The organism is Allonocardiopsis opalescens, assembly GCF_003002095.1.
Taxonomy (GTDB): Bacteria; Actinomycetota; Actinomycetes; order Streptosporangiales; family Streptosporangiaceae; genus Allonocardiopsis; species Allonocardiopsis opalescens.
The window spans coordinates 112454-226133 of the sequence record NZ_PVZC01000010.1 but is presented as its reverse complement, the minus strand read 5'-3'; the positions used below and the strand labels follow the sequence as shown (position 1 = coordinate 226133).

Here is a 113680-nt window from a genome sequence, read left to right as displayed (position 1 = left end):
GGCAAGCCCGAGGCCGACCCGCTGGTGCCGCTGATCGGCGAACTCGCCCAGCGGCGGCTGCTGCTGGTGCTGGACAACTGCGAGCACCTCATCGACGCCGCCGCGCGGCTCGCCGAGCGGCTGCTCGCCGCCTGCCCCGGCCTGCGGGTGCTCGCCACCAGCAGGGAGGGGCTGGGCGTCCCCGGCGAGATCCGCTACGCGGTGCCCGCCATGGAACTGCCGCCCGACGGCGCCGACGCAGCGGCGGCGGCCGGCTACGCCTCGGTGCGGCTCTTCGCCGACCGGGCCGCCTCGGCGCGCCCCGGATTCGCCGTCGACGACGGCAACGTCGCCTCGGTGGTGCGCATCTGCCGCGAGCTGGACGGCCAGCCCCTGGCCATCGAGCTGGCCGCCGCCCGGGTCGCCATCCTCACCCCCGACCAGATCGCCGACCGGCTGCACGACCGCTTCGCGCTGCTCACCGGCGGCAGCCGCACCGCCCTGCCCCGCCACCAGACCCTGCGCGGGGTGGTCGACTGGAGCTGGGAGCTGCTGGACAAGCCCGAGCGCGCCCTGCTGCGGCGGCTGTCGGCCTTCCCCGCCGGCGCCGCGATCGACGGCGTCGAACGGGTCTGCGCCGCCGACGAGCTGCCGGCCGCCGACGTGCTCGACACCGTCGCCGCACTGGTGGACAAGTCGCTGGTCACCGTCGTGGAGACCTCCGACGGATCCGGCCGCGCGCTCAGCCGCTACCGGCTGCTGGAGACGGTGCGCGCCTACGGCGCCGAGCAGCTGGACGCCGCCGGCGAGACCGAGCGCGTGCGGGCCGCGCTCGCCGAGTACCAGCTGGAGCTGTGGGCGGAGGGCGACGCCGGGCTGCGCGGGCCCGAGCAGCGGCACTGGACCGTCCGGCTGGCCGGGGAGCACGACAACCTGCGGGCCGCGCTGCGCTGGGCCGTCGACACCGGCCGCCTCTCGACGGCGCTGCGCATGGCCGCGCGCGCCGTTATGTACTGGCAGATGGCCGGCAACCGCAAGGAGTCGGCGCACTGGGGCGCGGAGCTGATGCGCCGGCTGCCCGAACCGCCGCCCGACGCGGTCGCCGAGTACATCGAGTGCATGAGCCTGCTCGACATCGGCGGCGAGGACCCGCTGGGGGCGCTGATCGAGCGCACCGACCGCGCCGTGGCGCTGATGGCCCGGCACGGCGTCGACGAGCTGAACCGCCCGCTGCTGGTCTCGCTGCCGGCCATGGCCGCCATGCTGCACGGCCGCCTCGACGAGGCGGCGGAGCTGATGGGGCGGAAGGCGGCGGCCGGCGACCCCTGGGTGAGCGCCTGCGGGTACGGCGGGCTGGGCATGCTGAACTCCGCCAGAGGCGACTGGGAGGGCGCGCGAGCCGCCTTCGAGGCGGCGCTGCGCGGCTTCGCCCGGGTGGGCGACCAGGCGATGGAGGTGCAGACCCTGATCGGCCTGTCCGAACTGGTCGGCCTGGACGACGGCGAGGAGGCGCTGCGGCTGCTGCGCGCCGCCGAGCGGACGGTGGTGCGGCTGATGCCGCAGTCGGCGTACACCTCGCTGGTGCAGGTGCGCATCGCCGCCGAGCTGCTGCGCCACGACCGGCCCGCCGAGGCGCTCGCCACGCTGGAGGACTCCGCCGCGCGCTTCGAGATGATCTCCGGCGCCGACGACCACAAGTTCCTGACCACCGCCGCCTGGTCCCTGTACCACCGCGTCACCGGCCGCCCCGACCTCGCCCGGGCCCGGATCGACGCCGCCCTGACCCGCCCGGTCCCCAAGGGCGTCGCCGGGCACGGCGCGCTGCTCCTGCTGCTCGAACTGGTCTGGGTCGACCTGGCCGAGGGCGATGTCGACGGCGCGCGCCGCCGCCTCGGCGAGGCGGCCCGGGTGCGGGCGCTGTTCGTACCGCTGACCACCTCGGCGCTGCTCATCGGCCACGCCGGGCTGGCCATGGCCGAGGGCCGCCCCGGGCGCGCCGCCGAACTGATCGGCGCCTCCGAGGCGCTGCGCGGCCGGCCCGACAACCGCGATGTCGACACCCGCCGGCTGCTGCGGGAGGCCGGCGAGCTGCTGGGCGCGGCGGAGGTCGAGCGGATCCGGGCCGCCGGCCGGCGCGGCGCCGCCGCCATCGCCCGCGAGACGGTGGACGCCGACCACTGCGAGGGCTGAACCGCCCGGCCGGGGCGGGACGGGTCCCGCCCCGGCATCAGCTGCGCCCGCACGCCCTGCGGGCCGCGTCCGCCCGGGGGACGCCCCCGGCCCCTCGGGCGGCGCTCAGGTGCGCCGCACGTACGCCCGCACCGCCAGCGGGAAGAACACCACCGCGATGGCGGCCGACCACAGGAGCGTCATGGCGAAGGGGCCGGCGACGGGGCCGCCCAGCATCAGGCCGCGGACGGTGTCGGTGACCGAGGTGACCGGGTTGACCGAGGCGAACCAGGCCATCCAGTCGGGCATCTGCTCGGGGCTGACGAAGGTGGACCCGCCGAAGGTGAGCGGGAACATCAGGGTCATGGCGTACATCTGGAGGGTCATCGCGGTCTTGGCGATCAGGCCCAGGTAGACCCAGATCCAGCACAGCGCCAGCGCGAAGATGAGCACCACGCCCGCCCCGGCGAGGGTGCCGACCACGCCCCCCGGCGGGCGGAAGCCGATCAGGAAGCCGACCACCAGGATCACCACCAGCGACAGCACATAGCGGACGAGGTCGCCCAGCACCGCGCCGATCAGCGGCGCCGACCGGGCGATCGGCAGCGACCTGAAGCGGTCGAAGATGCCCTTGTCGATGTCGGTGAACAGGGTCATCCCGGTGCCGATGGTGGCGAACGCGACCATCTGCACGATGATCCCCGGCAGCACGAAGTCGCGGTAGTCCTGCCAGGAGCCCATCAGGGCCTGGCCGAACACGAACACGAACAGCGCCACGAACATCAGCGGCTGGAAGGTGAGCCCGATGATCTCCGCTGGGTTCGAGCGCAGCCGCAGCAGGCTGCGGGAGGTCGCGATCAGTCCGTGCTGGATCGTGTTGATCGGGCTGATGCGCTCAGGCGTCACCGCCTGGGAAACGGTGGTCACGACGGGGTCCTCACGTGCTGCTGCGGCTGCTCTGACGGGGTGGACGGGGCGGGGGCGTCCGGCTCTCCGCCGGGTTCGGCGGTGTGGCCGGTGAGCGCCAGGAACACCTCGTCCAGGGTGGCCTTGCGCAGCGCGAGTTCGGCCACGCCGATACCGGCCGCGTCGAGCCGGCGCACCACGGCGGGCAGCACGGCCGGGTCGTCGACCGGCGCGCTCACCGAGGTGTCGCCCTGGTTCGGCTCCACCCCGGTGACCTCGCGCACCACACCGGCGAGCCGGTCCAGCTCCTCCAGCATCACCGGCTGGACGTTCAGGATCTGCCCGCCGACGCGGTCCTTGAGCTGGTCGGGGGTGCCGGTGGCGATGACCTTGCCGTGGTCGATGACCACGATGTCGTGCGCCAGGTGATCGGCCTCCTCCAGGTACTGGGTGGTGAGCAGCACCGTGACGCCGTCGGCGACCAGCTTGCGCACCATCTCCCACAGCTGGCCCCGGCTGCGGGGGTCCAGGCCGGTGGTCGGCTCGTCCAGGTACAGCACGCTGGGCCGCCCGACCAGGCTCGCGCCGAGGTCCAGGCGGCGGCGCATACCGCCGGAGTAGGTCTTGACCCGGCGGTCCCCGGCGTCGGTCAGGTCGAACTCGGCCAGCAGTTCGGCGGCGCGCGCCCTGGCCTGGGGGCCGGGCAGGCCGAGCAGCCGGCCGATCAGCACCAGGTTCTGCGCGCCGCTCAGCTCCTCGTCGACGGCGGCGTACTGGCCGGTCAGCCCGATCCGCCTGCGGACCTGGTGGGCGTCGCGGACGACGTCGAAGCCGTTGACGGTGGCATGCCCGGCGTCCGGGGCGATCAGGGTGGCCAGCACCCGGACGGCGGTGGTCTTGCCGGCGCCGTTGGGGCCGAGCACGCCGAGCACCCGCCCGGCGCTCGCCCGCAGGCTCACCCCGTCCAGCGCCCGGGTGGTGCCGAAGTTCTTGACCAGGCCCTCGGCCTGGATCGCGTACGTCATCCGTACCTTCCTCACAAATACGACGCGTCATACTCTGCACCGTGCCGCTGACATGGCGCCGACATCCGGCTGACAGGCGTCCGGCATCCGGCCTACGCGCCGTACACCAGTACACTCGACCGCTGTGACCACCACGCCATTTCGGCTACGCGAACCCGCGCAACGCGTTTCGCGCAGGGCGATCGGAAAATGGGCGGTGGAAGGCGCCATCGGCGCCGTCTTCGTCATCGGCCTCAGCAGCGGGCTCGCCTTCTGGATCAGCACGCAGCGCTGGGGATGGCTACCGGTCGCCGTCATCGACAACATCTGGTGGCTGCCGGCCGCCGCGGGGCTGTGGGCGGCCGTCGACATCCTGGTCGTGCCGTGGGTGCGCTACCGGGTGCACCGCTGGGAGGTCAGCGCCGACATCGTCTACACCCGCACCGGCGGCCTGACGCGCCACTGGCAGCTCGTCCCGATCAACCGCATGCAGACCGTCGACCGCACCCAGGGCTGGCTGGACCGCCTCTTCCGGCTCGCGACCGTGGAGATGAAGACCGCCTCCCACGCGGGCTCCTCCACCATCTCCGGCCTCGACGAGCCCGAGGCCACCCGCCTGGCCGAGGACCTCGCCACCCGGGCCGGCCGGGCCGGCGACGACGCCACCTGAGACGGCCGCCGCGCGCTCAGGCCCCGGTGACGGCCGAGGCGGCGCGGCCGAAGTCGATGAGGCCGGTCAGCGGATCGGCCAGTCCCTCGACGGAGACCCCGATCACGATGCGCCGTCCGGCCAGCCGGGCCAGGTACAGCCGCCGGGGCGCGGGGTCGGAGGCGATGACGAGGTCCTCGCCCGCGTTGCCGGGGTCCTCGATGCGCCCCGTCAGCGTGTAGTCGCGGTCGCCGACGCGGATCTCCTCGGCCTGGCCGTCCAGCGCGGCCACCACCGCGGCCGACTCGGCGCGGGTGCGCGGCAGCAGCCGCTCGGCCTCCGGGCCCCAGACCGCGCGCACCCACACGGGTCCGCCGCCGGTCCCCGCGCCGGCCGGGGCCGGCGCCGCCTCGATGACGCCCGAGGCGTCGGCCAGCCCGACCGCCTGGAGGCTGCCGCCGCCGGGCTCCAGCGCGTCCGCCAGGCGGTCCCGCCAGTACCGGACGGTGTCGTAGCCGCCCGCCCGCGCGTCCCCCGTCATCGCCCGCCCCACTCGCTCGGTCCGCGGCACCGCCTCCGCGGCGCCGCGGCACCATCCTCTCCCGGGCGTCACGCTCCGGCCGTGCCGAATCACCGAGCGCGGTCGAACCGGCCGCGCCCGCCGGTGGCGATCACGGCGGACCGCCGGGCCCGCGCTAGGGTCGAGACCGGCGGGCACGGCTGCACTCTGGGGCGAGGCGGGGGCGATGGGCGGCGACACGCGGGACGGCGGGCGGGCCGGGGCCGCCGACGGCCGGGAACGGCCCGGTTCCGGCGAAACCGACGCCCCCGACGGGGCCCGGGGGAGCGCGGCGGACGGTACGGGCTCCGAGCCGCCCGCCTACGGCGGACCCGACGAGCCCGGCGGCGCGGAGCCGGAGCTTCCGGACGCGCCGGCGGACCCCGCCGGTGCCCCGGCCGAGGAGGTGCCGGGCCGGCGGCTCAGCGTGCGCACGGTCTTCACCAGCCCGCTCAGACGGCTCGGGTCGCTGGCGGTGCCGCTGGTGGTGCTGCTGTTCTTCGGCGGCGGCGAGTGGTGGAGCATCGCCGCGGCGGCGGCCGGCATCGGCGGCACCATCGCCTTCGGGTGGGTGCGCTGGTTCACCTTCCGGTACCAGGTCTTCCCCGACCGCCTGGAGATCCACCAGGGCCTGATCGGGCGGTCCACGCGCCGGATCCCGCTGGACCGGATCCGCGGCGTCGACGTGACCTCGAACCTGATCCACCGCGCGTTCGGACTGGCCGTGGTCAAGGTCGAGGCGGCGGCCGGCGGCTCGACCAGCGAGGAGGGCTCGCTCGACGCCGTCTCCGTCGCGGACGCCGAGCGGCTGCGGGTCGAACTGCTGCGCCGCCGCGCCCAGCTCGTGGGCGCCCCGGCCGGGGCGGGCGCCGGACCGGCGGAGGCGGCGCCCGCCGAGGACGCCCCCGGGCAGGCACTGGACGCACCCGAGCCGGAGCCGCCCGAGACCGTCTACCAGCGGATCGAGCCGCGCTGGTACTTCTACGCCCCGCTCAGCCTCGGCTACCTGCTGGCGCCGTTCGCGGTGATCGGCAGCCTCCTCGGCATCGTCGGCCAGAACTTCGACAGCCTGGGCCTCGACCCCGACCAGATCGTCGAGGCGACCCGCTCCTACGAGCGGCAGCTGCCGCTGGTCCTGGCCGGCGCCGCGGCCGCGCTGGCCGTCCTCATGCCGGTGTCCGCCGTGGTCACCTACGCCGCCGCGCACTGGAACTTCAGCCTGCGCCGCCGGGGCGACGCGCTCGTCACCAGCGAGGGGCTGTTCACCCGCCGCAGCGTGACCCTGGAGCAGCGCCGCATCCGCGGCTTCGAGTACCGCGACAACCCGATGGAGCGGCTGTTCAAGGTGGCGCGGCTGCGCGCCGTCGTCACCGGGCTGGGCGGCAGCGCGACCCGGGCGCAGCTGCTGCCGATCGCGCCGCGCGCCAGGGTCGAGGAGATCGCCGGGCTGGCCGTCGCCCCCTACCGGGGCGGGCTCACCGCGCACCCGCCGGCCGCGCGCGTGCGGCGGCTGTTCCGCGCGGTGGTGCCCGTGCTGGCGGTCGCGGCGGCCGCCGCACTCCTCCACGTTTACCTGGCGGCGGCGGTGGCGGCGCTGGTCCTGCTGGCGGTCCCGCTCGGACTCGACCGCTACCGGGCGCTCGGCCACGGCTTCGACGGCGAGCGGCTCAGCGTCCGCTCGGGCTCGCTGGACCGCCGCCAGGTGGTGCTGGAGCGCGATGCCGTGATCGGCTGCCGCATCAGCCAGACCCTGTTCCAGCGCCGCGTCGGCCTGGCCACGCTCACCGTCGCGGTGGGCGCGGGCGGCGGCGCCCACGACGCCACCGACATGGCCGCCGACGACGCCGCGGTCTTCGGCTCGCGGATCGCCCCCGAGCTGTTCGCGCCCTTCGCGGTCCCTTCCGGCGAGGCGGCGGGCGGGCCGAAGGCCTGACGGCGGGCCCGGACGAACCCGGCCCATTGCGCGAAACGGGCACGAGCGAGCCGCCCGCGCGGAATACTCCCCATGTGCCCGTCCGCCGACGACGAGGAGGTGCCTCCGTGCCCGGCTACGAGTTCGCCACCCTCGAGTGGATCTGGACGGAGTCGTCGATCCAGGTGAACCTGCCCGGCGGCGACGAGCGGATCCTGCCGGGCGGCCACGACCAGGTCGTCGCGCTGCTCTCCCACCTGGGCGCCCAGGGCTGGGACGTCGCCACCTGCGCGGGAGTCTCCAACTGGCTGCTGTGGACCCTGCGCCGGCAGCGCTGAACCCGGCGCACGCCGCCGGGCGGCCGAGCGGGACGGCCGGGCGCGCCGGACGTGTGCGCGGGGCTCAGGTCTCCTTCTTGGCCCCGAACATGATCTCGTCCCAGGACGGGACCGAGGCGCGGCGGTTGCGGGCGGACTTGCGGCCGCGCCGGGCGGCGGCCGGGGCCGGGGTGTCGCCCGACGCGGCGGGCCGGGCCTCCTCGGCCGCGGGCTCGTCGGCGGGCTGCTGCTCGCGGGCCGGCGCCTTGGCCGGGGTCTTCCTGGCCGGGCGGTCCGGCGCGCGCTGGGCGGCCGCGCGGGCCGGCTTCTGCTCCGCGGCGGGCCGGCCCGCCGCCTCGGCGGCCGGTTCCTCGGTGCGCGCTTCCGGCGCGGCGGAGTCGGCCGCGCCGTCCGCCGCCTCCTCGGTCGCGGACGCCGCCTCGGTCGCGGCCGGAGCGGCCGCCGATCTGGCCGGAGCATCCGCGTCGTCGGCACCGGCGGACACGGCCGCCGCCTCAGGCGCGGCGGCGGAGGGCGTCACCGCCTCCTCCGCACCGCCGGGCGGGGCCGCCGGTTCGCCGAAGGGCGTGGCGGCCCCGCCCGGCGCCGCGGCCGCCTCGGACCGGTCCGCCGGGTCACCGAGCGGGCCCGCCTGCTCGGCGGCCCGCCGGGCCTCCGAGCCGCCCGGCGCAGGACGGCCGCTCGCGGTCGTATCGGGTGCCGGCGTTCCGGCGAAGGGGTCGGCCGCCGGCGCCGGAGCGCCGGCGTAGGGGCCCGTCGGCGCGTAGGGCCCAGGCGGCCGCTCGGCCGGGCGGGTGTCCTCGGGCCGCTGCGTCCAGGGGCCCGCCCGGTCGGGGCCGGGCTGCTGGGTCCAGGGCGCGGGCGGCCGCTGCGGCTCGGCCCAGGCGGCGGGGCGCTCGCCCGGCTGGACGGGGTGGACGGACGGGGGCTGCTCGTCCCAGGGGCCCGGCTGCGGCGGCCGGCGGTCGGCGCGCGGCTGCTCGCCCCAGGGCGGCGCCTGCGCGGCCGGGCGGTCGGGCAGCGGGTCGGGCCGGCGCGCGGGCTCGCCCTGCGGGGGCGCGGCCTCGGGCCGGCCCGGCTGGCCGAGCGGCGCGGGCCGGGCGAAGCCGCGGGGCGGCTCGGCGGCCGGCCGGGGGCCGGGGTCGGCGGAGCGCGCCTGCTGCAGGCGGGGCACGAACGGGGTGACATTGGCCGGGCTGGGCTCGGGCTCGCGGTAGTCGTCGGTGGACAGCCGCAGCGCCTCGTCGTCCATCGGGGTGACGTGGCGGCGCCGAGGGTCGAAGACCCAGGTGCCGCTGGACTCGGCGCCGTCGGACAGGTAGGTGATCCGCACCGACCAGGTGCCGTCCTCGAGCTTCCAGGAGTCCCACTGGGCCTCCTCGGGATCGATCCGGCGCCGGCCCAGCCGCTCGGTGACCATGTCGCCCAGGCTCGGCCCCGGGCCGTCGTCGCCCGCGCGGCGCACGGCGGCGCGCTGCGCCTGCTGGGCGATGTACTGGCGCTCCTGCAGCACCGGGCCCTCGAACCAGCGGACGCGCTCGATCGGCAGGCCGGAGATCTCGGCGATCTGCTCGGCGGTCTCGCCCGCGCGAATCCTGGCCTGGATCTCCTTCGGTCGCAACGGACTCTCCACTTCGATCTCGTACTGGCCGAGGCGGGAGAACTGGCCCCGCACCGCGGCGCGCAGGCGCTCGTCGATCGGAAGGGTGAAGCGGGTGCCACGTCCGGCGCTCGCCAGCACCACATAGGTGCCGTCTTCGCTCACCGCGACGAGGCGCAGCTCCTGCATCCCTGATCCTTCCGCGTCCCGTCGGGGCCGGATAGCCATGAGACTGTCCCAGGGTCCGAGTGTGCAGCCCGCCCCCCACGGCGGCCAGCACCCCGCCCGGCATGTCCCAACTTTGCCCGTTCCTTGCCGGCTCCTGCCAGAGTCCACGGATTCTCGCGCGTCCGGTCGGGCGGCGGAGGTCTGCTCGGTGGCGGCACGGCCCGCCCCGCGCCGGCCGCCGAGCGGCACGGGGATCAGTCGGGCGGTCGGCCGATCAGGGACATCCTGCCATCTCGGCGCGGTCCGCGCTGCCGGTAGCGGTCGTCCGGGCCGTGTCCGGCCGCGATCGGGCCGCCCCGGCCGGAACCGGCCCCGCCCCGGCGGCGGCCGACACGCCGGTGTTACCCGATGGTGACGTGTCTAACGCCTTCCCGTTACCGGAACATCGCGAGCCGTCCGCGGAGTTGGTCGATGCGGGATGTATCGGACACGGCGCGCACCGGCGCGCGGGCGGCGGAAGGAGCGGGCACCGGATGAGCGGGCGGCGCATCGAGCTGAGCGCAGCGCAGATCGTCGGGGGAGGGCTGGCCACACTGACGGCGGCCGTCGCGGCCTCCTACCTCGGCGTCTACGGCACCATCGCGGGCGCGGCCGTGATGAGCGTGCTGAGCACCGCGGGCGGCGCCGTCTACGAGCACTACCTCAAGCAGGGCGGCCGCCGCGCCAGGGAGCTGGCGGCCCAGGCCCGCCGGGCCTCCCGCCAGGGCACCCCGGCCGCCACGGCCGCGTTCACCGCCGTCTCCGCCGAGCCCGCCCCGCCCGGCCCCGAGGACCCGGAGCGCCCGGGCGAGGGCGCCGAACTGGCCGCCGACGAGGACCCCGCCGCCCCTTCCGCATCGTTCTGGCGGCGGCACGCCCGCAGCCTGCTGGCCGGGGCCGCCGTCGTCTTCATCGGCGCCATGGCCGTGATCGTCCTGGTGGAGTCGGCGACCGGCCGCCCGCTGGCCGGAACGGTCCGCGGCGAGCCCGGCCACGGCACCTCGCTGTGGGGCGGTGAGCTCGGCACCACCGCTCCCACCGAGGACCCCGGCCCCGCCGAGCCGACCGCCGACACCACGGACCCCCCGGGGCCCGCCGACACCGCGCCGCCCGAGCCCACCGGGGAGCCGGGCACCGGCACGGCGCCTCCCGAGCCCGAGCCCTCGCAGCCCGCGCCGCCCGCCGACACCACCGCCCCGCCGGTGGAGCCCACCGCCCCGCCCGCCGAACCGGAGCCGCCCGAGGACCCGCCCGCGGACGACGGCGCCGCCGGGGAGGACGCCGCCCCGGCCGGCTGACCGCCCCGCTCTAGGACCCCAGCACCCGCTCCAGGTAGGCGTTGCCGAAGCGGCGCCCGGGGTCCAGCCGGTCGCGCAGCCCGACGAAGTCGTCGAAGCGCGGGTACACGGTGCGCAGCCGGCCGGCGTCGAGGGTGTGCAGCTTCCCCCAGTGCGGCCGCCCGCCCAGCCCGGTGAACACCTCCTCCAGGGCGCCGAAGTACCCCCGGTAGGGGGCGCCGCGGTACACGTGCGCCGCGACATAGGCGGTGTCGCGGCCGTGGGAGGTGGCCAGCCAGGCGTCGTCGGCCGGGGTGAAGCGGACCTCCAGCGGCATGGTGGTGCGGTACGGCCCGCGCTCCACCAGCGCCCGCACCGCGCGCAGCGCCCCGGCCGCCTGCGCGCGCGGGATCGCGTACTCCATCTCCACGAACCTGAACCGCCGCGGCGTGGTGAACACCCGGGCGGAGGCGTCGGTGTAGTCGCGCGCGCCCAGCGCGCCGGCCGCGCAGCGGTTGAGCAGGGGAGTGGCGGCCGGAACGCGCCTGCCCAGCCGGTTCATCAGGTCGTAGACGGAGTTGCCGAGGAATTCGTCGTCGAACCAGGCCCGCAGCGGCCGCAGCGGCGCCGCCGGCCCCTCGACCCGGTTGTTGCGCTTGGTCAGCGCGGCGCCGGTGTGCGGGAACCAGAAGAACTCGAAGTGGTCGTTGCCGCCGTGCAGCTCGTCCAGCCGGTCGAGCACCTCGTCCAGCGGCATCGCCCGCTCGACCGCGCGCAGCAGGAAGGCGGGCACCACCCGGAAGGTGACCGCCGTGACCACCCCCAGCGCCCCCAGGCCCACCCGCGCGGCGTGGAACAGGTCGGGCTCGCGCTCGGCCGAGCACACGGCCGCAGAGCCGTCGGCCAGCACCAGTTCGAGCGCGTGCACCTGCGAGGCCAGGCCGCCCACGGTGCGGCCGGTGCCGTGGGTGGCGGTCTGGATCGCCCCGGCCGCCGTCTGCGCGGTGATGTCGCCCAGATTGGCCAGCGCCAGGCCATGCCCGGCCAGGTAGGCGTTGAGGGTGTCCAGCCGGCAGCCCGCCTCCACCGTGACCAGCCCCCGCGCGGCGTCCAGCGAGCGCACCCGCGACAGCCCCTCGGAGCGCAGCAGCACGCCGTCGGTGACGGCCGCGCCGGTGAAGGAGTGCCCGCTCCCGGCCACCCGCACCCGCAGGCCGTCGCCGGCCGCCGCCACCACCGCGCGCGCCACCTCCTCGGCGCTGCGCGGGACCAGGATCCGCCGCGGCCGCGCCCGCTGGTTGCCGGCCCAGTTGCGCCAGGTCTCCGCCATGCGCGGAGCCTAGCCGTCCCGGTGCGCGCCCGGTACCGGCTCCTGGTTGGATGGGGTCATGCAGTCCGACCAGTCCTTCGACGCCTTCCTGCTCGTCTCGTTCGGCGGTCCCGAGAGGACCGAGGACGTGGTGCCCTTCCTGGAGAACGTCACCGCGGGCCGCGGGATCCCCCGCGAGCGGCTGGTGGAGGTGGGCAGGCACTACTACCTGTTCGACGGCGTCAGCCCGATCAACCGGCAGTGCCGCGAACTGCTCGCCGCGCTGCGCGCCGAGTTCGACACCGCCGGCCTGGACCTGCCGCTGTACTGGGGCAACCGCAACTGGGACCCCTACCTCACCGACACCGTCCGGCAGATGGCCGCCGACGGCGTGCGCCGCGCCGTCGCCTTCCTGACCTCCGCGTACAGCTCCTACTCCAGCTGCCGCCAGTACCACGACGACGTCGCCAGGGCACGCGCCGAGGCCGGCCCCGGCGCGCCGGAGATCGAGGTCATCCCGCCCTACGCGACCCATCCCGGCTTCGTCGAGGCCGCCGCCGCCACCACCCGCGCCGCCCTCGAACGGCTCGGCCCCGACGCCGCCGGCGCCCGGCTGGTGTTCACCGCGCACAGCATCCCGCTCACCATGGCGGGCGTCTCCGGGCCCTCCGAGCACCGCCGCGGCCCCGGCGGCGGCTACGCCGCGCAGCTCGAAGAGGTGGGCCGGCTGGTGGCCGAGCGCCTGGGCCACCGCGAGTTCGACCTCGTCTACCAGAGCCGCAGCGGCCCGCCCAGCCAGCCCTGGCTGGAGCCCGACATCTGCGACCACCTCGAATCCCTGCGCGAACAGGGCGTGCGGGCCGTGGTGGTGTCGCCGATCGGCTTCGTCTCCGACCACATGGAGATCAAGTACGACCTCGACGTCGAGGCCGCCCAGGCCGCCGAGAAGCTCGGCCTGCGCTACGCCCGCGCCGCCGCCCCCGGCCACCACCCCGGGTTCGCCGCCATGGTCCGCGAGCTCGTCACCGACCGCGCCAGGGGCGCCGTCCCCGCCCACCTGGGCACCCTGCCCGCGCTGCCCGCCCCCTGCCGCGACGGCTGCTGCCCGCTGCGCGCACCGGCCCCCGCCGGGTAGCCGGGCGCACGGCTCCGCGCGCACGCCGGCCGACGCGCGCCGCCGGAGCCCACGAGACCCGCCCGGAACCGCCGCCGCCGAGGCGTCCGGGCACCCGTTGAGAAGGAGCCCACGTGGGTAGACCCCTGCACGAGCTGGACCGCTTCGTCGAGCTGCCGCGCATCGGCGGGCTCGCCGTCTCACCCGACGGCACCCGGCTGGTGGCCACCGTCACCACCATCGCCCCCGAGCGCACCTCCCACCGCACCTCGCTGTGGGAGATCGACCCCGAGGGCCGCCACCCGGCCCGGCGGCTCACCTACTCGGCCAAGGGCGAGAGCGGCCCCGCCTTCCGCCCCGACGGCTCCGTGCTGTTCGCCTCCGGGCGCGCCGACAGCGAGCGCCGCCCCGACGAGGCGGGCGAGGGCGCGGCGGGCAGCGCGCTGTGGGAGCTGCCGGCCCGCGGCGGCGAGGCCAGGCGGCTGGCCGAGCCCCCCGGCGGAGTGTCGGGCATCGTGGTGGCCCGCGAGGCCGGCTCCGTGCTGTTCGCCTCCGCGGCGCACCCCCGCTCCGGCGACACCGACGCCGAGCGCGCCTGGCGCAAGTCGCGCGCCGAGGCGGGCGTCACCGCGATCCTGCACGAGAGCCACCCCGTGCGCTACTGGGACCACGACCTCGGCGACTCCATGCCCCGCCTGTTCCTGGCCGAGACCGGCCCCGGCGGCGAGACCTCCGCGCCCCGCGACCTCACCCCCGACGCCGGCCGCGCCCTGCGCCACGAGTCCGGCTACGACATCAGCCCCGACGGCCGCACCGTGGTCGCCGGCTGGCAGGCCGAGGACGGACGCGGCGGCGTCTACGTCGAACTCGTCGCCATCGACACCGCAACCGGCGAGCGGCGCACCCTGTTCTCGCGGCCCCGCCACCACATCCACGCGCCCGCCTTCTCGCCCGACGGCCGCCACATCGCCGGCGTCCTGGACTTCGACGGCGAGCAGGACCGCATCTGCACGCTGACCCTCCAGCTGTTCGACACCGCCACCGGCGAGAGCCGCGACCTGCTCGCCGGGCACGAGCTGTGGCCGCGCGAGCACGCCTGGTCCCACGACGGCGCCGCCGTGTACTTCGCCGCCGACGACAACGGCCGCCGGCCCGTCTTCGCCGTCGACCTCGCCACCGGCGAGCTGCGCCGCCTCACCGGCGACCACGGCGCCTACTCCTCGCTCACCGTCGCCCCCGACGGCGCCCTGTACGCGCTGCGCGACGCCGTCGACGCCCCGCCCGCCCCGGTCCGCATCGACACCGGCGCCACCGACGGCCGCCCCGCGCCGCTGCCCGGCCCCACCCCCGAGCTCGACCTGCCCGGCACCCTCACCGAGATCGAGACCACCGCCGACGACGGCACCCGGGTGCGCGCCTGGCTGGTGCTGCCCGAGGGCGCCGAGCAGACCCCCGCGCCGCTGCTGGTGTGGGTGCACGGCGGCCCGTTCATGAGCTGGAACGGCTGGTCCTGGCGGTGGAACCCGTGGCTGATGGCGGCCAGGGGCTACGCCGTGCTGCTGCCCGACCCCGCGCTGTCCACCGGCTACGGCCACCGCATGGTGGAGCGCGGCTGGAAGGGCTGGGGGCCGCGCACCCACGCCGACATCATGGCGGCCACCGACGCCGCCGTGGCCCGCGACGACATCGACGCCGGGCGCACCGCGCTGATGGGCGGCTCCTTCGGCGGCTACATGGCCAACTGGGTGGCCGGCCACACCGACCGCTTCCGCGCCATCGTCACCCACGCCTCGCTGTGGGCGCTGGACCAGTTCGGGCCCACCACCGACCACCCCGGCTTCTGGGTGAGCCAGTTCGGCGACCCCGCCACCGAACCCGAGCGCTACCTCGCCGACTCCCCGCACCTGCACGCCGGCAAGATCAGCACCCCGATGCTGGTCATCCACGGCGACCGCGACTACCGGGTGCCCATCGGCGAGGCCCTGCGGCTGTGGTGGGACCTGGTCAGCAACGCCGTCGACGCGAAGTTCCTGTACTACCCCGACGAAGGCCACTGGGTGCTGCGGCCCGGCAACGTCAAGGTGTGGTACCAGACCGTGTTCGCCTTCCTGGACCACCACGTCAACGGCGCCGACTGGCACCGCCCCGACCTGGTGTGAGCGGGTAACCGGCGGCCGACGACGAAACGGGGGAGACCATGAGTACCGACACCGGAGCGGCCGGGCCGAAGCGGCCCGGCGCCCAGGAGCTGCTCGACCTGGCGGCCGCGGTGGCCGCCGAGGCCGGCGCGATGCTGGCCGGGGAGCGCGCGGCCGGCGGCGTCAGCGTGCTGGAGACCAAGTCCAGCCCGACCGACGTGGTCACCGCGATGGACAAGGCCAGCGAGGCGCTGATCACCGAGCGGATCCGCGCGGTGCGGCCCCGCGACGGCTTCTTCGGCGAGGAGGGCAGCGCCGAGCCCGGCAGCTCCGGGGTGCGCTGGATCATCGACCCGATCGACGGCACCGTCAACTACCTCTACGACCAGCCCGAGTGGGCGGTCAGCGTCGCGGCGGAGGTCGACGGCGCGGTGGTGGCCGGCGCGGTGAACGTGGTGCGCCGCGCCGAGCTGTTCACCGCGGTGCGCGGCGGCGGCGCCCGGCTCAACGGCGAGCCGATCTCGGTGAACCCGGCGCCGGAGCTGCCCCAGGCGCTGGTGGCCACCGGCTTCGCCTACGCGCCCGAGCTGCGGGCGCACCAGGCTCGGCTGCTCACCGGCGTGCTGTCGCGGGTGCGCGACATCCGGCGCGGCGGCTCGTGCGCCGCCGACCTGTGCTCACTGGCCGTCGGACGGGTGGACGCCTACTACGAGCGCGGCCCGCACTACTGGGACTGGGCGGCCGCCGGGCTGATCGCCGCGGAGGCCGGCGCCCGCTTCGGGCGGGTCGGCGGCGGGGAGCCGGGGGAGGACCTGACGCTGCTGGCGGCGCCGCCCGGCCTCTTCGAGGCGCTGTCGGAGCTGCTGGCGCCGCTGGAGCCCGACGCGCCGGTACAGCGCGCCTGAGGCCCCCTCCCGCGGCCCGCGGGAGGGGGCCCGGGTGGACCCGTGCGGCCGGAGCACGGCCCTTGACGCTCCGGCCGCGCCGCGGCCTCACCTCACGGAGTGCACGGCACCTCGATGTCGTGCCGCGAGGCGATGCGGCGCAGGTCCTCGATGTCCAAGGTGCGCGCCTCGGCCAGATACAGGTCTCCATTTGCCCTGGCCGCCTCGAGGGAGGCGTACGCCTCGCTGAGCCGAAGTCGCACCTCGGCGGCGAACTCGCCCATGCACACTCCTTCCACCACCGATAGGGAACCTCACCGGTCTACCCCCCGACCGCGCTGGGCCAAACCACCGAACCGCGGCTTTCACGGTGAGTTCACCCGCACGAAGAGCGGCCCGGAACCCCCCGCACCGCCGAACCGCGCGGCATCCCGGTCCGAAAGTGGGCAACACCACACGCGGGGGTATTCGCCGACATGACGCAGCCGGGCAGGGCAATGCCGATTGGTGGGTATGCTCACCCGGGCGCGAACCCGGCCGAATGGTTTGTCGGCCGTACGCGCGTGCGTGGCGGTCCGGTCACCGCCGTGGTGTATCCCCAGGCCCCACGGCGTTCCCGGGCGGCGGCGGAGCGGGAACCACACGTGACACGAGCGGAACCGGCCGGATGGCGGAGCGGCGGCCCGTCCCGTGACAGAATTTCCCGCCTGGATCGGGCACATAAACGGCTTCCTGAGCGTTAGACCCGCGCGAGGAGGCATGGACCGAGGGGGATGGAGCTAGCAGAATGGCCACCGATTACGACAGCCCGCGCAAGACCGACGACGATCTCGCCGAAGACAGCCTGCAGGAACTGCAGGCGCGCCGCACCGACAAGACGGCGAGCGCGATCGACGTCGATCCCGACGAGGCGGCCGAGTCGCTGGTGTTGCCGGGGGACGATCTCTCCAATGAGGAGCTGTCCCTCCGGGTGGTGCCGCGGCAGGCCGACGAGTTCACCTGCGCGCGCTGTTTCCTGGTGCACCACCGCAGCCAGCTCGCCGAAGAGCGCGGCGGGCAGCTGATCTGCCGGGAGTGCGCCGCCTGAGGGCGCCGATACCACCCGGGCAGAATGGGACCAACGGGGAAATAGCGGGAAGCGCAGGGAATTGCCGATCACTAATCAGTAGGAAAACGGGAGGGGTGTCGCGGCGCGCGCGGCGACGGCCGCCCTCCGGGACGCCGATCGCGGCCCGGACGGCGGCACCGAGTGCGGGGAGCGGCCTGACGTGAGGAGAGGTTCATGACAGCGCGGCCGGAACCCGCAGACCAGCCCGCACGCGGCGGCCCCGACACCCCTGACCCCGAACCCGCCGGCCCGGCGGGCCCCGACGGCGCCGCCGAGCGTCCCGGCGGTGACGAGGCCGCAAGCGGCGAGGTCGTGCCCGCCGAGGAGGTCGGCGAACTCGTCCAGCGGCTCACCGAGACCGAAGGCGACAGCACCGCCACCCGCGGCCGGCTGATCGCCCGCCTCGCCAAGGCGCTGGCCACCAGCGCCCGCGGCGCCGGAGCCAGGAGCCTGGCCGGCGGCCGCTGGCTCACCGAGGTCTTCGCCAACGAGGTCGCGCCCCGCCTGCAGATCCGCGACCTGGAGACGCTGCGCCGCCACCACAAGGGACTCTCCGGCGAGGAACTGGCCGACGCGCTGGTCCGCAACGCCGCCAACGGCACCACCGCCGTCGGCGCGGCCGGCGGCGCGCTGGCCGCCGTGCAGTTCACCGCCCCGCCGCTGCTGCTCACCGCCCCCGCCCAGATCGTCGCCGAGACCCTGGTCGTCGCCGCCATCGAGGTCAAGCTCGTGGGCGAGCTGAACGAGGTCTACGGCGTGCGCCCCCAGGGCGGGCCGCTGGAGCGTACCGGCCGCCACCTGATGTCCTGGGCGCACCGCCGGGGCATCGACCCCAGCCAGCCCGGCTCGCTCAGCGTCGCGCTGGGCGCCGCCGCCAAGACCGCGCTGCGCAACCGCCTGCTGCGGGTGCTCGGCCGCCATCTCACCACGCTCGGCCCCTACCTGACCGGGGCCATCGCGGGCGGCAGCCTCAACCGCGCCGCCACCACCGGCCTCGGCAAGGCGGTCCGCACCGACCTGCGCCGCATCGCCATCGCCCCGCCCGCACCGGTGCCCGCACCTCGCGAGCTGCCCCGGGGCCCGGCCGCCATCGAGGACGGCGGCGCCCGGTAACCGGCCCGGACACGACCAGGCCGCCGCGGGGCCGCAAAAGGCCCGTGGCGGCGGCCGGGTGGTGCGGTGGGCGGGGGCCCTACAGTTCGTCGGCGTCGGGCAGCACCTCGGTGCCGCGCCCGAGCGCCCTGGCGGTGGCCCGGATGGCCAGCACCCGCCCCACCTCGGTGGCCACACCGGTGAACACGGCCCAGCCGATGGCCTCGCCCAGCCCGATCTCCAGTGAGTCGGGGTTGGACGGGGGCTCCTTGCCCACGGCCTTCCGCCAGACCACGGTGACCAGTTTGCGGGTCGCGTAGCCCGCGGCGATCGCGGCCAGCCCGCCGGCTATCTGAAGGGTCAGATCGGCGTTCTTCTGTCGCATTGGTTCCTCCTTGCCGCCCGATCCTGCCACGCCTGCCCCCTCCGCCGCCGCCGACCCGCGTCCAGGCGCCGGAAAACCGCACCGGGCGCGCCTCCGCGCGCAATACCATTAGGGGCATGACCAACCGTTCTCGCCCGTTCAGCGTGCCCGCCAAGCCCTCCCTCGACGGCCTCGAGGAGAAATGGGCGGCGGTATGGGACGAGCAGGACACCTACGCCTTCGACCGCACCGCCGAGCGGGCCGAGGTCTTCTCCATCGACACCCCGCCGCCCACCGTCTCGGGCTCCCTGCACGTCGGCCACGTCTTCTCCTACACCCACACCGACACCGTCGCGCGCTTCCAGCGCATGCGCGGCAAGGCGGTGTTCTACCCGATGGGCTGGGACGACAACGGCCTGCCCACCGAGCGCCGGGTGCAGAACTACTACGGCGTGCGCTGCGACCCCTCGCTGCCCTATGATCCGGACTTCGAGCCGCCCGCACAGACTGCGCCCCACAAGCGTGGGGGTGATCCGCGCCAGGTCCCGGTCAGCCGCGGCAACTTCATCGAGCTGTGCGAGCGGCTCACCGCCGAGGACGAGAAGGCCTTCGAGGCCACCTGGCGGCGCCTGGGCCTGTCCGTCGACTGGAAGCACACCTACGCCACCATCGACGCCGCCTCCCGCGCCGCCTCCCAGCGCGCCTTCCTGCGCAACCTCGCCCGAGGCGAGGCCTACCTCACCGAGGCGCCCACCCTGTGGGACGTCACCTACCGCACCGCCGTCGCCCAGGCCGAGCTGGAGGACCGCGAGCGGCCCGGCGCCTACCACCGCATCGCCTTCCACCGGCCCGACGGCGAGCCCGTCCACATCGAGACCACCCGCCCCGAGCTGATCCCCGCCTGCGTCGCCCTGGTCGCCCACCCCGACGACGAGCGCTACCAGGCGCTGTTCGGGCAGACCGTCCGCACCCCGATCTTCGGGGTCGAGGTCCCGGTCAAGGCCCACCCGCTGGCCGAGCCCGACAAGGGCTCCGGCATCGCGATGATCTGCACCTTCGGCGACCTCACCGACGTCACCTGGTGGCGCGAGCTGCGGCTGGAGACCCGCACGGTCATCGGCCGCGACGGCCGCGTGCTGGCCGACCCCCCGCGCGGCCTGGACTCCGAGTCCGGCCGCGCCGCCTACGCCGAGCTGGCCGGCGCCACCGTCCACACCGCCAGGGAGCGCATCGTCGCGATGCTGCGCGACTCCGGCGAGCTGGTCGGCGAGCTCCGGCCGATCACCCACCCGGTGAAGTTCTACGAGCGGGGCGACAAGCCGCTGGAGATCGTCTCCACCCGGCAGTGGTACGTCCGCAACGGCGGCCGCGACGACGAGCTGCGGGCCCGCCTGGTCGAGCGCGGCGCCGAGCTGACCTGGCACCCGCCCTACATGCGGGCCCGCTACGACAACTGGGTCGGCGGCCTCAACGGCGACTGGCTGGTCAGCAGGCAGCGCTTCTTCGGGGTGCCCTTCCCCGTCTGGTACCCGCTCGACGAAGCCGGCGAGCCCCGCTACGACCGGCCCATCACCCCCGACGAGTCCGCGCTGCCCGTCGACCCCAGCTCCGACGTCCCCGAGGGCTACCGCGCCGAGCAGCGCGACGTCCCCGGCGGCTTCACCGGCGACCCCGACGTGATGGACACCTGGATGACCTCCTCGCTGTCCCCGCAGATCGCCGGCGGCTGGGAGCGCGACCCCGACCTCTTCGCCCGGGTCTTCCCGATGGACCTGCGCCCGCAGGGCCACGACATCATCCGCACCTGGCTGTTCTCCACCATCGTGCGCGCCCACTTCGAGCACGGCACCCTGCCCTGGCGCAACGCCGCCCTGTCGGGCTGGATCCTGGACCCCGACCGCAAGAAGATGTCGAAGTCCAAGGGCAATGTCGTCACCCCCATCGGGCTGCTGGAGGAGCACGGCTCCGACGCGGTGCGCTACTGGGCGGCCAGCGGCCGCCCCGGCACCGACACCGCCTTCGACACCGGGCAGATGAAGGTCGGCCGGCGGCTGGCCATCAAGATCCTCAACGCCAGCAAGTTCGCGCTCTCCGTCGTCCCCGAGGAGCAGGCGGTGCGCGGCGCCGCCCCCGACCCGGAGGCCGTCACCGAGCCGATCGACCGGGCGATGCTGGCGGAGCTGGCCGGCGTCGTCGACGACGCCACCGCCGCGCTGGAGGGCTACGACTACACCCGGGCCCTGGAGCGCACCGAGCGCTTCTTCTGGGAGCTGTGCGACGACTACCTGGAGCTGGTCAAGGCCCGCGCCTACGACTCCGACCCCGCGGCCGGCTCCGCCCGGGCCGCGCTGCGGATCGCGCTGTCGGTGCTGCACCGCCTGTTCGCGCCGGTGCTGCCCTTCGTCACCGACGAGGTCTGGTCGTGGTGGCAGGAGGGCTCGGTGCACGCCCAGCCCTGGCCCCGCACCGAGGAGTTCGCCTCGGCCGCCCAGGCGGGCGACCCCGCGGTGCTCAGCGCCGCCTCCACCGTGCTGCGCGCCGTCCGCAAGGCCAAGTCCGAGGCGAAGCAGTCGATGCGCGCCGACGTCGAGCGGGTCGTCGTCACCGGCAAGTCGGTCGAGGCGGTCCGCAGGGCGGCCGGCGACGTCGCCGCGGCGGGCCGGATCCGCACCCTCGACCTGGTCGGCTCCGACGACGCCGAACTGGCCGTCGAGGTCCGGCTGGCGGACTGACGGCCGGGCTGGGCCCTCCCGCCCGGCCGCCGAGCACGGTCCGGGCCCCGCCCGGACCGTGCCGGGAGCGAGATCCGGCCGTGATGCTTCCGGCGGAACGCGCCACGCGCGGACCGCGTCGGAACAGACGGCAGCACAAGCGGGACAAATAGGAGCAGCGCGTGGCATACCCACCCCCCGGACCCTACGGCGGCACCGGCCCGCAGTACGGACCCAGCGGCCCCTACGGCATGGCCCCGCCACCGCCGCCGCCCCCCAAGAAGAGCTCGGCCGGCCTGATCATCACCCTGGTGCTCGGCGTGGTGCTGCTGCTCGTCGGCGTCTCCGTGGCCGGCTTCCTGTGGTGGAGCTACACCGCCAACCAGGCCGCCGCCGAGGCGCTGGACGACCTGGAGGAGAGCGTCACCTACGGCGTGCCCGACCCCACCGCCGAGGCGCCGACCGAGCCTTCCACCGACACCACCACCTCCGAGCCGGCCGGCGGCACCGAGACCGACTCCGGCTCTGACGGCGGCGGCTCGGGGCAGGGCTTCCCCTCGTCCTACGACGGCGTCTGGTTCGACGACGCGCCCTTCACGGTGCAGGGCCAGCCCGGCACCGACATGGAGGCGCACACCGAACCCGGCGGCACCGGGGGCGACATCACCATGGAGTTGTCCGGCCAGTCCTGCGAGTGGACACTGGTGTGGGCCGAGGCGCAGGGCGAGGTCCACCGCGCCGACGCGACTCCCGTCTCCGGCAACCCCAGCGGCTGCCCGGATGTCGGAAGTGTGACCTTCGAGGACTACGGTGGCCGCGGGATCGACATCTACGTCGGGCCGAGCGCGGGCAACGAGACCGACTACATCGAATCCTGGTAGCCGCCCCCGCGGCGCCCGCACCCCGGCGGGCCGGCCGCGGTGAACGAAGGAGCATGACATGTCGTACCCACCACAGCCCCCCTACGGCGGCGACCCGTACGGCGGGCAGGGAGGCGACCCCTACGGCGGGCAGGGGAGCAACCCCTATCCGCCCAACGACCCCTACGCCGCAGGGCAGCAGCCGAGCGGTGGGTACGGCGGCTTCGGCGGACCGCAGGGCGGCTTCGGCGGCGACCCGTACGGCGGCGGCGGGGGCTACGGAGCCCCGCCGCCCCCGCCGCCCTACGGCCCGCCGCCGCAGCGCGGCGGGGCGAGCGGCCTGGTCATCGGCCTGGTGATCGGCGCCATCGTGCTCGCCGTCGTCGGCGTGATCGGCGTCATCGTCTTCGTGGTGAACTCCGGCGACGACAACGGCGGCTCCGGCTTCCAGGGCGGCGGCAGCGCCAGCGCCTTCCCCGAGTCCTACGACGGCGTCTGGTACGACGACGCGCCGTTCACCGTCGGCGGCATGTCCGGCACCGACATGACCGCGCACACCGACCCGGGCGGCACCACCGGAGACCTCTCGATCACCCTCTCCAACGGCACCGTGTGCGAGTGGAACCTCCAGCTCGCCGAGGTGAACGGCGACATCTACCGGGCCGACACCACCCCCACCTCGGCCGGCGCGGGCTGCCCGCAGATCGGCAGCATCACCTTCCAGGACTACTCCGGCCGCGGCATCCACATCTACGTGGGGCCGAGCGCCGGCCAGGAGACCGACTACATCGATTCGTGGTAGCCGTCGCTCCGCGTGCGCCCGCCCCGCGCGACGCGGGGCGGGCGCGCTGAGCAGAGAGGAGCGGCATGTCCTACCCACCGCAGCCTCCCCAGGGCGGGCAGCCGGGTGATCCCTACGGGCGGCAGGGCGCGGGCCACCCGCCGAGCGGCCCCTACCCGGGCGTCCAGCAGCAGGGCGGCTTCGGCGGACCGCCCCCGCCCGGAGCCTTCGGCGGTCCCCCGCAGGGCGGCTTCGGCGGGCCGCCGCCCCAGGGCCCGCCGCGGAAGAAGAGCCGCGCGGGCCTGGTCATCGGCCTGGTGATCGGCGCCGTCGTGCTCGTGGCCGCCGTCATCGGCGGCGTCGCCGTGTGGTTCATGACCAGCAACGCCGACGCCAACGGCGGTGCGGGCTTCCAGGGCGGGCGGCCGGCCTCGGCCTTCCCCCGGTCCTACGACAGCATGTGGTTCGACGACGCGCCCTTCACCGTCGCCGGTATGGAGGGCAGCGGCATGGGCGCGCGCACCGAACCCGGCGGCTCCTCCGGCTCCCTGTCGATGGACTTCGACGGGGGGTCCGTCGTATGCTCCTGGACCCTCCAGGTCGCCGAGGCCGACGGAAACCTCTACCGGGCCGACGCCACCCCCGACGGCGAGAACGAGGGCTGCCCGCAGATCGGCAGCATCACCTTCCAGGACTACTCCGGCAGCGGCATCCACATCTATGTCGGACCGGCGCCCGGCCAGGAGACCGACTACATCGACTCCTACTAGCGCGCGGCTGTCGGCCCGAGGGCCGGCCGCCGCTCAGGCGGTGCGCACGACGGCGTCGGCACGCTCGCGGACGCCGTCGCGCGCCAGGTAGTCGGCCTCCTGGCGGGCCCAGCCGTCCCAGTGCGGCGCGAAGACCGCGCCGTCGCGCCCCAGGGCGCGAGCCCGCCGCACCTCCTCGGGCGCCTCCAGCCACAGCAGCGCCGACAGGTGGCGGGCGCCCGCCCGGGCGCCCGAGCCGACGCCCTCCACGATGAGCACGTCCACCGGCGGCAGTTCGAGCACCCCGGTGTGGCGCCCCGCCGCCCAGTCCCAGCGGCGCGGCCGGGCCGTCCTGCCGGCCGCAAGGGGCGCCAGCACCTCCTCGGCCAGCGCCGCCGAGCCCGCGGCCAGCCCCGACCAGCCCGGGTAGAGGTCGTCCATGTGCAGCACGCCCACCCGCTCGCCGTCCGCGGCCAGCGCGGCGGCGACGGTGGCGGCCAGGGTCGTCTTGCCCGCGCCGGCCCGGCCGTCGACGGCGAGCACCCACACCACCGGGCCTACCCGGCCGGCTGGAAGGAGTCGGTCATCCGGTCCAGCAGCTCGCGCCGCTCCGGCCAGGCGTCCTCCGGTCCGGTGATGAACAGCGCGTAGCCGCGCTCCTCGGTGTGGAAGGCGCGGTTGACGGCGCGGTAGCGGCCGCCGCTCCCGTCGAAGGTGAACTCCCAGTCGGCGGCGCTGATGTAGCGCTCCAGCGAGGGCCGCTCTACCTCCTCGATCGACACCCGCTCGTAGCCGCCGAAGTTGCCCGAGATGGCCGGCTCCTGCGCCTCCCAGTCCTCGCGGGCGTTGTCGGCCGGGGTGGTGGTCTGGTCGACCTGGAGGTAGCCCCCCTCGGGGTCGCGGAAGAAGACGCTGCTGCCGCTGCGGTCGACCGACCAGCCCTCGGGCACGTCCAGCGAGAAGCCGGTGGGGTCCTCGTGGCGGACCATGCCCGGCGCCGGGCCGTCGGAGGGCCCGGGCTCCGCGGGGCTCTCGGCGGCGGTCGGCGACTCCTGCCCGCTGGGCTCGGCGGGCGCGGTGCCGGTGCCGTCCGAGGCCGACGGCGGGCCGGCCGAGGTCTCGGCCCCCGCGCCCTCCAGTCCGCCCGTCTCCGGCCGGCCGGCCAGCCACAGCGCCCCTGCGAGCAGCACGGCCGCCAGCACGGCGGCGACCGCGCCGACCACCAGCACCGGCCGCCGCGAGGCCGGGCCGGCCGCCGGCCCGGGGCCGGGCGGCGGCACCGCCGGGGCGGCGGGGGTGGTCGGGCCGGTCAGCGCGGGCGCGGGCGCGGACTCCAGCGGCCGGGTGGGCTCCGGCGGGGGAGCGGGGCGCGGGGTGTCGTGCGCGGGCGGCTCGGCGGCCGGGCCGACCAGGCGCATGGCCTGCGCGACCGTCAGCCGCTCCTCGGGCGCCTTGCGCAGCAGGCCGTCCAGCAGCGGCCGCAGCGGCCCCGCCGACGGGCTGGGCGGGACGTCCTGGGTGGCGATGGCGGTGAGGGTGGCGACCGGGTTGGGACGCTGGAAGGGGGAGTGGCCCTCCAGGGAGGCGAACAGGGTGGCGCCCAGCGACCACAGGTCGGAGGCGGAGCTGGCTCCGCGCCCGGCCGCCTGCTCGGGCGCGAGGTAGGCGGGGGAGCCGATCAGCACGCCGGTGCGGGTGAGGGTGGGGTCGCCGTCGAGCAGCGCGATGCCGAAGTCGGTCAGCACCAGGCGGTCGTCGCCGGTGACCAGGACGTTGCCCGGCTTGATGTCGCGGTGGATCACGCCCTGGGCGTGCGCCACCGACAGCGCCGCCAGCAGCTGGCGGGCGTGCGCGGCCACCCGGGCGGGCGGCAGCGGCCCCTCGGAGCGGATCACCTCCGCCAGCGAGCGGGCCCGCACCAGCTCCATGATGATCCACGGCCGGTTGTCGGCCTCCACCACGTCGTAGACGGTGACGATCGACGGATGGCTGAGCCGGGCGGCGCTGCGCGCCTCGCGCAGCATCCGCGCCCGCAGCTCGGTGCGCTCGGCGTCGCCGAGATCGGGCGGCAGGGTCAGCTCCTTGACGGCGACCTCGCGGTCCAGCAGCTCGTCCATGCCCCGCCAGACCCTCCCCATCCCGCCGCTGCCGAGCAGGGACTCCAGGCGGTACCGGCCGGCCAGCGCTTCGGCGGGCGGGGTCGGCTCCGTGGTCATCGGCGGGCTCCGAGGGGCTCGGGGCGGTGCCGGCCGGTGTCGGGCACGGAGCACCGCCGGTGCGGACGTGCGGGCGTCGACCGCGACGGAAGAAGGATCAAACGAGACGTACCGGATTGTAACGGGAGCGGTGTGCCGAGCGGTGGGCATCGCGCGCACCGCGCGTCGCTCCCGGCGGCGGCGGGCTCCGGTAGGCTGACGGTTCGTGACGCCCGTGAACCCCGTCGACGTCCTGATCCAGCGGCTCGACCCCGAGCTGCCGCTCCCGGCGTACGCCCACCCGGGAGACGCCGGCGCGGACCTCGTCACCGCAGCCGACGTCGAGCTGGCGCCCGGCGAGCGCGCCACGGTCCCCACCGGGGTGGCCATCGCGCTGCCCGAGGGCTACGCCGCCTTCGTCCACCCGCGCTCCGGGCTGGCCGCCCGCTCCGGCGTCACGATCGTGAACGCGCCCGGCACCGTCGACGCCGGGTACCGCGGCGAGATCCGGGTGACCCTGCTCAACACCGACGCGTCCGCCCCGGTGCGGTTCCGGCGCGGCGACCGCATCGCCCAGCTCGTCGTGCAGCCGGTCTCCCGCGCGGTCTTCCACGAGGTCGCCGTCCTCCCGGGTTCGGCCAGGGGCGCCGGGGGCTTCGGCTCCACCGGCGGCCACGCGGCCTCCACCGAGCCGGCGGCCCCGGCCGCCAACCAGCGGGCCGGCGCGGCCGGCCGACCAGAAGGAGCGTGAGGCGTGTTCGGACGCCGACGTAAGGAAGCACCGGCGGAGGCCGACGCGCTCAGGGCCGAGCCGCCCCGCCCCGTCTCCCCGGACCGCCCCGAAGGCCCGTGGGACGAGTCGGAGGGCTTCCCCGAGCGCGAGCGGGTCGACCTCGGCGCGCTGCGGATCCCCACCGGTGCCGACATCAAGCTGCAGTTCAAGATGCAGACCGGCCAGAGCCGCGTCCTGGAGGTGGTGATGCTGCACGGCCGCACCACCCTGCAGGCCAACGCCTTCGCCGCCCCCAAGTCCAGCGGGCTGTGGGACGAGGTGCGCCAGGAGATGGCGGCCGAGCTCAAGCAGTTGGGCGCCGAGGCCGAGGAGGCCGAGGGGCCCTTCGGCACCGAGCTGCGCGCCCAGGTGCCGGTGCAGGGTCCCGAGGGGCGCACCGGCAAGCAGCCCGCCCGCTTCTTCGGGGTCGACGGCCCGCGCTGGTTCCTGCGCGGGGTGATCCGCGGCGAGGGCGCCCAGGACGCCGAGGCGGGCGCGCGGCTGGAGGAGGTGTTCCGCGGCATCGTGGTGGTGCGCGGCGACGACCCCAGGCCGCCGCGCGAGCCGCTGGAGCTGCGGATGCCCCCGCAGCTGCGCGAAGCCGCCCAGCAGGCGGCGCAGCAGGCGCAGGCGGCCCAGAAGCAGGCCGGCAACGGCCGCCCGCCGGCGCAGCCGCCCAGGCGGGCCTGAGCACAGGCGATCTTCGCGCCGGCGGGAGCCGCCGGCGTCCGGGCGCGCGGGAGTCCTCCCGCGCGCCTTCCGTCTTTCGTCCGCCGTGCACGGCACGCGGGAATTCGGTGGCACGACGTGGCCAACAGGTTTGCATTGCAGACCGGTAGCCAATGACGTATGGTCTGTGTTGACCGATCAGTTGGCCATACCGACAGGAGGGCTCCGATGCCCGCGAACACCCCCGTGAGCGAACTCGACCGTACCCGGATACTGACCACCCACTTCCGTGACTTCCAAGGGCTCGTCCTGGTCCCCTGGGGCGCCCTCTTCGCCATCCACGCCCTCTTCCGCGGCGGCGACCTCGCGCCGCTGATCGTCGGCGCGCCGATCGCCGTGGCGCTCAGCCTGCTGGCGCGCCGCTACTACCGCGGCCGCTTCGGGCAGGTGCGGCAGCCCTCCCGCCCCGGCGTGCAGCTGCTGTGGACGCTCGGAACGCTGGTCGGCGCGGTGGCCGCGTGGTCCGCGCTCGGCATCGCCCACCACCTCCTCGGCGGCGTCCTCAGCCCGTTCGGCTTCGAGGGCCTGGTCATCGCCGCCCTGTTCCTGGTCGTGTCGTGGCCGCGCTGGCGGATGGCGCCGTACTATCCCGCCATGGCCGCGGTCATCGCCCTGGCCGCGCTGCTCCCGCTGGGCTGGTGGCTGGGCGGACCCCATCCCTTCGCGATCTCCCTTACCGAGGGCGCGAACTACCTCAGCGCCACCGCGGGCGCCGGCCTGGTCGTCGGCGGCCTGCTCGACCACCTGGTGCTGGCCCGCAGCCTGCGCCCGGCACACGACGACAGAACGGACCCCCGGTGAGCACCCCGTTCGACGAACTCGCCGCACTCGACCGGCTCATCCACGAGCCCGCGCGGCTGGCCGTCACCACCGCCCTGTCGGCCTGCGAGAGCGCCGACTTCCTGTACCTGCAGCGCATCACCGGCCTGTCCAAGGGCAACCTCTCCAGCCACCTCGGCAAGCTGGAGACGGCCGGACTGGTGGAGATCACCAAGCGGTTCAAGGGCAAGACCCCGCAGACCTGGGTGCGCCTCACCGAGGCCGGCCGCACCGCCGTGGACGAGCACTGGCAGCGGCTGGACGGCCTGCGCCGCCGGGTCGACGACTGGCGCCCGGACACCGGAGAGGAGCAGTGATGGGATCCGCCGCACCGCCCCGCGGGGCTCAGCCGTCGCCGGGATCGGCCACCTGGGCCAGGAACAGCACCGCGCCCCGGTTGCGCACCACCACCGCGAAGGGGCGGTCGAAGCGCACCACCACCGGCTCCGGCGGCACGACCACGGCGGTCAGCACCATGGTCGCCGCGGTGGCCGCCGCCCCCTCGGCCCCGGTCTCGTCCACCCGCAGCACCGCCTCGTGGATCACGTCGTCCACCTTCAGCGCGGCGCTGGGGGTGATCCCCGACAGCTCGGCGCGGTCGCTGAAGACCTCGCGCACCCCCAGGCCCGCCAGCGGCTCCAGCAGCGAACCCCGCCAGCCCACCGCGAAGCGCGGCAGGAACAGCTCCACCTCCGTGCCCGAGGCCGCCCGGTGCAGCCCGGCCAGCACCCGCGGATCGAACACCGCCGCCGCGTCCTCCTCCGGCGGCAGCAGCAGGTCCACCGCCAATCCGCCCAGCCCCGGCAGGGTGACCAGCTCCCAGCCGGCGTGCCGGGCGTGGCGCAGCCGCTCCCGCCGCCACATGGTCGCCACCTCGCGGCTGCCGCCCGCGGTCCGGAACGGGGCCGGGCGCGTGTCGGCGGGGTCGAAGGGCGACCGCCAGGCCACCCGGGTGTACAGCGCGTTCACCAGCACCGCCTGGGTGTCGGCGCTCACCTCGCCGGGCCGCACCAGCTGGGGGATGAGCCCGGAGGTCACCGCGTCCACCAGGGCGTTGACGGCGCGGCGCGCCCCCTCGGGATCGCGCTGGAAGTCGGCGGGCCGCACCGAGGCGCCCGGCCACTCCCGCAGCGCGGCCGCGAAGCCCTCGGCCACCGCGAAGTCCGGGCGCAGCCACAGCGTGTTCGCCGCGTCCAGCCGCGAGGCCCCGCCGTCCCCGTCCGCCGGCTCCGCCGCCGGGCCCAGCAGCCCCGCCAGCTCCGCCAGGTCCAGACCGGGAGCGACCAGCTCGGCGATCTCGCGGCGGGTGGCCCCGGCCGCGCCGATCCCGACCAGACCCAGCGCGCAGGCCACCGAGTACGGGGACCACACCAGCCCGGCCCTCCCCGGGGCCAGTGCGGTGTGCAGCCGGCCGGCGAACGCCGCCTGGGCCGGGTGAACATCGTGCGCCATAGCCGTCACTCCTCAGGTCGCGTCCCCCCAGTGTGCCCGCCCGCCGCCGCGCCCCCGCCCGGCGCCGGCCACGCCGTGCCGCCGCGCGGCCTTGCCGAAAGCCCGGGCCGAGATAGGCTCGTCATCCGGGGGCGACCCCACCACCACAGTCCGTGCAGTGCGGGAGCGCAATGACCAAGCAGCAGCGGCCCACCGGCCCGCCCACCGGCACCGCGGCCGACGGGCCCGAACCCGCGGCCCAGCAGGCCCCGGACGGCGCGGCGCCCCCCGAACCCGGGACCGGGGCCGAGACCCGCGCCCGGCCCGTGGTCGGCGAGGACACGGTCGAGGCGGTGATCCGCGGCCAGCTCTCCAAGGCGCTCGGCGGCAAGCGCGGCATGCTCGAAGGCGCCGTTCCCACCATCATGTTCACCGCCAGCTACCTGCTCACCCAGCAGGTTCCGCTCGCCGTGGGCCTGGGCGTGGGCGCCGCGGTGGTGCTGGCCGTCGTCCGCCTGGTCCAGCGCTCCTCGCTGCAGTTCGTCTTCAACAGCCTGCTCGGCATCGCCATCGCGGCCGTCTTCGCGCTGCGCAGCGGCGAGGCCGAGGACGCCTTCCTGCCCGGCATCATCTACAACGCCGTCTACGCCGGCGTGATGATCCTGACGATCATGGCGCGCTGGCCGGTGGTCGGGCTGCTCATCGGCTCCGTCACCGGCGACCTCACCAGCTGGCGCGACGACCCCGCCATCCTGCGGCTGTGCTCGCGCCTCACCTGGCTGCTGGTGGCGCCGTGCGTCATCCGGGTCGTGGTGCAGTACCCGCTGTGGCTGGGCGGCATGGTCGGCTGGCTCGGCACCGCCAAGATCGCGATGGGCTGGCCGCTGCAGGTCGCCGCCTTCGCCGCCATGGTCTGGCTGCTCGCCCGCAACCGCACCCCCATGCGGGCCGCAGCGCCGAGCGCACCGGCGCCCTAACGGGCGCCGGCCGGCCGCGCCCGCAGACTCAGCCCTCGCCGGTCAGCAGCTCGCTCAGCTCCTCCTCGACCGCCTCGGTGGTGACGAACAGCAGTTCGTCGCCCGCGGCGAGGCTGGTCTTGTCCGAAGGCACCACCACCGAGCCGCGCCGCACGATCGCCACCAGCGCGGTGTCGGCCGGCAGCGGCACCGCGGCCGAGGGCACTCCCACCCAGGGGGCACCGTCGTCCAGCATGATGCTGACCAGGTTCGCGTTGCTGGAGGGGAAGGCCAGCAGCGGCACCAGCTCGCTGGGGGTGACCGCCTCCTCGATCAGCGCCGACATCAGCCGCGGTGTGGACACCGCGATGTCCACCCCCCACGCCTCGGTGAACAGCCACTCGTTCTTGGGCAGGTTGATCCTGGCCACCACCCGCGGCACACCGAACTCCGTCTTGGCCAGCAGCGACACCACCAGGTTCACTTTGTCGTCGCCGCTGGCCGCCACCACCACGTGGAAGCGCTCCAGCCCGGCGTCCTCCAGCGAGGCGATCTCGCAGGCGTCGGCCAGCAGCCACTCCGCCCCCGGCAGCTCGTCGAGCTTGATCTCGCGGGGGCTCTTGTCGATCAGCAGCACCTCGTGCCCGTTGGACAGCAGCTCCTCGGCGATCGACCGCCCGACGGCCCCGGCGCCCGCGATGGCCACCCGCATCACCGACCACCCTCCGCGCCGTCGTCGGCCAGTGCCTGCTCGATGCGCACCACGGTCTCCTCAGGGGCCAGCACGTGCACGATGTCGCCGGCCCGCAGCCGGTCGCCGGGCGGCGGCACCACGGCCTCGCCCAGCCGGTTGACGAAGGCGATGCGGTGCCCCGCGGCGGCCTCCAGCGCCTCCACCGGCCGGTCCGTCCAGCGGGCGGCCACCCTCACCTGCGCCAGCACCAGCGCGCCCGACGGATCCCGCCACAGCGGCTCCATGCCGTCGGGCAGCAGCCGGCGCAGCATCTGGTCGGCCGTCCAGCGCACCGTGGCGACGGTGGGGATGCCCAGCCGCTGGTACACCTCGGCGCGGCGCGGATCGTAGATGCGCGCCACGACGTGCGGCACCCCGAAGGTCTCCCTGGCCACCCGCGCGGAGATGATGTTGGAGTTGTCGCCGCTGCTCACCGCCGCGAACGCCTCGGCCTGCTCGATCCCGGCGTCCATGAGCACGTCGCGGTCGAAGCCCGTGCCGGTGACCCTGCGGCCCTTGAACGACGAGCGCAGCCGCCGGAAGGCGTCGGGATCGCGGTCGATGACCGCCACCGAGTGGCCGAGTTCCTCCAGGGTCAGGGCCAGGGTCGACCCCACCCGGCCGCAGCCCATGATCACCACATGCACGGGTCGTTCACCACTCCTTCGTGCCGGGTCCATCGTGCCGGGGCGCGCTCGCGCCCCGCCGCGCGTTCGACGGTACCCGGCGGCGGTCGGCCGCGGATCACCGTACGTGAACCACCCCAGTATCCCGCCTCGCAGGGTGGCGCGGGGACCCCACCGGGTTCACTACGGTGGGTATGTGAACGCAACGACGCAGAACCTGCTCGAACTGGACGTCGGCGCCGTGGCCAACGGCGGCATGTGCGTCGCCCGGCACGACGGCCGGGTGGTCTTCGTCCGCCACGCCCTGCCGGGGGAGCGGGTGCGCGCCCGGATCACCGACCGCGGCAGCCGGTTCCTGCGCGCCGACGCCGTCGAGATCCTCAGCTCCTCACCCGACCGCGTCACCCCGCCGTGCCCCTTCGCCGGACCCGGCCGCTGCGGCGGCTGCGACTGGCAGCACGCCTCCCTCGACGCCCAGCGCCGCCTCAAGGCCGAGGTCGTCGCCGAGCAGCTGCGCCGGGTGGCCGGCATCGAGCGCGAGGTCACCGTTGAGGAGCTGCCCGGCGCCGCCGACGGCCTCGGCTGGCGCACCCGCGTGCAGTTCGCGGTGGACCCCGAGGGGCGCGCCGGCCTCCGGCGCCACCGCTCCCACGACATCGAGCCGATCGACCGCTGCCTCATCGCCCACCAGGGCATCGACGATCTCGACGTCCCCGGCCGCTCCTGGCCAGGGGTCGCCGCCGTCGAGGCCGTCACCGGCGCCGCCACCGGCGACCGCGCCGTGATCGTCACCCCCACCGGGGCCAAACTGCCCGCCCTGCCCCAGCTGGGCGCCTCCACCGCACTGCTGCGCTCCTTCGCCGGCCGCGGCCGCCGCGGCGGCGCCGTGGAGCCGGTGCGCGGCCGCCGCGGCGTGCGCGAACGCGCGGCCGGCCGCGACTGGCGGGTCACCGGCAGCGGCTTCTGGCAGGTCCACCCCGGCGCGGCCGACACCCTCACCGACGCCGTCCTCAAGGCCCTCGACCCCCAGCCCGGCGAGACCCACATCGACCTCTACTGCGGCGCCGGCCTGTTCGCCGGGGCGCTCGCGGAGCGGGTCGGCGCAGACGGCCGGGTGCTGGGCGTGGAGTCCGCCGCCGGCGCTGTCAAGGACGCCGAGCACAACCTGCGCGATCTCCCGCAGGTGCGGGTGGAGCGCGGCGACGCCGCCGCGGTGCTCGGCGGCTACGCCGACCTCCGCGTCCACGGCCTGGTCCTGGACCCCCCGCGCGCCGGGGCGGGCCGCCAGACCGTCGACCGGATCGCGCAGCTCCGGCCGAACCGTGTCGCATATGTGTCCTGCGACCCCGCGACGCTGGCACGCGATCTCGGCTATTTTGCCGACCACGGCTACCGGCTGACGGACCTGCGCGCCTTCGACGCGTTCCCGATGACCCAGCACGTCGAGTGCCTGGCCGTCCTGGCCAGGTAGCCGAGCGCCGGGCCCGCGGCCCGCGAGGAGGAGCGATGGTGTCAATCGGCGGTTCCCTGCTCGTGCTGGCAGCGCTGGCGGTCGGGGCGGTCGCCGTGGTGGGCGCCGTCGTGCTGGCGGTGTTCCTGGCGACGCGGTCCAGGCGGCCGCCGGACCGCAACTGAGCCGGCGGCCGGTCCGCCCGTTGGTGCCCGCGCGCTCCGTGCATTACGTTCGGTGGTGTCCGCGGCGCGGACGGAAGCGGCAGCCGGCCGGCCGTACCGGGCACGAAGCGTAGGAACCGGCAGAACCGGAAGAACAGGGTGGGCGGATGAGAGGCGTGGTCCTCATCGTGGTGGCGCTCGTGGTGATCGCCGTCATCGTCGGAGTCGTCGTCTTCCTCATGCGGGCGAACGGCAGGAAGTCGCGCGGCACGGGCACCCCCTCGCCCTTCCCCGGGCAGCAGGGATACGGCCCGTCGGGCCTGCCGGGGCAGCAGCCCACCGGCCAGCAGGGCGGGTACGGCGGCTACGGCTACGACCCCGCGCAGCAGCAGCCCTACGGGCCGCCGACGGGCGCGCACCCGCACCAGGGCGGCCACGGCCAGACCTCCCAGCACGCCCCCACCGGCGGCGGGCCCGCGCCCTACGGCCGGCCGGGCGGCTACCCCGCCGGCGGCGAGTACCCCCCGGGCCCCTACGGCCAGACCGGGCAGTCGGCCGCGCCCTACGGCGCGCCGGACCCGCAGCAGGCCGCCCAGCCGCCCTACCCGCAGCAGACCCCGTCCGGGCCGCAGGACCCCTACGCGCCCTACGGCGGCGCTCCGCAGCCCGGGTACGGGCAGCAGGGGCAGCAGCCGGGCGGCCAGCCGCCGCAGACTCCCTACGGCGAGCCCGGCCGCCCCGCCCACCAGCCCCAGCACGGCGGCGCCCCCGGCTACGGCGAGCAGCCGCCCCAGGGCTACGAGCAGCAGACCCACCAGGCGCAGGCCGGCGGGTACGGCGGCTACCCGCCCGCCGCCCAGCCCCCCGGCTACGGTCCGCAGGCCGGCCCCCGCCAGCAGCCCGTGTGGGGCGCCGCCCCCGCGCCCGGGCAGGGCGGCCCGCAGGGCGGCGAGGCCCCGCCGCCCCACCCCGGCGAGCCCCAGGCGGGCCCGCAGGGCACCCAGGTGATGGGCTCCGACCCCTACAGCGGCGTCCGGCCCGACGACGACGCCACCGCCACCCAGTCCGTGGGCGGCGGCCTCACCCCGCCGCCGGGCCCCAGCGTCGGCTCCACCCAGGTCTACCAGCCCGGCGGCGGCCTGGGCGGCGGCGAGCCGGCGCCCGCGTCCCCCGCCGGCTCCACCCAGGTCTACCAGCCGGGCACCGACACCCCGGCCGCGGTCGGCGGCTCCACCGAGGTGCTGCCGCCCGGCGGCGGCCAGGGCGGCGGCGAGCCCGGCGCGGGCGCCACCCAGGTGCTCGGCGGCTCCGGCGGCGGCTCCGACGCCACCTCCACCGAGGTGTACCGCCCCACCCCGCCCGGCGGCTCGGGCGCGCCCGACGACGCCGGCGCCACCCAGATCGTGCCCCCGGCCGATGAGGACGCCACGTCCACCCACGTCTACCGCCCGGCCCCCGAGCCCGAGCAGCCCGAGGGCCCGCAGGCGACACGGCGCCTGGACCCCGGCTACGGCGGGGACCGGTGATCATCCGCTGACACAATGGGCCTATGAAACTCCGGATCTTCACCGAGCCGCAGCAGGGCGCCGACTACGACACCCTGCTGCGGATCGCCCGCGCCGCCGAGGAACTCGGCTTCGACGCCTTCTTCCGCTCCGACCACTACCTGAAGATGGGGGACGTCAGCGGCCTGCCCGGGCCCACCGACGCCTGGATCACCCTCGCCGGGCTGGCGAGGGAGACCACCCGGATCAGGCTCGGCACCCTGATGACGGCCGCCACCTTCCGCGCGCCCGGCCCGCTGGCCGTCAGCGTCGCGCAGGTCGACGACATGAGCGGCGGGCGGATCGAGTTCGGGCTGGGCACCGGATGGTTCGAGGACGAGCACACCGCCTACGGCATCCCCTTCCCCTCGGTCAAGGAGCGCTTCGACCGCTTCGAGGAGCAGCTGGAGGTCATCACCGGCCTGTGGGCCACCCCGCCGGGTGAGACCTTCGGCTACCAGGGGACCCACTACCGGCTCAGCGGCTCGCCCGCACTGCCCAAGCCGGCCCAGCGGCCGCGCCCGCCGGTGCTGATCGGCGGCAACGGCAAGAAGCGCACCCCCCGGCTGGCCGCCCGGCACGCCGACGAGTTCAACGCCGCCTTCGTGGACGTCGCCGCGTCCTCGGCCGCTTTCGACCGCGTCCGCGAGGCGTCGGCCGCCCTCGGCCGGCCCCGCCCGCCGGTCTTCTCCGTCGCCCAGATCGTGATCGCGGGCCGCGACGAAGGCGAGATCGCCAAGCGCGCCGCCGCCGTCGGCCGGGAGGTCGCCGAACTGCGCGCCAACGGCCTGGCCGGCACCCCGGCCGAGATCATCGACAAGATCGGCCGCTTCGCCGAGGTCGGCACCGAGCGCGTCTACCTCCAGTGCCTGGACCTGTCCGACCTGGACCACCTCGAACTCATCGCGTCCGAGATCCTGCCGCACGTCTGAGGCGGCTCCGGCACACCGACGCCCCCGGGCGCCCCTCGTCGGGGACCGCCCGGGGGCGTCGGCGCATGCCGCCGCGCCTCAGCGCCGGGGCGGCTGCTGCGGGGGGAACCCGCCGTAGTCGGGCTGCCGCGGCGGCCCGCCCGGCTGCGGCGGGTACGGCTGCTGCCCGTACGGGGCCTGCGCCTGCTGCGGGTACCCCTGCTGGGGGTGGCCGTGGGGCTGCGGCCGGTACCCGGGCTGCGGCTGCTGCCGCCCGTACGGCTGCTGCCCGTAGGGCGCCTGCTGCGGCTGCTGCTGCGGCCGGTACCCGGGGGCCGGCGGCCGCGGCCCGCCCCCGTGCTGCGCCTGCACCCTGCGCACGGCGCGCCGGTTCAGCATCAGCCACACCCCGCCGCCGACCGACACCAGCGGCCCGAGGACGAGCATCACGGTCGCCGTGGTGCGGTTGTTGGCGGCCTGCTCCTCGTAGCTGCGCTCGGTGCGCCGGCTCCCGTCGGTCTCGACGCAGGTGTCGCCCGGCTGCATGGCGTCGCCGCCGCACATGACCTCGGTCTGCGTCAGTGTCACCACCCCGCCGATCAGCAGGAACACTCCGACGACCATCGCGGCGACGGGCCGCAACCACATATTGAGGGACACGATTTCCTCGACTGGGACACAGGGGTGAGTGGGGCACGGGCCGATGGCCCGGAGCGATCATTGTGTCGGACGCGGAAGCCGGCGCGCGCACTGAACTGCCGCTTTTCCGCCGGTCTGGCCGAATCAGGACGCGGATGTCATGAAAAGCGGCACACGCGTCCCGCCTCGGCCGGCCGGATCCGCCCCGCGCCGCCCGCCGGTTTTGGGTCCACGGGCCTACGCGCGCACACCGTCGCGGCCAGTAACGTAGGCCCGTCATCAAGCCAGGGAGACCCGATCCATGACAACCGTCGAGGAGGCCGAGGCGCCGTCGGTCTCCGGCCCGCTCCGCCCGCGGGTGTGGCTGCTGAACACCCTGTTCACCTCCGCGATCCTGCTGAGCGCGCTGCTGCTGTTCGCCGTGCAGCCGATGGTCGCCAAGATGCTGCTGCCGCCCTACGGCGGCGCGTCCTCGGTGTGGACCACGTCCGTGCTGTTCTTCCAGGTCGTCCTCCTGGCCGGCTACGCCTACTCCCACTACGTGCCGCGCCTGCTGGGCCGGTGGCACCCGCTGCTGCACATCGCGCTGCTGCTGGCGCCGCTGGCGGTGCTCCCGGTCACCCTGCCGGCCTGGGCGGCCCCCGGTGAGTCCGTGCCGGTCGCGGCCTGGCTGCTGCTGGTGCTCGCCGTCATGGTCGGCCTGCCCTTCGCGGTGGTCAGCACGACCGGGCCGCTCGCGCAGGCCTGGTACGCCACCCTGGGCCTGCCGCGCTCCCGCGACCCCTACTTCCTCTACGCGGCCAGCAACGTCGGCAGCCTGGTCGCGCTGGTCGCCTACCCCTTCGCCGTGGAGCCGGTGCTGGAGGTCGGCGAGCAGGCCGTGTGGTGGGCGGTCGGCTACGGCGCCTTCGTCGTGCTGCTGGGCGCCTGCGGGATCGTGACCTGGCGGCGGGCCCGGTCCACCGCGGGCGCGGCCCCCGCGGCCGAGGCCGCCGCGGCGGCCCCGGCGCGGGCCACCACCCGGCCGAAGAAGGCGCTGAAGCGGGAGGCGGCGGCCGCGGCGGCCGCCGTCGAGCGCCTGGGCTGGCGGCGCCGGCTGCGGTGGCTGGCGCTGGCGGCGCTGCCGTCCTCGCTGATGCTGGGCGTCACCACCCACATGTCCACCGACGTCGCCGCGGTGCCGCTGCTGTGGGTGCTGCCGCTCGCCCTGTACCTGGGCACCTTCATCATCGCCTTCGGCACCCGCCGCCACGGCTGGGTCGCCGGCGCCGTCGACGCCGCGGCCGTGTGCTGCCTGCCGGTCCTGCTCATCGCGGCCATGCCCGACCTGGTCGGCATCCCGACGGCGATGGTGCTGAGCATGGGCGTGCTCACCGTCGTCTCGCTGGCCGCCCACGGCCTACTCGCCGCCGACCGGCCCTCGCCGGCCCACCTGACCGAGTACTTCCTCCTGGTCTCGCTGGGCGGCGCCCTCGGCAGCCTGTTCAACGGCGTCGTGGCGCCCGTGGTCTTCGACCGCGTGCTGGAGTACCCGATCGCCCTGGTCGCCGCCGTCCTGCTGCTCGCCATGACGCGCACCCCCTCGGGGCTGGTCGCGAAGGTGAGCGGGCGGGCGTGGGTCCGCTTCGGCCTGATCGGCGCCGCGCTGGCAACCGCCTACCTGGCGATGGTCCTCGAGCAGCTCGCGCTGCTGCTGGCCACCTTCGCCCTCGGCGCCGCCTGGGCCGTGCTGTCCTTCGCCTCGCGCCGTGGCCTGGGCGCGGCGGTGCTGGCAGCCCTCGGCGGCGGGCTGGTGCTGGCGATGACCATCGCCTCGGCCGGCGACGGCGTGCTGCTGCGGGGCCGCACCTTCTTCGGCAGCTACGTGGTCCGGCAGGGCGAGGACTACCGCTCCCTCTCCCACGGCACCACCGTGCACGGCACCCAGCTGCTCGACCCGATCGGGCGGCGCACGCCGGTCAGCTACTACTCCCGGAGCGGGCCGCTGGGCGACGTCTTCGCCGGCTACGGCGCGCCCGAGCGCAGCCCGCGCATCGCCGTGGTGGGCCTGGGCACCGGGGCGGTGGCCGCCTACGGGCAGGCCGGCCAGCAGTTCGACTTCTACGAGATCGACCCCGAGATGGTCGACGTCGCCACCGACCCAGACCTCTTCAGCTACCTCGACGACTGCCTGTGCGAGACCCGCACGATCGTGGGCGACGGGCGGCTCGCCCTGTCCGAGGCCGAGGCCGGATACGGCGTCATCGTGCTGGACGCCTTCACCTCGGACGCGATCCCGGCCCACCTGCTGACCCGGGAGGCGCTGACCGCCTTCGCCGACCGGCTCGCGCCGGGCGGCGTGATAGCGCTGCACATCAGCAACCGGGCGCTCGACCTGGAGCCGATGGTGGGCGCCACCGCGCGCAGCGCCGGACTGACGGCACTGACCCGTACCGCGGCGGGTTCGGAGCCGCAGTCCTCGGTGTCCCAGTGGGTCGTCATCGGCCGCTCCGAGGCCGATCTGGCGCCGCTGGGGGAGCGCTCCGAGGACTGGCGGCCGCTGCCCGAGGGCGGCCCGGTGTGGACCGACACCTACTCCTCGCTGTTCGGCGTGATTCGCTGGGACTGACGGGCAGCGGGCGTGCGTGGTGCCGCCCGCCGGGTCCGCGCCGCACCCTGTTAACTTGATGTCGAGATACAAGCCCGATAGCTTGATATCGAGATAGTTCGCCGCCGCCGGTCCGACGGACACCGAGGTCCGCCGCGCACGCACCCGTCCGCATCGCGGGTGCGGCAGGACGCCGGGCGGCGGCGATCCAACGGCTTTGAAGGAGCAGGAGGTCATCGACCGTGTCCGCGAACAGCTTCGGCAGCCGAGACACGCTGCGCGTCGGCGACGCGTCCTATGAGATCCACCGGCTGGATGCCGTCGAGGGCGCGGCAGACCTGCCCTACAGCCTGAAGGTGCTGCTGGAGAACCTGCTGCGCACCGAGGACGGCGCCAATGTCACCGCCGACGACATCCGCGCGCTGGCCGGCTGGGAGGCCGACGCCGCGCCCAGCAAGGAGATCCAGTTCACCCCCGCGCGGGTGATCATGCAGGACTTCACCGGCGTCCCGTGCGTGGTCGACCTGGCCACCATGCGCGAGGCCGTGCGGGATCTGGGCGGCGACCCCACCCGGATCAACCCGCTCGCCCCCGCCGAACTCGTCATCGACCACTCCGTGATCGTCGACGTCTTCGGCCGCCCCGACGCCTTCGAGCGCAACGTCGCCATCGAGTACGAGCGCAACCGCGAGCGCTACCAGTTCCTGCGCTGGGGCCAGACCGCCTTCGACGAGTTCAAGGTCGTCCCGCCCGGCACTGGCATCGTGCACCAGGCCAACATCGAGCACCTGGCCCGGGTCACCATGGTGCGCGAGGGCGGCGCAAGCGGCCTGCCCGCCGCCTACCCCGACACCTGCGTCGGCACCGACTCCCACACCACCATGCAGAACGGCCTGGGCATCCTCGGCTGGGGCGTCGGCGGCATCGAGGCCGAGGCCGCCATGCTCGGCCAGCCGATCTCCATGCTCATCCCGCGCGTCGTCGGCTTCAAGCTCACCGGCGAGCTGCCCCAGGGCTGCACCGCCACCGACCTGGTGCTCACCATCACCGAGATGCTGCGCAAGCACGGCGTCGTCGGCAAGTTCGTCGAGTTCTACGGCGACGGCGTGGCCGCGGTGCCGCTGGCCAACCGGGCCACCATCGGCAATATGAGCCCCGAGTTCGGCTCCACCGCCGCGATCTTCCCGATCGACGACGAGACCATCCGCTACCTCTCCCTCACCGGCCGCAGCGCCGAGCAGACCGCGCTGGTCGAGGCCTACGCCAAGGCCCAGGGCCTGTGGCACGACCCCGCCCGCGAGGCCCGCTACTCCGAGTACCTCGAACTCGACCTCGCCACCGTGGTGCCGTCCATCGCCGGCCCCAAGCGGCCGCAGGACCGCATCGCCCTGTCGGAGGCCAAGCCGACCTGGCGGGCCAATGTGCGCGACTACGTCCACGACGACGGCATCGAGAACGGCGTCGACGAGGCGTCCGCGGAGTCCTTCCCGGCCTCCGACTCGCCCACCTACATCGACGGCGGCGCCGGCTCCGCCGGCGGCCACACCACCGACAAGCTGGTCCGCCGCCCGCACCGGCCCACCCGGGTCACCATGGACGACGGCACCGTCACCGAGATCGACCACGGCGCCGTCGTCATCGCCGCCATCACCTCCTGCACCAACACCTCCAACCCGTCGGTCATGCTCGGCGCCGCGCTGCTGGCCAAGAAGGCCGTCGAGAAGGGCCTCACCCGCAAGCCCTGGGTGAAGACCTCCCTCGCGCCCGGCTCCAAGGTCGTCACCGACTACTTCGAGCGCTCCGGCCTCACCCCGTACCTCGACAAGCTCGGCTTCAACCTCGTCGGCTACGGCTGCACCACCTGCATCGGCAACTCCGGGCCGCTGCCCGAGGAGATCTCGGCCGCCGTCAACGACGCCGACCTCGCCGTCACCGCCGTCCTGTCCGGCAACCGCAACTTCGAGGGCCGCATCAACCCCGACGTGAAGATGAACTACCTGGCCTCGCCGCCGCTGGTGGTCGCCTACGCGCTGGCCGGCTCGATGGACGTCGACCTCACCACCGAACCCCTCGGCACCGGCGCCGACGGCGAACCCGTCTACCTGTCCGACATCTGGCCCAGCCCGGCCGAGGTGCAGGAGGTCATCGACAGCGCCATCGCGTCGGAGATGTACACCGACGCCTACTCCGACGTGTTCGCCGGCGACGAGCGCTGGCGCGAGCTGCCCACACCCGAAGGCGACACCTTCGCCTGGGACACCGACTCCACCTACGTGCGCAAGCCCCCGTACTTCGAGGGCATGGCGCCCGAGCCGGAGCCGGTCGCCGACATCGCCGGCGCCCGCGTGCTGGCCAAGCTCGGCGACTCCGTCACCACCGACCACATCTCACCGGCCGGCTCCATCAAGCCCGACAGCCCGGCCGGCGAGTACCTGCGCTCCCACGGCGTGCAGCGCCGCGACTTCAACTCCTACGGCTCGCGCCGCGGCAACCACGAGGTCATGATCCGCGGCACCTTCGCCAACATCCGGCTCCGCAACCAGCTCGCCCCCGGAACCGAGGGCGGCTTCACCCGCGACTTCACCCAGGACGGCGCCCCCGTCACCACCATCTACGACGCCGCCCAGAACTACGCCGCCGCCAAGACCCCGCTGGTGGTCCTCGGCGGCAAGGAGTACGGCTCCGGCTCCTCGCGCGACTGGGCCGCCAAGGGCACCGCCCTCCTGGGCGTCCGCGCCGTCATCACCGAGTCCTACGAGCGCATCCACCGCTCCAACCTGATCGGCATGGGCGTGCTCCCGCTCCAGTTCCCCGAGGGCACCTCCGCCGAATCCCTCGGCCTCACCGGTGAGGAGACCTTCTCCATCACCGGCATCACCGAACTCAACGAAGGCCGCACCCCCCGCACCGTCAAGGTCACCACCGACACGGGCGTGGAGTTCGACGCCGTCGTCCGCATCGACACCCCCGGCGAAGCCGACTACTTCCGCAACGGCGGCATCCTGCAGTACGTGCTGCGGTCACTACTGCGGAAGTAACCCGCACACCCGCAAGGGCCCTCAGGGCCGCCCCGGCATCCGGCCGGGGCGGCCCTGGGGCGTCTCAGCGGGAAATCGGCATCAACGCGGCAAGGTCGGGCCCGGGCGCGTCGCTACTGCTAGCGGCGACCGTCGTCACTCTTCGACGTGGACTTCGGCAGCGCCCCGTTCGGCGAACCACGCGACCAGCCGCGCACCGCCGATCAGCACACGCTCACCACCGCCCGAGTCCTGGACGTCCACCGGGCCACGCACCGACCCGCCGGCCCCCTCCACGCGGCATCCGTCCACGCGGGCCTCGGTCACAACGGTGCGGCCCCCAGGGCCGGGCGGCCCGAAAACGACCCCCCGGAAATCGGCGCCGCGCAGATCGGACCGGGACAGATGTGCTCCGTTCAGTCGAGCGCGTCGCAGGCTCGCGTCGCGGAGCTCGGCGTTGTTCATGCGGATGCCGAGCATGTCGGTGTCCGCGAACACGGTCCCACGTGCGAGGCACGAGTTCGCTTCGGTCTTGACCAGTCGCGCTCCGCTCAGATCCGCGCCGTCGAGGATCGCGCCGACCAGTTGCGCCTTGGACAGGTCGACCCCGACCATCCTGACCCCGGCGAAGTTCACACCCCACAGGTGCAACCACGCGAGATCAAGTCCGGACAAGTCCGCACCCCGGAAGTCGCACTCCGGATCTCCGACCAGCTCACGTCCAGAGCGGCCACCGGCCGCCCGCCACTCAAGATGAATCCGGAGCGCCTCCGCAGTCCGTGCATCAGTGGGCCAGGCCCGCGGCTGGAGGACCGGAATCCGGGCGTCAGACATCCACGATCACAACCCTTCCGGCCCATTCCGGAGAACTGCGGGAACGGACTCGCTGCGCCCCCATTCTTGTCAGATGCGGCGCTGGAACCGGCCGTATATCACGTCCAGTTCTCTGCGGATCGGACCTCGAACTGGGATCCGATTCCACCACCATCCTCGTCCAGGATCCGGTTCGTCGCTGTCGATATAGTCGATCATATTTCTCGGATCTTCTTCCGTGTAGGATCTGAACAGTTGATCGATTTCGCTCAATATTGCCTCGACCTTCTCCCGTGTACTGGATTCGATCAGTCCCAGGGGTCTCTCATTGAAGTCGCGAATGATCAGAGTCGCCTTCAGGTCGTGAACGCCCCAGATCGACGTATCCGAGTCGGGAAGGTCGAGTTCACTTCTGATCCTGGCGACATGACCCTGCCAACTCATGAGCAGGTTATATATATTGGATGAGTATTGAGGATTGACCTGGACTGGAATCGCTTCGGTCAGCTCTTTGTCCTCTGCGGAGATCTTCACCGGCAACTCCTTGTCGACCAATTGCGTCCTCCTGTGTAGTGGCTGCGATTCGAGACGCGGGCGCTGCTGTCCATCCAGGCCGAGAAGCGCGTCACCGATCGAATCAGTGCTCACTGGTCATCCGCCTTCCCGCCTGATTCGCGACCGATCGAGCAGAGGTGCCAACTGCCCTCGGGCGGCTCCGCCGGCGCGTACTGGCGGATGCCCCACTTGTCGCAAAAGAGGCTGTGCCGCCGCACCGTCTCCGCGTCAACGGACGCCGCGACGACATGGCCGGATCCGTGCTCCCATGCCAGTCCGTACCCGATCCCGTCCTCGCCCGCGGATGTGCCGGCCCCGTGCCCACTCCTGCGGATAGTGGAAGGAAGAGCTCCCTATGAGTTTGTTTCCCTTCTCGTGGCTTCCTCGATGGATTCATGGAACCGCTCATGTGCTTGCAGTGCGTCGGCCCAGGTCTCGCTGCGATGTACGACCTCTTTGGCTCGGGCGACTGAGTAGCCTCTCACCTCGATCAGTGTCTTGATGCATTGGACGACCGAGCCTCCTGATTCCCGCGCTGTGCGAATAAGGTCTTCGTCATCCGTTCTCATTTCGGCAGGCTCGTGTGCGGCAGAGTCGTGCGCATCGTCTGGACTGCTCGTTGGCATGGTGTCCTCAGTGCTGAATCGGAATCGTGAAGTCGACTTGATGGCCGACATTTCCAGTTGCTCGGACGGCGGTCACACGTATCTCGGTGAACCCCTGTCTGGCTGCTTGAGGGCCGATAACTTGTCGTATTTCTCGTAGCAGACGGGCCGCACCGGCGACTCCAAGGTCGCCGCGCCCTAGTTCTCGTGAGTCGGCAGGATAAAGTGCCAGATCGGAGAAGTGGAGTGTCGTTCCGTCGGCTGAGGTCTCAGCGATTATCTCCATGGCACCATGTTCCGTCTCGATTCTATGGTAATAAGGCTCGCCCACCTGGATCGGAGCCGCTGTCGATGGGGTTGGCCTCGCGGATGACGGACTTTCGGGTTCATCCGTTGGGCACTCGGCGGCGGCATTGTGTACCAGGACTGCTTCTCTGGCCGGGCCGACGTGATATGTGTGGAGATCTGTGATTGTCAGGTTGTGCACCGTCTGCGCTGGTCGCATCCATTGCCGGGTCTCGGTGATCCGAACGTGGTCGCCGATCGATGTCTGAAGCAGGCGATCGGGACGTAGTTCACCTGCCTCCGCCCACTCCTGCTCCTCCGGCAGCCAGAACGGGTGCTCGTCGGTGGCCGTGATGGTCTGGTCGCCGTGGCCGTCGCCGTCGGTGTCGACGGTGATGGAGACCAGGTGCTTCTGGCCGGTCCCCGTGATCAGGTGCGTCACCTCGCGGGGGCCCTGTTCGCCGGTCAGGGGGTCGGCGGCCCAGACGAGGTCGCCGACGGTGATGTCCTCGATCGGGGTGGTGGAGCCGTCGGCCAGTAGGACCGGGGTGCCGGGCACGAAGCTGTTGGTCCGGCAGGCGGAGCCGGGGCGGTCGTCTTGGTGCTGCTCGCCCTGTGGGGCATCGCCTGCGTCCTGGCGTTCGTCCGGGCGGTTGTCTGGGGCGGCGACGGACGGGGGTTCGTCGTCGCCGCGGGTTGTGGGGGCGGTGCCGGAGATGATGTCGAGGAGGCGGGCCGGTTTGGTGATCCAGCCGGCGCCCGGGATGAAGTAGGAGCCGAGGTTCCAGCCGACGCGGCCGATGACCTCGTTGCAGCGGGCCACTTCCTCGGTGGTCATGCCGGCGCCGAGGCGGTGGCAGCCGGCTTCGGTCCAGCCCGAGCGGACCTCCTCGTCGATGATGCTGTTGAACAGGCCGGAGGCCAGTCCGCCGGCGCTCCACGGGGCGGAGACGAAGTGCCAGTCGGCGGCGCCGACGGCGCTCTCCCACAGGGCGCCGAGGTAGTCGCCCTCGGCGTACCGGGCGGCGGCGTCGGGGGCGTATTCGGAGTTGTGCCGCTGCCACTGCTCGTATACGGCGGTGGTGGTGTCGACGACGTAGCCGACCGGGTCGGTGAGCATGTCGATCGTGGACTCGAGCTCGTCCAGGGCTGCGCCGCCGACGCCGGAGACGAAGGCGGGGAATGCCCGGCCGAGCCGGTCCAGGTAGTCGTCCCAGGTCGGCAGCGATGGCTCGCCGCCGTCCGGCGGGGTGGTCGGCGACGCGCCGAGGCCGTTCACCAGCCCGGACGTGAAGTCGGCCGCCAAGCCGCCGAGGTCGGGTGGCGACCCTGGGCCGCTCACGGCCGGGGCGGCGCCGTCGTCCGTCGGGGGCGCATTCGGGTCGGTTCCGGCCAGGTCGGACGGGGCGGCACCCGGATTGAACAGGCGCTCGACCGCGTCCGCCACGGAGGGCCCGACCGGGGCGAACACTCCGGAGAGCGCCGCCAGGACGGCGGCCGATAACACGATCAGAGCCGCGTACTCCACGGCGCTTGCGCCGCGGTCGGCGCGGGGACGTCGTCGCATCGGAACCTCACTCGACTGAGTACGCACTTGTCCGGGCATGCGGAACAGAGCGGGCGGCGCATTGTGCGCGCCGGGACGAGAACGGGAAGCGGTGGCCGCGGTCGCCGCGGCCGGAATCAGGTCAGGAAGGGCGCGCTGTGCGCGAGGCTTCGACCGGTGTCGATGCGGCGGAAATCAGCGCAGCCGTGCACGGGGCTTCTTGCGGGTGACGAAGTAGAGCGTCAGCCCTGGGATGAGCATCTGCACGAACGCGCTCGGCGTCTCGGCCAGATTCGACAGCGCGAGGAGCAGGACAAGCCCTGACCAGGCGATGATGCTCCAGAACAGCGGGCGGCGGCCCTTCGGGAGGCGCAGGGCGAGCGCGAGCGCGATGGCGCCGGGCGCCGCGAACACGGTGAAATAGCCGAGCGTGTAGGCGTCCGCGCCGGAAAGGGCGATGCCGAGGAGTGTGAGCGCCGCCGTCAGCCCGGCGAAGACGAAAAGGAGCACGCGAACGGTGACGAGTTCGGCGGGCAGGGGAGTGGCCATGATTCACTTCTCCGTCCAAAAGGGGTGAACGCGTATATCGACGCCGTGGATCATGGAGCGGTTCCCAAGTGCGTACTCAATTGCGTGATCATTGTGGCGGGCTGATCGGACGCGGCTCCACTCCATGCGGGTGCGGGTGCGGGACCGGCTGTCGGGATGCGCGGGCGACGGCGGGACAGCGACCGCCGACACGAGCCGCCCTCGCGTGGAGGCGGCGGCCGTGCGGTGGAGAGCGGGGGCCGCGGGGGAGAGTGAACGCGGCTCGTCACCGCAGGTGAGGGACGGTTCTCGGGTGGCTCCGGCCGGCCGTGCCGGGCTTCGCTGACATGTTCGAGTACGACGCCGGGGCCGTCGCAGCGTCGGTTCGGGAGCACCGTGGCCTGCTGATGCGCGAGTCTCCGATCGGCACGCCGTCATGGCGGGCCGGTCGGGGGAGGCGTCGGCCTCGGCCGCTGTGGCGTGCGGGAGCGCGGCCCTTTGTCCGGGCTACGCGGGATCTGGCCGACCAAGGACGACGGCTGTGCGGTGTACCGAGCCGGAGTCCGTGCACATCAGGTGGTGGCCAGAACCGTGCACGCACGGGGTCCGACCGGGCGGAAACAGGTGCGGTGTACGCACGCACCTCCCGACAGCGGGTGGCGGATCAGTACGCCGACCTGTGCCGCGGCTGGCCACTGCGGTGCACATCAGGATCGTGTACGCGCTGAACCAGCTCAGTGGCCCGTTGAATCCGACCTACGCCCGGCCGCAGCAGCCCGGCGACGGTCCCCCTCCGGGCATGGCGGGTCCGCCCGCGTACGACCGTCTCGGCCCGGCCGGTGCGAGGAAGGGTCCAGACGGCCGCATCGACGGCTCGTCGGCGGGCCGGCCCGGAACCGGGCACGGTCCGGACGGCATCGACCGGCTCCTCGCGTGCGACCTGGGCAGCGCAAGCGCCTCGGAACCGTCCGCCGGACGGTTCCGAGGCGCGATTCGCCGACGTCAGGCGCGACGCAGGACGACCACCGGGATCGGGCGGTCCGTCTTGGTCTGGTACTGGTCGTACGCGGGCCAGGTCGCGGTCATCTTCGGCCAGAGCCGAGCCTTCTCCTCGGCGTCGGCGGTGTGCGCCACCGCGGCGAAGCGGTCACCCCAGACCTGCACCGTCACGTTCGGGTCCGCGACCAGGTTCTTGTACCACAGCGGGTGGTCCGGTTCGCCGCCGTTGGAGGCGACCACCACGTAGTCGTCCCCGTCGGTCTGGTAGATCAGCGGCGTGGTGCGCTCCAGGCCGGTCTTGCGCCCGGTGGTGGTGAGGAGCAGCACGGTCGTGTTCTGCCAGTCATGCCCCTCGGCGCCGTCGGTCTCCCGGTAGCGCCGCACGTGCTCTGCCCCGAACAGCATGAGTCCTCCGTATGTCGTGCCGCCCGCGCGGAAACGCCGACGCGGTACCGCCGGGCGGCGATAGAGTCGAACAGCAGTCCAACAGTCAACTACATGACGGGCGGTGTCGATCATTGTCCGGGGCCTGGGTCGCGATCGATTTCGAAACGGCCAACCACGACCGCGGCAGCGTGTGCTCGGTCGGGGCGGTCCGGGTCGAAGACGGCAGGCTCGTCGACCGCTTCACCAGCCTGGTACGGCCGCCGCGGGGGGTCGGGTTCTTCTCGCCGTACAACATCGCCGTGCACGGCATCACCGCCGACGACGTCGCCGGGGCGCCCGAATGGCCCGAGGTCTTCGAGCGGCTGCTCGCCTTCAACCGGGGCGCACCGCTGGTGGCGCACAACGCGGTGTTCGACATCGGGGTGCTCAGGACGGCGTGCGGCCACACCGGGCTGGGCTGGCCGGACGTCGACTACGCGTGCACGCTCGCCGTCGCGCGGCGCACCTGGTCGGTGCTGCCCAACCACAAGCTGCCCACCGTCTGCGCCCACATCGGCCACCAGCTGCGCCGGCACCACAGCGCCGACGCCGACGCCGAGGCGGCCGCGCACATCATGCTCGCGGCCCTGCGCACGCACGGCGCGACATCGCTGACCGGACTGGGGCCGATGTCCAGGCTGGCCGCCGGGCGCGGCGGCGCGCCCTCGCGTCCGGCCGCCGCGCCCGGCGGCGCCGGCCGCGCGGCCCGGTACGACCAGTGGCAGGCGGAGGCGCGCGCCCCCCTGCCGGAGCCGGTCGCCGACGCCGACCCCGCGGGCCCGCTGTACGGGCGGACGGTGTGCGTCACCGGTGATCTCGCCTCCATGCCGAAACCCGAGGCCTGGCAGCGGATCGCCGAGGCCGGGGGACGGCCGGCCAAGAACGTCACCAAGAAGACCGACATCCTGGTGATCGGCCGCGCCGAACTGGGCGGCCCGACCGGCAAGCAGCGCCAGGCCGAGGCGTACCGGGAGAAGGGGCAGGCCATCGAGCTGATCGGCGAAGCCGAGTTCCTCGCCTACCTCGGGCTCGCCACGGAGGCGCGGCCGCGGGCGTAGCCGGCCGGGGTGATCCCGTAGTAGCGGCCGAACCAGCGGGTGAGATGGCTCTGGTCGGCGAAGCCGACGCGGCCGGCCGCCTCGGCGGGCGGCACTCCCGCGGCCAGCAGCGCGCGTGCGGCGCGCAGCCGCAGCTGGCGGAGGTAGTCGCTGGGCGCCATGCCGTAGCGGGCGCGGAAGTCGCGGTAGACGGCGAAGCGGCTGCGGCCCTTCGCCAGCTCGTCCAGGGTGATGTCGGCCGGCATCCGCTCGTGCAGCAGCTCGCGGACCTGGGCGGCCGTGCGGTCGGCGTCGGCGGCGGGGGACGGCGCCGAGAGCCCGCGGGTGGCGGAGCGGCGCACCATGGCGGCGACCGCGGCCGCCAGTTCTTCATCGCGTCGCAGGGTGTCGGCGCCGCCGAGGAGCGCGCTGTGCAGGCGGCGCAGCGCGCGTGCGAGCACGGGGTCGTGGACGACGGGACGCGCGAAGAGCGGGAGCGCGGCAGCTCCGCCGGTCACGTCGGCGAGCAGGGCGCGGATCAGGTCGGGCCCGATGTGCACGATCCGGTAGGTGAACCCGAGCGCGTCGGCGGCGCGGCCGTCGTGCGGATCATCGGGGTTGAAGGCCATCACCATGCCCGCCGCGCTGGTGTGCGCCGCGCCGCGGCAGCTGAACGCCTGCGCGCCCTCCTCGGTGACGCCGAAGGAGTAGGCGTCGTGGCTGTGCCGGTGGTAGACGTGCCGCTCGAAGTGGGCCGCCATCGCCTCCAGCGGCCGCCCCGGATCCCGCCAGTACCGCACCCAGTCGCGGCCTGCCGTCATCGGTTCCACCTCCTGCCACGTCCCGGGCTCATGGATGGTAGACGGGAACGGACGGAGGCCGTGGACGGCCTGGCGGTGATACGCGGCCGCCGCCTCGGGACCCGGCCACCGCGCCGTCCGTCAACGAGGCGTGCCGGGACGGCCGTGCTCCGCCAGGACGCTCGCCACGAACTCCGCCTTGGCCGCCGTGTACGCCTCGCGGTCGTGTCCGTGCCGCTCCGCCAGTCGGCGCTTCAGGTCCGCGTACCTCTGTGCGAGCCGGCGGTCGCGGCGAAGCGCGTCGCGGAAGCGGACCTGCTCGGCCCACCGCGGGTGTCCGGCCCGGATCAGGTGCAGGTGCGCCTGGCGGCGACGGCCCGACGGGTCCGGCTTGACGAAGAAGCGCCGCCAGCTCCGCCGGTCCAGGTCCGGCGGCACCAGGCACCAGCCGTCGGCGGCGAGCCGCTCGGACGCCCGGCCCACCGCGGTGTCCAGATCGGCCACGGAGGCCATCAGGTCGATGACCGGCTTGGCGGCGAGCCCGGGCACGGCCGTCGAACCGATGTGCACCACACCGGAGAGCAGCCACGGCGCCAGCAGATCGCCCAGCCGCTCGCACTCCGCCGCCGCGCGCACCGCCCACCGCGGGTCGTACGGGCGGAGCTCCGCCCGCTCGTAGGCCCAGGCGGGGGCGTCCTCGCTCACCGCGTCACACTAGCGCGACCGGGTGACGGCGAGCGGTCACCGGTCGCGCGCACCGGCGGGCTGCTCAGGCGGTGCGCGCGACCGCCCGAGAACACGGCCACGGCGCTGGGGCGGACCAGCGCACCAGCGTTCAAGACCCCCGGCCGGTCCGGCGCCATGATCGGCGCATGCGCTTCGAGACCAAGATCGCCATTGCCGTCCGGGACGACCTGGCGGTGTGGCAGCGGCTCAATGTGACGGCCTTCCTCGCCGGGGGTGTCGCCGGTGAGGTGGACGGACTGGTGGGCAAGCCCTACGAGGACGCCTCGGGCGTCCGCTACCTGCCGATGATCGGGCAGCCTGTCCTGGTGCACCTCGCCGACGCGACCGGACTGGCCCGGGCCCGCGACAGGGCGCTTGGGCGCGGACTGCGGGTGGGCGTCTACACCGAGGAGCTGTTCGGCACCGACAATGACGAGGACAACCGCGCGGCCGTGCGCGCGGTGCCCAGCGAGCAGCTGCGGCTGGTGGGGATCGCCGTATACGGGCCGCGCAACGCGGTGTCGGCGGCCTTCAAGGGGCTGCCGCTGCACCCGTGAGCGGCGGCCCGGCCGGCGAGGGCACCCGGCCCGGCCGGACCGGCGCCGGAGCCGGTCACCGGGCCGGTAGCGCGGGCGGGGACCGGTCGATCCAGCGGGCCAGCGACGCCCGGTCCACCAGCACGACCGGCGAGCCGTGCGCCGCCTGGACCGCGGGCCCGGTGAAGCGGCTGCTGGTCACGAAGACGCCGACATGCCCGCGGTGGGTGCTGGCCAGCGCGCCGAGGAGGTCGCGGATCTCGTGGGCCGGCACCGGGGAGCGCCAGCGCTTGCACTGGACGGCGACGGGCCGGCCGTCCGGCGACCGGCAGGTGATGTCGACCCCGCCGTCGTTGGCGCCGCCGTGGACCACCACCCGCGTATAGCCGTCGCGCCGCAGCAGCTCGGCGACGTAGACCTCGAAGGCGATGCCGGGCATCGCGTCGATCCGGCCGAGATTCGCGTTCGCGCGCAGCCACCAGCGGCGCCGGTTCGCCTGCTCGCGCCGCCACAGCACCAGCAGCGCCGCGGCCAGCGGCAGTGCCACCCCGGCGCCGCCCGCCAGCCACGGCCAAACCTGCGCCCAGTTGCCGGCGACCCACACCACCAGGCCCACCGCCGCCAGCAGGGCCAAGGCGGCCAGCGCCGCCCGCAACTCGCTTAAGGCGCCGCGCGAGCGGCGGCGCTGACGTCGGCGTGGACGCCGTCTGCCGCGGGTTCGTGCCATCCACCGGCCTCACGTGTCGGGGACACCATCATCCCGCGACGAGACGGTGAATCCGTAGAGATGTCGGTACATCTGGCCGGATGCGGAAGCGAGTGCCGAACTGCACCCGGGCGGAGACGGACGGGCGTGCGAGCGCCCCCGCACCCGGCCTTGCGCGGGTGCTAGCCCGGTCTGGACTCCGCACCAGGGCCGGCGGGGGCCGCGCTGCGCTCGGCGTCGCGGTAGACCAGCCGCCGCAGCAGCACCTCGGCCGGCCCCCGCCGCCCGGTACGTTCCATCGCGTAGGCCGCCGCGGCGGTCGCCGCCCACACCGCCACCGCATACAGCGCCATGGTGGCGCTGCTCAGCGCCGCCCCCAGCCCGAGCCCCCAGGCGGCCAGGACGGGGGAGAACAGCAGCGAGTGCGCCAGATAGCTCGACAGCGAGCGCCGCCCCACGGCGGCCACCGCCACCACCGGGACCGTCGAGCGCAGCCGCGAGGGCAGGTAGTGGGCGACGAGCGCGAAGGCGGCGACGTACCCCAGGCCGCCCGGCAGGCCGGTGTAGCTCTGGATCAGGAAGATCGGCCCGAAATCCCCCAGCGCGGCCGCCGGCACCGAGAACACGCCGACGTGCGCGAGCGCCGCGGGCAGGCCGCCCAGCCAGCCCAGCGCGATCCCGGCCACGGCCACGCCCCACAGCAGCCGGAGGTGGCGGTGGGTCTCCTCCAGCACCCGCCGGCGCGCCGCCCAGAAGCCCAGCAGCATCGCCACCTCGAAGGTGATCCCCAGCGGCGCCGTGACCAGCAGGGAGGCCCAGGTGCTCAGCCGGGTGGCGGCCGCGGCCAGTGGATCGGACTCGTCGGCCCCGTACAGCGCGAAGGACGGCTCGGCCGCGCCGCCCCCGGCCGGCAGCGAGCCCGAGAGCAGCCACAGCACCGTGGACGCCAGCAGCACCAGCATCAGCGCGGCGCCGACCGCCGCCCACACCAGCACCGTGCGCTCCGCACGGCGCAGGAACAGGGCGCCGAGCAGCAGGCTCAGCAGGCCGTAGACCCCGAGGATGTCGCCGGCCATCAGCAGCGCGGCGTGCGCGAAGCCGAACACCAGCAGCCAGAGGCTCCGCCGCCGCAGCAGCGCCGCGGCCGCGCGCTCGGAGGTGCCCGCCGCCGTCTGGCGCAGGAAGAGCTGCATCATGCCGTAGCCGAACAGGAAGGCGAACAGCGGATAGACCCGCAGGTCGAGTCCCACGATCATCGCGAACTGGACGGCCCGGTCGAGCGCGGAGCCGTCCACGGGATGCCAGCCCGAGGGCCCGTACCGCGCCGCCCACAGGTAGAAGGTGGTGTTGGACAGCACGATCAGCAGCAGCATCGCCCCCCGGGCGAGGTCGGGTGCCAGGACGCGCTCCCCGGGCCGCACCGCCCCACGCCGGACCGCCCGCGCGGCCGGCTCACCCGTCTGCGTCATCGGTGCCCCCTTCTCGAGGCCGGGTCGGAAAACCTGGAACAGTGTTCGGAGTTTCAATACTCCGAACGCTATGCGGAGTTCCTAGGATGAGTCAAGATGACGACCGACATGAGTGCCCAGGACCCCACCCGCGCGCTGGAGCTGCTGTGGGGAAACGCGCCCCGCCCGAGCCGGGGCCCGCGCCAAGGGCTGGAACTGGCCGGGATCGTGCGGGCGGCGATCGAGATCGCCGACGCCGAGGGCCTGGCCGCGCTGTCCATGCGGCGGGTGGCCGCCCGGCTCGGCGTCGGCACCACGACCCTCTACACCTACGTCCCGGGCAAGACCGAGCTGCTCGCGCTCATGCTCGACGCCGTCGCCGCGGACGCCGCGCTGCCGCACACCGTCCCCGGCGACTGGCGGGCCAAGTTCACGGCCTGGGCGCACGAGGACTGGATCGGGTTCCGGCGCAGCCCCTGGGCCCTCCAGGTGGCCGCGGTCCGCCCGCTGCCCGGCCCCAACCTGATGGCGTGGTACGACTCCGCGCTGCGCGTCCTGGACGACACGGACCTGGACGGCCGCGAGAAGGTGATGGTCATCGAGACCGTCGACGCCTACGTGCGCGGCGTCGCGCGCACCGCCGGCGACATCGCCGAGGCCGAGCGGCGCGACAGCATCCAGGCCGCCGAATGGTTCACCGCCCAGGTGGACTTCCTGGGCCGCAGGGTCGACTTCCGCCGCTTCCCCCACGTGGCCCGCAGCGGCCTGGTCCACGGGCTCCCCGACGCCGACGACGTCTTCGCCTTCGGCCTGGAGCGCATGCTCGACGGGATCGAGGCGTTCATCCGGTCCCGCTCGGACGCGGACTGAGCCCCGCCCCGCGGCGGACCGGTCAGCCGCCGGCCGGCCCGGCCGCCGACTCGGCGATCTCCGCCAGCCGCTCGCCGTGCTCGCCCTCGGCGTCGCCGTGGGTCCGCTCGTACAGCTCGACCGCCTCGGCCGCCAGCCGGGCGACCTCGGCGGCATAGCCGTACTCGATCAGGTCCTCGAGCGCGCCGAGGGCGCGCTCCAGCCGCTCCCAGCCGCCGTCGCCCACGTGGAGCGCGTCGTCGTCCACGTACGGCACGAAGCCGGTGACGGCGCGCTCCAGCAGCTCGCGGCAGGCCGGCACCGCGCCGTCCGCACCGGCCGCGCCCAGCAGCCGCACCCGCACCACCGGATCGTCGTCGGCGATCCGCAGCAGCTGCTCGGCCAGCCACGCGGGCTCCTGCGCCGCCAGGAAGCCGCCGAGCGGCGCCGATTCGTCGTTCGCGTCCACGATCTGCCCAATGGTCACGGCGCGACTCTAGCGCCGCCCTCCGACACCCGCCGCCCGCACCCGGCCGGGCATCCCGGACCGGGCGCCGGACCGGGCGCGGATCGGTGGTAGACCTGTCCCAATGAGCATCCCCGACCTGCAGAAGCTGCTCGCCGACTTCGCCGACCGGCGCGACTGGGGCCGCTTCCACACCCCCAAGAACCTCGCCATGGCCCTCGCCGGCGAGGCCGGCGAACTCGCGGCGGAGTTCCAGTGGCTCGACCCGCGGGAGTCCGCCGAGGTCATGCACGACCCCGCCAAGGCCCACGCCGTCCGCATGGAGATGGCCGACGTCCTCAGCTACCTGCTCCGCCTCGCCGACGTCCTCGACGTGGACCTCGACGCGGCCTTGAGGGAGAAGGTCGCCATCAACGAGGGGCGCTTCCCGGCCGAGTGAACGGCGGCTCGGGCGCCGGCCGGGATCCGTGCGAGGCCGGACGCGCGGTCGGCCCCCGTCCGACCGCGCGGGGCATCCGGCCCGGGGCGCGTCCGAGCGGCGCCCGCCGCGTGCGCGCGTCCCCCGACGCTTGCGGCGGCACCGCCCGGGGCGCCTCGGAGCACCTTCCCGCTTCCACGGCTCGACCGTAGAGAGCGGTCGTTTCCGCCGCCCGCCGCGACCGTGACGATCGCGTTTCGGTGATCGGCCGGCGGTTCCGCGTACCGCTGCGGTCCGTTCGCGCGTGCCGGTCGAACGGGCGTACGCCGCGAGGCGCCGCCGGTCCGGTCCCGGGCGTGTGCGCGGGTCAGGGGCCCGGCGGCGCCATACATGGGATCACCCTGTGATCGGGAAGTGGGGCGATCGCTAAGCTCGGTCGCTGTGGCGGACTGGGCAATCATCGCGATCACCGGCGCGGCCGTTCTGCTCGGGTCGCTCGTGCAGAGCAGCGTGGGGCTCGGGGTGGGGCTGATCGCCGCGCCCGTGCTCACGCTGCTGGCGCCTGAGCTGATGCCGGGCGCCATGCTGATCGTGACCTTCTCGCTGCCGCTGCTGACCACCGGGCGGGAGATGGCGCACATCGACTGGCGCGGGATCCGGTGGGCCTTCGCGGGGCGGATCGCCGGCACGGTGGCGGGGGTGTGGGTGGTCGCGATGGTCTCGCGGACGCTGCTGGACCTGCTGGTGGCCGGGGTGATCCTCACCGCGGTGATCCTCAGCGTCACCGCTCCCAGCATCCGGCGGAGCCCGGCGACCCTGGTGGCCGCCGGCACCGCCTCCGGGGTGTTCGGCACGGCCACCTCCATCGGCGGACCCCCGGTGGCGCTGCTCTACCAGCACGCCCCCGGGCCCGAGGTGCGTGCGACGCTGGGCGCGTTCCTCGGTCTCGGCACGGCGCTGTCGATCGCCTCGCTGGCGGTGGCCGGGCAGCTCAGCTGGGACGAGGTGGTGGCGGGCCTGTGGCTGCTGCCGTTCCTGCTGGCCGGCTTCGCGCTGGCGGGTCCGCTGCGCCGCTACCTGGACGGCGGGCGCACCAGGACGGCGCTGCTGGCGGTATCGGCGCTGTCGGCCACCGTGCTGGCCGCCCGCGCGCTGCTGTGAGCGGCGCCACCCGGCCCGGCGCACGCCGCCGTGGTGGAGCACGGCGGCACCCGGCGGCCGGCCCCGCGCACCCGTTCCGCCTCGGGTAGGGTCGCCGCCGTGGCACGCCCGACCGAAGCCGAGCTCCAGGCGGCACTGCACCGCACCGTCCCCGACATCGTCGGGCCCGGTCTCGACGTGCTGTTCTGCGGGATCAACCCCGGCCGCCACTCCGCCCTCACCGGGCGCCACTTCGCCGGTCCCGGCAACCGCTTCTGGCCGGCGCTGTGCGCCTCGGGCTGGACGCCGCGGGTGCTGCGGCCCGACGAGATGGGGCTGCTGCCCCGCTACGGCATCGGCATCACCAACATCGTGCCGCGCGCCACCGCGCAGGCGAGCGAGCTGAGCCGCGAGGAGCTGCGGGCGGGCGGCGAGGCGCTGGCCGCGCGGGTGGAGCGGCTGCGCCCCCGGGTGCTGGCCGTGCTCGGCATGACCGCCTACCGGCAGGCCTTCGGACGGCCGTCCGCGCCGGCCGGGCCGCAGGACGAGCGGGTCGGCGGCGCGCCCGTGTGGGTGCTGCCGAACCCCAGCGGGCTGAACGCGAGCTGGCCGCTGCCGCGGATCGCCGCCGCCCTCGCCGAGGTGCGCGAGGCCGTCGGCCGCCCGCCGGCCGAGCCCGACCAACCCGGCGACGCCCGCGCACCGGGCTAGCCCCACGCCGCCCGTCGCCGGATCCGGCGATCCCGGCGGCGTTCGCGCACCGGCCGGGAACGGACGCGCCCCCGACCCGGCTCCGACCGGACCGCAACGGCGCCCGGTACCCTCCCGGACCCGGGCGAAAGCCCGGGTAACGTGCCGGAGCGCGCATAGGGGCGTTTCGGTCCCGGGGCGAATCGCGTGTTCTAGACTCGGGAGGACTTCAGACGCTCCAGGCGAGGGAGATGACGAGCGTGGCGTTGCTTGAGTCGGTCCGCAGTCCCGAAGACCTCAAGAGGCTCGACGCCGACCAGCTCACCGCCCTCGCGGCCGAGATCCGCGAGTCGCTCGTCTCGGCCGTCTCCCGCACCGGCGGCCACCTGGGCCCCAACCTCGGCGTGGTCGAGCTCACCATCGCGATGCACCGGGTCTTCGACTCCCCGGCCGACCCCATCCTGTTCGACACCGGCCACCAGGCCTACGTGCACAAGATGCTCACCGGGCGGCAGGACTTCGCCGCGCTGCGCCAGCGCGGCGGCCTGTCGGGCTACCCCAGCCGCCAGGAGTCCGAGCACGACTTCATCGAGAACTCCCACGCCTCCACCGCCCTGTCCTACGCCGACGGGCTCGCCAAGGCCTTCCGGGTGCGCGGCGAGACCGACCGCACCACCGTCGCCGTCATCGGGGACGGCGCGCTGACCGGCGGCATGGCCTGGGAGGCGCTGAACAACATCGCGGGCGCCAAGGACCTCAGGCTGGTCATCGTCGTCAACGACAACGGCCGCTCCTACTCGCCGACCATCGGCGGCCTGGCCCACCACCTCGCCTCGCTGCGGATGACCCAGAGCTACGAGCAGGTGCTCGAACTGGTCAAGAGCGCCCTGTCGCGCACCCCGCTGGTCGGCCAGCCGCTCTACGACGCGCTGCACGGCATCAAGAAGGGCGTCAAGGACGCCGTCCAGCCGCAGGTCATGTTCGAGGACCTCGGCCTGAAGTACGTCGGCCCCATCGACGGCCACGACACCGCCGCGATGGAGCACGCCCTGCGCGGCGCCCGCGACTTCGGCGGCCCCGTCATCGTGCACGCCATCACCCGCAAGGGCCAGGGCTACGCCCCGGCCGAGAACGACGCCGAGGACTGCTTCCACTCCCTGGGCGCCTTCGCGCCCGAGACCGGCGTGCAGCGCTCCAAGCCGGGCGTGCCGTGGACCCGGGTGTTCGGCGAGGAGATGGTCAAGCTCGGCGCCGAGCGCGACGACATCGTGGCGATCACCGCGGCCATGCTGCACCCCACCGGCCTGGCGCCCTTCGCCGAGCGCTTCCCCGGCCGCTGCTTCGACGTCGGCATCGCCGAGCAGCACGCCGCCACCTCCGCCACCGGCCTGGCCATGGGCGGCCTGCACCCGGTGGTCGCCGTCTACGCCACCTTCCTCAACCGCGCCTTCGACCAGGTGCTGATGGACGCCGCCCTGCACCGCCAGCCCGTCACCTTCGTGCTCGACCGCGCCGGGATCACCGGCTCCGACGGCGCCAGCCACAACGGCATGTGGGACATGTCGGTGCTCCAGGTCGTGCCCGGCCTGCGCGTCGCGGCGCCCCGCGACGCCGCCCGGCTGCGCGAACTGCTCCGCGAGGCCGTCGCCGTCGACGACGCCCCCACCGTGGTGCGCTTCCCCAAGGGCAACGTCGCCGCCGACCTCCCCGCCGTGGGCCACATCGGCGGCATGGACGTGCTGCGCCGCTCCTCGCGCGCCGGCGGCCGGCACGACGTGCTGCTGGTCGGCGCCGGAGCGATGGCCGGCACCTGCGTGGAGGTCGCCGAGCGGATGAGCGCCCAGGGCATCGGCGTCACCGTGCTCGACCCCCGCTGGGTCAAGCCGCTGGACCCGGAGCTGGCCGTCGAGGCGGCGCGGTACCGGATGGTCGCGGTGGTCGAGGACAACGGCCGGGTCGGCGGCGTCGGCGACGCCGTGGCGCGGCTGCTGCGCGAGGCCGAGGTCGAGGTCCCCGTCCGCACCTACGGCGTCCCGCAGCGCTTCCTGGAGCACGCCGGCCGCGAGCAGATCCTCGCCGAGATCGGCCTCACCTCCCAGGACATCGCGCGCGAGCTCACCGAGCGCGTCGCCGGCGGCAGCCCGCAGCTGGCCGACGTCGCCGAGGGCTGAGCGCGTCCTCACGCACCCGGCCGCGGCGCGGGCCCCCGTTGCGGCAGAATGAACGGGTGACCTCCGAAGCGGTGCTCCGCGTCGCCATCATCGGTTCCGGCCCGGCCGGCATCTACGCGGCCGACGCGCTCAGCAAGCAGGGCGGCGACGGCGTCCTGGTCGACGTGTTCGACCGGCTGCCCACCCCCTACGGCCTGGTCCGGTACGGCGTCGCGCCCGACCACCTCAACATCAAGTCGATCGCCCGCACCCTCGACGGGGTGCTGGAGCGGCCCGGTGTGCGCTTCATCGGCGGCATCGAGTACGGCCGCGACCTCAGCCGCGCCGACCTGCGGCGCGCCTACGACGCCGTCGTCTTCGCCACCGGCGCCACCGTCGACCGGCGGCTGGGCATCCCCGGCGAGGACCTGCCCGGCAGCGTGGCCGCCACCGAGTTCGTCAACTGGTACAGCGGCCACCCCGACGTGGAGGTGGGCCGCTTCGTGCTCGACGCCGAGCGGGCGGTCGTCATCGGCGTCGGCAACGTCGCCGTCGACGTCGTGCGCATCCTCGCCAAGACCGCCGACGAGCTGCGGCACACCGACATCCCGCAGCCGGTGCTCGACACCCTGGCCGGCAGCAAGGTCCGCCGCATCCACCTCATCGGCCGCCGCGGTCCCGCCCACGCCAAGTTCACCCCCAAGGAGCTGCGCGAACTCGGCAAGCTGGACCACGCAGGGGTCAGCGTCCGCCCCGACGAGATCGACTTCGACCCCAACGGCCCCGAACTGCTGACCGCCAGCCGCTCGGCGCGCACCAACCTCAAGGTGCTCGACGAGTGGGCGCACCGCGAGCCCGCCGACGCCGAGCGCCGCATCGACATCCGGTTCTGGCTGCGCCCCGTCGCGATCCTGGGCGAGGACCGGGTCGAGGCGGTCCGGGTGGAGCGCACCGAGCTGGACGCCGACGGGCGGCTGGTGGGCACCGGCGAGGTCGAGGAGATCCCGGCCGACCTGGTGCTGCGCTCGGTCGGCTACCGCAGCCTCGCCCTGCCCGGCGTCCCCTTCGACGAGGCGTCGGCCACCGTCCCCCACACCACCGGCCGGGTGCTCTCCCCGGAGGGCGAGCCGGTCCCCGGCGACTACGTGGCCGGATGGGCCAAGCGCGGCCCCACCGGGGTGGTCGGCACCAACCGCTCCGACGCCGCCGAGACCGCGCGCTGCGTGCTCGCCGACGCCGCCGAGCTGCGTGCGGCCCGCGAGGGCGAGCCGGTGCCGATCGAGTCCGTGCTCGACGCCAAGGGCGTGCGGATCGTCGGCTACCACGACTGGCTCGCCATCGACGCCGCCGAGGCGGCGCACGCCGCGTCGCTGGGCCGCGGCGAGCGGGTCAAGCTCGTCGGCTGGGACGGCCTGTACGCCGCGATCGACGGCTGAGCGCCCGCGGGTCAGGCCACCTCGGCGTCGGACGCGGTGAAGGTGTTGCAGTCGGAGACGGTCTCCATGTGCCAGCCGCGGCGGAACCACTCCCGGCGGTTGGCGGTGGAGCCGTGGGTCTCGGAGTCGCCGCCGGAGTTCAGCACCGCGTTGAAGCGGTCGCGGTCGTCGGTGTCGAAGCGGCCCAGGGCGGCCAGGCCGGCGGCGCTCAGGCACTCGGCCTGGAGTTCGGTGCGGCGGCTCATCTCCTGCTCGGTCGCGCGCTCGCCGGACTCCCAGCCCAGCCGGTAGGCGTGGTCGAGGATCTCCACCCGGTCCTGGACGTAGTGGGCGTACTCGTGCGCGACCAGCCCGATCCAGACCCCCTCGGCCTGGGCGTCGGGCCAGAAGGCCGCCATCTCGGTGATCTGGTCGACCACGATGTAGATGGTGTGCTCGGCCGAGCAGTAGAAGCCGAGGGCGTCCTCGGGGGCCGGTCCGCACTCCGAATCGGCGCCGGCGTCGGCCACGGCGTACTCGGGGGACGCCGGGCGCCGGCCCAGCGCCGCGAACTGCGGGCCCCACATGTCGTCCAGGCAGGCGCCGACGGCCGGGGCGAACTCCGTCCACGAGGCGTGGGAGGTGACCGACAGCCGGGGGGTGTCGCAGTCGACCGACGGCAGCGGGCCGTAGGCGTACAGGGGGTTGCGGGCGGACTCCCAGACCGGCGGCGGCGCGGCGCTGGCGGTCTGCCCGCCGCGGTCGCCGGGCTCGCGCTCGGGCGGCGCGGCCTGCCCGGGGGCGCCCTCGCCGGGGGTCCACCACATCAGCACCAGCAGCAGCGCCAGCGCGACGGCCGCGACGGCGGTGCCGATGAACGCCGACAGGGGGGCGACGCCGCGCCGGCCGGGCGGGCGCCCGCCCGGGCCGAAGCCGGGCGGGGGAGGACCCGCAGGGGGACCGGGCGGGGGCCCGCCGTGCACAGGCCCGCCGTGCGGGGGCGGCCAGGGGCCGGGCGGCGGCCAGTGCGGGCCGCCGTGGCGGGGCGGACCCGGCGGGCGGGCGCCCGGGCCGCGCGCATGGTCCACGGGGAGCCCTTTCGCCGCGGGCGGGGAGTTTTCCGGACGAGTCGGCAGATGCCGGGAACGACTCTAGCGCCTGCTCGCGGGCGGTGCGTCGGCCAGGCGGCGCAGGTAGCGGGGCGGGACGGCGGCGGTGAGCCAGACGCCGTTGTCGCTCACCCGGAACTCGCGGCCGTCGGCGTGCATCGCGGCCGCGTCGACGCGCAGCACGACGGGCGCGCCGTGCCGGGCGCCCACGCGCAGGGCCGTGGCGGGATCGGCCGACAGGTGGACGTCGTGGCGGCGCATCGGCCGCAGCCCCTCGCGCTCGATGGCCGGCAGGGCGCTGCGGGCGGTGCCGTGGTACAGCACGGGCGGGGGGACGGCCGGGGGCAGTCCGAGCCGGACCGGGATGCTGTGGCCCTGGCTGGCCCGGATGCGGGTGCCGTCGTCGCTGAAGGCGAACCTGCGCTTGTCGTTGGCGGCCACCACCTGGTCGAGTTCGGCGCGGGTGATCGGCAGACCGGCCCGCGCGCAGGCGGCCAGCAGCTCCTCGACCGCGACCCAGCCCGCCTCGTCCGGCCGCAGCCCGATGCGGCCGGGGGAGTGGCGCAGGTGCCGGGAGAGGAACTTCGAGACGCGCACGCTGCGCTTGTCCGTCATGGCGTCATTATGACGACAAGTGCGGGCGTCCGTGCACGTGGCGGGCGCGGCGGCCGAATTCGGCCGGTCACCGAACGGGCGCGGGCGCCGGGGGAGGGGACCCCGGCGCCCGCGGTGGGGCGGCCCGTGCCGCTACACGGCCTTCAGGCCGCCCGGGTGGAAGGGCTCGCCGTTCACCTTCTCGGAGATCCCCTTGGCGTCCAGGTAGGGGGTGATGCCGCCCAGGTGGAAGGGCCAGCCCGCGCCGGTGATCAGGCACAGGTCGATGTCGGCGGCCTCGGCCACCACGCCCTCGTCCAGCATCAACTTGATCTCCCTGGCCAGCGACTCCAGCGCCCGCTGCAGGATCTGGTCCTCGGTGGAGGGGGAGGAGCCGCCCGCCAGCAGCCGCTTCACCTCCGGGTCGAGGCTGAAGTCGGGCCCGTAGATCTGGGTCGCGCCCGCCTCCACCAGCGCCCGGTGCTTGGCCGAGACCGAGAAGCGGTCCGGGTAGGCAGCGTGCAGGGTCTCCGACACGTGCAGGGCGACGGCCGGGCCGACCAGCTGGAGCAGCATCAGCGGGGTCATCGGCAGCCCGAGCGGGGCGACGGCGCGGTCGGCCGCCTCGGGCTCGGTGCCCTCCTCCACCGCGTCGATCACCGCGCCCATGAACAGGGTCAGCAGCCGGTTCACCACGAACGCGGGGGAGTCCTTGACGCTCACGGCGGACTTGCGCAGCGCCTTGGCGGTGGCGAAGGCGGTGGCCAGGGTGGCGTCGTCGGTGCGCTCGCCGCGCACCACCTCCAGCAGCGGCAGCACCGCGACCGGGTTGAAGAAGTGGAAGCCCACCACCCGCTCGGGGTGGCGCAGCCCCGACGCCATCTCGGTGACCGACAGCGAGGAGGTGTTGGTGGCCAGCACCGCCTCGGGCGAGACCACCGCCTCCACCTCGGCGAAGACCTGCCGCTTGACGTCCATCCGCTCGAACACGGCCTCGATGACGAAGTCGGCGTCGGCGAAGGCGTCCTTGGTCAGCGAGCCGGTGACCAGGCCCTTGAGCCGCTTGGCGGCGTCGGAGGAGACCCGCCCCTTGGCGGCCAGCCGGTCGACCTCGCCGTGCACGTAGGCGACGCCCGCCTCCAGCCGCTCGGCGTCCAGGTCGGTGAGGACCACCGGCACCTGCAGGCGGCGGGCGAACAGCAGCGCCAGCTGCCCGGCCATCAGGCCGGCGCCGACCACGCCGACCTTGGTCACCGGCCGGGCCAGCGAGGCGTCGGGCACGCCCACGGGGCGGCGGGCCCGCTTCTGGGTGAGGTCGAAGGCGTACAGGCCCGCGCGCAGCTCGTCGCTGAGGATGAGGTCGGCCAGCGCCTCGTCCTCGGCGGCGAAGCCCTCGTCGCGGCTGCGGGTCCGCGCCTGCGCCACCAGGTCCAGCGCCCGGTACGGGGCGGGCGCGGCGCCGTGCAGCCGGCCCTCCAGCATGAAGCGGGCGTTGTTCACCGCCTCGTCCCAGGCCGCGCCGGTGTCGACCTCGGGGCGGTGCACCGCCTGCTCGCCGGTGACGACCCGCGCCGCCCAGCGCAGCGACTCCTCCAGGAAGTCGGCCGGCTCGAACAGCGCGTCGGCGATGCCCATCTCGTGCGCCTTGGCCCCGGAGACGGTGCGGTTCTGCGCGAGCGGGTTCTCCAGCACGATCTTCAGCGCGCTCTGGGCGCCGATGAGCCGCGGCAGCAGGTAGGCGCCGCCCCAGCCGGGCACCAGGCCGAGGAATGCCTCGGGCAGGCCCAGCATGGTCACCCCGCTGGAGATGGTTCGGTAGCGGCAGTGCAGCGCGACCTCCAGGCCGCCGCCGAGCACGGCGCCGTTGACGAAGGCGAAGCTCGGCACGTCCAGCTCGCCCAGCCTGCGCAGCACGTCGTGGCCCAGGCGGGCGATGGCCAGCGCCTCCTCGCGGCCGCGCACCTTCGGCACCGCGGTGAGGTCGGCGCCGACCGCGAAGATGAACGGCTTGCCGGTGACGGCCACCGCCGCGATATCGGTGCGGGCGGCCGCCGCCTCGATCGCGTCGGCCAGCGAGAGCAGGCCCTTGGGGCCCAGCGTGTTGGGCTTGGTGTGGTCGTGCCCGTTGTCCAGGGTGATCAGCACCGCGGTTCCGGCGCCGCCGGGCAGCTCCACGTCGCGGGGGATCGCCCGGGTGACGATCTCGTCGGGGTTGGGGTCGTCGGTCGCCAGCCGCTCGCGCCACTGGCCGATGCTGCCGGTCACTTGTCGCCCCCCTGGTGGTTCGGGTTCTCCCACAGCACGGTGCCGCCCATGCCCATGCCCACGCACATCGTCGTCAGGCCGTAGCGGACCTCGGGCCGCTCGGCGAAGTGGTCGGCGAGCTGGATCAGCAGCCGCACGCCCGAGGAGGCCAGCGGGTGGCCGAGCGCGATCGCGCCGCCGTAGGGGTTCACCCGCTCGTCGTCCTCGGCCACCCCGAAGTGGTCGAGGAAGGCCAGCACCTGCACGGCGAAGGCCTCGTTGATCTCGATCACGCCGATGTCGTCCATGGCCAGCCCGTTGCGGGCCAGCAGCTTCTCGGTGGCGGGCACCGGCCCGACGCCCATCACCTCCGGCTCGACCCCGGCGAAGGAGAAGTCGACCAGCCGGGCGCGGGCGGGCAGCCCCAGTTCGGCGGCGACCTCCTCGGCGGCCAGCAGCGCGCCGGTGGCGCCGTCGTTGAGCCCGGCGGAGTTGCCCGCGGTGACGCGGCCGTGCACCCGGAAGGGGGTCTTCAGCTCGGCCAGCGCCTCGACGGTGGTGCCGGGGCGGGGCGGCTCGTCGGCGGTGGCCAGGCCGTAGCCCTTCTCCGCCGAGCGCAGCGCGACCTCGACCAGGTGGCGCTGGATCTTGCCCTCGGCGTAGGCCTTGGCCACCTTCTCCTGGCTGCGCGCGGCGTAGGCGTCGGCCCGCTCCTTGGTGATGGCGGGGAAGCGGTCGTGCAGGTTCTCGGCGGTGGAGCCCATCACCAGCGCGGAGGGGTCGACCAGCTTCTCGGACAGGAAGCGCGGGTTGGGGTCGACGCCCTCGCCCATGGGGTGGCGGCCCATGTGCTCGACGCCGCCGGCGATCACCACGTCGTAGGCGCCGAAGGCGATGCCGCTGCCGGTGGCGGTGACGGCGGTCAGCGCGCCCGCGCACATGCGGTCGACGGCGAAGCCGGGCACGCTCTTGGGCAGCCCGGCCAGCACCGCGGCGCTGCGCCCGATGGTCAGGCCCTGGTCGCCGATCTGGGTGGTGGCCGCGATCGCCACGTCGTCCACCCGCTCGGGCGGCAGGCCGGGGTTGCGGCGCAGCAGTTCGCGGATGACCCGGACGACCATGTCGTCGGCGCGGGTCTCGGCGTAGAGGCCCTTGGGGCCGGCCTTGCCGAACGGCGTTCGTACGCCGTCGACGAATACGACGTCACGTGCGGTTCGCGGCACGATGCGCCCTCCGATGGATCGGGTCCGGTGTCGCCCCTCATGCTACTCGCGGGTAACCCCGACGGCGACCCCCGCCCCGGCCCGTGCCCGCCGGGTGCGGGCCGGGGCGTCGGGACGAGTGGAGTCAATGTCGGTTGACGGCATCGCGGAAGTCAATATAGGTTGACGCTTGATCGGCCGCACCCTGCGGCCCTCCGGCGACAGGAGCGATGGAACGATGGCGAACGCGACGACACCGGCACCGGGAACCGGGGCCGACCGGCCCGGGCCGCGCGCCGGACACGGCCTGCCCGGCCGGCTCGCCGACGACGTGCCCAGAGCGAACATGCGGCGGCTGCTGGAGTACGCCGCCCCGCACAAGGGCGTCCTGATCGCCGGCGGCGTGCTCGCCTTCGCCGGCGGACTGGCCGGGCTGGCCCAGCCGGTGGCCGCCAAGTTCGTCATCGACACCCTGGCCGCCGGCGGCTCCCTCCTCGTGCCGCTCGCCGGGCTCACCCTGCTGGTCCTGGTCGGCGCGGCACTGTCGGCCGCCGGCCACTACGTCATGGAGCGCGTCGCGCAGCGCGTGGTGCTCACCGCCCGCCGCGGCCTGGTGGAGCGGCTGCTGCGGCTGCGCGTCGCCGAGGTCGACCGGCTCAAGCCCGGCGACCTGATGTCGCGCGTCACCGCCGACACCACCCTGCTGCGCTCGGTCGCCACCACCAGCCTCACCGACGCCGTCTCCGGGGCGCTGCTCATCGTCGGCACCGTGATCGTAATGGTCTTCATGGACGCGGTGCTGCTCGGCGTCACCGCCGGCGTGCTGGCCGGCATCGCCGTCCTGGTGCTGCTCATCCTGCCGCGCATCCGCGACGCGATCCTCGCCTCTCAGGACGCCGTCGGCGAGATGGGCTCGGTGCTGGAGCGCGCCTTCGGCGCCTTCCGCACCATCAAGGCCAGCGGCGCCGAGGACGGCGAGATCCGGCGGCTGGACGGCGCCGCCCACCGCGCCTACCGGCGCGGCGTCGACGTGGCCGGCTGGGAGGCGCTGGCCGGCACCGCCTCATCGCTCGCCCTGCAGATCGCCTTCCTCAGCGTGCTCGGCGTCGGCGGCGCGCGGGTCGCGGCGGGCGAACTGGAGGTCTCCTCCATGATCGCCTTCCTGCTGCTGCTGTTCTACCTGATGGGGCCGCTGGGCTCCCTGATCGGCGCCGCCACCCAGCTGCAGAGCGGGCTCGCCGCCGTGCACCGCATCGACGAGGTCGCCACCCTGCCCGCCGAGGAGCCCGGCACCGGCGCCCCCGCCCCCGCCACCGCGGCGGCCGGGCCCGCCGCGGTGAGCTTCCGCGACGTGGAGTTCCGCTACGGCGACGACCGCCCGACCGTGCACCACGGGGTCAGCTTCGACGTGCCGCCCGGCGGCCTCACCGCCGTCGTCGGCCCCTCGGGCGCCGGCAAGACCACCCTGTTCTCACTGATCGAGCGCTTCTACCCCGCCACCGCCGGCCGGATCGAACTCGACGGCACCGACGTCGCCGACTGGCCGCTGGTCGCGCTGCGCGCCGGCATCGGCTACGTCGAGCAGGACGCGCCCGTACTCGACGGCACCCTGCGCGAGAACCTGCTGATGGCCGCGCCCGCCGCCACCGAGGACGAACTGGCCGCGGTGGTGGCCCGCACCCGGCTCACCGAACTCGTGCAGCGGCTCCCCGACGGCCTGGACACCCAGATCGGCCACCGCGGCATCACCCTGTCCGGCGGCGAGCGCCAGCGGGTGGCCATCGCCCGCGCCCTGCTGCGCCGCCCCCGGCTGCTGCTGCTGGACGAGGCGACCTCCCAGCTGGACGCCGCCAACGAGACCGCACTGAAGGAGACCATGCTGGACGCCGCCGCGACCACCACCGTGATGGTGGTGGCGCACCGCCTGTCCACCGTCACCAGCGCGCAGCGGATCGTGGTGCTGGAGGCCGGCCGGGTCCGCGCCGTGGGCACCCACGCCGAACTCGTCCGCGACGACGAGCTCTACCGCGACCTGGCCACCACCCAGCTGCTGGTCGCACCCGCCTGAAGGGCCCGGCGCCGCCCCAGCGCCGCCACCGCCCGCGACAGCTGGCGGGCCAGCCCCCGCGACTCCGGATGCCGCTCGCCGAGGGTCGCGTGCGCCGCCGCCTGGGCGCGACGCAGCAGCGCCACCGCGTCGCCCGGGCGGCCGGCGCGCAGGTAGGCGGCGGCGAGATTGCGCCGGATGATCAGGGTCTCGGGGTGGTCGGCGCCCTCCACGTGCACGGCGTAGGTCAGCGCCCGCTCGTACTCGCCGACCGCCTCGCCGACCCGCCCGGCCGCCAGATAGGACACCGCCAGGTTGTTGCGGGCGGTCAGGGTCTGCGGATGCAGCGGGCCCAGCAGCTCCTCATGGCCCGCCAGGGTGCGCTCGTCCCGCTCGACCTGCGCGGCCGGGCCGCGCCCCGGCCGGTGGCGGCCGTCGGGGCGCGCCGTCCACCAGTGCAGCAGCGGCAGCCCGAAGGACACCAGCCCGAACACCGCCGCCGCCAGCACCGGGCGGCCCGCCGTCCACAGCGCCGCACCCGGCAGCACGCCGATTGCGACCTGCCCGCCCCACCGCAGCCACCCCAACGCCATGAGCACCGCCCGTCGCCGCCCGCCAGATCACGCGGAGGTAACATTCCGCGCTCGGGCCTGCGACAAACCCGTCAAGTCGAACGGACCTATCCCCGCAAAACGGGCGGGGGTGCGGTGGTGGCCGGCGCCTCAGCCCGCCTCGGCCGCCCGCAGCGCCGCGGCCAGCGGCGCCGCCGCCAGACCCACCTGCCACTCGCGGGCGTGGTACTCCCGCAGCCGCGCCGCGACCGTCTCGGCGTCGATCGGACGCGGCGGCGACCAGGCCAGCCGGCGCACCGGATCGGGCTGCAGCAGGTTCTCCGGCGGCATGGAGTGCCGCTGCGCCAGCGAGGTGACCACCCCGCGCGCCGCCTCCAGCCGCCGCGCCGCCACCGGCTCCCGCTCCGCCCACCGGTTCACCGGCGGCGGGCCGTCACCCGGCGTGCTCGGCACCGGCAGCTCCGACTCCGGCAGCGCACGCGCCCGGTCCAGCGCCCGGAACCACGTCATCAGGTAGCGGCGCGCCAGCCGGCCCGTGAACGGCCGCAGCTCCGCCAGCGCCTGCGGCGACTTCGGCATCGCCTGCGCCGCCGCCACGATCGCCGAATCGGGCACCACCCGCCCCGGCGACAGGTCGCGGTCGCGCGCCACCGCGTCGCGCTCGTTCCACAGCGCCCGCACCACCGCCAGCCCGCGGCGGTCGCGGATCCGGTGGATGCCCGAGGTGCGCCGCCACGGATCCGCCCGCGGCTCCCGCGGCGGCGCCGAGGCCACCGCCGCGAACTCCTCCAGCGCCCACTCCAGCTTCCCCGACTCCACCAGCTGCCGCTCCAGCGCGTCGCGCAGCTCGATCAGCACCTCGACGTCCAGCGCCGCGTAGCGCAGCCAGTCCTCAGGCAGCGGGCGGGTGGACCAGTCGGCGGCCGAATGCCCCTTCTCCAGCCGCAGCCCCAGCACCGTCTCGACCATCGAACCCAGCCCCACCCGCGGATGGCCCAGCAGCCGGCCCGCCAGCTCCGTGTCGAACAGCCGCCGCGGCCGCACCCCCACCTCCGCCAGGCACGGGAGGTCCTGGGTGGCGGCGTGCAGCACCACCTCGTCGCTTGCCAGCACCTCGTCCAGCCCCGACAGGTCGGGGCAGGCCACCGGGTCGATCAGCACCGTGCCCGCGCCGCGCCGCCGCAGCTGCACCAGGTAGGCGCGCTGCCCGTACCGGTAGCCCGACGCCCGCTCGGCGTCGACGGCCACCGGGCCCGAGCCGGCCGCCAGCCGCTCAAGCGCCTCGGCATAGGCGCCGGCGTCCGCGACGACCTCCGGGATCCCCTCGCTCGGCTCCAGCAGCGGCGTCACATCGGCGGCCGCCTCCCCGGCACCGCCGGCGCCGCCAAGTTCGTCGCCGCCACCGTCCGTCCGCTCCGCCGCCGGAGCCGCAAGCTCGTCCGCCACAGCCTCTACCGTATGCGCATTCGCGTCCGGGGTGGTTCACCGCATCGCACATGGCGTGGTGCTGCACCGCCCAGGGGCCCAGGCGCGCCGCCGGACTACGAGGGCCGGCGCGGCTGCAAGGGGGCGACATCCAGCGGCGGCAGGCCGGCCGCGGTGCACATGAGGTCGCACCAGGCGGCGGTGTGCCCCGACAGGTCCTCGTCCGCCGGCGACCACGACGCGCGCAGCTCCAGCTCGGTCGAGGTGGGCTGGCCCGACTTCTCACCGAAGCCCTCCGTGATCGCGCGGGTGACCGTGCCGCTCGGCGCGGTGTAATCGGCCCCCCGCGAGGCCAGCGCCTCCACCAGCCAGCTCCACGCCACCTGCCCGATCAGCGGATCGGCCGCGATCTCGGGCTCCAGCTCCGCGCTCATGTAGGCCACCACCCGGAACGGGCCCGGCCAGTCGCGGGTGCCCTCGGGGTCGTACAGCACGATCAGCCGCCCGAGCGCGATCTCGTCGCCGTCGCGCAGCACCGCGCCGGACAGCGCGGCGGAGTGCGGCGCCAGCCGCTGCGGGGCCGGCATGTCCTCCACGACGACCTCCGGCCGCACCGGCAGGGCACGCAGGCTCGCGATCGCGCGTCGGAAGGCGACGGGGGCGTCGTCGACCTGACCCAGGGGAGGCATGCAGCGAGGTTACGGCGTGCGGCCGTCCGATCGCCCGCAAGCCACGCCGGGCAGGGCGATTTCGCTGCCGCGCCCACCGCCCGGACGGTCCGCCGCGCACCCGATCCGGCGGCCGCCGGACGGGCGCCGCCCACCCGTGGGACGATGGCCGGGTGAGTCCGCACGATTCCCCCTTCCTGCGCGCCTGCCGCCGCCTGCCCGTCGACCGCACCCCCGTGTGGTTCATGCGCCAGGCCGGCCGCGCCCTACCCGAGTACCGCCGGGTCCGCGCCGACGTCCCCATGCTCGACGCCTGCGCGCGCCCCGACATGATCGTGGAGATCACGCTCCAGCCGGTCCGCCGGTACGGCGTGGACGCCGCCATCCTCTTCAGCGACATCGTCGTCCCGCTGCGCGCCGTCGGCGTCGACCTCGACATCAAGCCCGGCGTCGGCCCCGTCATCGCCCAGCCCGTCCGCCGCGCCGAGGGCGTGCAGGCCCTGCGCGACCTGGAGCCCGACGACATCGGCTTCGTCACCGAGGCCGTCGGGGAGCTGGTGGAGCGGCTGGACGGCACCCCGCTGATCGGCTTCGCCGGCGGCCCCTTCACCCTCGCCTCCTACCTGGTCGAGGGCGGCCCGTCCAAGAACCACGAGCACACCAAGGCGCTGATGTACGGCCGCCCCGAGCTGTGGGCGGAGCTGATGCGCAAGCTCTCCGCCATCAGCACCGCCTTCCTCAAGGCGCAGATCGCCGCGGGCGCCTCGGCCGTGCAGCTCTTCGACTCCTGGGCCGGCGCCCTGTCCGCCCAGGACTACCGCACCCACGTGCTCCCGCACAGCCGCGCCGTCTTCGACGAACTCGGCGGCCTGGGCGTCCCGCGCATCCACTTCGGCGTGGGCACCGGCGAGCTGCTGGGGCTGATGGGCCAGGCGGGGGCCGACGTCGTCGGCGTCGACTGGCGGGTGCCGCTGGACGAGGCCGCCCGCCGCGTCGACCCCGGCAAGGCGCTGCAGGGCAACCTCGACCCCGCGGTCCTGTTCGCGCCGTGGCCCGTCGTCGCCGAGCGCACCCGCGCCGTCCTCGCCGCGGCCCGCTCCGCCGAGGGCCACGTCTTCAACCTCGGCCACGGCGTGCTGCCCTCCACCGACCCCGACGTGCTCACCCGGCTGGTGAGCTTCGTGCACGAGGAGTCGGCGTGCTGAGCCGGTCGGCGCACATGCGGCGGGCGGTCGCTCCGCCCCCGCCGCGCACCGCCGACCCATCGCCGAGCCCCACCGGCACCGGCACGGTCCGGTAGGGCGCCGACGAGCCCGCCGAAGGCGGGACGGGCGGGCCGAGCCGGGCGGATCGACCGGCTCGGCCACCCGCACCGTCACTCCGCCGGATCAGCCGGCCTGGTGGTCTCCGCCGCCGGCCTGGACGCCCCGGCGGCGACCGCGGGCCGCTCCCGCCGCCCCCGCGCCTCGCGCACCCGCCGCCAGCCCAGCCAGCCCGGCACGCCCACCAGGGCGGCCAGCACCAGGAACGGCAGCAGGAAGCCGACCACCGTCAGCAGCACGTCGGCGCCGAACAGGAAGGCCCGCCAGCCCGAGGCGAGCCCGCCCAGCAGGCCCGACGGGTCCTCGGGCTCCTCCTCCACGGCGCCGGGCTCGCTGATGTGCAGGTGGATCGTGCCGGTCGAGGTGCGGTCCCGCAGGCTGCGCTGGCGCGCCTGCAGCGACTCCAGGTCGGCCTCGCGGCTGCTCAGCTCGCTCTCCAGCCGGATCACCTCCTCCAGCGTCGAGGCGTCCGCCAGCAGTTCGCGGATCCGCTCCACCGACGCCTGCTGGGAGGCCACCCGGCTCTCGACGTCCACGACCTCGTCGGTGACGTCCTCGGCCGTCTGCTCCAGGCCGAGCGGGGTGCCCAGGCCGCTGAGCTGCTCCAGCACCGCGGCGTAGTCGGCGACCGGCACCTCGAAGCTGAGGTCGGCGTAGGCGGGCCGGTCCGGCGCGGTCTCGGTGGTCTCGGCCGACACGAAGCCGTCGACCGCCGCCACGATGCCGCGCGCCTGCACGCTCAGCTGGCGGACGTCCGCGCCCTCCACCCGGACCGTCGACGTGTACACGATGTGCTCGGGGTCGACCACGTCGACCTGCTCGGCGGACCCGCCGCCGGAGTCGGAGTCCTGCGCCGCCTCGGGCGCCGCGGCCTGCCCCTCGTTCTCCACGGCCGCCTCGGGGGCGGCCCGGTCGACCGCGCCGCCGCTGCCGCCTGAGGCGCTGTCGGAGCCCGGCGCGGAGCATCCGGCCAGTAGCGCCGCGGCCAGCACGGCCGCCACAGCGGTCACCGGAACGCGCCGCGGGGCGGCGTTGCGCACGGGCGGCGTTCTCGCGCCCGGGTTGTTGGGAATCTGCGTCATGCCCCTACCGATGCGCCGGCCCGCCCGCAACGTTGCCCCGCCCGTGTCTCGGTTCGAACACGATGCCGCCCCGCCCGCCGCCCCTCCCGGGCCCCGAGACCCGACGGCCCCGCCAAGCCCGCGTTTCCCGGCCCGGTGCACGACCCGCGCCGAGGTCTGCCAAGGTGGAGGCGTGAACCGCCGCCAGCCCGCCCACCGCGGGGACACCGGGGCGCAGCCGCGCCCTCGCCCGGCCCACCCCCAGCCGACATCCCCCTCCCCCCCAGGGGGGCGGCCCCATAACCATTCTCCCGCGCCGCCGTGCGCCGGAGCCAGTGCGCACCGCCGCTTGTGGACGAACGGACGCTGCGGGGGGCGGGCCTGTGGATGACGCCACCACCACCGGCCCCGCGGCCGCCCCGCACGTCGTGGTGGTGGGCGGCGGGGTCGCCGGGCTGGCCGCCGCCTACTACCTGCGGCGGCCCGGTGCGGGCGGGGGGCCCGTGCCGAGGGTGACCGTGCTGGAGGGGGGGCCGCGCACCGGCGGCGCGCTGAAGCGCTCGCCGGTGGCCGGGGTCGAGGTGGACGAGGGCGCCGAGGCGCTGCTGGCCCGCCGGCCCGAGGCGGTGGAGCTGATCGACGAACTCGGGCTGACCGGCGAGACGGTGCGGCCCGGCACCACCAGCGCGCACGTGTGGACCAGGGACGCGGTCCGCCCACTGCCCGGCGGCCACGTCATGGGCGTCCCCGGCGACCTCGCCGAACTCGCCCGCAGCGGGGTGCTCAGCACGGCCGGGCTGGCCCGCGCCGGGCTCGACCTGACCCTGCCCGCCACCCCGGTCGACGCCGACGTGCCCGTCGCCGCCTACGTCGGCGGGCGGCTCGGCGCCGAGGTGGTGGACCGGCTGGTCGAGCCGATGCTCGGCGGCGTCTACGCCGGGCGCGCCGACCGGCTATCACTGGCCGCCACCCTGCCGCAGATCCACACCGCCGCCCGCACCCACCGCTCCCTGCTGGGCGCCGTCGCCGAACTGCGCGCCGCGGCGCCCACGGCCGGCGGGCCGGTGTTCGTGTCGCTGCGCGGCGGCGTCGCCCGGCTCGCCGACGCCCTCGCCGACGCCTCCGGCGCCCGGGTCCGCACCTCGGCCATGGTCCGCGAACTGGCCCGCACCCCCGGCGGGTGGCGGCTCACCGTCGGCTCCGCCCACCGCCCCGAGCACACCGACGCCGACGCCGTCGTGCTCGCCGTCCCCGCCGCCCCGGCCGCCCGGCTGCTCCGCCCGCACAGCGCCCGCGCCGCCCGGCTGCTCGGCGAGATCGAGTACGCCAGCGTCGCCGTCGTCACCCTCGCCTACCGGCCCTCCGCCTTCCCCGAGCCGCTGCCCGGCAGCGGCTTCCTGGTCCCGGCCGTCGACGGGCGCTCCATCAAGGCCGCCACCTTCAGCACCGCCAAGTGGCCCGCGCTCGCCGAGCAGCTGGGCGGAACCGTGCTGGTCCGCTGCTCACTGGGCCGCATCGGCGAGGAGCGGCTGCTGCAGCGCCCCGACGAGGAACTGGTCGCGCTGGCCATGCACGACCTCGCCGCCGCCGTCGGCGTCCGCGAACTGCCGCTGGAGACCCGGGTGAGCCGCTGGGGCGGCGCACTGCCCCAGTACACCGTCGGGCACCTCGACCGCGTCGCCGGGGTGCGGGCGGCCGCCGCCGAACTGCCCGCGCTGGCGGTCTGCGGCGCCGCCTACGCGGGCCTGGGCGTGCCCGCCGTCCTCGGCACCGCCCGCGCCGCCGCCGAGCAGATCCACGGGCGGCTCGCCGCCGCCCGCGGCCGCACCGGCCGCTGACACCGTCCGAGCAAGCAGCAAGCAAGGAGCAAGGGGGACCCCGTGAGCACCGCCAGCGAGAACCCGGCCGAAGGCCCGTCGCAGCAGGCCGCCCGCCCGAAGGCCCGCGACCTCAACCAGCTGATCCGCTACACCATGTGGTCGGTCTTCTCGGTGGCCGAACCGCTGCCCGCCGACGGCGGCGCCCGCAAGGAGCTCGCCGCCGAGGCCGCCGCCGTGCTCGACGCCGCCCGCGAAGGCGGCGAGGTCACCACCCGCGGCGCCTACGACGTGCAGGGCCTGCGCGCCGACGCCGACCTGATGATGTGGTGGGTGGCGCCCACCCCCGAGGCGCTGCAGGACGTCTACGCCCGCTTCCGCCGCACCGCGCTGGGGCGGCGCACCCGCCCGGTGTGGTCGGCCATGGCGCTGCACCGCCCCGCGGAGTTCAACAAGGGCCACATCCCGGCCTTCCTGGCCGGGGAGGAGCCGCGCGGCTACGTGTGCGTGTACCCGTTCGTGCGCTCCTACGACTGGTACCTGCTGGAGGACTCCGAGCGCCGCGCCATGCTGGCCGAGCACGGCCGGATGGCGCGCGGCTACCCCGACGTGCGCGCCAACACCGTCTCCAGCTTCGCCCTGGGCGACTACGAGTGGATGCTGGCCTTCGAGGCCGACGAACTGCACCGCATCGTCGACCTGATGCGCCACCTGCGCGGCTCCCGCGCCCGGCTCTACGTGCGCGAGGAGGTGCCCTTCTACACCGGGCGCCGCCGCGAGCTGGCCGAACTGGTGGACCTGCTGCCCTGAGCCCTGCGGTCCGGTCACGTGCGGCCGGACGGTGTGCCAGTATCGGGGGACGGCGTCCGCCGCGAGCGCGACCGCCGCCCCCTCCCACCGACGACCACGAGGATTGCGCAGATATGTCCGTCGCCCTCCCCCTGCCGGCCGCGGAGCCGGCGCCCCAGAGCACCGAGGACCTGTCCGGTGTGGCCGGATGGATCTTCGACGTCATGGACGCCCTCGGGGAGATCGGCGTGGGCATCGTCCTGTTCGCCGAGAACATCTTCCCGCCGATCCCCAGCGAGGCGGTGCTGCCGCTGGCCGGCATGCTCTCCCAGCAGGGCCGGATGAACTTCTTCCTGGTGGTGCTCGCCGCCACCATGGGGGCGCTCGTCGGCGCCTGGGTGCTCTACGGCGTGGGCGCCGCCCTGGGCCCCAAGCGCACCCGCTGGCTGTTCGAGAAGATGCCGCTGGTCAACGTCGAGGACTTCGAGAAGGCCGAGCGCTTCTTCGCCAAGTACGGCGGCATCGCGGTCCTGTTCGGCCGCTGCGTGCCGATCGTGCGCAGCCTGGTGTCCATCCCGGCCGGCATCGAGCGGATGCCGCTGTGGCGCTTCACCCTCTACACCGCCATCGGCAGCACGGTGTGGAACAGCATCTGGATCGGCCTGGGCTTCGGGCTCGGCACCCAGTGGCACATCGTCGCCCCCTACGCCGACCTGCTCAGCAACGCCGTGCTCGGCATCGTGGCGCTGCTGGTGCTGTGGTTCGTCATCAGCCGCAGCATCAGCCTGTACCGCGGGCGCCGCGCCGGCTGCGACGCCGGCGGCCCGGACGCGGCCGAGCCGCGCAGCCACGCCGAGAGCGGCGACGGCCGCTAGGCGCCGCCTCACGCGCCTCACCCGGGCGTCCGGCCGCCGGCCGGACGCCCGTTCTCAGTCGCGGTCCAGCCGCGTCTGCCCGGCCCGCACCCGCATGCCCACCCGCACCGCCGGGGTGACCCCGGGCGGCAGGTAGACGTCGACGCGCGAGCCCGCCCTGGCCCGCCCGATCCGGGTGCCGCCCTCCACCTTGTCGCCCGCGCCTAGGAAGGTGGCGATCCGGCGGCCGGTCGCTCCGGCGATCTGCACCACCTCCACATCGCCCAGCTCGGTGTCCAGATGCCACACCACCCGCTCGTTGCGCTCGCCGGCCGAGCCGAAGGCGGCGCCCGCGCCGCCGCGCACCCGCCGCACCGAGCTGACCACGCCCGCGATCGGCGCCCGGCTCAGCGGGACCTGGAGCGGCCCGACGAAGGTCGCCACCCGGGTGCGCCCGTCGGGGTCGGCCCGCACCCCCTGCACGACGCCGTCGGCGGGCGCCAGCAGCCGGCCGCTGCCCACCGGCCGCCGCGGCTCGCGCCCGGTCCAGCCCAGTACGGCGGCGGCCGCCAGCGCGGGCAGCGCGGCCCACGCCCAGCGGCGGTCGCGGCGGCACCCGGCCAGTCCGGTCAGGCCGACCAGGCCCAGGCCGGCGGCGAGCAGCCACGGCGGCGGACCCGCCGGCGGGCGGCCGCGCGGGCGGCGGGCTCGGCGGCGGGATCCGGCGGCGACAGGGGGAGAGGCGAGTACGTCGGTCATGGTCGCGTTCTTCGAGGCCGGCTTTCCGGATGAGGGGGACGCCCGCCGGGGGAGGCGGGGCGCGCGGACCCGTGGCGGGCCCGCGCGGGGGGCGAAGTCGCGGGGCTAGGCCGGGCCGCCGGAGCCGTCCGGCTCCAGGCTGAGCGCGACCGAGTTCATGCAGTAGCGGTCGTCGGTGGGGGTGGGGAAGCCCTCGCCGTGGAAGACGTGGCCCAGGTGGGAGTCGCAGCGCGCGCAGCGGACCTCGGTGCGCACCATGCCCATCGACCGGTCCTCGATCAGTGTGACCGCCTCCGACCGGGCCGGCTCGTAGAAGCTCGGCCAGCCGCAGCGGGAGTCGAACTTGGTCTGCGAGCGGAACAGCTCCGCGCCGCAGGCCCGGCACCGGTACACCCCGGTGGTCTTGGTGTCGACGTACTCGCCGCTCCAGGCGGGCTCGGTGCCGGCCCGCCGCAGCACCGCGAACTCCTCGGGAGTGAGCCGCTCGGCCCACTCCGCCTCGGTGCGGACCACCCTGCCGCCCTCGGGGGCTCCCGCCCCGGCGGCCACTGCCTGCTCGGCGTCGTTCATAGCCATGACGCTACCCAATCCACGCGGCCGGAGCTGCGGCGAAACCTCCGGCAGTGTCCGGCATGCGTTCGTTCGCGACCGAATCGGGTACCCGGTGCTTTAGCCATGTTACTAACGGTCATGTCCTGGCCGTCCCGGTCTGGTGGTGCAGGTCCGGATTGCGGCGAGGGCCGCTGCCGACGGACCCGGGGAATCGACTATGGCACTGCAGCACCGCCAACCGCTACGGATCACCTGGACGCACTACGTCCGGCTGTGGACGCGGGACCGCTACGAGCGCGCCGCCGACCGGCTGGATACCGAACTCAAAGCACGCACCCGCCGGATGCGGCGGGCGCTGGTCCGCCCCCGCCCCCTGTCGGACCGGGCCCTGGCCGGCGTCCTGCTGCTGGTCGGCCTCGCCGGACTGGCCGCCGCGCTGCTGCTGGGCCGCGAGATCTCCGAGATCGCCCTGCCCCTGGCGGCGTCCGCCGACGGCGACTTCCCGCTGCCGGCCGGCGCCGGGGTGGGCGGCGCCGTGCTGGCGCTGGGCGCGGTCGTCTTCGCATCCCGCCGCCCCCCGGGCGCGCGGCGGGCACCGGAGCACCGGCGCGCAGACCCCCCGCGCAGCTGACCCCCGGACCCCTCGCCGCCCCCGCTCAGGCGTCGAAGTCGTACTGCAGCACGTAGGCGGAGCTGTCCAGCACCATCTCGTTCAGCTCCACCGGCCGGTGCGCCGCCGTCAGCGCGGTGCGCACGATGACCACCACCGGGGTGCCCGGGCCCAGCTTCAGCGCCTTCATCTCCTCGGGCGCCGGCATCCGGCTGCGGATCTCCTCGGTGAAGTGCGCCGGCTCCGAGCCCAGCTCGGCCAGGCGCGCGTAGATGCCGCCCGGGCCGGTGTCGGCGGCCGTGATCGGGGAGTCGCCGACCAGCTCGGCCGGCAGGAAGGACGTGGCCAGCTGCACCGGGCGGTCCTCGACCAGGTAGCGGCGGCGGCGCACGCACACCGGCGCGTCGGCGGCCAGGCCCAGCACCCGCGCGACGTACTCGGGCGCGGCCTCCGTCGCCACGCTGACCTGGTCCAGGGTGTAGCCGCGGTCGTCGGAGTCGGCCTCCCAGATGGCCCGGCCCACCCCCCACAGCTCGCGGGAGAGGCGGTGCTGGCCGTGGCGGCGCAGCGGCCGGAACTTGCGCACGTACACGCCCGAGCCGCGCACGGCGGTGGCGATGCCCTCGTTGATCAGCTGGGAGAGCGCCTGGCGCGCGGTCGCCCTGGCCACTCCGTACTGCTCCATGAGGTCGTTCTCGCCCGGCAGCCGAGCGCCGTCCTCGAGCGCGTCGGAGACAATGGCATGACGCAGATCGTCGGCGATTTGCCGGTAGACCGGGATTGAGCCGCCATCGGACGTGGGCACTAGTTCATCCTCTCGCCCTGCGTGTTGCGAACGTCGGGCCGAGGCCGCGGCCGGCGCTCCCGTCGCCGCCTGCGCGGACCGGTCCGCGCGGCGCGACTCCCCCGGGAGAACGGGCCGGCCTCAGCCGAACGCTCTCTGACCACCCACTTCTGCAGAGAAAGACCGCATTTGTGGTCAACATCCGTTATAGCGGGGGTAGGTCACTGCGGAACACACCTCGCGTGCGCAGGGTCCGACCTGCCCAATCGCATGGTTGACCGCAAATGACCGAAATCACCGTCCCCATAGGCGATTCGTGTCCCCTGAGCGCTGAGGCACGCCCACCGCCCCTGGCCCAATGTGGCCGAAAAAACAGTGGACAAGCAGCGCGCCGAGCTTTCGCCGGCACGGCCGCCGACCAGCGGACGTCACCGTCCGGAGTCGCGCGTGTACTGAAAGAAGTAGGTGTCGCCGCTGTGCAGCAGCCGGGCCGTGCTCAGCGTACGCGGCCGTTCCAGCGCAGGCCCGTCCAGAACCCGCGGCGCATCGCCCGCGCACAGCACCGGCGTCAGCGTCAGGCACAGCTCGTCCAGCAGGTCCGCCTGCACGAGCTGCGCCAGCAGGGTCGGGCCGCCCTCGCACAGCAGTCTGCGGTGGCCGCGCCTGGCCAGCTCCGCCACGGCGAAGTGCGGGTCCACCCGCCGCTCCCCGGCCACGATCACCTCCGCCCGCCGCTCCGCCTCGGCCAGCACCTCGGGATCGGCCAGCCCGGTGGTGATCACGATCGTGCGGCACTCCGGCGGCGCCGGCGCGAACAGCGGGCCGGACAGGTCCATGTTCAGCCGGTGGGTGACCACCGCGATCGGCGGCCGCTCCGAGCGCCCCGCCCGCAGCGGCCGGAACTCCTCGCGGACGTGGGCCGGGCCGTAGCGCTCCACCCGCGCGGTGCCCGCACCCACCAGCACCACGTCCGACAGCGCCCGCAGCAGCGCGAGCATCCGCCGGTCGGCCTCGTCGGACAGGTCGGCGGTGCGGCCCCGCCAGCTGGCGGAGCCGTCGACGCTGGAGACCATGTTGGCGCGCAGCCACGGGCGGCCGCCGGGCGGCAGCCGGTAGGCGTAGGCGTCGACCGGGTCCACGTCGGCGGCCGGGTCGGGCAGGACGGGGAACAGCTGTCGCATGGCACCCCAGTGTCGCAGCGGCCCGGCGCGGACGCGACGCCGCCCCGCCGCCGGACCGGCGCGGGCGGCCCTCAGCGCCTGCGCCGCAGCAGCACCAGCGCGTTGCCGCACACCACCAGCCGGCGCCCGGCCCGCAGCGCCGCCCGCCCCGCCACATCGGGCCGCTCGGTGTCCAGCACCACCTCCCAGCTCTCGCCGTAGGCGGTGCCCGGCAGTTTGAACTCCACCTTGCCGGGGGCGGCGTTGAGCAGCAGCAGGAAGGAGTCGTCGGTGACCGGCTCGCCCCGCGGGTCCGGCTCGGTGATCGCCGACCCGTTCAGGAACACCACCAGCGAGCGGTGGCCGTCCGCCCAGTCGCCGTCGTCCAGCTCCGTGCCGCGCGGGCTCAGCCAGGCGATGTCGCGCAGCCGCTCGTCGTGCGGGGCGGCGCCCAGGAAGAAGCGGCGGCGCCGGAACACCGGGTGGGCGCGGCGCAGCGCGGCCAGCCCCCGGACGAACTCCAGCAGCTCCTGGTTCTCCGGCAGCGCCGCCCGCTCCCAGTCCACCCAGGCCGTGGCGTTGTCCTGGCAGTAGGCGTTGTTGTTGCCCTGCTGGGTGCGGCCGATCTCGTCGCCGTGGGAGAGCATCGGCACGCCCTGCGACAGGAACAGCGTCGCCAGCAGGTTGCGGACCTGGCGGGCCCGCAGCTCGGTGATGCCCGGATCGTCGGTGGGCCCCTCCACGCCGTGGTTCCACGAGCGGTTGTCGTCGGTGCCGTCGCGGTTGCCCTCGCCATTGGCCTCGTTGTGCTTGGACCCGTAGGACACCAGGTCGGCCAGGGTGAAACCGTCGTGGCAGGTGACGAAGTTGATGGACGCCACCGGGCGGCGCCCGTCGTCCTGGTACAGGTCCGAGGAGCCGGCCAGCCGCGAGGCCAGCTCCGGCAGCACCGGCTCGCCCCGCCAGAAGTCGCGCACGGTGTCGCGGTACTTGCCGTTCCACTCCGTCCACAGCGGCGGGAAGTTCCCCACCTGGTAGCCGCCCGGGCCCACGTCCCACGGCTCGGCGATCAGCTTCACCTGCGAGATCACCGGATCCTGCTGCACGATGTCGAAGAAGGTCGACAGCCGGTCCACATCGTGGAACTCCCGCGCCAGCGCCGAGGCGAGGTCGAAGCGGAAGCCGTCGACGTGCATGTCCAGCACCCAGTAGCGCAGCGAGTCCATGATCAGCTGCAAAGCGTGCGGGTGGCGCACGTTCAGGCTGTTGCCGCAGCCGGTGTAGTCCAGGTAGTAGCGCCGGTCGTCGTCGCGCACCCGGTAGTAGGACGCGTTGTCGATGCCGCGCAGACTCAGGGTCGGCCCCATGTGGTCGCCCTCGGCCGTGTGGTTGTAGACCACGTCCAGGATCACCTCGATCCCGGCGGCGTGCAGCTCCTTGACCATCGCCTTGAACTCCAGCACCTGCTGCCCGCCGGTGCCACTGGCGGCGTAGGCGTGGTGCGGCGCCAGGAAGCCCAGCGTGTTGTACCCCCAGTAGTTCGTCAGCCCCCGCGCCACCAGGGCGTGCTCGGGCACCGACTCGTGCACCGGCATCAGCTCCAGCGCGGTGACGCCCAGCGAGGTGAGGTACTCGATCATCGCCGGGTGGGCGATCCCGGCGTAGGTGCCGCGCAGCGCCTCCGGGATGCCCGGGTGCGCCACGGTGAGCCCCCGCACGTGCGCCTCGTAGATCACCGTCTCGTGGTAGGGGACCCGCGGCGGGCGGTCGTCGCCCCAGTCGAAGAACGGGTTCACCACCACGCACTTGGGGGTGTACGGCGCGCTGTCGTCGATGTTGAGCTGCGAAGGGTCGGTGAACCGGTAGGAGAACAGCGACTCGTGCCAGCGCACCGGCCCCTCGACCGCCTTGGTGTAGGGGTCGACCAGCAGCTTGGCCGGATTGCACCGCAGCCCCCGCGCCGGATCGTAGGGGCCGTGCACCCGGTAGCCGTAGCGCTGGCCGGGGGAGACCTGCGGCAGGTAGGCGTGCCGGACGAACCCGTCGACCTCGGTCAGCTCCACCCGGCGCTCGGTGCCGTCGGCGTCGAACAGGCACAGCTGGACCGCCTCGGCCGCCTCGGAGAACACGGAGAAGTTGGTACCGGCGCCGTCCCAGGTGGCTCCGAGAGGGTACGGCTCACCAGGCCACACTTCCACCGGTGTACCTCCTTGTCCGCGCGCCTGCCCGCGCGCCGCGTGCCGGGGATCATGACGGACCGCTCGTACCCGCGCCCGGCGGCTTTCACGCCTGCCGGAGCGAGCCGCGGTCGCGCCGATTCTCCCGCACCGCGCGGCCGGATGTGGACCGGTTCAGCCGTGTCGTCCCCTCGCCGCGCCGCCCCCGGTCGGCCTCCCGGCGTCCGGCCCTGGCCACCGGGCGCCCGAGCGCGCATCCGGATGCTCCTCGGACAGGCGGGATCCGCGGCTTTCGCGGTAGTTTCGGGTGTGGGCGGCGAGCGTGGTCACGGGGGACGTCCGGCGGGGGCCGGCCGTTCGGCGACGGCCGCCCCCGCCGGCCGCGCCCCGGCCGGCGGTGGGGCGGACCGCCCCGGCCCTGCGGGCCGGCGGCGGTGCGAGGAGGCGCGAGGATTGAAGGTGCCGTGCGAATCCTGCTGGTAGAAGACGACGACGGCGTCTCCGCCGCCATCGGGGAGTTCCTGGAGGCCAACGGGCACACGGTGCTGCGGCTGCGCTTCGGCGCCGACGCCCTCATCCGGCACCGCAGCGGCGAACTCGTGCTGCTCGACCTCGGCCTGCCCGACCTGGACGGCCTCGACGTGCTGCGCAAACTGCGCCGGGTCACCGACATGCCGATCCTGGTGCTCACCGCCCGCAGCGACGAGCGGTCGGTCATCCGCGGCCTGCGGCTGGGCGCCGACGACTACCTCACCAAACCGATCAGATCGGGCGAGATGCTGGCGCGCATCGACGCGGTGGCGCGCCGCGCCGCCGCCCGCGTCAGCGCCCCGCCCTCGGAGCTGCGCGTGTCCGACGTGCGGATCGAACTGGCCACCCGCCGGGTGTTCGTCGGCGGCACCCGGGTGGAACTCACCGGCAAGGAGTTCGACGTGCTCGTCTCCCTCGCCTCCCGCCAGGGCGCCGCCGTCTCCCGCGAGCAGGTCCTGGACGAGGTCTGGGGCACCGCCTACGTCGGCGGCTCGCGCTCCCTGGACGTGCACATGGCGCAGCTGCGCCAGAAGACCGGCCGGCCCGGCCTGTTCCACACCATCCGCGGCTTCGGCTACCGGCTCGGGGAGAAGTGATGCGCCGTCGCCTGCTCGGAGTGCTGCTCGCCTTCTCCGTCGTCGCCGTGGCCTGCTTCGCGGTGCCGCTGCTCACCGCGCTCTCCGACGAGCGCACCAAGGGCCTGGAGCTGTCGCGCACCGCCGACCTCGCCTGGTTCGCCATGCTCGCCAAGTACGCCGACGAATCCGGCAGCCCGATGCGGCTGCAGAGCGAACTGCTCAGCTTCCACGCCCTGTACGGTGAGGACGTGCTGGTGGTGGACTCCGATCGCAACCTGGTCGCCTCGGCCGGCGACATCGACGCCGGCCAGGACGAGGTCCCGCACCTCATCGACGTCGCGCTGCGCGGCGGCACCACCTCCTACATCCCCTCCATCTGGCCCTGGAGCAGCGAGGACGTGCTGCTCGCCCGGCCCTTCGGCACCGGCATCGGGGTCTCGGGCGCCATCGTGATGCGCGCCTCGGTGGACCAGGCCGCCGCCGACGTCGCGGTCAAACACGCCATGGTGCTCACCGGCGCCGTCGTCGCGATGGGGGTCTGCGCGCTGCTGTGCGGCTACGTCACCCGCTGGGTGCTGCGGCCGCTGGCCAATCTGGAGCGCGGCGTGCGCGCCCTGGCCGAGGGCCGGTCCGGCGCCGAGGTGCCCGACACCAGCGGCCCCCCCGAACTGCGCGACGTCGTGTCCTCGTTCAACCGGATGTCGCGCTCGCTCGCCGAGGCCGCCGCCACCCAGGCCCAGCTCGTCGCCGACGCCTCCCACCAGCTGCGCAACCCGATGGCCGCGCTGCGGCTGCGCATCGACGCCATGGGCGGCTGGGTGCCCCCCGAGCGCGACCGCTCCTACCAGGCGGTGCTGCGCGAGGTGGAGCGGCTGGAGCACCTGATGGACGGGCTGCTCAAACTCGCCCTCGCCGACTCCAAGGCCACCAGCCTGGCCGCCCCCCGCGAGGCCGCCGCCGGCGAGCCGGCGCTGCCCGAGGCCGGCGACGAGGTCTGCGACGTCGCCGTGGTGCTGCCCGAGCGGCTCGACGCCTGGCGCGACATCGCCGACGCCGGCGGCGTGCACCTCGCCTCGCCCAGCGCCGACGACGGCGAACCCGTCCCCATCCGGATGGCCGAGTCGGAGTTCGCCCAGGTCCTCGACATCGTCATCGACAACGCCGTGAAGCACGCCGGGGCGGGCGCCACCGTGCGCACCGAGGTCCGCGCCGACGGCCCCGAGGCCTACCTCCAGGTCACCGACGACGGCCCAGGACTGCCCGCCGCCGAACTGCCGCTGGCCACCCGCCGCTTCTGGCGGTCCACCCGCGGGCACGCCCCCGGCAGCGGGCTGGGGCTGACCATCGCCGAACGCCTCGTCGTCGCGCGCAAGGGCCGCTTCGAACTGCGCCGCGTCGACCCGCACGGCCTGTCCGTGCGCATCGCGGTGCCGATGAGCGGCCCCGCCCCGCTGCCCAGGGCCCGCGCCCAGGCCGCCACCGCGCGCGGCGTCCGGCAGCCCACGCCGTGACCGCCCGGCGGAGCGCCCGGCCGATCAGCCGCCGCACCGCGGCACGCGCCCTGGCCGGGCTGGCCGGCGCGGCCGCCCTGCTCGGCGCGGTGGGCTGCGCCTCCGGCAGCTACCAGGGGGCCCGGCGGGAACTGGCCATCGCCGCCGGCGAACCCGGCGGCTTCTACCTGACCTTCGCCGACATGTTCGCCGCCCGCGTCAACGCCGTCGAACCGCAGCTGCACGCCGTCGCCGTCCCCACCCAGGGCAGCCTGGCCAACCTGGAGCTGCTGCGCGGCGGCGAGGTGGACCTCGCGCTCGTCCTCACCGATGTGGCCAAACTGGCCCGCCAGGACGCCGCCCTGGTCGGCGGCGCCGTGCCGCTGGCCGCCCTCGGCCGCGTCTACCAGAACTACACCCAGCTCGTCGTGCCCGCCGACCACCGCGCCGAGGAACTGGCCGACCTGCGCGGCGGCACCCTGTCCCTGGGCGCCCCGGGCGCGGGCGTCACCGTGGTGGGGGAGCGGCTGCTGCGGGTCGCCGGCCTCACCGAGGACGCCCTCACCGTGCGCAGGCTGCCGCTGGCCGCCGCCGGCGAGCAGCTGCGCGCCGGCGGCATCGACGGCCTGCTGTGGTCGGGCGGCATCCCCACCCCCGCGCTGGACCGCATCGCCGAGCGGCAGCGGGTGCGGCTGCTCCCGCTGGCCGCCCTGCTGCCGCGGCTGCGCGCACTGCACGGCGCCGTCTACGAGGAGGTGTCGGTCCCGGCCGGCACCTACGGCCTGCCGGGGGAGACCCCGACCGTGGGGGTGGCCAACCTGCTGGTGTGCTCGCCGTCGCTGCCCGACGACGTGGCCGACGCGATCGTGCGGGTCCTGGTGAGCGAGGCGGCGCGGCTGCTGCCGCCCGAGGCGCTGGGCACCCAGTACCTGGACCTGCGCAGCCTGATCGGCACCCAGGTGCCGCTGCACCCCGGCGCCGTCGCCGCCTACCGGCGGCTGCACGGCTGAGGCGCGCGCCCGCGCCCGCCGCGCTCAGGGCGCCTTGGGGCGCACCCGCTCGATGACCGCGCCGAGGTCGGCGCCGGGCGGCAGGGTGCCGAAGGCGTGCCCCCAGTCGCCGCCCAGCCGCGAGGCGGTGAACGCGTCGGCCACCGCCGGATCGCCGTAACGGACCAGCAGCGACCCTTGCAGCACCAGCGCCAGCCGCTCCACCAGCCGCCGCGCCTGCCCCGGCTCGGGCTCCTGGCCGCCGGCCAGCTCGCCGCCCAGCGCGGCGGCCGCCGCGTCGAGGCGCGCGTCGGCGCCCCGGGCCGCCTCGGCCTCCGCCAGCAGCGCCTCGACCCCGGCCGGCTCGCGGCGCACCGCGCGCAGCACGTCCAGCGCCGCGACATTGCCCGAACCCTCCCAGATGGAGTTCAGCGGGGACTCGCGGAAGATCCGCGGCATCCCCGACTCCTCCACGTAGCCGTTGCCGCCCAGGCACTCCATCGCCTCGGCGGCGTGCGCCGGCCAGCGCTTGGTCACCCAGTACTTGCCGACGGCCACCGCCAGCCGGCGCAGCGCCCCCTCGGCGGCGTCGCCGCGCGCCTCGGCGTCGACCGCCCCGGCCAGCCGCATCGCCAGGGTGGTGGCGGCCTCGGACTCCACCGCCAGATCGGCCAGCACATTGCGCATCAGCGGCTGGTCGGCCAGGTAGGCGCCGAAGGCGCGCCGGTGCGCGGCGTGGTGCACGGCCTGGCGCAGCCCCGCCCGCATCCCGGCGGCCGCGCCCAGCACGCAGTCCAGCCGGGTGGCGTTCACCATGTCGATGATGGTGCGCACCCCGCGGCCGTCCTCGCCCACCAGCCAGCCGGTGGCGCCGTCGTACTCCACCTCGGCCGAGGCGTTGGAGCGGTTGCCCAGCTTGTCCTTGAGCCGCTGGAAGTACAGGGCGTTGCGGGCGCCGTCGGGCAGCACCCGGGGCAGCAGGAAGCAGGAGATCCCGGCGTCGGTGCGGGCCAGGGTGAGGAACACGTCGCTCATCGGGGCCGAGGTGAACCACTTGTGGCCGGTGAGCCGCCAGGTGCCCCAGGCGTCGGGCACGGCCCGGGTGGTGTTGGCGCGCACGTCGGAGCCGCCCTGCTTCTCCGTCATCGACATGCCCGCCAGCAGGCCCCGCTTGGACAGCGGCGGCAGCGGCCGCACGTCGTACTCGGCGGCGGCCAGCAGCGGCAGGTAGTCGGCGGCCAGCTCCGGGGAGTGGCGCAGCGCGGGTGCGGCGGCGTAGGTCATCGAGACCGGGCAGTGCACCCCATAGTCGACCTGGCTCCACACGTAGAAGCGGGCCGCGCGCACGGTGTGGGCGCCGGGGCGCCCGTCCAGCCAGGGCCCGGCGGTGACGCCGCCGCGCACGGCCGTGTCGAGCAGCACGTGCCAGGAGGGGTGGAACTCCACCCGGTCCACCCGGTTGCCGTAGCGGTCGTGGGTGCGCAGCACCGGCGGGTTCTCGTCGGCGGCCCGCCCCCACTCCTGCGCCGCCTCCGACCCGGCCAGCTCGCCCAGCTCGTGCAGCGCGGGGGCGCCCCAGCCGCCGCCGTGGCGCTCCAGGCCCGCCAGCAGCGCGGGGTCCTCGGCGAGGTCGTGGCCGGCCAGCGGCGGCACCTGGTTGGTGACCGCGTGGGTGGGGGGCATCAGTAGGTGCCGATCGCGCGCAGGGTGAAGGAGGTGAGGCTGGGCACCGTGTCGGGGGCGGCCCGCCCCGACTGCAGCGGCGCCACCAGCGCCTCGGCGATCGCGCCGACCAGCGCGGCGGCGGTGACCTCCGCGTCCTGCTCCGGCAGCTCCTCGAACAGCATCCCTTCGGCGATGACCTGCGCGAACACCCCGCTGAACGCCCGCCGGAACCGCAGCCGCTCGGCGTCCACGGCGATGTCGACCGGCTCGGCCAGCAGCGCGTAGGCCAGCACCGGCTCGCGCAGCGCCCGCTCGCAGAAGGTCTCGACCATGGCGGCGATCCGCTCCGAGGCGCGCCCCGGGGAGCCGGCCGCCTCGGCCACCGCCGCGATCTCCCGCTGGCAGGCGGTGCGGAACACCTCGGTGACCAGGCTCGCCTTGTTCGGGAAGTGCCGGTAGACGCTGCCGGTGGCGACCTGGCCGTGCCGGGCCACCGCCGCGACCGAGCAGCCGGCGTACCCCTCCTGCGCGACCAGCGCGAGCGCTGCCGCCAGGATGCGCTCGCGCGAGGCCGTCAGCCGGGCCTCCACCGCGGGGGTGCGTCGGTACGCCATGTGGGACTCCGTCACTGGGGCTGGCGGGGGAGGGAAGGCCGCTGGTGGGCACCCCTGGTCTGCTAGGAGTGAACCGTAGTTCATTGTTTCGCCGGATCGCGCCGCCGCCAAGCCGAAGCCCGGGCCGCGGCCTGTCCACATCCGGCATGATGGCGGTCCGGACCCGGTGGGAAGCGGGCGAATCGCGATGTATCGTGATCTTGCGGTACAGACCGGGAGGAGCGCGGCCCCGTCGCGGGCGCGGCGAGTGAGGTGGACGAGCGTGGACGACCAGTCACCGGCCAGGCGCGAGCCCGGACCCGCGCCGATGCGGGCCTCCGACGCCGAACGCGAGGCCGCCGTGGAGCGGCTGCGGGTCGCCGTCGGCGAGGGGCGGCTCACCCTGGAGGAACTCACCGAGCGCACCGAGGCGGCCTACCTGGCCCGCACCCGCGACGAACTGGCCCGTATCACCGACGACCTGCCGGCCGACACCGCCCCGGCCGCCCCCGCGCGCACCGGCGAACCGGTCCGCCTGTTCGCCGTCATGGGCGACACCGTGCGCAAGGGCGTATGGAGCGCCGACGGCCCCGTGCAGGCCTTCGCCGTCATGGGCGACGTCACCATCGACCTGTGCGACGCCCAGGTCGGCTCCGACACCGTCGAGATCAGCGCCGCCGCCCTGATGGGCGACATCAAGGTCATCGTCCCCGAGGGCGTCGCCGTCGAACTGGAGGGCGTCACCGTCCTCGGCGACAAGCGCGACGACACCTCCGCCGCCCCCACCCCCGCCGGCCAGGCCCGCCCCCGGGTGCGGGTGCGCGCCTACACCCTGATGGGCGATGTCAAGGTCCGCCACCCCAAGGTCCCCAGGAAGCGCCGCGGCCACTTCCGCTTCGGCCGCTAGCCGCCCCGGCCGCCCTCAGCCGCGCACGGCCGGTTCGCGCAGGGCGGTGCTGTAGCGGTGCACGACGACGCCGGCGATGCGCGGGTCGGCGCCCAAGACGGGCGAGACCGCGTAGGCGCCGGCCGACAGGGCGTCGCGGCGCACCCGGTCGGCGAACAGGCCGGGCGCCAGCAGATAGGTGGCGACGGCGACCCGCGCGGCGCCCGCGGCCAGCCGCTCGCGGACGGCCTCGGCGGGAGTTGGGGCGGCGGCCGAGGCGTAGGCCGGGACCACGCTGTGCCAGCCCTCCCCGCGCGCCGCCCAGTCGCGGGCGACCCTGGCCACGGCGGCGTTGGCCGCCGGATCGGCGGAGCCGGCCGCCGCCAGCACCACGGCGGTGCCCGGGTCCGGGTGGGCCCCCGCCGCCGCCAGGCGGTCGCCCAGCACCCGGGTGAAGGCGGGGTGCGGGCCGAGCACCGGCGCGGTGCGCACCCGCAGCCACGGCAGCTCCTCGCGGACGCCCGCCAGCGCCCGCGGGATGTCGACCGCGCTGTGGTAGGCGGCGGTCAGCAGCAGCGGCACCACCACGGCCTCGCCCGCGCCCTCGGCCGCCAGGGCGGCCAGCGCCTCGGGCAGCGAAGGGGCGGTGTGGTCCAGGAACGCGGCCCGCACCCGCAAGCCCCGCCGCCCGGCGGCGGCCCGCGCCGCCAGCTCCCGCACCACCGCCTCGGCGCGGGGGTCGCGGCTGCCGTGCGCCACCGCGACCAGCGGCGCGGGACCCGGCACCGCGCCCTCGGCGCCGCCAGCCGGCGACGCCGTCACAGGTGGATGCCGCACTCGGTCTTGCCGGTGCCCGCCCAGCGGCCGCTGCGCGGGTCGGCGCCCGGGGCGACGCGGCGGGTGCACGGGGCGCAGCCGATGGAGGGGTAGCCGTCGGCGTGCAGCGGGTTGACCAGCACGCCCTGCTCGGCGATGTAGCGGTCGACCTGCTCGGTGGTCCACGCGGCGATCGGGTTCACCTTCACCATCCGCCTGCGCGCGTCCCACTCCACCACGCCGACCCTGCGGCGCAGCGCGGTCTCCTCGCGCCGCACCCCACTGATCCACGCCTGGTAGGGCTCCAGCGCCTCCCGCAGCGGCTCCACCTTGCGCAGGTGGCAGCAGATGTCGGGATTGCGGTTGTGCAGCCGCGGTCCCAGGTCGCGGTCCTGCTCGGCGACGGTGCGCTTGGGCACCACGTTCACCAGGTTCACCGGGTAGACGGCGGCCACCGCGTCGCGGGTGCCGATGGTCTCGGCGAAGTGGTAGCCGGTGTCGATGAACAGCACGTCGATACCGGGCTTGACCCGCGAGGCCAGGTCGATGACGAGGGCGTCGCTCATCGAGGAGGTGACGCACAGCCCGTCGCCGAAGGTCCGCGCCGCCCAGCCGATGATCTCCTCGGCCGGCGCGCCCTCCAGCTCCTCGGCGGCCGTCGCGACCAGCGATTCCATGTCCAGGGTGATGCTCACGGGACCCTCTTTCTCAGGTCGTGCTCGGGGGCGTCCTGGCTCGGGGAGCCGATTCCGGCGAAGGACAGCCGGAAGGCGCGGGCGCAGGACCGGCAGTGCCAGCCGGCGCCCTGCCCCGCCTCGGAGGCGGCCGGGTACGGGAACAGGTCCTCGTCCCCGCAGTACGGGCAGTAGTAGGGGGCGGCGCGCTCGCTCATGCCAGCTCCGCGTCCGGCGCCCGGCGCACCCAGGAGGCGAAGGTCTCCTCGCCCTCGCGCCCGTCCAGGTAGCGCCGCAGCACCCGCTCGACGTAGTCGGGCAGCTCCTGCGCGGTGGTCTTCAGGCCGCGCACCTTGCGGCCGAAGCCGCTGTCGAGGCCCACGGCCCCGCCCAGGTGCACCTGGTAGCCCTCCACCTGCCTGCCCTCGGCGTCGGTCACCAACTGGCCCTTGAGGCCGATGTCGGCGACCTGGATGCGCGCGCAGGAGTTCGGGCAGCCGTTGACGTTGATGGTGACCGGCGCCGGGAAGTCCGGCAGCCGCCGCTCCAGCTCGTCGATCAGCGTCGAGGCGCGGGCCTTGGTCTCCACGATCGCCAGCTTGCAGTACTCGATGCCGGTGCAGGCCATCGTCTGGCGGCGGAAGGTCGACGGGTTCACCTGCAGGTCGGCGGCCTCCAGCGCCGCCACCAGCGAGTCCACCCGCTCCGCCTCGACGTCGAGCACCACCATCTTCTGCTCCACGGTGGTGCGCACCCGGTCCGAGCCGTGCTCCTCGGCGATGTCGGCGATGCGGTCCAGCAGCTCCCCGGAGACCCGCCCCACCCGCGGCGCGAAGCCCACGTAGAAGCGGCCGTCGCGCTGGCGGTGCACCCCGACGTGGTCGCGGCGGCCGTCGCGCGGCTCCTCGGGGGCCGGGCCGTCGGGCAGCGCGTAGCCCAGGTACTCCTTCTCCATCACCTCGCGGAAGCGCTCGGCGCCCCAGTCGGCGACCAGGAACTTGATCCGGGCGCGGTGGCGCAGCCGCCGGTAGCCGTAGTCGCGGAAGACCGAGCAGACCGCCGCCCACACCTCGCTGACCTGGTCGGGCCGGACGAAGGTGCCCAGGCGCTGGGCGAACATCGGGTTGGTGGACAGCCCGCCGCCCACGAACAGGTCGAAGCCGGGCGCGCCGTCGGGGCCGGTCACCCCGACGAAGGCGACGTCGTTGATCTCGTGCACCGTGCAGTGCGCCGAGCAGCCGCTGATCGCCGACTTGAACTTGCGCGGCAGGTTGGAGAAGGCCTTGTCGCCGATGTGCTCGTCGTAGATCTGCCGGATCTGCGGGCTGGCGTCGATGACCTCATCGGCGTCGATGCCCGCCAGCGGGCAGCCCATCACCACCCGGGGGGTGTCACCGCAGGCCTCGGTGGTGTCCAGGCCGACGGCCTCCAGCCGCTCCCAGATCGCCGGGACGTCCTCGATGCGCACCCAGTGCAGCTGTACGTTCTGCCGGTCGGTGATGTCGGCCGTGCCGCGCGCGTAGGTGCGCGAGATCTCGGCGATCGCCCGCAGCTGCGCCAGGTCCAGCTGGCCGCCGTCGATGCGCACCCGCAGCATGAAGTAGCGGTCGTCGAGCTCCTCGGGCTCCAGCACGGCAGTCTTGCCGCCGTCGATACCGGGCTTGCGCTGGGTGTACAGGCCGAACCAGCGGAAGCGGCCGCGCAGGTCGGCCGGATCGATGGAGTCGAAGCCGCGCTTGGAGTAGATGTCGATGATGCGCGCGCGGACGTTGAGCCCGTCGTCGTTCTTCTTGTTCTCCTCGTTCTTGTTCAGCGGCTCGCGGTAGCCGAGTGCCCACTGGCCCTCGCCGCGCTTGGGCCGGTTGCGGCGCGGCGCGGTGGCACGTTGCTTGGGTGCGGGAGGCATGGATGCGCGTCCTTCGATTTCGTGGACCGGGTGTCCGGACGGGAACCGGATGGGTCGAGGACGCGTGCGCGCGAGTCACCCCGGCGCACTTCATCGTGCGCGGCGGGCGGGGCGGGAGAAGTCGGCGGGACGACCCCTGGGCATCACGCGTCCGGCAGAATGCGGACGTGGAGACGGGGCGTCAGCAACAGATGGCGCTGCGGACACGTAGCAGATCTACGTGGAGGCGGCACACCAGCCTCAGCTCGACAGCGGCGGTCATAGCCCGACTCTGTCACGCGCTCGCGCCGATGTCCAGGTCCGGACGCCCCCGCGGCGGGTGAACAGCGCCACTCCCCGTCAAATCGACTAAACCTACCATGAAAGAAGGAAATCCGGTGTGACCCACCGGTGACCGGCGGGCCCTACCGTGGGGCCGTGCCCGACGCGCCCGCCGCGGGCGGCCCCGCCGCCCCGCCCGCCGCCCCCGCGGCCGCCCGCCCCAACTGGCGCACCCGCGCCGCCCGCGCCGCCCAACGGACCCGCGCGCTCACCGCCCGCGCCCTGCGCCGCCCCCCGGCCCGCTTCGTCCGCGCCACCGCCCGCGCCGCCGCCGACTCCCGGGTACTGGGCCTGGCCGCGGAAGCGGCCTTCTGGGCACTGCTCGCCCTGCCCGCACTCGTCTTCGGACTCATCGGCACCCTCGGCCACCTGCGCGGCATCGTCGGGGCCACCACCATCGCCCAGTCCCGGCAGTGGCTGCTGGACACCGCCGCCACCTTCCTCACCGCCGACGCCGTCGACCAGATCGTCGCCCCCCTCGTCGACGACGTGCTCCGCGGCGGCCAGGGCGGACTGCTCTCCCTCAGCTTCCTGCTGTCGCTGCTGACCGGATCCAGCGCGATGACCGTGGCCATCGAGGCGCTGACCATCGCCTACGGCCTGGACGGCATCCGCGGCTTCCTGCGCACCCGCATCCTCGCCCTCGCCGTCTACCTCGGCTGCATCGCCTTCGCCGCCCTCGCGCTGCCCCTGCTGGTCGCCGGACCCGAACTCGTCCTGGCCGCCGCGCCCGCCGCCGCACCCTGGCTCGCCCCGCTGTACTGGCCGCTGGTGTGCGCCCTGTGCACCGCCGCCCTCGGCGTCTTCTACACCGTCGCCGTCCCCGTGCGCACCCCCTGGTGGAAGGACCTCCCCGGCGCACTGCTGGCCATGGCCGCCTGGATCGGCGGCTCCGCCGCGCTGCGCCTGTACTTCGGCACCGCACTGGGCGGCGCGAGCCGGCTCGGCGTGCTGGCCGCGCCCATCGCGGTGCTGCTGTGGCTCTACGTCAGCGCCCTGGCCGTCATGATCGGCGCGGTGCTCAACGCCCAGATCGACCGCACCTGGCCCGACCCCGCCACCCGCGAGGCCCGCCGCCGCCTCCAAGGCGCGCCCGGCCCCGCCGCCCCGGTGCCCCCGCCGCGCACCGGCCCCGCCCCCGCGACGCCGCCCGCCGACCCGCCCGCCGCGGCCGGGTCCGGCCCCCCGCCCGCCGCCGCCGGGTCCGCCACGGTGGCACAATCGGCTCCGGCCGCACCCGCCGACGACCCGCCGCCCGGCACCGGCCGACCCGCCCCCCGCCCGACCGACCACGACAGGTGAACCCGATGCCGCGACCGCGCGCCCCCCGCCGCACGGCACCCGCCCCCCGCAGCCGCGGCGACCGCGGCGCCGCCTCCCGCGGCCTGGTCGTCCTCGCCGCCCTCATCATCCTGGGCCTGGTCGGCTACTACGGCACCGACGAGGACCGCGTCGCCGACCTCCTCGACCTCTTCGGCGCCGCCGACTCCACCGCCACCGCCCAGTCCGGCGACCCCGCCGCCGACGCCGCCGACGCCCCCGCCGCCCGCGAGCGCCTGGCCGGCCTCACCGTCATTGAACCCAGCGGCTGGCCCGACTACGACCGCGACGCCTTCAGCGGCGGCGACTGGGCCGACCCCGACGGCAACGGCTGCGACGCCCGCAACGACATCCTCGCCCGCGACCTCACCGAAACCGAGACCGACGCCGACTGCCGCGTCCTGCGCGGCACCCTCGACGACCCCTACACCGGCCGCACCATCGAGTTCAGCCGCGACCAGGCCAACGCCGTGCAGATCGACCACATCTACCCGATCGCCACCGCCTGGCGGATGGGCGCCCACGCCTGGGACGACGACCGCCGCGCCGAGTTCTACAACGACCCCGCCAACCTCCTCGCCGTCGACGGCCCCGCCAACAGCGCCAAGGGCGACTCCGGCCCCGCCGAATGGCGCCCCGACGACAGCGCCTTCCACTGCCGCTACGCCATCCTCTACATCGACGTCGCCCACGGCTACGACCTCCCCGTCACCCAGGCCGAGCACAACGCCCTGAGCACCCTCCTGGACGCCTGCGGATGATCCATCCCAAAACGGGTACTCCCGCCCGTTAGTCCACCCACCCGGCGCGGGTATGCAATAGACCCGACCAGCCCGCGAACCGGGGCGTGATGACTCCTTCTCCGATCTCCCTGCCGTTCACCGACCGCGCCGACGCCGGCCGCCAGCTCGCCGCGCGCATGGGCGCACTCGCGCTCAGCCGCCCGCTGGTCCTCGCCCTGCCCAGGGGCGGGGTCCCCGTCGCCGCCGAGATCGCCCGCCGCCTCGACGCCCCGCTCGACGTGTGGGTCGTCCGCAAGATCGGAGCCCCCGGCCGCCCCGAACTGGCCGCCGGCGCCATGGCCGAAGGCGCCGCCCCCCTCTACGACCCCGGCATGCTCGACCGGCTCGGCACCACCCCCCAGGCGCTCGCCGGCACCGTCGAGGCCGAACGAGCCGAACTGCGCCGCCGCATCGGCGCCTACCGCGGCAAGCGCCCCGCCCCCGACGTGCACGGCCGCGACGTGATCGTCGTCGACGACGGCCTCGCCACCGGCGCCACCGCCCGCGCCGCCCTGCGCGCCATCCGGGCCGGCTCACCCGCCCGCCTCATCCTCGCCGTCCCCGTCGCCTCCGCCGACGCCCTCGCCGCGCTGCGCGCCGAAGCCGACGACACCCTCGCCCTCACCGCCCCCGCCTCCTTCGGCTCCGTCGGCGAGTGGTACCGCTCCTTCACCCAGCTCACCGACGCCGACGTCATCGCGCTGCTGTCGCGGGTCCGCGAGAGCGTCACCGCCGAACGGATCTCCGAGCGCGCCGTGCGGCTGCGCGCCGGCGACGTCGACCTCGACGGCGACCTGGTGGTGCCCTGGCGCAGCCGCGGCCTGGTCTTCTTCTCCCACGGCCAGGCCAGCGGCCGCACCAGCCCCCGCAACCGCGCCGTCGCCGCCGCCCTCCAGCGCTACGGCTTCACCACCCTGCTGTGCGACCTGCTCACCGACGCCGAACGCGACCCGTCCTCGGGCACCGCCGGCCCGCCCGCCGTCGCCCTGCGCGCCCAGCGCCTGGCCGCCGCCGTCCGCTGGCTGCGCAGCGCCTCCGACCTCGCCACCCAACCCGTCGGCCTGTGCGGCTCCGGCTCCGGCGCCGCCGCCGCCCTCACCGTGGCCAGCCGCTGCCCCGACGACGTCGCCGCCGTCGTCTGCCGCGGCGGCCGCCCCGACCTGGCCGGCGACGACCTCCCCGGCGTGCGCGCCCCCACCCTGCTGCTGGTCGGCGGCGCCGACCCCGAGGTGCGCGAGGCCAACGCCGAAGCCGCCAAACGGCTGGGCGGCCCCGCCGAACTCGTCGAGGTCCCCGGCGCCGGCCACCTCTTCGCCGAACCCGGCACCCTGGACGAGGCGGCCGCCCGCACCGCCGAATGGTTCCAGCGCCACCTCGGCTAGCGCCGCCCGCCCGCCCGGGGCCGACTACGATCGGGGGCGTGGCAGAGACCGGAGCACCCACATCCCGCCGGGAGCCCGGCCAGGGCGGCCGCGAGCGCCGCCCCGGCCTGTACATGGGGCGCTGGTTCGGCATCCCCGTCTACGTCGGCCTGTCCTGGTTCCTCATCGCCGCCCTCATCACCTACTGGTACGGCGACTACATCCGCTCCCTGCTCGACATCGGCGCCTGGTCCTACCTCGTCGCCTTCGCCTTCGCCGTCCTGCTGTACCTGTCGGTGCTGGTGCACGAACTCGCCCACTCCGTCCTCGCCCGCCACTACGGCCTGCCGGTGCGCCGCATCGTCCTCTACATGCTCGGCGGCGTCTCGGAGATCGAACGCGAACCGCAGACCGCCGCCCGCGAGTTCTGGGTCGCCTTCGTCGGCCCGCTGCTGTCGCTGCTGCTGGCCGCCGTCGGCTTCGTACTGTGGCTCGTCGTACCGCAGGCCACCGTCCCGGGCGTCCTCATCCAGCAACTGTGGGTCGCCAACCTCCTCGTCGGCGTGTTCAACCTGCTCCCCGGCCTGCCCCTGGACGGCGGCCGGATGCTGCGCGCCGGCGTGTGGGGCGCCACCGGCAGCCCCGCCGCCGGCACCCGCTTCGCCGCCTGGGCCGGACGCGCCCTGGGCGCCCTCGTCCTCGCCATCCCGCTGCTGCTCGCCCTCGCCTACGGCGAGATGCCCAGCCTGCTCACCTTCGCCTGGGCCGCCATCCTCGGCGGCTTCATCTGGATGGCCTCCAGCCAGTCCCTGCGCGTGGCCGGACTCCGCGAACGGCTCCCCGGGCTGAGGGCCGGCGCCCTCGCCAGACGGGCGCTGCCCGTCGCCGCCGACCTCCCCGTCTCCGAGGCGCTGCGCCGCCGCACCGAGGCCGGCGCCGGCGCCCTGGTCGTCTGCGACCACGAGGGCCGCCCCACCGGCGTCGCCAGCGAGGCCGCCATCGACCGCATCCCCGCCGAACGCCGCCCCTGGGTGGCCGTCAGCGGCACCGCCCGCTCCCTGGAACCCGCCCTCATGCTCGGCCGCGACCTCGCCGGAGAAGAACTCATCAAGGCCGTGCAGGCCGCCCCCGCCGGCGAGTACCTCGTCGTCGACGACGACGGCCGCGTCTACGGCGTCCTGGTCAAGGCCGACCTCGACCGCGCCCTGGCCGCCGCCGCCCGCGGCTGAGCCGGCCGCAACCCGCTCGCCCCGCCCGCCGCCGCGTCGTTAGGGTCGCGGACATGGAGATCCGCACCCTCGACCCCGCCGACGCCCCCGCGGCCTTCGACCTGCGCAGCCGCGCCTTCGGCCCGCTGCCGCCCGACCGCGTCGCCTCCCGCGTCGAGCGCATCGCCGCCGCCATCCCCGCCGGCCGCGAACTCGGCTGCTACGAGGGCACCCGCCTGGTGGCCACCGCCCGCATCCACGACCACCGCCAGTGGTGGCACGGCCGCGACCTCGCCATGGCCGGCATCGCCGGCGTCGCCGTGGCACCCGAGGAACGCGGCAGGGGAGTGGGCCGACTCCTGATGCGGACCGTCCTGGCCCGCTGCGCCGAACTCGGCTCCCCGCTCTCCGTGCTGTATCCGGCCACCACACCGCTGTACCGCTCGCTCGGCTGGGAGCACGCCGGCGGCTCCTACCAGCTGCGCTTCCCCGCCGAAGCGCTGCGCGCCCTGGCCGGGCCGCCCGTCGCGCTGCGCCGCGCCGGCCCCGCCGACGCCGCCGAGGTGCGCGAGGTGCTGCGGCGCGTGCACGCCGCCCGCCGCGACAGCGGCCCGCTGGACCCCGGCGAGGACAACACCCGCGACCGCATCGCCGTCGGCGGCTACTCCTACCTCGCCCACGACGGCTACCTCGACTACGACTGGGGCGAGGGCAACCGCTCCCTGCACATCGACACCCTGGTCGCCGCCTCCGCCGACACCGCCCGCGCCCTGTGGGCCGCCGTCGGCAGCGGCGCGAGCGTCGTCGACACCGTCACCGCCATCGCCGACCCCCGCGACGCCGTCACCTGGCTGGCCCGCGAACCCCGCTCCGAACTCATCGAGAACTACCGCTGGATGCTGCGCCTCGTCGACGCCCCCGCCGCGGTGTCCGGGCGCGGCTACCCGGCCACCGCCGCCGTCGAGACCCGCCTGCACCTGGCCGACGAGCAGCTGCCCGCCAACGCCGGCGACTGGACCCTGCGCATCGCCGGCGGCAAGGGCGAACTCGTCCGCGCGCACGGCCCCGCCCCGGCCGACCCGCCGCGCCTGGGCATCGGCGCCCTGGCCGCCCTCTACGCCGGGGTGCCCACCGCCACCCTGCGCGCCTGCGAACTGATGACGGGCGGCGACCCCGCCACCGACGACGCCCTGGACGCCGCCTTCCACGCCCAGCCCTTCACCCTGCACCGCTTCTGAAGACCCCGCCCCGCCGCGGCGCCGCCGCGCCGCGGCAGGGCGCGGCTCACACCCCCAGGCTCTCCTGCGCCAGCAGCGCCGCCCCGATGATCCCGGCGTCATTGCGCAGCTGCGCGGGCACGATCGGCGCCCGCAGGTGCAGCAGCGGCAGGAAGTGCTCATGCCGCTTGCTCACCCCGCCGCCCACCACGATCAGGTCCGGCCACAGCAGGTCCTCCACCGTGCCGAAATAGCGCTGCAGCCGCCGCGCCCAGTGCTCCCAGGACAGGTCCTCGCGCTTGCGCGCCCCGTCGGAGGCGCGCCGCTCGGCGTCGTGCCCGTCGATCTCCAGATGCCCCAGCTCGGTATTGGGCACCAGCACCCCGTCCACGATCAGCGCCGAACCGATCCCGGTGCCCAGCGTGGCCACCAGCACCACCCCGTCGGCCTCCCGCGCCGCACCGTAGTGCGCCTCGGCCACCCCGGCGGCGTCGGCGTCGTTGACCGCGTGCACCGGGCGGCCGGTCGCCTCGCCCACCAGCCGCGCCACATCCGCCCCGATCCACGACTCGTCCACATTGGCCGCCGTACGCGCCACCCCGTGGGTGATCACCGCCGGGAAGGTCACCCCCACCGGCCCCTCGGCGTCGCGCGGATCGCGGGCCGCCAGCTCCGCGACGATCTCGGCCACCACGGCCACCACCGCCTCGGGAGTGGAGGGGTCCGGCGTCTCGATCCGCACCCGCTCCCCGTCGAAGGCCCCCGCGGCCAGGTCCACCGCGGCGCCCTTGATGCCGCTGCCGCCGATGTCGACCCCGATGCCGCGCGTCGCCGCGCTCCTGCGCTTGCTCATGGTCCCTCTCGCGCGTCGTGGGGGCGCACCCCCGCCCGGCCCTGCGCCGGCGGCCGGCGGGCGCACCCGCGCCCCACCGCCCCGGCCCCACCGCACAGGCTGCCACATCCGCGCCCCCGCGCGCCCCGGCCCGCGCGGCCGGCGGCCCGGCGCGGCGCCGGCCGCCGCTACCCTCGTACCGGCGCGGCGGGCCGCCGCGCCGGTACGAGCGGACACGGGGAGTAGAGACCACAGTGCTGGGAGTCAGCGGACGACGGGGGCCCTTCGAGGCGGGCGACCTGGTGCAGCTCACCGACCCCAAGGGACGGATGCACACCATCACCCTCAAGGAGGGCGGCTCCTTCCACACCCACCGGGGCCGCCTGGACCACGACGAGCTGATCGGCAGGCCCGAGGGCGTGGTCGCCCGCGCCACCTCCGGCACCGCCTACGTCGCCCTGCGCCCCCTGCTGGCCGACTACACCCTGTCCATGAAGCGCGGCGCCACCATCGTCTACCCCAAGGACGCGGCCGAGATCCTGGCCCAGGCCGACATCTTCCCCGGCGCCCGCGTGCTGGAGGCCGGAGCCGGCTCCGGCTCCCTGTCGTGCTGGCTGCTGCGCGCCGCCGGCACCGGCGGACTCGTCTCCTCCTACGAGCGGCGCGCCGACTTCGCCGACATCGCCCGCCGCAACGTCGAGGGCTACTTCGGCGGCCCCCACCCCGCCTGGCGGCTCACCGTCGGCGACCTCGGCACCGAACTCGCCGACTCCGACATGGACAGGGCCGTCCTCGACATGCTCGCCCCCTGGGAGTGCCTGGAGGCCGTGGCCAAGGCCCTCGCCCCCGGCGGGCTGATCTGCGTCTACGTCGCCACCACCACCCAGGTGTCGCGGATCGTGGAGGCCATGCGCGCCCACGGCGGCTTCCACGAGCCGCGCTCCTTCGAGACCCTGGTCCGCACCTGGCACGTCGAAGGGCTCGCCGTGCGCCCCGACCACCGCATGGTCGGCCACACCGGCTTCCTGGTCACCGCGCGCCGCCTCGCCGACGGCGTCACCGTCCCCGAGCGGCGCCGCCGCCCCGCCAAGGGCGCCTACGGCGAGGAGTGGACCGGCGCCGAACCGCCCGGCCCCGACGCGCCGCCCGCCGAACCCGGAGACACCGGACCGACTCCTCTCTAGGGAACCGGAACCGGCCACCCCCTGGAGGTTTAGCGCCCCCGCCACATGCGCCGAAGGCCGCCCCAGGGGCCCCGACATGACGAAATGGCTGGTCCCCTCCGGGCGTTTCGGGCCAAACCGGTACCAGCGCCGGAAGCCCCCTACCATCGGCGGTTGACGGCGCTCAAGACCGGGGAATGAGCGGAACGACACGGCCCCAGGGGCCAGGTTAGAAATAAGGCACGGGTAGGTAGGGTTCGAACTAGTCAGCTTCTCGAGGAGGTGACGGACGTGGCCCAACGCGACGACGACGTGCGTGCACAGCACGACCGTGAGGTCGCCGACCTTACTGAGCAGATCTCCTTCCTCGAGAAGGAGATCGAGTCGCTGCGCCGGAGACTGCTGGAGTCCCCGCGCCACACGCGGCTGCTCGAAGACCGGCTTCGCGAGACCCAGGCGAACCTCGCCGCGGTGACCAGCCAGAACGAACGCATGGCCAGCACCCTCAAGGAGGCCCGCGACCAGATCGTGGCCCTCAAGGAGGAGGTCGACCGGCTCGCCCAGCCCCCGTCGGGCTTCGGCGTCTTCCTGGAGGCCCGCGACGACGGCACCGCCGAGATCTTCACCGGCGGCCGCAAGCTGCGCGTCACGGTCAGCCCCGGCATCGACGCCGGCACCCTGCGCCAGGGCCAGGAGGTGATGCTGAACGAGGCGCTCAACATCGTCGAGGTCATGTCGTACGAGACCATCGGCGAGGTCATCATGCTCAAGGAGGTGCTGGAGGGCGGCGACCGCGCGCTCGTCATCTCCCACTCCGACGAGGAGCGCATCGTCCGCATCGCCGAGCCGCTGCGCGACCAGCCGCTGCGCGCCGGCGACTCCCTGCTGCTGGAGCCGCGCTCCGGCTACGTCTACGAGCGCATCCCCAAGGCCGAGGTCGAGGAGCTGATCCTCGAAGAGGTCCCCGACATCTCCTACCACGACATCGGCGGCCTCGGCCCGCAGATCGAGCAGATCCGCGACGCCGTCGAACTGCCCTTCCTGCACGCCGACCTCTTCCGCGAGCACCAGCTGCGCCCGCCCAAGGGCGTCCTGCTGTACGGCCCGCCCGGCTGCGGCAAGACCCTCATCGCCAAGGCGGTGGCCAACTCCCTCGCCAAGCAGGTGGCCGACCGCACCGGCAACGAGGGCGGCCGGAGCTTCTTCCTCAACATCAAGGGCCCCGAGCTGCTCAACAAGTACGTCGGCGAGACCGAGCGCCACATCCGGCTCGTCTTCCAGCGGGCCCGCGAGAAGGCCAGCGAGGGCACCCCGGTCATCGTCTTCTTCGACGAGATGGACTCCATCTTCCGCACCCGCGGCTCCGGCGTCTCCAGCGACGTCGAGAACACCATCGTCCCGCAGCTGCTCAGCGAGATCGACGGCGTCGAAGGGCTGGAGAACGTCATCGTCATCGGCGCCTCCAACCGCGAGGACATGATCGACCCCGCCATCCTGCGCCCCGGGCGCCTCGACGTGAAGATCAAGATCGAGCGGCCCGACGCCGAGGCGGCCCGCGACATCTTCTCCAAGTACATCCTCACCGGCCTGCCGCTGCACCCCGACGAGGTCAAGGAGCACGGCAACGACGAGGCGGCGTGCGTGGAGGCCATGATCCAGCGGGTCGTGGAGCGCATGTACACCGAGAGCGAGGAGAACCGCTTCCTGGAGGTCACCTACGCCAACGGCGACAAGGAGGTCCTGTACTTCAAGGACTTCAACTCCGGAGCGATGATCCAGAACATCGTCGACCGCGCCAAGAAGATGGCCATCAAGTCCTTCCTGGACACCGGCCAGAAGGGCCTGCGGGTCGCCCACCTCCTCCAGGCCTGCGTCGACGAGTTCAGCGAGAACGAGGACCTGCCCAACACCACCAACCCCGACGACTGGGCCCGCATCTCCGGCAAGAAGGGCGAGCGGATCGTCTACATCCGCACCCTGGTGTCGGGCAGCAAGGGCAACGAGGCCGGCCGCAGCATCGACACCGTGGCCAACACGGGCCAGTACCTGTAGCAACGCGCCCTGGCAGCACCTCAACGGGGACCCGCCGGATTTCCGGCGGGTCCCCGTTGTTCCGGGTGTTCCCGTTCCCGGTGACGGCATGGGAAGCCTTCAGCGCGGCCTGCCCGGCCGGGGCGGGTACCGCCGTTCACGAGTCGCGGGCGACCGGCGGCCGATTCTGTTCCTAGCAGCTGTCGACCCGGTCCAGGGCACCGGGGTAGAGCCACGTGTAGTGGTGCCGTGCGCCCGAACTCATCGAGGTGCACGAGAAATCGGGCGCCCACGAGAGGATCACCCTCACGCTGACGGTGCGACCGCAGTTGTTGGTCAGGTAGAGGTCGTCCTCGGCGCCGGAGTCGTCGAGGTTCCGTGCGACACACGAGGGCGCTTCGGCGAGAACGCCGACTCCGCCGTCGGCCGCCGGGGGAACAGTGGCGGCCGTGGCCGTGCCGGACAGTCCGGCGAACAGGAGGAGCGTCGCCGCGATCGCGACTGCCGTCCGCTTCATATCGTCCTTTCGTGACCGGTCGTGCGCTCGGGTCGTAACGGCCCGGCGGTGTTCAGGGCGCGTCCGTTCTCGGCCGATGGCGCGGCCTCTAGCCGCAGTTGCCCCAGGTGTTGCGGCCGCCGTAGGCGGTGCGGTCCAGGTTCGGCGTCTCGATCAGCGCCTGGTAGCGCACGCAGCGGTCCGCGGCTTCGGCGCTGGCCGCGGCGTAGTGGGCGTAGTAGTCCATGTCGATGGCCGACGGGCGGCCCTCGATCTGAAGTGAGGCCGCGGTCCAGCTGACGACGCCGTGCAGGCTGCCCGTCTTCAGCGCCACCGCGCAGTTCTGCTGGTACTGGGCGTTCCACAGCAGGTAGGCGGTGCCGAAACGGTCTCCGTCATTGGTCTCGATCGGGCCCGAGTGCAGCACCGAGTAGTTCCCGTTGGGCCAGTCGCAGCCCTCCGCGGAGACGACCACCTGGCCGATCGAGTGCGCCGACGCCGGGGCGGCGGCGCCCAGTACGCCGCCCGCGGTGAACAGCAGGGCGAGCACCGCCAGTGCGGCCCCCCGTAACGCGCTGAATCGCATGAAGCCCCCTTCAAGCGGACAAAACCGTCGATAGCACCCTAGAAGTTCTCTGTGGACATCGGCGCCCCGCAGCCGCATGTGGCCACGACCCCGCCGCCGCAGGGGATCCGGCCGGACATGCCCGACAAGGCCACGCAACGCAGCGAAACGGCTACGGTGGGTTATTGTGGCTGGTGGGACGTCCCAAGTGCAGATACAGGCGGACTCGTCGGAGCGGAAGGGACATCCACCGCACCGCACCCGCCGGTCAAACACGACGAACGGGAGATCACCAGCATGAGAACCATCAGCAAGCTCACCGCCGCCGCGGCGCTCACCCTCGGCCTCATCGGCCTCGGCACCACACCGGCCACCGCCGGCGACGGCGTCGACTGCAACGACGTACTCGCCGGACTCGTCAACGTCAACCTCGACCTGCTCGTCCTGTGCCTGCTGGAGGAGAACGGGCACTGACCGGCACGACCGAGCCGCACCACGCGGGGGCCGGCGCCGACCGGCCCCCGCACCCGGGCCGAGCCCTCAAGCACCCCCCGCCACCACCCAGACCCGCGATGAGACCCCTCCGTTAGCCCCCCGTACCCCGAGCCGCCCGACCGGCTGCCCTACCATGGTCCGGCCGACAAGACCCGCCGGCCCGCCGCAGCCCTCTCGCCGGGAGCACCCCATGCGCCGCCACACCCCCACCAGCCGACCCTGGCGCGCCGCCGGCGCACTCGCCGCCGCCCTCACCCTCGCCGCCACCACGGCCGCCCCCACCGCCGCCGCCCCCGGCACCCAGCAGCAGGCCGCCCCCGACTACACCCTCACCCTCCTGCACAACAACGACGGCGAATCCCACCTCACCGGCGCCGCCGCCGACCCCGGCTACGGCGGCGTCGCCCGTTTCGCCGCCCTCCTCCAGCAACTGCGCCGGACCGAACTCGCCGGCACCGCCGCCCAGCCCGGCGAAGCCCACCGCCGCGGCGTCCTCACCCTCTCCTCAGGCGACAACTTCCTCGCCGGCCCCCAGTTCGCCGCCAGCCTCGACCACGGCACCCCCTACTACGACTCCCTCGCCCTGCGCCGCATCAACTACGACGCCACCGCCATCGGCAACCACGAGTTCGACTTCGGCCCCGACACCCTCGCCGACTTCATCACCGGCATGAGCCCCCGCACCCCCTACCTGTCCGCCAACCTCGACGTCACCGCCGAACCCGCCCTGGCCGCCCTCGCCGACCAGGGCCGCATCGCCGCCGCCACCGTCGTACGCGAAAACGGCGAGGACATCGGCATCATCGGAGCCACCACCCCCGACCTCGCCGCCCTCTCCAGCCCCCGCGGCGTCACCGTCGACACCCGCGTCGCCGCCGCCGTCCAGGCCCAGGCCGACCGGCTCACCGCCCAGGGCATCGACAAGATCGTCCTCCTCGCCCACCTGCAGAACATCCAGAACGAACGCGCCCTCGTCGCCGAACTCGACCACGTCGACATCGTCATCGCCGGCGGCGGACACGAACTCCTCGCCGACGACGACACCCCCCGCGTCCCCGGCGACACCATCACCCTCGACCCCGCCACCGGGCAGCCGCTGCGCTACCCCCTCTACGCCGACGACGCCGACGGCACACCCGTACCCATCGTGACCACCGCCGGCGAGTACAAGTACGTCGGCCGCCTCGTCGCCACCTTCGACGCCCACGGCCACCTCACCTCCATCGCCGACCGCTCCGGACCCGTGCGCGTCTCCGGCACCGGCGACGACGCCGTCCAGCCCGACCGCCACATCCAGCGCGAGACCGTCGACCCCGTCCAAGCCCACGTCGCCCGACTCGACACCACCACCATCGCCACCAGCGAAGTCGCCCTCGAAGGCCGCCGCGACCCCGGCGTGCGCACCCAGGAGACCAACCTCGGCGACCTCCTCGCCGACGCCCTCCTCGACGCCGGCCAGGACAACGCCGCCCAGTACGGCGTCACCCCGCCCCAGATCGCCCTCCAAAACGGCGGCGGCATCCGCAACAACAGCCTGATCCCCGCCGGACCCGTCACCGAACTCGACACCTACGCCATCGCCCCCTTCGCCAACTTCGTCGCCGTCGTCCCCGACGTCCCCCGCACCCAGGTCAAGGAACTCCTGGAGAACGCCGTCGCCGGACTCCCCGCCGCCGACGGCCGCTACGCCCAGATCGCCGGCCTCCGCTTCACCTACGACCCCGCCGGCACCCCCCAGCGGCTCGCCCCCGACGGCACCGTCCAGACCCCCGGCACCCGCATCGTCAACGCCGCACTCGACGACGGCACCCCCCTGATCACCGCCGGCCAGGTCGTCGACGGACCCGGCATCGCCATCGCCACCAACGACTTCTCCGCCCGCGGCGGCGACCAGTACCCCTTCCGCGGCCTGCCCTTCACCAACGTCGGCCTCACCTACCAGCAGGCCCTCCTCGCCTACATCACCGACGACCTCGCCGGCACCATCACCGCCGCCGACTACCCCGAAGGCGGTGAAGGCCGCATCACCCCCGCCGGGTGACCCCGCCCCACCGCGCCACGCCGACCCGCCCCAATTCCCCGGGCAGGGTTCAACGCGCGCCACCGCTGGATAACCTCATAGACATGACAGTGCGGCGGGTAATGGGTACCGAGACCGAGTACGGCATCTCCGTGCCCGGTCAGCCAGGCGCCAACGCGATGATGACCTCCACCCAGGTCGTCAACGCCTACCTCGCGGCCTCGGCCGCCCGGGCCCGCAGGGCCCGCTGGGACTTCGAGGAGGAGAACCCCCTCCGCGACGCCCGCGGCTTCGACCTCGCCCGCGAAGCCGCCGACCCCAGCCAGCTCACCGACGAAGACCTCGGCCTCGCCAACGTCATCCTCACCAACGGCGCCCGCCTCTACGTCGACCACGCCCACCCCGAGTACTCCACCCCCGAATGCACCAACCCCCGCGACATCGTCCTGTGGGACAAGGCCGGCGAACGCGTCATGGCCGACGCCGCCCGCCGCGCCGGACGCGTCCCCGGCGCCGCCCCCATCCAGCTCTACAAGAACAACACCGACAACAAGGGCGCCTCCTACGGCGCCCACGAGAACTACCTGATGCGGCGCGCCACCCCCTTCGCCGACATCGTCCGCCACCTCACCCCCTTCTTCGTCTCCCGCCAGGTCTACTGCGGCGCCGGCCGCGTCGGCATCGGCGCCGACGGCCGCGGCGACGGCTTCCAGATCAGCCAGCGCGCCGACTTCTTCGAAGTCGAGGTCGGACTCGAGACCACCCTCAAACGGCCCATCATCAACACCCGCGACGAACCCCACGCCGACCCCGAGAAGTACCGGCGCCTCCACGTCATCATCGGCGACGCCAACATGAGCGAGATCTCCACCTACCTCAAGGTCGGCACCACCGCCCTCGTCCTCGCCATGATCGAAGACGCCTTCATCAGCGTCGACCTCAGCCTCGAGACCCCCGTCGCCGCACTCCGCGCCATCTCCCACGACCCCGGCCTCACCCAACTCGTCAAACTCCGCGACGGCCGCAGGATGACCGCCGTCCAACTCCAGCTCGAATACCTCGACCAGGCCCGCAAGTACGTCGAAGACCGCTTCGGCCCCGACGTCGACCCCGACACCGCCGACATCCTCCGCCGCTGGGAGACCGTCCTCGCCAAGCTCGCCGACGACCCCTTCCAGCTCTCCCGCGAACTCGACTGGGTCGCCAAACTCGAACTCCTCAACGGCTACCGCCGCCGCGACGGCATCGACTGGAGCCACCCCAGGCTCCAACTCGTCGACCTCCAGTACCACGACGTCCGCCCCGACAAAGGCCTCTACAACCGCCTCGTCGACCGCGGCCGCATCGACCGCCTCCTCACCGAGGACGAGGTCGACGCCGCCATCGAGAACCCCCCCGAGGACACCCGCGCCTACTTCCGCGGCCGCTGCCTCGCCAAATACGCCGACTCCGTCGCCGCCGCCTCCTGGGACTCCGTCATCTTCGACCTCCCCGGCCGCGACTCCCTCCAGCGCGTCCCCACCCTCGAACCGCTCCGCGGCACCAAGGCCCACGTCGGCGAACTCCTCGACCGCTCCCGCACCGCCGCCGACCTCGTCGCCGCCCTCACCGGAGAGTGACCGCCCCCGTCCCGCAGCCCGACACCCCGCGAGGGCACTGCCCTCCGGCGCCCCCGCGACCTAAGCTGAGCACGTGCGCGTATCCGATCTCGGTGAGCTGATCCAGGCCGTGTGCGACGACAAGGCCGAAGCCCTCGACGAGCTGGAGTACATCGCCGCCGCCCGTCCCGACGCCCTCAGCCCCTACCTCGCCGAGCTCGCCGCCGCCGGAATCTGGTGGCCCCACGAGCTCTACCGCGGCGCTGACACCACCCTCAAAGCCGACCTCATCCGCCGCGTCGACGCCGGAACCGGCAATGTCAGGGCCATGCTGACCGCCCTGGCCACCGCCGGCGGCCCCGACGTCGAAGCCGCCTTCGCCCGCTGGAGCACCCGCCCCCCGCACGGCCGCGACACCACCGGCCACAGCCTCGCCGGAGGCTGGACCCTGCGCGACGGCCGCCGCCGCGAACTCTGCTCCGCCACCGCCTACCAGCTCCCCGGCAAAGGCGACATCGTCGGCGCCGCCGTCACCGTCGGCGGCGTCGAGCGCGAATGCTGCCCCCAGTGCGGCATGCCGCTGTGGAGCGTCCTGGACGCCGATGCGGGCGACCCACGCGTCGCCGCCGCCCTCGCCCACACCGGCTGGCAGGGACGGCTGCGGATGGTCACCTGCCACCGCTGCGCCTGCTACGGCACCGTCTTCTGCGAGGTCGAGCCCGGCCGGGGCCGCTGGTCCGAGCACACCAGGCGCCCCGCCTCCATCGGCCGCGACACCGACGAATGGTCCATCCCGCACATCATGCTCGCGCTCGGCGAGCGCCGCGGCACCCCCTACCAGGCCAGCGCCTGGGAACCGGGCGGCTCCACCCTGGGCGGCCAGCCGCAGTGGATCCAGCACTGGGACTACCCCGACTGCGCCCGCTGCGGCGAGACGATGGACTACATCGCGCTCGTCTTCGGCGGCGACCTGGAGGACTGGGGCGAAGGCGCCTACTACCTCTTCCTCCACGCGGGCTGCGGCCTCGCCGCGGTCACCTTCCAGCAGAGCTGAGACTTTTCGGACGCACCGAACACGGTTCAACCCCGTGTCCGCGGGCCAAGATACTGTGCAGGGACCCCCGCACCGGGGCGCCGTTCGATCAGGAGGAGAACGATGGCGAGCACCGAAAGCGGCGGCCAGAAGCGCGCCAGCCGTACCGAGGAAGAGGTCGAGGAGGTCCAGGCCGAAACGGCTTCGGACGTCCAGGACCGGCAGAAGGAATTGGATGAGGATGTCGATTCTATTCTCGATGAAATTGACGAAGTCCTAGAAAGTAATGCCGAGGATTTTGTCCGGTCGTATGTGCAAAAAGGAGGGGAATGATCATTCTTAATTTGCAAATCAAAGGGTAATTTAAATGGACATGGAATGGACTTGAAAAAATGTAGAGACTGTGGCGTTGCCAAGGAATTGGCGCAGTTCTGGAAGATGCAGGCGGCGCCGGACGGCCTCTCGTACTACTGCATCGACTGTGCGGCCGAGCGCAACCGGCGTGGCAAGGAGAACCGAGCGCGTCGACAGGAGAAGACGTACACTCCGCAGGGGCGGCGGCGCGTGCTCGCCGAAGGAGAGAAATGGTGTCCGAAGTGCGAGCGCGCGCTGCCCCGGTCGGAGTTCGGAAGTAATCGGTCGAGTCGTGACGGTCTTACTGCCTATTGTCGTCCCTGTCACAATAGGATTGGTCGGGAGAACCGAGAGCGCAACCACGGCGGCACCCGCCACTACCACCTCAAGCGCCGATACGGAATCGGCGCCGACGACGCCGAGCGGATGCTGGCGGAGCAGGGCGGTGTCTGCCTCATCTGCCACAGGGAGCTCGGCGTGGAGAATATGCACGTCGACCATTCGCACACCACGGGGGAGGTACGGGGAATCCTCTGCTTCAACTGCAATGGCGGGCTGGGGCAGTTCAAGGACGACCACGAGCGGATGCTGCGCGCGATCACCTACCTCGACGCACGGATGCGGCCGAGCCTTGCCCGTCGCGGCGCGGTGTCGTGCCGCTGCTCCCTCACCGCCGTCCCCGGCCGGGAGCGGGTCCGCCGCCTGTGCGGCGACCACGCCCCCGCGCACACGGTGGTTCGCCCACAGCTGATCGGGTGGGGTTCCGCAAAGCCCCACCGGCGCCGCGAAGCTGAGTAGGGTCGGAGCCCAGGAGCAGCAAGGAGCAGCACCGCACGAGCACGCACCACCCGTTGCGGGGCGGCCGGCAGGGCCGCCCCGGGCCGTCTAGGAGGATCCGCTTGGTCTCGCCGTTCGATGGAGCCGGCCGTCTGCCCGCCGCGTTCCTGAGCCCCGGTAGTTCGTCCTTCGTCGACTTCCTGGCCGCTCAGGCGCCCGAGCTGCTGCCGGGGCGGCGGCCGCTGCCCGAGGGCGCGGCGGAGGAGCTGACTCCGCATGCCACCACGATCGTCGCGCTGACCTTCCCCGGTGGGGTGGTGCTGGCGGGGGACCGCCGCGCCACCTCGGGGAACGTGATCGCGCACCGGAACATGGAGAAGGTGTACCGCTCCGACGAGTTCTCGGCCGTGGCGATCGCGGGCGCGGCCGCGCTCGGCATCGAGCTGGCGCGGCTGTTCCAGATGGAGCTGGAGCACTACGAGAAGCGCGAGGGGCGGCGGCTGTCGCTGGACGGCAAGGCGAACCGCCTGGGCGCGATGGTGCGCGGGAACCTGGCGCTGGCGATGCAGGGGCTGGCGGTGGTGCCGCTGTTCGCGGGCTATGACGAGGACCGCGGCGGGGGCCGGGTGTTCAGTTACGATCCGGCGGGCGGCCGCTACGAGGAGCACCGCTTCCACTCGATCGGTTCGGGTTCGGTGTACGCGAAGGGCGCGTTGAAGAAGCTGTACCGCGACGACCTCTCGGCCGAGGACACGGTGCTGGTGGCGGTGCAGGCGCTGTACGACGCGGCCGAGGACGACGCCGCCACGGGCGGTCCCGATGTGCACCGGCGGATCTTCCCGATCGTCGCGGTGATCACCGAGGAGGGCTACCGGCGGCTGCCGGAGGCCGAGGTGGCCGCGGTGGCCGAGGCGGTGGTCGCCGGGCGGGCGGAGCGTCCCGACGGCCCGGGTGCGCCGCTGCGCTGAGCCTGGTGCCGGGGCCGCCCCGGCGCCCTGTCCGACCTCCACCCTCTAGCAAAGGAAGGCCAGCCGTGTCTGTGCCGTTCTACGTGTCCCCGGAACAGATCAGCCGGGACAAGGCCGACTACGCGCGCAAGGGCATCGCGCGGGGCCGCAGCGCTGTGGTGCTGCAGTACGACGACGGCATCCTGTTCGTGGCCGACAACGTGTCGCGGACGCTGCACAAGATCAGTGAGATCTACGACCGGATCGCGTTCGCGGCGGTGGGCCGGTACAACGAGTTCGAGAACCTGCGGCTGGCCGGGGTGCGCTTCGCGGATCTGCACGGCTACACCTATGACCGCTCCGATGTGTCGGGGCGGGCGCTGGCGAACGCGTACGCGCAGACGCTGGGCAATATCTTCAGTGAGACGAACAAGCCGTACGAGGTGGAGATCGTGGTGGCGGAGGTGGGCGACTCCACCGAGGGCGACCAGATCTACCGGGTCACTTTCGACGGTTCGGTGGTGGACGAGCGCGACCATGTGGTGATGGGCGGTTCGGCGGACCGGGTGGCGGGTGCGCTGCGGGACCGCTATGAGCAGGGGGCGGGGCTGGCGGCCGCGCTGCAGGCGGCGGTGCACGCGCTGGCCTTCGAGGCGGAGGAGGAGCGCCAGTTGGAGGCGTCTTCGCTGGAGGTGGCGGTGCTGGACCGCAATCGGGAGCACCGGATGTTCCAGCGGATCACGGGGCGGCGCCTGACGGAGCTGCTGGGCCGCGACGGCGGTGGCGGGGCGCCGGAGGGCGGCTCGGAGGGCTGAGCGCCCGTTGGGCTGCGGCGGCGCCGGTCCGGTGGGCCGGCGCCGTTTCGCGGGCGGGGTGGTGGGCGCTGTTCAAACCGGCCGGAACCGGTGGGCGGATCGCCTAGGTTCTGGGGGCCGCGGCGCGTAGCCTTGGCCCGTGGAGAGGCGAATCTTCGGGCTGGAGAACGAGTACGGCGTCACGTGCACCTTCCGCGGGCAGCGTCGGCTGTCGCCGGACGAGGTGGCGCGCTATCTGTTCCGGCGGGTGGTGTCGTGGGGGCGCAGCAGCAACGTGTTCCTGCGCAACGGCGCCCGGCTCTACCTGGACGTGGGCAGCCATCCGGAGTACGCGACGCCGGAGTGCGACAACATCGTCGATCTGATCGTGCACGACAAGGCGGGGGAGCGGATCCTGGAGGGTCTGCTGCTGGACGCGGAGCGGCGGCTGCACGAGGAGAACATCGCCGGCGACATCTACCTGTTCAAGAACAACACCGACTCGGCGGGCAACTCCTATGGCTGCCATGAGAACTACCTGGTGGGGCGGCACGGGGAGTTCGCGCGGCTGGCGGATGTGCTGATCCCGTTCCTGGTGAGCCGCCAGATCGTGTGCGGTGCGGGCAAGGTGCTGCAGACGCCTCGGGGCGCGGTGTACTGCGTGAGCCAGCGGGCGGAGCACATCTGGGAGGGGGTGTCCTCGGCGACGACGCGTTCGCGGCCGATCATCAACACGCGTGACGAGCCGCACTCGGATGCCGAGCGCTTCCGGCGGCTGCATGTGATCGTGGGCGACTCGAACATGAGCGAGACGACCATGCTGGTGAAGGTCGGGGCGACCGACCTGGTGCTGCGGATGATCGAGGCGGGGGTCGCGATGCGCGATCTGACGCTGGAGAACCCGATCCGGGCGATCAGGGAGATCAGCCACGACATGACGGGTCGGCGCAAGGTGCGGCTGGCGAGCGGCCGGGAGGCGAGTGCGCTGGACATCCAGCGCGAGTACCTGGGCAAGGCGCAGGACTTCGTGGACCGCGAGGGCGGTGATCTGATCGCCAAGCGGGTGCTGGAGCTGTGGGAGCGCACGCTGCGGGCGGTGGAGACGGAGCGTCTGGACCTGGTGGCGCGGGAGATCGACTGGGTGGCGAAGTACCGGTTGATCGAGCGGTACCGGGAGAAGCACGGGCTGGCGCTGTCGTCGTCGCGGGTGGCGCAGCTGGATCTGGCCTATCACGACATCCATCGGGACCGGGGGCTGTTCTATCTGCTGCAGCGCAACGGGTCGATGGAGCGGGTGAGCGGCGATCTGAAGGTGTTCGAGGCGAAGTCGGTGCCGCCGCAGACGACGCGGGCGCGGCTGCGGGGGGAGTTCATCCGCAAGGCGCAGGAGAAGCGGCGTGATTTCACGGTGGACTGGGTGCATCTGAAGCTGAACGATCAGGCGCAGCGCACGGTGCTGTGCAAGGACCCGTTCAAGAGTGTGGACGAGCGGGTGGAGAAGCTGATCGCGGGGATGTGAGGCGCCCGCCGGGGACGGGCCGGGCGGTACCGTGCGGTCCTTAGGTCTTTCTTATCCGTGCGGTGCGGATGCCCGGTTCGTCCGGGGTGTGTTCCCGGTAGGGTGTGCGAGCACACACCCGGCCGGCTTCGGTGCCGACGCGCGACCGCGTGCTCGGTGGGCCGCCGGCACCCCCGAACCGGAGTATTTGCGCTATGCGTCGTTTGATGACCACGTTGACGGCCGGTCTGCTGCTGGCCGCTGCCGTCGGCTGCGGCACGGACCAGAGCGGCCAGTCCCAGGACGTCACCGTGGAGGGCGAGTTCGGCGCGGAGCCGCAGGTCACCTTCCCGTCGGCGTCCTCGCCCGGGGAGTTGAGCGCCCGGGTGGCGAGTGAGGGCGACGGCGATCCGGTGCAGCAGGGCGATCTGGTGGTGGCGGATTACGCGGCGTACACCTGGGCGGGGTCGGGTGAGGCGGCGGAGCCGATGGAGTCCACCTGGCAGCTGGGGCAGCCCTACGGCTTCAATGTGACGCCGGACATGGTGCAGCAGTGGATGATCGACAGCATCG

The 113680-nt window shown here is 74.3% G+C and carries 105 protein-coding genes (2 of these 105 cut by a window edge); 60 read left to right on the top strand and 45 right to left on the bottom strand.

The genetic code is table 11. The annotated features are described in order from the left end of the window. Positions 1-2169: the 3' portion of an AfsR/SARP family transcriptional regulator gene (locus CLV72_RS28710; protein WP_170141159.1), read on the top strand. Its footprint begins 1068 nt before the window's first position; 2169 of the gene's 3237 nt are visible here — the last part of the coding sequence; the start codon falls outside the window, past its left edge; it ends in the stop codon at positions 2167-2169. A 105-nt stretch (positions 2170-2274) separates the two neighbouring features. Here the strand turns inward: CLV72_RS28710 and CLV72_RS28705 are convergent, their stop codons facing one another. Together CLV72_RS28705 and CLV72_RS28700 are read right to left on the bottom strand one after the other, a co-directional pair. Then, on the bottom strand, positions 2275-3075 hold the full coding sequence (locus tag CLV72_RS28705) for an ABC transporter permease (protein WP_245930503.1): 801 nt from the start codon (positions 3073-3075) through the stop codon (positions 2275-2277). Then, a complete protein-coding gene (locus CLV72_RS28700) occupies positions 3072-4079 on the bottom strand; it encodes an ATP-binding cassette domain-containing protein (RefSeq protein WP_106252717.1) in 1008 nt (335 codons plus the stop codon). The genes CLV72_RS28705 and CLV72_RS28700 overlap by 4 nt, the downstream gene beginning before the upstream one ends. 196 nt (positions 4080-4275) lie before the next feature. Between CLV72_RS28700 and CLV72_RS28695 the strand changes: the two genes are divergently transcribed. Then, positions 4276-4728, top strand: coding sequence for a PH domain-containing protein (locus tag CLV72_RS28695; protein ID WP_245930502.1), 453 nt, complete (start codon positions 4276-4278; stop codon positions 4726-4728). A gap of 16 nt (positions 4729-4744) precedes the next feature. Here CLV72_RS28695 and CLV72_RS32500 read toward each other — a convergent pair whose 3' ends face one another. Then, a complete protein-coding gene (locus CLV72_RS32500; protein ID WP_106252713.1) occupies positions 4745-5248 on the bottom strand; it encodes a hypothetical protein in 504 nt (167 codons plus the stop codon). A 205-nt stretch (positions 5249-5453) separates the two neighbouring features. On the opposite strand from CLV72_RS32500, the gene CLV72_RS28685 reads away from it, so the two are divergent. Both CLV72_RS28685 and CLV72_RS28680 read left to right on the top strand, forming a co-directional pair. After that, a complete protein-coding gene (locus CLV72_RS28685) occupies positions 5454-7199 on the top strand; it encodes a PH domain-containing protein (RefSeq protein ID WP_106252711.1) in 1746 nt (581 codons plus the stop codon). A gap of 107 nt (positions 7200-7306) precedes the next feature. Further along, positions 7307-7516 (top strand): hypothetical protein, encoded by a 210-nt coding sequence (locus tag CLV72_RS28680; RefSeq protein WP_245930501.1) that lies wholly within the window; start codon positions 7307-7309, stop codon positions 7514-7516. A 64-nt stretch (positions 7517-7580) separates the two neighbouring features. Here the strand turns inward: CLV72_RS28680 and sepH are convergent, their stop codons facing one another. Beyond that, positions 7581-9305, bottom strand: a complete 1725-nt coding sequence (sepH, locus tag CLV72_RS28675; protein ID WP_106252705.1) for a septation protein SepH — start codon at positions 9303-9305, stop codon at positions 7581-7583. 512 nt (positions 9306-9817) lie between these two features. Between sepH and CLV72_RS28670 the strand changes: the two genes are divergently transcribed. Continuing rightward, on the top strand, positions 9818-10621 hold the full coding sequence (locus tag CLV72_RS28670; RefSeq protein ID WP_106252703.1) for a hypothetical protein: 804 nt from the start codon (positions 9818-9820) through the stop codon (positions 10619-10621). 10 nt (positions 10622-10631) lie between these two features. Here the strand turns inward: CLV72_RS28670 and CLV72_RS28665 are convergent, their stop codons facing one another. Then, positions 10632-11930 (bottom strand): D-arabinono-1,4-lactone oxidase, encoded by a 1299-nt coding sequence (locus CLV72_RS28665; protein WP_106252701.1) that lies wholly within the window; start codon positions 11928-11930, stop codon positions 10632-10634. Positions 11931-11988: 58 nt separating this feature from the next. Here CLV72_RS28665 and CLV72_RS28660 point away from each other — a divergent pair, with 58 nt between their 5' ends. From CLV72_RS28660 to CLV72_RS28650, 3 genes are all read left to right on the top strand, one after another. Further along, positions 11989-13044, top strand: coding sequence for a ferrochelatase (locus tag CLV72_RS28660; RefSeq protein ID WP_106252699.1), 1056 nt, complete (start codon positions 11989-11991; stop codon positions 13042-13044). 113 nt (positions 13045-13157) lie between these two features. Beyond that, a complete protein-coding gene (locus CLV72_RS28655) occupies positions 13158-15182 on the top strand; it encodes a S9 family peptidase (protein WP_106252697.1) in 2025 nt (674 codons plus the stop codon). Between the two features lie 38 nt (positions 15183-15220). Next, positions 15221-16066 (top strand): inositol monophosphatase family protein, encoded by an 846-nt coding sequence (locus CLV72_RS28650; protein WP_106252695.1) that lies wholly within the window; start codon positions 15221-15223, stop codon positions 16064-16066. Between the two features lie 92 nt (positions 16067-16158). On the opposite strand, the gene CLV72_RS32495 is transcribed toward CLV72_RS28650, so the two are convergent. After that, positions 16159-16329, bottom strand: coding sequence for a hypothetical protein (locus CLV72_RS32495; RefSeq protein WP_170141158.1), 171 nt, complete (start codon positions 16327-16329; stop codon positions 16159-16161). 503 nt (positions 16330-16832) lie between these two features. Here CLV72_RS32495 and CLV72_RS28645 point away from each other — a divergent pair. Beyond that, positions 16833-17132 carry a DUF4193 domain-containing protein gene (locus tag CLV72_RS28645; RefSeq protein ID WP_106252693.1) on the top strand — a complete coding sequence of 100 codons (300 nt, stop codon included), beginning with the start codon at positions 16833-16835 and terminating at the stop codon, positions 17130-17132. A gap of 195 nt (positions 17133-17327) precedes the next feature. Beyond that, entirely contained in the window at positions 17328-18266 is a 939-nt protein-coding gene (locus CLV72_RS28640; RefSeq protein WP_245930500.1) for a hypothetical protein, read from the top strand. 79 nt (positions 18267-18345) lie between these two features. Here the strand turns inward: CLV72_RS28640 and CLV72_RS28635 are convergent, their stop codons facing one another. After that, positions 18346-18630 carry a DUF4235 domain-containing protein gene (locus CLV72_RS28635; protein ID WP_106252689.1) on the bottom strand — a complete coding sequence of 95 codons (285 nt, stop codon included), beginning with the start codon at positions 18628-18630 and terminating at the stop codon, positions 18346-18348. Between the two features lie 116 nt (positions 18631-18746). On the opposite strand from CLV72_RS28635, the gene valS reads away from it, so the two are divergent. The 4 genes from valS (at position 18747) to CLV72_RS28615 (ending at position 23731) form a co-directional block, all read left to right on the top strand. Further along, positions 18747-21341: a valine--tRNA ligase gene (gene valS / locus CLV72_RS28630; RefSeq protein WP_106252686.1), complete on the top strand. Its 2595-nt coding sequence runs from the start codon at positions 18747-18749 to the stop codon at positions 21339-21341. 161 nt (positions 21342-21502) lie between these two features. Next, complete coding sequence (locus tag CLV72_RS28625; protein WP_106252683.1) at positions 21503-22201, top strand: hypothetical protein; 699 nt, start codon at positions 21503-21505, stop codon at positions 22199-22201. Positions 22202-22259: 58 nt separating this feature from the next. Beyond that, positions 22260-22982: a hypothetical protein gene (locus tag CLV72_RS28620; RefSeq protein WP_106252680.1), complete on the top strand. Its 723-nt coding sequence runs from the start codon at positions 22260-22262 to the stop codon at positions 22980-22982. A 65-nt stretch (positions 22983-23047) separates the two neighbouring features. After that, positions 23048-23731, top strand: coding sequence for a hypothetical protein (locus CLV72_RS28615; RefSeq protein ID WP_106252678.1), 684 nt, complete (start codon positions 23048-23050; stop codon positions 23729-23731). A 33-nt stretch (positions 23732-23764) separates the two neighbouring features. Here the strand turns inward: CLV72_RS28615 and CLV72_RS28610 are convergent, their stop codons facing one another. Together CLV72_RS28610 and CLV72_RS28605 are read right to left on the bottom strand one after the other, a co-directional pair. Beyond that, entirely contained in the window at positions 23765-24262 is a 498-nt protein-coding gene (locus CLV72_RS28610; RefSeq protein WP_106252675.1) for a nucleoside/nucleotide kinase family protein, read from the bottom strand. Positions 24263-24267: 5 nt separating this feature from the next. Continuing rightward, entirely contained in the window at positions 24268-25926 is a 1659-nt protein-coding gene (locus tag CLV72_RS28605; protein WP_106252672.1) for a serine/threonine-protein kinase, read from the bottom strand. 205 nt (positions 25927-26131) lie between these two features. Here CLV72_RS28605 and dut point away from each other — a divergent pair, with 205 nt between their 5' ends. From dut to CLV72_RS28585, 4 genes are all read left to right on the top strand, one after another. Beyond that, the gene (dut, locus tag CLV72_RS28600; RefSeq protein WP_106252670.1) at positions 26132-26656 is read left to right on the top strand and encodes a dUTP diphosphatase; all 525 of its coding nucleotides are present in this window, start codon (positions 26132-26134) and stop codon (positions 26654-26656) included. Positions 26657-26659: 3 nt separating this feature from the next. Further along, positions 26660-27367 (top strand): DUF3710 domain-containing protein, encoded by a 708-nt coding sequence (locus tag CLV72_RS28595; RefSeq protein WP_106252667.1) that lies wholly within the window; start codon positions 26660-26662, stop codon positions 27365-27367. 207 nt (positions 27368-27574) lie between these two features. Further along, complete coding sequence (locus tag CLV72_RS28590; RefSeq protein WP_106252664.1) at positions 27575-28207, top strand: hypothetical protein; 633 nt, start codon at positions 27575-27577, stop codon at positions 28205-28207. Further along, entirely contained in the window at positions 28204-28542 is a 339-nt protein-coding gene (locus CLV72_RS28585) for a winged helix-turn-helix domain-containing protein (RefSeq protein ID WP_106252662.1), read from the top strand. Before CLV72_RS28590 ends, CLV72_RS28585 begins: the two co-directional genes overlap by 4 nt. A gap of 28 nt (positions 28543-28570) precedes the next feature. Here the strand turns inward: CLV72_RS28585 and CLV72_RS28580 are convergent, their stop codons facing one another. Beyond that, positions 28571-29677 carry a serpin family protein gene (locus tag CLV72_RS28580; RefSeq protein ID WP_106252659.1) on the bottom strand — a complete coding sequence of 369 codons (1107 nt, stop codon included), beginning with the start codon at positions 29675-29677 and terminating at the stop codon, positions 28571-28573. Between the two features lie 170 nt (positions 29678-29847). Between CLV72_RS28580 and CLV72_RS28575 the strand changes: the two genes are divergently transcribed. Continuing rightward, positions 29848-30633: a DUF3159 domain-containing protein gene (locus CLV72_RS28575; RefSeq protein ID WP_106252657.1), complete on the top strand. Its 786-nt coding sequence runs from the start codon at positions 29848-29850 to the stop codon at positions 30631-30633. A 28-nt stretch (positions 30634-30661) separates the two neighbouring features. On the opposite strand, the gene CLV72_RS28570 is transcribed toward CLV72_RS28575, so the two are convergent. Beyond that, on the bottom strand, positions 30662-31324 hold the full coding sequence (locus CLV72_RS28570; RefSeq protein ID WP_106252654.1) for a potassium channel family protein: 663 nt from the start codon (positions 31322-31324) through the stop codon (positions 30662-30664). Continuing rightward, entirely contained in the window at positions 31324-31992 is a 669-nt protein-coding gene (locus CLV72_RS28565; RefSeq protein WP_106253035.1) for a potassium channel family protein, read from the bottom strand. The genes CLV72_RS28570 and CLV72_RS28565 overlap by 1 nt, the downstream gene beginning before the upstream one ends. A gap of 235 nt (positions 31993-32227) precedes the next feature. On the opposite strand from CLV72_RS28565, the gene CLV72_RS28560 reads away from it, so the two are divergent. The 4 genes from CLV72_RS28560 to CLV72_RS28550 all read left to right on the top strand — a co-directional run bounded on the left by CLV72_RS28560 (position 32228) and on the right by CLV72_RS28550 (position 36061). After that, positions 32228-33442, top strand: a complete 1215-nt coding sequence (locus CLV72_RS28560) for a class I SAM-dependent RNA methyltransferase (protein ID WP_245930518.1) — start codon at positions 32228-32230, stop codon at positions 33440-33442. A gap of 35 nt (positions 33443-33477) precedes the next feature. Then, a complete protein-coding gene (locus CLV72_RS33750; RefSeq protein WP_281262445.1) occupies positions 33478-33606 on the top strand; it encodes a hypothetical protein in 129 nt (42 codons plus the stop codon). A gap of 146 nt (positions 33607-33752) precedes the next feature. Next, positions 33753-35111, top strand: coding sequence for a hypothetical protein (locus tag CLV72_RS28555; RefSeq protein WP_146159604.1), 1359 nt, complete (start codon positions 33753-33755; stop codon positions 35109-35111). Between the two features lie 23 nt (positions 35112-35134). Continuing rightward, entirely contained in the window at positions 35135-36061 is a 927-nt protein-coding gene (locus CLV72_RS28550) for an LLM class F420-dependent oxidoreductase (protein ID WP_106252648.1), read from the top strand. 78 nt (positions 36062-36139) lie between these two features. Here CLV72_RS28550 and CLV72_RS28545 read toward each other — a convergent pair whose 3' ends face one another. Next, positions 36140-36700: a hypothetical protein gene (locus CLV72_RS28545; RefSeq protein WP_146159603.1), complete on the bottom strand. Its 561-nt coding sequence runs from the start codon at positions 36698-36700 to the stop codon at positions 36140-36142. A gap of 280 nt (positions 36701-36980) precedes the next feature. Between CLV72_RS28545 and CLV72_RS28540 the strand changes: the two genes are divergently transcribed. Further along, complete coding sequence (locus CLV72_RS28540) at positions 36981-39287, top strand: fused MFS transporter/spermidine synthase family protein (protein WP_106252643.1); 2307 nt, start codon at positions 36981-36983, stop codon at positions 39285-39287. 221 nt (positions 39288-39508) lie between these two features. Beyond that, complete coding sequence (locus CLV72_RS28535; protein WP_106252641.1) at positions 39509-42304, top strand: aconitate hydratase; 2796 nt, start codon at positions 39509-39511, stop codon at positions 42302-42304. A gap of 135 nt (positions 42305-42439) precedes the next feature. On the opposite strand, the gene CLV72_RS28530 is transcribed toward CLV72_RS28535, so the two are convergent. The 5 genes from CLV72_RS28530 to CLV72_RS28515 form a co-directional block, all read right to left on the bottom strand. Further along, positions 42440-42958, bottom strand: a complete 519-nt coding sequence (locus tag CLV72_RS28530; RefSeq protein WP_170141157.1) for a pentapeptide repeat-containing protein — start codon at positions 42956-42958, stop codon at positions 42440-42442. Between the two features lie 228 nt (positions 42959-43186). After that, the gene (locus tag CLV72_RS31915; protein WP_146159602.1) at positions 43187-43744 is read right to left on the bottom strand and encodes a hypothetical protein; all 558 of its coding nucleotides are present in this window, start codon (positions 43742-43744) and stop codon (positions 43187-43189) included. 540 nt (positions 43745-44284) lie between these two features. Continuing rightward, positions 44285-46108 (bottom strand): polymorphic toxin-type HINT domain-containing protein, encoded by a 1824-nt coding sequence (locus CLV72_RS28525; protein ID WP_170141156.1) that lies wholly within the window; start codon positions 46106-46108, stop codon positions 44285-44287. 174 nt (positions 46109-46282) lie between these two features. Next, entirely contained in the window at positions 46283-46636 is a 354-nt protein-coding gene (locus CLV72_RS28520) for a hypothetical protein (protein WP_106252632.1), read from the bottom strand. A gap of 981 nt (positions 46637-47617) precedes the next feature. After that, the gene (locus CLV72_RS28515; protein WP_106252630.1) at positions 47618-48019 is read right to left on the bottom strand and encodes a nitroreductase family deazaflavin-dependent oxidoreductase; all 402 of its coding nucleotides are present in this window, start codon (positions 48017-48019) and stop codon (positions 47618-47620) included. Between the two features lie 113 nt (positions 48020-48132). Here CLV72_RS28515 and CLV72_RS28510 point away from each other — a divergent pair, with 113 nt between their 5' ends. Continuing rightward, complete coding sequence (locus CLV72_RS28510) at positions 48133-49098, top strand: exonuclease domain-containing protein (protein ID WP_106252627.1); 966 nt, start codon at positions 48133-48135, stop codon at positions 49096-49098. Here the strand turns inward: CLV72_RS28510 and CLV72_RS28505 are convergent. After that, on the bottom strand, positions 49059-49898 hold the full coding sequence (locus tag CLV72_RS28505; RefSeq protein WP_245930499.1) for an AraC family transcriptional regulator: 840 nt from the start codon (positions 49896-49898) through the stop codon (positions 49059-49061). The genes CLV72_RS28510 and CLV72_RS28505 overlap by 40 nt on opposite strands. A 120-nt stretch (positions 49899-50018) precedes the next feature. Next, the gene (locus CLV72_RS28500; protein ID WP_106252625.1) at positions 50019-50582 is read right to left on the bottom strand and encodes a GrpB family protein; all 564 of its coding nucleotides are present in this window, start codon (positions 50580-50582) and stop codon (positions 50019-50021) included. Positions 50583-50749: 167 nt separating this feature from the next. Between CLV72_RS28500 and CLV72_RS28495 the strand changes: the two genes are divergently transcribed. Further along, the gene (locus tag CLV72_RS28495; protein ID WP_106252623.1) at positions 50750-51160 is read left to right on the top strand and encodes a DUF2000 domain-containing protein; all 411 of its coding nucleotides are present in this window, start codon (positions 50750-50752) and stop codon (positions 51158-51160) included. Between the two features lie 55 nt (positions 51161-51215). Here CLV72_RS28495 and CLV72_RS28490 read toward each other — a convergent pair whose 3' ends face one another. Beyond that, complete coding sequence (locus CLV72_RS28490; RefSeq protein ID WP_245930498.1) at positions 51216-51794, bottom strand: restriction endonuclease; 579 nt, start codon at positions 51792-51794, stop codon at positions 51216-51218. Between the two features lie 233 nt (positions 51795-52027). Continuing rightward, positions 52028-53314, bottom strand: a complete 1287-nt coding sequence (locus tag CLV72_RS28485) for a DUF418 domain-containing protein (RefSeq protein ID WP_211303152.1) — start codon at positions 53312-53314, stop codon at positions 52028-52030. 96 nt (positions 53315-53410) lie between these two features. Between CLV72_RS28485 and CLV72_RS28480 the strand changes: the two genes are divergently transcribed. Beyond that, entirely contained in the window at positions 53411-54163 is a 753-nt protein-coding gene (locus tag CLV72_RS28480) for a TetR/AcrR family transcriptional regulator (RefSeq protein ID WP_245930497.1), read from the top strand. Positions 54164-54185: 22 nt separating this feature from the next. Here the strand turns inward: CLV72_RS28480 and CLV72_RS32490 are convergent, their stop codons facing one another. After that, complete coding sequence (locus tag CLV72_RS32490; RefSeq protein WP_106252617.1) at positions 54186-54629, bottom strand: hypothetical protein; 444 nt, start codon at positions 54627-54629, stop codon at positions 54186-54188. Positions 54630-54732: 103 nt separating this feature from the next. Here CLV72_RS32490 and CLV72_RS28470 point away from each other — a divergent pair, with 103 nt between their 5' ends. The 5 genes from CLV72_RS28470 (at position 54733) to CLV72_RS28450 (ending at position 60442) form a co-directional block, all read left to right on the top strand. After that, positions 54733-55047 (top strand): nucleotide pyrophosphohydrolase, encoded by a 315-nt coding sequence (locus tag CLV72_RS28470; protein WP_106252614.1) that lies wholly within the window; start codon positions 54733-54735, stop codon positions 55045-55047. A gap of 420 nt (positions 55048-55467) precedes the next feature. Beyond that, positions 55468-56187 carry a sulfite exporter TauE/SafE family protein gene (locus tag CLV72_RS28465; protein WP_245930496.1) on the top strand — a complete coding sequence of 240 codons (720 nt, stop codon included), beginning with the start codon at positions 55468-55470 and terminating at the stop codon, positions 56185-56187. Positions 56188-56286: 99 nt separating this feature from the next. Then, the gene (mug, locus tag CLV72_RS28460; protein WP_106253025.1) at positions 56287-56877 is read left to right on the top strand and encodes a G/U mismatch-specific DNA glycosylase; all 591 of its coding nucleotides are present in this window, start codon (positions 56287-56289) and stop codon (positions 56875-56877) included. 239 nt (positions 56878-57116) lie between these two features. Further along, complete coding sequence (dxs, locus tag CLV72_RS28455) at positions 57117-59027, top strand: 1-deoxy-D-xylulose-5-phosphate synthase (protein WP_106253022.1); 1911 nt, start codon at positions 57117-57119, stop codon at positions 59025-59027. Between the two features lie 56 nt (positions 59028-59083). Continuing rightward, a complete protein-coding gene (locus tag CLV72_RS28450; RefSeq protein WP_106252609.1) occupies positions 59084-60442 on the top strand; it encodes an FAD-dependent oxidoreductase in 1359 nt (452 codons plus the stop codon). A gap of 11 nt (positions 60443-60453) precedes the next feature. Here CLV72_RS28450 and CLV72_RS28445 read toward each other — a convergent pair whose 3' ends face one another. The 4 genes from CLV72_RS28445 to CLV72_RS28430 all read right to left on the bottom strand — a co-directional run bounded on the left by CLV72_RS28445 (position 60454) and on the right by CLV72_RS28430 (position 65591). Continuing rightward, positions 60454-61509: a neutral zinc metallopeptidase gene (locus CLV72_RS28445; RefSeq protein ID WP_146159601.1), complete on the bottom strand. Its 1056-nt coding sequence runs from the start codon at positions 61507-61509 to the stop codon at positions 60454-60456. Between the two features lie 63 nt (positions 61510-61572). Further along, complete coding sequence (locus CLV72_RS28440) at positions 61573-62145, bottom strand: RNA 2'-phosphotransferase (protein ID WP_106252604.1); 573 nt, start codon at positions 62143-62145, stop codon at positions 61573-61575. Between the two features lie 132 nt (positions 62146-62277). Beyond that, on the bottom strand, positions 62278-64389 hold the full coding sequence (locus CLV72_RS28435) for a 3-hydroxyacyl-CoA dehydrogenase NAD-binding domain-containing protein (RefSeq protein WP_245930495.1): 2112 nt from the start codon (positions 64387-64389) through the stop codon (positions 62278-62280). Continuing rightward, positions 64386-65591 carry a thiolase family protein gene (locus CLV72_RS28430; RefSeq protein WP_106252601.1) on the bottom strand — a complete coding sequence of 402 codons (1206 nt, stop codon included), beginning with the start codon at positions 65589-65591 and terminating at the stop codon, positions 64386-64388. The genes CLV72_RS28435 and CLV72_RS28430 overlap by 4 nt, the downstream gene beginning before the upstream one ends. Before the next feature lie 217 nt (positions 65592-65808). On the opposite strand from CLV72_RS28430, the gene CLV72_RS28425 reads away from it, so the two are divergent. Continuing rightward, positions 65809-67638, top strand: coding sequence for an ABC transporter ATP-binding protein (locus CLV72_RS28425; protein ID WP_106252599.1), 1830 nt, complete (start codon positions 65809-65811; stop codon positions 67636-67638). Here CLV72_RS28425 and CLV72_RS28420 read toward each other — a convergent pair. The 3 genes from CLV72_RS28420 to CLV72_RS28410 form a co-directional block, all read right to left on the bottom strand. Then, positions 67593-68210, bottom strand: coding sequence for a tetratricopeptide repeat protein (locus CLV72_RS28420; protein WP_106252596.1), 618 nt, complete (start codon positions 68208-68210; stop codon positions 67593-67595). The two genes, CLV72_RS28425 and CLV72_RS28420, sit on opposite strands and share 46 nt — an antisense overlap. A gap of 129 nt (positions 68211-68339) precedes the next feature. Further along, positions 68340-69635, bottom strand: a complete 1296-nt coding sequence (locus CLV72_RS28415) for a ribonuclease D (RefSeq protein WP_106252594.1) — start codon at positions 69633-69635, stop codon at positions 68340-68342. A gap of 95 nt (positions 69636-69730) precedes the next feature. Beyond that, the gene (locus CLV72_RS28410) at positions 69731-70303 is read right to left on the bottom strand and encodes a DUF3000 domain-containing protein (RefSeq protein WP_106252593.1); all 573 of its coding nucleotides are present in this window, start codon (positions 70301-70303) and stop codon (positions 69731-69733) included. A 176-nt stretch (positions 70304-70479) separates the two neighbouring features. Here CLV72_RS28410 and hemE point away from each other — a divergent pair, with 176 nt between their 5' ends. After that, positions 70480-71487 (top strand): uroporphyrinogen decarboxylase, encoded by a 1008-nt coding sequence (gene hemE, locus CLV72_RS28405; protein ID WP_281262448.1) that lies wholly within the window; start codon positions 70480-70482, stop codon positions 71485-71487. 170 nt (positions 71488-71657) lie between these two features. On the opposite strand, the gene CLV72_RS28400 is transcribed toward hemE, so the two are convergent. Further along, positions 71658-72614: a DUF4349 domain-containing protein gene (locus CLV72_RS28400; RefSeq protein WP_170141154.1), complete on the bottom strand. Its 957-nt coding sequence runs from the start codon at positions 72612-72614 to the stop codon at positions 71658-71660. Positions 72615-73048: 434 nt separating this feature from the next. Between CLV72_RS28400 and hemG the strand changes: the two genes are divergently transcribed. From hemG to CLV72_RS28385, 3 genes are all read left to right on the top strand, one after another. Next, positions 73049-74503: a protoporphyrinogen oxidase gene (hemG, locus tag CLV72_RS28395; RefSeq protein ID WP_245930494.1), complete on the top strand. Its 1455-nt coding sequence runs from the start codon at positions 73049-73051 to the stop codon at positions 74501-74503. A 135-nt stretch (positions 74504-74638) separates the two neighbouring features. Next, positions 74639-75292 (top strand): hydrogen peroxide-dependent heme synthase, encoded by a 654-nt coding sequence (gene hemQ, locus CLV72_RS28390; RefSeq protein ID WP_106253016.1) that lies wholly within the window; start codon positions 74639-74641, stop codon positions 75290-75292. Positions 75293-75405: 113 nt separating this feature from the next. Beyond that, positions 75406-76146 carry a DedA family protein gene (locus tag CLV72_RS28385; RefSeq protein ID WP_106252586.1) on the top strand — a complete coding sequence of 247 codons (741 nt, stop codon included), beginning with the start codon at positions 75406-75408 and terminating at the stop codon, positions 76144-76146. A gap of 54 nt (positions 76147-76200) precedes the next feature. Here CLV72_RS28385 and CLV72_RS28380 read toward each other — a convergent pair whose 3' ends face one another. Together CLV72_RS28380 and msrB are read right to left on the bottom strand one after the other, a co-directional pair. Further along, positions 76201-76884 carry a phosphatidylserine decarboxylase gene (locus CLV72_RS28380; RefSeq protein WP_106252584.1) on the bottom strand — a complete coding sequence of 228 codons (684 nt, stop codon included), beginning with the start codon at positions 76882-76884 and terminating at the stop codon, positions 76201-76203. A gap of 105 nt (positions 76885-76989) precedes the next feature. Next, the gene (msrB, locus tag CLV72_RS28375; RefSeq protein WP_106252582.1) at positions 76990-77454 is read right to left on the bottom strand and encodes a peptide-methionine (R)-S-oxide reductase MsrB; all 465 of its coding nucleotides are present in this window, start codon (positions 77452-77454) and stop codon (positions 76990-76992) included. Positions 77455-77653: 199 nt separating this feature from the next. On the opposite strand from msrB, the gene CLV72_RS28370 reads away from it, so the two are divergent. Then, positions 77654-78067, top strand: coding sequence for a hypothetical protein (locus CLV72_RS28370; RefSeq protein WP_106252580.1), 414 nt, complete (start codon positions 77654-77656; stop codon positions 78065-78067). Positions 78068-78092: 25 nt separating this feature from the next. Here CLV72_RS28370 and CLV72_RS28365 read toward each other — a convergent pair whose 3' ends face one another. From CLV72_RS28365 to glgX, 3 genes are all read right to left on the bottom strand, one after another. After that, positions 78093-78851, bottom strand: a complete 759-nt coding sequence (locus tag CLV72_RS28365) for a GntR family transcriptional regulator (protein ID WP_106252578.1) — start codon at positions 78849-78851, stop codon at positions 78093-78095. A 407-nt stretch (positions 78852-79258) separates the two neighbouring features. Continuing rightward, a complete protein-coding gene (locus CLV72_RS28360; protein WP_211303151.1) occupies positions 79259-80011 on the bottom strand; it encodes a pyrimidine reductase family protein in 753 nt (250 codons plus the stop codon). A gap of 71 nt (positions 80012-80082) precedes the next feature. Then, entirely contained in the window at positions 80083-82188 is a 2106-nt protein-coding gene (gene glgX, locus CLV72_RS28355) for a glycogen debranching protein GlgX (protein WP_106252576.1), read from the bottom strand. 443 nt (positions 82189-82631) lie between these two features. On the opposite strand from glgX, the gene CLV72_RS28350 reads away from it, so the two are divergent. The 3 genes from CLV72_RS28350 to CLV72_RS28340 are packed head-to-tail and all read left to right on the top strand — an operon-like array spanning position 82632 to position 85776. Further along, entirely contained in the window at positions 82632-83294 is a 663-nt protein-coding gene (locus tag CLV72_RS28350) for a response regulator transcription factor (protein WP_106252574.1), read from the top strand. Next, positions 83294-84787: a sensor histidine kinase gene (locus CLV72_RS28345; protein ID WP_106252572.1), complete on the top strand. Its 1494-nt coding sequence runs from the start codon at positions 83294-83296 to the stop codon at positions 84785-84787. The genes CLV72_RS28350 and CLV72_RS28345 overlap by 1 nt, the downstream gene beginning before the upstream one ends. Beyond that, on the top strand, positions 84784-85776 hold the full coding sequence (locus CLV72_RS28340) for a TAXI family TRAP transporter solute-binding subunit (RefSeq protein WP_211303150.1): 993 nt from the start codon (positions 84784-84786) through the stop codon (positions 85774-85776). Before CLV72_RS28345 ends, CLV72_RS28340 begins: the two co-directional genes overlap by 4 nt. Before the next feature lie 24 nt (positions 85777-85800). Here the strand turns inward: CLV72_RS28340 and CLV72_RS28335 are convergent, their stop codons facing one another. After that, positions 85801-87438, bottom strand: a complete 1638-nt coding sequence (locus tag CLV72_RS28335; RefSeq protein ID WP_106252570.1) for an acyl-CoA dehydrogenase family protein — start codon at positions 87436-87438, stop codon at positions 85801-85803. Continuing rightward, the gene (locus CLV72_RS28330; protein WP_106252567.1) at positions 87438-88034 is read right to left on the bottom strand and encodes a TetR/AcrR family transcriptional regulator; all 597 of its coding nucleotides are present in this window, start codon (positions 88032-88034) and stop codon (positions 87438-87440) included. Before CLV72_RS28330 ends, CLV72_RS28335 begins: the two co-directional genes overlap by 1 nt. 262 nt (positions 88035-88296) lie before the next feature. Between CLV72_RS28330 and CLV72_RS28325 the strand changes: the two genes are divergently transcribed. Continuing rightward, positions 88297-88920 (top strand): DUF1707 SHOCT-like domain-containing protein, encoded by a 624-nt coding sequence (locus CLV72_RS28325; protein ID WP_245930493.1) that lies wholly within the window; start codon positions 88297-88299, stop codon positions 88918-88920. Between the two features lie 15 nt (positions 88921-88935). Here the strand turns inward: CLV72_RS28325 and CLV72_RS28320 are convergent, their stop codons facing one another. Genes CLV72_RS28320 through CLV72_RS28305 form a run of 4 tightly spaced genes read right to left on the bottom strand, consistent with a single transcriptional unit; the run spans position 88936 to position 92295 of the window. Beyond that, a complete protein-coding gene (locus tag CLV72_RS28320) occupies positions 88936-89721 on the bottom strand; it encodes a sirohydrochlorin chelatase (protein ID WP_245930492.1) in 786 nt (261 codons plus the stop codon). Next, complete coding sequence (locus tag CLV72_RS28315; protein ID WP_106252999.1) at positions 89718-90392, bottom strand: phosphoadenylyl-sulfate reductase; 675 nt, start codon at positions 90390-90392, stop codon at positions 89718-89720. Before CLV72_RS28315 ends, CLV72_RS28320 begins: the two co-directional genes overlap by 4 nt. Positions 90393-90406: 14 nt before the next feature. Beyond that, on the bottom strand, positions 90407-90607 hold the full coding sequence (locus tag CLV72_RS28310; RefSeq protein WP_106252565.1) for an Insertion element protein: 201 nt from the start codon (positions 90605-90607) through the stop codon (positions 90407-90409). Further along, positions 90604-92295: a nitrite/sulfite reductase gene (locus tag CLV72_RS28305; protein WP_106252563.1), complete on the bottom strand. Its 1692-nt coding sequence runs from the start codon at positions 92293-92295 to the stop codon at positions 90604-90606. The genes CLV72_RS28310 and CLV72_RS28305 overlap by 4 nt, the downstream gene beginning before the upstream one ends. Positions 92296-92712: 417 nt before the next feature. Between CLV72_RS28305 and CLV72_RS28300 the strand changes: the two genes are divergently transcribed. The 5 genes from CLV72_RS28300 (at position 92713) to CLV72_RS28280 (ending at position 98525) form a co-directional block, all read left to right on the top strand. Next, positions 92713-93918, top strand: a complete 1206-nt coding sequence (locus tag CLV72_RS28300; RefSeq protein ID WP_146159600.1) for a YihY/virulence factor BrkB family protein — start codon at positions 92713-92715, stop codon at positions 93916-93918. A 5-nt stretch (positions 93919-93923) separates the two neighbouring features. Further along, entirely contained in the window at positions 93924-94697 is a 774-nt protein-coding gene (locus CLV72_RS28295; protein ID WP_106252559.1) for an HNH endonuclease family protein, read from the top strand. 89 nt (positions 94698-94786) lie between these two features. Further along, a complete protein-coding gene (locus CLV72_RS28290; RefSeq protein WP_211303149.1) occupies positions 94787-96100 on the top strand; it encodes a phosphoribosyltransferase family protein in 1314 nt (437 codons plus the stop codon). A 38-nt stretch (positions 96101-96138) separates the two neighbouring features. Continuing rightward, positions 96139-97308, top strand: a complete 1170-nt coding sequence (locus CLV72_RS28285) for a site-2 protease family protein (RefSeq protein WP_342755697.1) — start codon at positions 96139-96141, stop codon at positions 97306-97308. Positions 97309-97361: 53 nt separating this feature from the next. Further along, the gene (locus tag CLV72_RS28280) at positions 97362-98525 is read left to right on the top strand and encodes a GNAT family N-acetyltransferase (protein WP_106252557.1); all 1164 of its coding nucleotides are present in this window, start codon (positions 97362-97364) and stop codon (positions 98523-98525) included. A 46-nt stretch (positions 98526-98571) separates the two neighbouring features. Here CLV72_RS28280 and ppgK read toward each other — a convergent pair whose 3' ends face one another. Then, positions 98572-99357: a polyphosphate--glucose phosphotransferase gene (gene ppgK, locus CLV72_RS28275; protein WP_106252554.1), complete on the bottom strand. Its 786-nt coding sequence runs from the start codon at positions 99355-99357 to the stop codon at positions 98572-98574. Between the two features lie 233 nt (positions 99358-99590). Between ppgK and CLV72_RS28270 the strand changes: the two genes are divergently transcribed. Together CLV72_RS28270 and arc are read left to right on the top strand one after the other, a co-directional pair. Next, positions 99591-100520: a tRNA (adenine-N1)-methyltransferase gene (locus tag CLV72_RS28270; RefSeq protein ID WP_106252552.1), complete on the top strand. Its 930-nt coding sequence runs from the start codon at positions 99591-99593 to the stop codon at positions 100518-100520. Between the two features lie 261 nt (positions 100521-100781). Further along, a complete protein-coding gene (gene arc / locus CLV72_RS28265) occupies positions 100782-102551 on the top strand; it encodes a proteasome ATPase (RefSeq protein ID WP_211303148.1) in 1770 nt (589 codons plus the stop codon). A gap of 172 nt (positions 102552-102723) precedes the next feature. On the opposite strand, the gene CLV72_RS28260 is transcribed toward arc, so the two are convergent. Together CLV72_RS28260 and CLV72_RS28255 are read right to left on the bottom strand one after the other, a co-directional pair. Next, positions 102724-103047: a hypothetical protein gene (locus CLV72_RS28260; protein WP_106252546.1), complete on the bottom strand. Its 324-nt coding sequence runs from the start codon at positions 103045-103047 to the stop codon at positions 102724-102726. A gap of 88 nt (positions 103048-103135) precedes the next feature. Beyond that, entirely contained in the window at positions 103136-103612 is a 477-nt protein-coding gene (locus tag CLV72_RS28255) for a hypothetical protein (RefSeq protein ID WP_146159599.1), read from the bottom strand. Between the two features lie 276 nt (positions 103613-103888). Between CLV72_RS28255 and CLV72_RS32485 the strand changes: the two genes are divergently transcribed. The 10 genes from CLV72_RS32485 to CLV72_RS28210 all read left to right on the top strand — a co-directional run. Next, complete coding sequence (locus CLV72_RS32485) at positions 103889-104065, top strand: hypothetical protein (RefSeq protein WP_170141153.1); 177 nt, start codon at positions 103889-103891, stop codon at positions 104063-104065. Between the two features lie 211 nt (positions 104066-104276). After that, positions 104277-106127 (top strand): bifunctional metallophosphatase/5'-nucleotidase, encoded by a 1851-nt coding sequence (locus CLV72_RS28250; protein WP_106252542.1) that lies wholly within the window; start codon positions 104277-104279, stop codon positions 106125-106127. An 83-nt stretch (positions 106128-106210) separates the two neighbouring features. After that, positions 106211-107725 (top strand): depupylase/deamidase Dop, encoded by a 1515-nt coding sequence (gene dop, locus CLV72_RS28245; RefSeq protein WP_342755696.1) that lies wholly within the window; start codon positions 106211-106213, stop codon positions 107723-107725. 73 nt (positions 107726-107798) lie between these two features. Next, positions 107799-108758 carry a hypothetical protein gene (locus CLV72_RS28240; protein ID WP_106252536.1) on the top strand — a complete coding sequence of 320 codons (960 nt, stop codon included), beginning with the start codon at positions 107799-107801 and terminating at the stop codon, positions 108756-108758. A 102-nt stretch (positions 108759-108860) separates the two neighbouring features. After that, positions 108861-109070, top strand: coding sequence for a ubiquitin-like protein Pup (locus CLV72_RS28235; RefSeq protein WP_106252534.1), 210 nt, complete (start codon positions 108861-108863; stop codon positions 109068-109070). Between the two features lie 45 nt (positions 109071-109115). Next, positions 109116-109889, top strand: a complete 774-nt coding sequence (locus tag CLV72_RS28230) for an endonuclease VII domain-containing protein (protein ID WP_106252532.1) — start codon at positions 109116-109118, stop codon at positions 109887-109889. 101 nt (positions 109890-109990) lie between these two features. Then, complete coding sequence (gene prcB / locus CLV72_RS28225; protein WP_106252529.1) at positions 109991-110836, top strand: proteasome subunit beta; 846 nt, start codon at positions 109991-109993, stop codon at positions 110834-110836. 65 nt (positions 110837-110901) lie between these two features. Beyond that, positions 110902-111630: a proteasome subunit alpha gene (gene prcA / locus CLV72_RS28220; RefSeq protein ID WP_106252526.1), complete on the top strand. Its 729-nt coding sequence runs from the start codon at positions 110902-110904 to the stop codon at positions 111628-111630. A gap of 139 nt (positions 111631-111769) precedes the next feature. Continuing rightward, on the top strand, positions 111770-113128 hold the full coding sequence (pafA, locus tag CLV72_RS28215; protein ID WP_106252524.1) for a Pup--protein ligase: 1359 nt from the start codon (positions 111770-111772) through the stop codon (positions 113126-113128). A gap of 206 nt (positions 113129-113334) precedes the next feature. After that, positions 113335-113680, top strand: the beginning of a protein-coding gene (locus CLV72_RS28210) for an FKBP-type peptidyl-prolyl cis-trans isomerase (protein ID WP_170141152.1). 644 nt of this gene lie beyond the right edge of the window; the window shows 346 of its 990 coding nt (coding positions 1-346); it begins with the start codon at positions 113335-113337; its stop codon lies off the right edge, out of view.

What these genes read in the sequence shown, in the direction of transcription:
- CLV72_RS28700 (WP_106252717.1), bottom strand. Translation starts at nt 4,079, where the DNA reads ATGACGTACGCGATCCAGGCCGAGGGCCTGGTCAAGAACTTCGGCACC.
- CLV72_RS28335 (WP_106252570.1), bottom strand. Translation starts at nt 87,438, where the DNA reads ATGCCCCCCACCCACGCGGTCACCAACCAGGTGCCGCCGCTGGCCGGC.
- CLV72_RS28360 (WP_211303151.1), bottom strand. Translation starts at nt 80,011, where the DNA reads ATGCGACAGCTGTTCCCCGTCCTGCCCGACCCGGCCGCCGACGTGGAC.
- CLV72_RS28485 (WP_211303152.1), bottom strand. Translation starts at nt 53,314, where the DNA reads ATGACGCAGACGGGTGAGCCGGCCGCGCGGGCGGTCCGGCGTGGGGCG.
- CLV72_RS28575 (WP_106252657.1), top strand. Translation starts at nt 29,848, where the DNA reads ATGACCAAGCAGCAGCGGCCCACCGGCCCGCCCACCGGCACCGCGGCC.
- CLV72_RS32495 (WP_170141158.1), bottom strand. Translation starts at nt 16,329, where the DNA reads ATGGGCGAGTTCGCCGCCGAGGTGCGACTTCGGCTCAGCGAGGCGTAC.
- CLV72_RS28230 (WP_106252532.1), top strand. Translation starts at nt 109,116, where the DNA reads ATGGACTTGAAAAAATGTAGAGACTGTGGCGTTGCCAAGGAATTGGCG.
- CLV72_RS28660 (WP_106252699.1), top strand. Translation starts at nt 11,989, where the DNA reads ATGCAGTCCGACCAGTCCTTCGACGCCTTCCTGCTCGTCTCGTTCGGC.
- CLV72_RS32485 (WP_170141153.1), top strand. Translation starts at nt 103,889, where the DNA reads ATGAGAACCATCAGCAAGCTCACCGCCGCCGCGGCGCTCACCCTCGGC.
- CLV72_RS28470 (WP_106252614.1), top strand. Translation starts at nt 54,733, where the DNA reads ATGAGCATCCCCGACCTGCAGAAGCTGCTCGCCGACTTCGCCGACCGG.
- CLV72_RS28665 (WP_106252701.1), bottom strand. Translation starts at nt 11,930, where the DNA reads ATGGCGGAGACCTGGCGCAACTGGGCCGGCAACCAGCGGGCGCGGCCG.
- CLV72_RS28305 (WP_106252563.1), bottom strand. Translation starts at nt 92,295, where the DNA reads ATGCCTCCCGCACCCAAGCAACGTGCCACCGCGCCGCGCCGCAACCGG.
- CLV72_RS28425 (WP_106252599.1), top strand. Translation starts at nt 65,809, where the DNA reads ATGGCGAACGCGACGACACCGGCACCGGGAACCGGGGCCGACCGGCCC.
- CLV72_RS28495 (WP_106252623.1), top strand. Translation starts at nt 50,750, where the DNA reads ATGCGCTTCGAGACCAAGATCGCCATTGCCGTCCGGGACGACCTGGCG.
- CLV72_RS28345 (WP_106252572.1), top strand. Translation starts at nt 83,294, where the DNA reads ATGCGCCGTCGCCTGCTCGGAGTGCTGCTCGCCTTCTCCGTCGTCGCC.
- CLV72_RS28255 (WP_146159599.1), bottom strand. Translation starts at nt 103,612, where the DNA reads ATGCGATTCAGCGCGTTACGGGGGGCCGCACTGGCGGTGCTCGCCCTG.
- dop (WP_342755696.1), top strand. Translation starts at nt 106,211, where the DNA reads ATGACAGTGCGGCGGGTAATGGGTACCGAGACCGAGTACGGCATCTCC.
- CLV72_RS28580 (WP_106252659.1), bottom strand. Translation starts at nt 29,677, where the DNA reads ATGGCGCACGATGTTCACCCGGCCCAGGCGGCGTTCGCCGGCCGGCTG.
- CLV72_RS28260 (WP_106252546.1), bottom strand. Translation starts at nt 103,047, where the DNA reads ATGAAGCGGACGGCAGTCGCGATCGCGGCGACGCTCCTCCTGTTCGCC.
- CLV72_RS28250 (WP_106252542.1), top strand. Translation starts at nt 104,277, where the DNA reads ATGCGCCGCCACACCCCCACCAGCCGACCCTGGCGCGCCGCCGGCGCA.
- hemQ (WP_106253016.1), top strand. Translation starts at nt 74,639, where the DNA reads ATGTGGTCGGTCTTCTCGGTGGCCGAACCGCTGCCCGCCGACGGCGGC.
- CLV72_RS28520 (WP_106252632.1), bottom strand. Translation starts at nt 46,636, where the DNA reads ATGGCCACTCCCCTGCCCGCCGAACTCGTCACCGTTCGCGTGCTCCTT.
- valS (WP_106252686.1), top strand. Translation starts at nt 18,747, where the DNA reads ATGACCAACCGTTCTCGCCCGTTCAGCGTGCCCGCCAAGCCCTCCCTC.
- CLV72_RS28685 (WP_106252711.1), top strand. Translation starts at nt 5,454, where the DNA reads ATGGGCGGCGACACGCGGGACGGCGGGCGGGCCGGGGCCGCCGACGGC.
- CLV72_RS33750 (WP_281262445.1), top strand. Translation starts at nt 33,478, where the DNA reads ATGGTGTCAATCGGCGGTTCCCTGCTCGTGCTGGCAGCGCTGGCGGTC.
- CLV72_RS28480 (WP_245930497.1), top strand. Translation starts at nt 53,411, where the DNA reads ATGACGACCGACATGAGTGCCCAGGACCCCACCCGCGCGCTGGAGCTG.
- msrB (WP_106252582.1), bottom strand. Translation starts at nt 77,454, where the DNA reads ATGAACGACGCCGAGCAGGCAGTGGCCGCCGGGGCGGGAGCCCCCGAG.
- CLV72_RS28410 (WP_106252593.1), bottom strand. Translation starts at nt 70,303, where the DNA reads ATGCCTCCCCTGGGTCAGGTCGACGACGCCCCCGTCGCCTTCCGACGC.
- CLV72_RS28615 (WP_106252678.1), top strand. Translation starts at nt 23,048, where the DNA reads ATGTCCTACCCACCGCAGCCTCCCCAGGGCGGGCAGCCGGGTGATCCC.
- CLV72_RS28570 (WP_106252654.1), bottom strand. Translation starts at nt 31,324, where the DNA reads ATGCGGGTGGCCATCGCGGGCGCCGGGGCCGTCGGGCGGTCGATCGCC.
- CLV72_RS28370 (WP_106252580.1), top strand. Translation starts at nt 77,654, where the DNA reads ATGGCACTGCAGCACCGCCAACCGCTACGGATCACCTGGACGCACTAC.
- CLV72_RS28645 (WP_106252693.1), top strand. Translation starts at nt 16,833, where the DNA reads ATGGCCACCGATTACGACAGCCCGCGCAAGACCGACGACGATCTCGCC.
- CLV72_RS28640 (WP_245930500.1), top strand. Translation starts at nt 17,328, where the DNA reads ATGACAGCGCGGCCGGAACCCGCAGACCAGCCCGCACGCGGCGGCCCC.
- CLV72_RS28670 (WP_106252703.1), top strand. Translation starts at nt 9,818, where the DNA reads ATGAGCGGGCGGCGCATCGAGCTGAGCGCAGCGCAGATCGTCGGGGGA.
- CLV72_RS32500 (WP_106252713.1), bottom strand. Translation starts at nt 5,248, where the DNA reads ATGACGGGGGACGCGCGGGCGGGCGGCTACGACACCGTCCGGTACTGG.
- CLV72_RS28235 (WP_106252534.1), top strand. Translation starts at nt 108,861, where the DNA reads ATGGCGAGCACCGAAAGCGGCGGCCAGAAGCGCGCCAGCCGTACCGAG.
- CLV72_RS28620 (WP_106252680.1), top strand. Translation starts at nt 22,260, where the DNA reads ATGTCGTACCCACCACAGCCCCCCTACGGCGGCGACCCGTACGGCGGG.
- CLV72_RS28295 (WP_106252559.1), top strand. Translation starts at nt 93,924, where the DNA reads ATGCCGCGACCGCGCGCCCCCCGCCGCACGGCACCCGCCCCCCGCAGC.
- CLV72_RS28330 (WP_106252567.1), bottom strand. Translation starts at nt 88,034, where the DNA reads ATGGCGTACCGACGCACCCCCGCGGTGGAGGCCCGGCTGACGGCCTCG.
- sepH (WP_106252705.1), bottom strand. Translation starts at nt 9,305, where the DNA reads ATGCAGGAGCTGCGCCTCGTCGCGGTGAGCGAAGACGGCACCTATGTG.
- CLV72_RS28440 (WP_106252604.1), bottom strand. Translation starts at nt 62,145, where the DNA reads ATGACGGACAAGCGCAGCGTGCGCGTCTCGAAGTTCCTCTCCCGGCAC.
- CLV72_RS28540 (WP_106252643.1), top strand. Translation starts at nt 36,981, where the DNA reads ATGACAACCGTCGAGGAGGCCGAGGCGCCGTCGGTCTCCGGCCCGCTC.
- CLV72_RS28380 (WP_106252584.1), bottom strand. Translation starts at nt 76,884, where the DNA reads ATGACCGACGTACTCGCCTCTCCCCCTGTCGCCGCCGGATCCCGCCGC.
- CLV72_RS28555 (WP_146159604.1), top strand. Translation starts at nt 33,753, where the DNA reads ATGAGAGGCGTGGTCCTCATCGTGGTGGCGCTCGTGGTGATCGCCGTC.
- CLV72_RS28385 (WP_106252586.1), top strand. Translation starts at nt 75,406, where the DNA reads ATGTCCGTCGCCCTCCCCCTGCCGGCCGCGGAGCCGGCGCCCCAGAGC.
- CLV72_RS28550 (WP_106252648.1), top strand. Translation starts at nt 35,135, where the DNA reads ATGAAACTCCGGATCTTCACCGAGCCGCAGCAGGGCGCCGACTACGAC.
- CLV72_RS28605 (WP_106252672.1), bottom strand. Translation starts at nt 25,926, where the DNA reads ATGACCACGGAGCCGACCCCGCCCGCCGAAGCGCTGGCCGGCCGGTAC.
- CLV72_RS28280 (WP_106252557.1), top strand. Translation starts at nt 97,362, where the DNA reads ATGGAGATCCGCACCCTCGACCCCGCCGACGCCCCCGCGGCCTTCGAC.
- CLV72_RS28525 (WP_170141156.1), bottom strand. Translation starts at nt 46,108, where the DNA reads ATGCGACGACGTCCCCGCGCCGACCGCGGCGCAAGCGCCGTGGAGTAC.
- CLV72_RS28650 (WP_106252695.1), top strand. Translation starts at nt 15,221, where the DNA reads ATGAGTACCGACACCGGAGCGGCCGGGCCGAAGCGGCCCGGCGCCCAG.
- CLV72_RS28505 (WP_245930499.1), bottom strand. Translation starts at nt 49,898, where the DNA reads ATGACGGCAGGCCGCGACTGGGTGCGGTACTGGCGGGATCCGGGGCGG.
- CLV72_RS28515 (WP_106252630.1), bottom strand. Translation starts at nt 48,019, where the DNA reads ATGCTGTTCGGGGCAGAGCACGTGCGGCGCTACCGGGAGACCGACGGC.
- CLV72_RS28590 (WP_106252664.1), top strand. Translation starts at nt 27,575, where the DNA reads ATGCCCGCGAACACCCCCGTGAGCGAACTCGACCGTACCCGGATACTG.
- CLV72_RS28290 (WP_211303149.1), top strand. Translation starts at nt 94,787, where the DNA reads ATGACTCCTTCTCCGATCTCCCTGCCGTTCACCGACCGCGCCGACGCC.
- CLV72_RS28310 (WP_106252565.1), bottom strand. Translation starts at nt 90,607, where the DNA reads ATGAGCGAGCGCGCCGCCCCCTACTACTGCCCGTACTGCGGGGACGAG.
- CLV72_RS28315 (WP_106252999.1), bottom strand. Translation starts at nt 90,392, where the DNA reads ATGGAATCGCTGGTCGCGACGGCCGCCGAGGAGCTGGAGGGCGCGCCG.
- ppgK (WP_106252554.1), bottom strand. Translation starts at nt 99,357, where the DNA reads ATGAGCAAGCGCAGGAGCGCGGCGACGCGCGGCATCGGGGTCGACATC.
- CLV72_RS28560 (WP_245930518.1), top strand. Translation starts at nt 32,228, where the DNA reads ATGTGCGTCGCCCGGCACGACGGCCGGGTGGTCTTCGTCCGCCACGCC.
- CLV72_RS28420 (WP_106252596.1), bottom strand. Translation starts at nt 68,210, where the DNA reads ATGGCGTTGGGGTGGCTGCGGTGGGGCGGGCAGGTCGCAATCGGCGTG.
- CLV72_RS28635 (WP_106252689.1), bottom strand. Translation starts at nt 18,630, where the DNA reads ATGCGACAGAAGAACGCCGATCTGACCCTTCAGATAGCCGGCGGGCTG.